General features: G+C 47.5%; 94 protein-coding genes, 1 tRNA gene and 3 pseudogenes. 60 read left to right on the top strand and 38 right to left on the bottom strand.

Annotated features, from left to right (window positions below):
- Nucleotides 1–106, top strand: a pseudogene (locus NDI34_RS08570) (IS630 family transposase); the annotation flags it as partial.
- A 196-nt stretch (nucleotides 107–302) separates the two neighbouring features.
- Here the strand turns inward: NDI34_RS08570 and NDI34_RS08565 are convergent.
- Together NDI34_RS08565 and NDI34_RS08560 are read right to left on the bottom strand one after the other, a co-directional pair.
- Nucleotides 303–917, bottom strand: coding sequence for a hypothetical protein (locus NDI34_RS08565; protein ID WP_190676384.1), 615 nt, complete (start codon nucleotides 915–917; stop codon nucleotides 303–305).
- A 490-nt stretch (nucleotides 918–1,407) separates the two neighbouring features.
- Nucleotides 1,408–2,826 (bottom strand): hypothetical protein, encoded by a 1,419-nt coding sequence (locus NDI34_RS08560; protein WP_190676386.1) that lies wholly within the window; start codon nucleotides 2,824–2,826, stop codon nucleotides 1,408–1,410.
- A 702-nt stretch (nucleotides 2,827–3,528) separates the two neighbouring features.
- Between NDI34_RS08560 and NDI34_RS08555 the strand changes: the two genes are divergently transcribed.
- From NDI34_RS08555 to NDI34_RS08510, 10 genes are all read left to right on the top strand, one after another.
- Complete coding sequence (locus NDI34_RS08555; RefSeq protein WP_348232416.1) at nucleotides 3,529–4,524, top strand: ABC transporter substrate-binding protein; 996 nt, start codon at nucleotides 3,529–3,531, stop codon at nucleotides 4,522–4,524.
- A 50-nt stretch (nucleotides 4,525–4,574) separates the two neighbouring features.
- The gene (locus NDI34_RS08550) at nucleotides 4,575–5,576 is read left to right on the top strand and encodes an ABC transporter substrate-binding protein (protein WP_348232415.1); all 1,002 of its coding nucleotides are present in this window, start codon (nucleotides 4,575–4,577) and stop codon (nucleotides 5,574–5,576) included.
- A gap of 34 nt (nucleotides 5,577–5,610) precedes the next feature.
- Nucleotides 5,611–6,612 carry an ABC transporter substrate-binding protein gene (locus NDI34_RS08545; protein ID WP_190414449.1) on the top strand — a complete coding sequence of 334 codons (1,002 nt, stop codon included), beginning with the start codon at nucleotides 5,611–5,613 and terminating at the stop codon, nucleotides 6,610–6,612.
- A 2-nt stretch (nucleotides 6,613–6,614) separates the two neighbouring features.
- On the top strand, nucleotides 6,615–9,236 hold the full coding sequence (locus NDI34_RS08540; protein ID WP_190433401.1) for an ATP-binding protein: 2,622 nt from the start codon (nucleotides 6,615–6,617) through the stop codon (nucleotides 9,234–9,236).
- A gap of 465 nt (nucleotides 9,237–9,701) precedes the next feature.
- Complete coding sequence (locus NDI34_RS08535) at nucleotides 9,702–12,527, top strand: GAF domain-containing protein (RefSeq protein WP_348232420.1); 2,826 nt, start codon at nucleotides 9,702–9,704, stop codon at nucleotides 12,525–12,527.
- Nucleotides 12,528–12,821: 294 nt separating this feature from the next.
- Nucleotides 12,822–13,136 carry a metalloregulator ArsR/SmtB family transcription factor gene (locus NDI34_RS08530; protein WP_190526225.1) on the top strand — a complete coding sequence of 105 codons (315 nt, stop codon included), beginning with the start codon at nucleotides 12,822–12,824 and terminating at the stop codon, nucleotides 13,134–13,136.
- A gap of 36 nt (nucleotides 13,137–13,172) precedes the next feature.
- Complete coding sequence (locus NDI34_RS08525; RefSeq protein WP_348232414.1) at nucleotides 13,173–14,012, top strand: phosphate ABC transporter substrate-binding protein; 840 nt, start codon at nucleotides 13,173–13,175, stop codon at nucleotides 14,010–14,012.
- Nucleotides 13,993–14,847, top strand: a complete 855-nt coding sequence (gene pstC, locus NDI34_RS08520) for a phosphate ABC transporter permease subunit PstC (protein WP_348232413.1) — start codon at nucleotides 13,993–13,995, stop codon at nucleotides 14,845–14,847. The genes NDI34_RS08525 and pstC overlap by 20 nt, the downstream gene beginning before the upstream one ends.
- Nucleotides 14,840–15,757 carry a phosphate ABC transporter permease PstA gene (gene pstA, locus NDI34_RS08515; protein ID WP_348232412.1) on the top strand — a complete coding sequence of 306 codons (918 nt, stop codon included), beginning with the start codon at nucleotides 14,840–14,842 and terminating at the stop codon, nucleotides 15,755–15,757. Before pstC ends, pstA begins: the two co-directional genes overlap by 8 nt.
- Before the next feature lie 59 nt (nucleotides 15,758–15,816).
- Nucleotides 15,817–16,638 (top strand): phosphate ABC transporter ATP-binding protein, encoded by an 822-nt coding sequence (locus tag NDI34_RS08510; protein WP_348232411.1) that lies wholly within the window; start codon nucleotides 15,817–15,819, stop codon nucleotides 16,636–16,638.
- Here the strand turns inward: NDI34_RS08510 and NDI34_RS08505 are convergent.
- Together NDI34_RS08505 and NDI34_RS08500 are read right to left on the bottom strand one after the other, a co-directional pair.
- The gene (locus NDI34_RS08505) at nucleotides 16,603–17,118 is read right to left on the bottom strand and encodes a GNAT family N-acetyltransferase (protein WP_348232410.1); all 516 of its coding nucleotides are present in this window, start codon (nucleotides 17,116–17,118) and stop codon (nucleotides 16,603–16,605) included. The two genes, NDI34_RS08510 and NDI34_RS08505, sit on opposite strands and share 36 nt — an antisense overlap.
- Nucleotides 17,119–17,186: 68 nt before the next feature.
- Nucleotides 17,187–18,317, bottom strand: a complete 1,131-nt coding sequence (locus NDI34_RS08500; protein WP_190414486.1) for an RNA polymerase sigma factor, RpoD/SigA family — start codon at nucleotides 18,315–18,317, stop codon at nucleotides 17,187–17,189.
- An 808-nt stretch (nucleotides 18,318–19,125) separates the two neighbouring features.
- Between NDI34_RS08500 and priA the strand changes: the two genes are divergently transcribed.
- From priA to NDI34_RS08480, 4 genes and pseudogenes are all read left to right on the top strand, one after another.
- Entirely contained in the window at nucleotides 19,126–21,744 is a 2,619-nt protein-coding gene (priA, locus tag NDI34_RS08495) for a primosomal protein N' (protein ID WP_348232409.1), read from the top strand.
- A 147-nt stretch (nucleotides 21,745–21,891) separates the two neighbouring features.
- Nucleotides 21,892–23,157, top strand: a complete 1,266-nt coding sequence (locus tag NDI34_RS08490; protein WP_348232408.1) for an anhydro-N-acetylmuramic acid kinase — start codon at nucleotides 21,892–21,894, stop codon at nucleotides 23,155–23,157.
- An 82-nt stretch (nucleotides 23,158–23,239) separates the two neighbouring features.
- Nucleotides 23,240–24,133 (top strand): annotated as a pseudogene (locus NDI34_RS08485) (serine/threonine-protein kinase); the annotation flags it as partial.
- A gap of 135 nt (nucleotides 24,134–24,268) precedes the next feature.
- The gene (locus NDI34_RS08480) at nucleotides 24,269–26,404 is read left to right on the top strand and encodes a VIT domain-containing protein (RefSeq protein WP_348232419.1); all 2,136 of its coding nucleotides are present in this window, start codon (nucleotides 24,269–24,271) and stop codon (nucleotides 26,402–26,404) included.
- Between the two features lie 158 nt (nucleotides 26,405–26,562).
- On the opposite strand, the gene crtA is transcribed toward NDI34_RS08480, so the two are convergent.
- Both crtA and aat read right to left on the bottom strand, forming a co-directional pair.
- Entirely contained in the window at nucleotides 26,563–27,402 is an 840-nt protein-coding gene (gene crtA / locus NDI34_RS08475) for a cyanoexosortase A (RefSeq protein ID WP_348232407.1), read from the bottom strand.
- A 45-nt stretch (nucleotides 27,403–27,447) separates the two neighbouring features.
- Nucleotides 27,448–28,023, bottom strand: coding sequence for a leucyl/phenylalanyl-tRNA--protein transferase (gene aat, locus NDI34_RS08470; RefSeq protein WP_190429330.1), 576 nt, complete (start codon nucleotides 28,021–28,023; stop codon nucleotides 27,448–27,450).
- A 189-nt stretch (nucleotides 28,024–28,212) separates the two neighbouring features.
- Between aat and NDI34_RS08465 the strand changes: the two genes are divergently transcribed.
- The gene (locus tag NDI34_RS08465; protein ID WP_190414429.1) at nucleotides 28,213–28,542 is read left to right on the top strand and encodes a hypothetical protein; all 330 of its coding nucleotides are present in this window, start codon (nucleotides 28,213–28,215) and stop codon (nucleotides 28,540–28,542) included.
- Between the two features lie 63 nt (nucleotides 28,543–28,605).
- On the opposite strand, the gene rpsN is transcribed toward NDI34_RS08465, so the two are convergent.
- From rpsN to rseP, 3 genes are all read right to left on the bottom strand, one after another.
- Nucleotides 28,606–28,908 (bottom strand): 30S ribosomal protein S14, encoded by a 303-nt coding sequence (gene rpsN / locus NDI34_RS08460; protein WP_190414428.1) that lies wholly within the window; start codon nucleotides 28,906–28,908, stop codon nucleotides 28,606–28,608.
- Nucleotides 28,909–28,966: 58 nt separating this feature from the next.
- Nucleotides 28,967–29,683 carry an endonuclease III gene (nth, locus tag NDI34_RS08455; protein WP_348232406.1) on the bottom strand — a complete coding sequence of 239 codons (717 nt, stop codon included), beginning with the start codon at nucleotides 29,681–29,683 and terminating at the stop codon, nucleotides 28,967–28,969.
- Nucleotides 29,684–29,773: 90 nt separating this feature from the next.
- Complete coding sequence (gene rseP / locus NDI34_RS08450; RefSeq protein WP_190429329.1) at nucleotides 29,774–30,865, bottom strand: RIP metalloprotease RseP; 1,092 nt, start codon at nucleotides 30,863–30,865, stop codon at nucleotides 29,774–29,776.
- Between the two features lie 261 nt (nucleotides 30,866–31,126).
- Between rseP and NDI34_RS08445 the strand changes: the two genes are divergently transcribed.
- The 3 genes from NDI34_RS08445 (at nucleotide 31,127) to NDI34_RS08435 (ending at nucleotide 33,159) form a co-directional block, all read left to right on the top strand.
- A tRNA-Gly gene (locus tag NDI34_RS08445) sits at nucleotides 31,127–31,198 on the top strand.
- Nucleotides 31,199–31,478: 280 nt separating this feature from the next.
- The gene (locus NDI34_RS08440; RefSeq protein WP_190414425.1) at nucleotides 31,479–31,895 is read left to right on the top strand and encodes a hypothetical protein; all 417 of its coding nucleotides are present in this window, start codon (nucleotides 31,479–31,481) and stop codon (nucleotides 31,893–31,895) included.
- A 4-nt stretch (nucleotides 31,896–31,899) separates the two neighbouring features.
- A complete protein-coding gene (locus tag NDI34_RS08435; RefSeq protein ID WP_190414424.1) occupies nucleotides 31,900–33,159 on the top strand; it encodes a glutamate-5-semialdehyde dehydrogenase in 1,260 nt (419 codons plus the stop codon).
- An 81-nt stretch (nucleotides 33,160–33,240) separates the two neighbouring features.
- Here the strand turns inward: NDI34_RS08435 and NDI34_RS08430 are convergent, their stop codons facing one another.
- The gene (locus NDI34_RS08430; protein WP_190414423.1) at nucleotides 33,241–34,092 is read right to left on the bottom strand and encodes an acyl-CoA desaturase; all 852 of its coding nucleotides are present in this window, start codon (nucleotides 34,090–34,092) and stop codon (nucleotides 33,241–33,243) included.
- Between the two features lie 172 nt (nucleotides 34,093–34,264).
- Here NDI34_RS08430 and NDI34_RS08425 point away from each other — a divergent pair, with 172 nt between their 5' ends.
- Nucleotides 34,265–35,494 carry a methionine gamma-lyase family protein gene (locus tag NDI34_RS08425; RefSeq protein ID WP_348232405.1) on the top strand — a complete coding sequence of 410 codons (1,230 nt, stop codon included), beginning with the start codon at nucleotides 34,265–34,267 and terminating at the stop codon, nucleotides 35,492–35,494.
- Between the two features lie 61 nt (nucleotides 35,495–35,555).
- Here NDI34_RS08425 and NDI34_RS08420 read toward each other — a convergent pair whose 3' ends face one another.
- Entirely contained in the window at nucleotides 35,556–36,752 is a 1,197-nt protein-coding gene (locus NDI34_RS08420) for a Coenzyme F420 hydrogenase/dehydrogenase, beta subunit C-terminal domain (protein ID WP_348232404.1), read from the bottom strand.
- A gap of 232 nt (nucleotides 36,753–36,984) precedes the next feature.
- On the opposite strand from NDI34_RS08420, the gene NDI34_RS08415 reads away from it, so the two are divergent.
- Nucleotides 36,985–37,740: a PspA/IM30 family protein gene (locus NDI34_RS08415; RefSeq protein ID WP_348232403.1), complete on the top strand. Its 756-nt coding sequence runs from the start codon at nucleotides 36,985–36,987 to the stop codon at nucleotides 37,738–37,740.
- Nucleotides 37,741–37,998: 258 nt separating this feature from the next.
- Here the strand turns inward: NDI34_RS08415 and NDI34_RS08410 are convergent, their stop codons facing one another.
- A complete protein-coding gene (locus NDI34_RS08410) occupies nucleotides 37,999–39,147 on the bottom strand; it encodes a hypothetical protein (RefSeq protein ID WP_348232402.1) in 1,149 nt (382 codons plus the stop codon).
- A 362-nt stretch (nucleotides 39,148–39,509) separates the two neighbouring features.
- On the opposite strand from NDI34_RS08410, the gene NDI34_RS08405 reads away from it, so the two are divergent.
- The 3 genes from NDI34_RS08405 (at nucleotide 39,510) to NDI34_RS08395 (ending at nucleotide 42,977) form a co-directional block, all read left to right on the top strand.
- Nucleotides 39,510–40,895, top strand: a complete 1,386-nt coding sequence (locus NDI34_RS08405) for a 16S rRNA (cytosine(967)-C(5))-methyltransferase (protein ID WP_348232401.1) — start codon at nucleotides 39,510–39,512, stop codon at nucleotides 40,893–40,895.
- Between the two features lie 72 nt (nucleotides 40,896–40,967).
- Nucleotides 40,968–41,390: a TerB family tellurite resistance protein gene (locus NDI34_RS08400; RefSeq protein WP_190414416.1), complete on the top strand. Its 423-nt coding sequence runs from the start codon at nucleotides 40,968–40,970 to the stop codon at nucleotides 41,388–41,390.
- A gap of 336 nt (nucleotides 41,391–41,726) precedes the next feature.
- Nucleotides 41,727–42,977 carry an S-layer homology domain-containing protein gene (locus NDI34_RS08395; protein ID WP_190414415.1) on the top strand — a complete coding sequence of 417 codons (1,251 nt, stop codon included), beginning with the start codon at nucleotides 41,727–41,729 and terminating at the stop codon, nucleotides 42,975–42,977.
- Nucleotides 42,978–43,293: 316 nt separating this feature from the next.
- Here the strand turns inward: NDI34_RS08395 and NDI34_RS08390 are convergent, their stop codons facing one another.
- Nucleotides 43,294–44,793, bottom strand: a complete 1,500-nt coding sequence (locus NDI34_RS08390; RefSeq protein WP_348232400.1) for an ATP-binding protein — start codon at nucleotides 44,791–44,793, stop codon at nucleotides 43,294–43,296.
- Nucleotides 44,794–45,236: 443 nt separating this feature from the next.
- Between NDI34_RS08390 and NDI34_RS08385 the strand changes: the two genes are divergently transcribed.
- A complete protein-coding gene (locus NDI34_RS08385) occupies nucleotides 45,237–45,557 on the top strand; it encodes a DUF3155 domain-containing protein (RefSeq protein WP_190414413.1) in 321 nt (106 codons plus the stop codon).
- A 164-nt stretch (nucleotides 45,558–45,721) separates the two neighbouring features.
- Here NDI34_RS08385 and NDI34_RS08380 read toward each other — a convergent pair whose 3' ends face one another.
- The 3 genes from NDI34_RS08380 to NDI34_RS08370 all read right to left on the bottom strand — a co-directional run bounded on the left by NDI34_RS08380 (nucleotide 45,722) and on the right by NDI34_RS08370 (nucleotide 47,491).
- Complete coding sequence (locus NDI34_RS08380) at nucleotides 45,722–46,255, bottom strand: cofactor assembly of complex C subunit B (RefSeq protein ID WP_348232399.1); 534 nt, start codon at nucleotides 46,253–46,255, stop codon at nucleotides 45,722–45,724.
- A gap of 100 nt (nucleotides 46,256–46,355) precedes the next feature.
- The gene (locus NDI34_RS08375; protein WP_190414485.1) at nucleotides 46,356–46,709 is read right to left on the bottom strand and encodes a PadR family transcriptional regulator; all 354 of its coding nucleotides are present in this window, start codon (nucleotides 46,707–46,709) and stop codon (nucleotides 46,356–46,358) included.
- A 188-nt stretch (nucleotides 46,710–46,897) separates the two neighbouring features.
- Nucleotides 46,898–47,491 (bottom strand): hypothetical protein, encoded by a 594-nt coding sequence (locus NDI34_RS08370; RefSeq protein WP_242033824.1) that lies wholly within the window; start codon nucleotides 47,489–47,491, stop codon nucleotides 46,898–46,900.
- 136 nt (nucleotides 47,492–47,627) lie between these two features.
- Here NDI34_RS08370 and NDI34_RS08365 point away from each other — a divergent pair, with 136 nt between their 5' ends.
- Both NDI34_RS08365 and serS read left to right on the top strand, forming a co-directional pair.
- Entirely contained in the window at nucleotides 47,628–48,221 is a 594-nt protein-coding gene (locus NDI34_RS08365) for a DUF3611 family protein (RefSeq protein WP_190427300.1), read from the top strand.
- 135 nt (nucleotides 48,222–48,356) lie between these two features.
- Entirely contained in the window at nucleotides 48,357–49,649 is a 1,293-nt protein-coding gene (gene serS / locus NDI34_RS08360; RefSeq protein ID WP_348232398.1) for a serine--tRNA ligase, read from the top strand.
- A gap of 259 nt (nucleotides 49,650–49,908) precedes the next feature.
- Here serS and ribH read toward each other — a convergent pair.
- Nucleotides 49,909–50,382: pseudogene (gene ribH, locus NDI34_RS08355) on the bottom strand (6,7-dimethyl-8-ribityllumazine synthase); the annotation flags it as partial.
- A gap of 125 nt (nucleotides 50,383–50,507) precedes the next feature.
- The gene (gene psbZ / locus NDI34_RS08350; protein ID WP_190414408.1) at nucleotides 50,508–50,696 is read right to left on the bottom strand and encodes a photosystem II reaction center protein PsbZ; all 189 of its coding nucleotides are present in this window, start codon (nucleotides 50,694–50,696) and stop codon (nucleotides 50,508–50,510) included.
- Between the two features lie 158 nt (nucleotides 50,697–50,854).
- Here psbZ and NDI34_RS08345 point away from each other — a divergent pair, with 158 nt between their 5' ends.
- The 6 genes from NDI34_RS08345 (at nucleotide 50,855) to NDI34_RS08320 (ending at nucleotide 59,750) form a co-directional block, all read left to right on the top strand.
- Nucleotides 50,855–53,593: a CBS domain-containing protein gene (locus NDI34_RS08345; protein WP_348232418.1), complete on the top strand. Its 2,739-nt coding sequence runs from the start codon at nucleotides 50,855–50,857 to the stop codon at nucleotides 53,591–53,593.
- A 139-nt stretch (nucleotides 53,594–53,732) separates the two neighbouring features.
- Complete coding sequence (locus tag NDI34_RS08340) at nucleotides 53,733–55,181, top strand: protein kinase (RefSeq protein ID WP_348232397.1); 1,449 nt, start codon at nucleotides 53,733–53,735, stop codon at nucleotides 55,179–55,181.
- A 69-nt stretch (nucleotides 55,182–55,250) separates the two neighbouring features.
- A complete protein-coding gene (locus NDI34_RS08335) occupies nucleotides 55,251–55,577 on the top strand; it encodes a DUF6825 family protein (protein ID WP_348232396.1) in 327 nt (108 codons plus the stop codon).
- A gap of 140 nt (nucleotides 55,578–55,717) precedes the next feature.
- Entirely contained in the window at nucleotides 55,718–57,475 is a 1,758-nt protein-coding gene (locus tag NDI34_RS08330; protein WP_348232395.1) for an AarF/ABC1/UbiB kinase family protein, read from the top strand.
- A gap of 39 nt (nucleotides 57,476–57,514) precedes the next feature.
- Nucleotides 57,515–58,243 carry a PP2C family serine/threonine-protein phosphatase gene (locus NDI34_RS08325; protein ID WP_348232394.1) on the top strand — a complete coding sequence of 243 codons (729 nt, stop codon included), beginning with the start codon at nucleotides 57,515–57,517 and terminating at the stop codon, nucleotides 58,241–58,243.
- Nucleotides 58,244–58,532: 289 nt separating this feature from the next.
- Entirely contained in the window at nucleotides 58,533–59,750 is a 1,218-nt protein-coding gene (locus NDI34_RS08320) for a glycosyltransferase (protein ID WP_348232393.1), read from the top strand.
- Here the strand turns inward: NDI34_RS08320 and NDI34_RS08315 are convergent.
- The gene (locus tag NDI34_RS08315) at nucleotides 59,711–60,976 is read right to left on the bottom strand and encodes a glycosyltransferase family 4 protein (protein WP_190985352.1); all 1,266 of its coding nucleotides are present in this window, start codon (nucleotides 60,974–60,976) and stop codon (nucleotides 59,711–59,713) included. The genes NDI34_RS08320 and NDI34_RS08315 overlap by 40 nt on opposite strands.
- 164 nt (nucleotides 60,977–61,140) lie before the next feature.
- Between NDI34_RS08315 and NDI34_RS08310 the strand changes: the two genes are divergently transcribed.
- The 5 genes from NDI34_RS08310 (at nucleotide 61,141) to NDI34_RS08290 (ending at nucleotide 65,152) form a co-directional block, all read left to right on the top strand.
- A complete protein-coding gene (locus tag NDI34_RS08310; protein WP_348232392.1) occupies nucleotides 61,141–62,064 on the top strand; it encodes a hypothetical protein in 924 nt (307 codons plus the stop codon).
- Nucleotides 62,065–62,173: 109 nt separating this feature from the next.
- Nucleotides 62,174–62,857: a hypothetical protein gene (locus NDI34_RS08305; protein WP_348232391.1), complete on the top strand. Its 684-nt coding sequence runs from the start codon at nucleotides 62,174–62,176 to the stop codon at nucleotides 62,855–62,857.
- A 3-nt stretch (nucleotides 62,858–62,860) separates the two neighbouring features.
- Entirely contained in the window at nucleotides 62,861–63,514 is a 654-nt protein-coding gene (locus NDI34_RS08300) for an FHA domain-containing protein (RefSeq protein ID WP_190531688.1), read from the top strand.
- Between the two features lie 111 nt (nucleotides 63,515–63,625).
- On the top strand, nucleotides 63,626–64,726 hold the full coding sequence (locus tag NDI34_RS08295; RefSeq protein WP_348232390.1) for a UDP-N-acetylglucosamine--LPS N-acetylglucosamine transferase: 1,101 nt from the start codon (nucleotides 63,626–63,628) through the stop codon (nucleotides 64,724–64,726).
- A 198-nt stretch (nucleotides 64,727–64,924) separates the two neighbouring features.
- Nucleotides 64,925–65,152 carry a hypothetical protein gene (locus NDI34_RS08290; protein ID WP_348232389.1) on the top strand — a complete coding sequence of 76 codons (228 nt, stop codon included), beginning with the start codon at nucleotides 64,925–64,927 and terminating at the stop codon, nucleotides 65,150–65,152.
- A gap of 107 nt (nucleotides 65,153–65,259) precedes the next feature.
- Here the strand turns inward: NDI34_RS08290 and trmFO are convergent, their stop codons facing one another.
- The 5 genes from trmFO to ctpA form a co-directional block, all read right to left on the bottom strand.
- Nucleotides 65,260–66,660, bottom strand: coding sequence for an FADH(2)-oxidizing methylenetetrahydrofolate--tRNA-(uracil(54)-C(5))-methyltransferase TrmFO (gene trmFO, locus NDI34_RS08285; protein ID WP_190689020.1), 1,401 nt, complete (start codon nucleotides 66,658–66,660; stop codon nucleotides 65,260–65,262).
- 148 nt (nucleotides 66,661–66,808) lie between these two features.
- Complete coding sequence (locus NDI34_RS08280) at nucleotides 66,809–68,308, bottom strand: site-2 protease family protein (RefSeq protein WP_348232388.1); 1,500 nt, start codon at nucleotides 68,306–68,308, stop codon at nucleotides 66,809–66,811.
- A gap of 19 nt (nucleotides 68,309–68,327) precedes the next feature.
- Entirely contained in the window at nucleotides 68,328–68,573 is a 246-nt protein-coding gene (locus NDI34_RS08275) for a hypothetical protein (protein WP_348232387.1), read from the bottom strand.
- Between the two features lie 116 nt (nucleotides 68,574–68,689).
- Nucleotides 68,690–71,638 carry an ATP-binding protein gene (locus NDI34_RS08270; protein WP_190676464.1) on the bottom strand — a complete coding sequence of 983 codons (2,949 nt, stop codon included), beginning with the start codon at nucleotides 71,636–71,638 and terminating at the stop codon, nucleotides 68,690–68,692.
- A 656-nt stretch (nucleotides 71,639–72,294) separates the two neighbouring features.
- On the bottom strand, nucleotides 72,295–73,530 hold the full coding sequence (ctpA, locus tag NDI34_RS08265) for a carboxyl-terminal processing protease CtpA (RefSeq protein ID WP_190414394.1): 1,236 nt from the start codon (nucleotides 73,528–73,530) through the stop codon (nucleotides 72,295–72,297).
- A 181-nt stretch (nucleotides 73,531–73,711) separates the two neighbouring features.
- Between ctpA and petB the strand changes: the two genes are divergently transcribed.
- The 5 genes from petB (at nucleotide 73,712) to NDI34_RS08240 (ending at nucleotide 77,930) form a co-directional block, all read left to right on the top strand.
- Entirely contained in the window at nucleotides 73,712–74,380 is a 669-nt protein-coding gene (gene petB / locus NDI34_RS08260; protein WP_190430667.1) for a cytochrome b6, read from the top strand.
- A 210-nt stretch (nucleotides 74,381–74,590) separates the two neighbouring features.
- Complete coding sequence (gene petD, locus NDI34_RS08255) at nucleotides 74,591–75,073, top strand: cytochrome b6-f complex subunit IV (RefSeq protein WP_190414392.1); 483 nt, start codon at nucleotides 74,591–74,593, stop codon at nucleotides 75,071–75,073.
- Between the two features lie 189 nt (nucleotides 75,074–75,262).
- On the top strand, nucleotides 75,263–76,264 hold the full coding sequence (locus tag NDI34_RS08250) for a GDP-mannose 4,6-dehydratase (RefSeq protein ID WP_190433330.1): 1,002 nt from the start codon (nucleotides 75,263–75,265) through the stop codon (nucleotides 76,262–76,264).
- A 5-nt stretch (nucleotides 76,265–76,269) separates the two neighbouring features.
- Entirely contained in the window at nucleotides 76,270–77,430 is a 1,161-nt protein-coding gene (locus tag NDI34_RS08245; RefSeq protein WP_348232386.1) for a glycosyltransferase family 4 protein, read from the top strand.
- Nucleotides 77,431–77,549: 119 nt separating this feature from the next.
- Complete coding sequence (locus tag NDI34_RS08240; protein ID WP_190433320.1) at nucleotides 77,550–77,930, top strand: hypothetical protein; 381 nt, start codon at nucleotides 77,550–77,552, stop codon at nucleotides 77,928–77,930.
- Nucleotides 77,931–77,988: 58 nt separating this feature from the next.
- On the opposite strand, the gene NDI34_RS08235 is transcribed toward NDI34_RS08240, so the two are convergent.
- A complete protein-coding gene (locus NDI34_RS08235; protein WP_190526312.1) occupies nucleotides 77,989–78,423 on the bottom strand; it encodes a hypothetical protein in 435 nt (144 codons plus the stop codon).
- A gap of 246 nt (nucleotides 78,424–78,669) precedes the next feature.
- Here NDI34_RS08235 and NDI34_RS08230 point away from each other — a divergent pair, with 246 nt between their 5' ends.
- Together NDI34_RS08230 and NDI34_RS08225 are read left to right on the top strand one after the other, a co-directional pair.
- The gene (locus NDI34_RS08230) at nucleotides 78,670–79,020 is read left to right on the top strand and encodes a hypothetical protein (RefSeq protein WP_348232385.1); all 351 of its coding nucleotides are present in this window, start codon (nucleotides 78,670–78,672) and stop codon (nucleotides 79,018–79,020) included.
- Between the two features lie 176 nt (nucleotides 79,021–79,196).
- The gene (locus tag NDI34_RS08225) at nucleotides 79,197–81,392 is read left to right on the top strand and encodes a pentapeptide repeat-containing protein (protein ID WP_348232384.1); all 2,196 of its coding nucleotides are present in this window, start codon (nucleotides 79,197–79,199) and stop codon (nucleotides 81,390–81,392) included.
- A 70-nt stretch (nucleotides 81,393–81,462) separates the two neighbouring features.
- On the opposite strand, the gene NDI34_RS08220 is transcribed toward NDI34_RS08225, so the two are convergent.
- Entirely contained in the window at nucleotides 81,463–81,873 is a 411-nt protein-coding gene (locus tag NDI34_RS08220; RefSeq protein ID WP_348232383.1) for a VOC family protein, read from the bottom strand.
- Between the two features lie 269 nt (nucleotides 81,874–82,142).
- Here NDI34_RS08220 and NDI34_RS08215 point away from each other — a divergent pair, with 269 nt between their 5' ends.
- Nucleotides 82,143–83,315, top strand: a complete 1,173-nt coding sequence (locus NDI34_RS08215; RefSeq protein ID WP_348232382.1) for a glycosyltransferase — start codon at nucleotides 82,143–82,145, stop codon at nucleotides 83,313–83,315.
- Nucleotides 83,316–83,323: 8 nt separating this feature from the next.
- Here the strand turns inward: NDI34_RS08215 and NDI34_RS08210 are convergent, their stop codons facing one another.
- Complete coding sequence (locus tag NDI34_RS08210; RefSeq protein ID WP_190414384.1) at nucleotides 83,324–84,976, bottom strand: adenylate/guanylate cyclase domain-containing protein; 1,653 nt, start codon at nucleotides 84,974–84,976, stop codon at nucleotides 83,324–83,326.
- Nucleotides 84,977–85,379: 403 nt separating this feature from the next.
- Nucleotides 85,380–86,990, bottom strand: coding sequence for an adenylate/guanylate cyclase domain-containing protein (locus NDI34_RS08205; RefSeq protein WP_348232381.1), 1,611 nt, complete (start codon nucleotides 86,988–86,990; stop codon nucleotides 85,380–85,382).
- A 529-nt stretch (nucleotides 86,991–87,519) separates the two neighbouring features.
- Here NDI34_RS08205 and NDI34_RS08200 point away from each other — a divergent pair.
- Nucleotides 87,520–89,043 (top strand): protein kinase, encoded by a 1,524-nt coding sequence (locus NDI34_RS08200; protein WP_348232417.1) that lies wholly within the window; start codon nucleotides 87,520–87,522, stop codon nucleotides 89,041–89,043.
- Between the two features lie 47 nt (nucleotides 89,044–89,090).
- On the opposite strand, the gene ylqF is transcribed toward NDI34_RS08200, so the two are convergent.
- Nucleotides 89,091–89,954, bottom strand: coding sequence for a ribosome biogenesis GTPase YlqF (ylqF, locus tag NDI34_RS08195; RefSeq protein WP_348232380.1), 864 nt, complete (start codon nucleotides 89,952–89,954; stop codon nucleotides 89,091–89,093).
- Between the two features lie 77 nt (nucleotides 89,955–90,031).
- A complete protein-coding gene (locus tag NDI34_RS08190; RefSeq protein WP_190414380.1) occupies nucleotides 90,032–90,454 on the bottom strand; it encodes a universal stress protein in 423 nt (140 codons plus the stop codon).
- 177 nt (nucleotides 90,455–90,631) lie between these two features.
- Between NDI34_RS08190 and NDI34_RS08185 the strand changes: the two genes are divergently transcribed.
- Nucleotides 90,632–91,831 carry a phosphoglycerate kinase gene (locus tag NDI34_RS08185; protein ID WP_190414379.1) on the top strand — a complete coding sequence of 400 codons (1,200 nt, stop codon included), beginning with the start codon at nucleotides 90,632–90,634 and terminating at the stop codon, nucleotides 91,829–91,831.
- Here NDI34_RS08185 and NDI34_RS08180 read toward each other — a convergent pair.
- A complete protein-coding gene (locus NDI34_RS08180) occupies nucleotides 91,828–92,058 on the bottom strand; it encodes a hypothetical protein (RefSeq protein ID WP_190678743.1) in 231 nt (76 codons plus the stop codon). The two genes, NDI34_RS08185 and NDI34_RS08180, sit on opposite strands and share 4 nt — an antisense overlap.
- Nucleotides 92,059–92,083: 25 nt before the next feature.
- Here NDI34_RS08180 and NDI34_RS08175 point away from each other — a divergent pair, with 25 nt between their 5' ends.
- From NDI34_RS08175 to NDI34_RS08165, 3 genes are all read left to right on the top strand, one after another.
- Nucleotides 92,084–93,502: a serine/threonine-protein kinase gene (locus NDI34_RS08175; protein ID WP_348232379.1), complete on the top strand. Its 1,419-nt coding sequence runs from the start codon at nucleotides 92,084–92,086 to the stop codon at nucleotides 93,500–93,502.
- A gap of 83 nt (nucleotides 93,503–93,585) precedes the next feature.
- A complete protein-coding gene (locus NDI34_RS08170; RefSeq protein WP_190986397.1) occupies nucleotides 93,586–94,953 on the top strand; it encodes a type IV pilin-like G/H family protein in 1,368 nt (455 codons plus the stop codon).
- Between the two features lie 106 nt (nucleotides 94,954–95,059).
- Nucleotides 95,060–96,247, top strand: coding sequence for a serine/threonine-protein kinase (locus NDI34_RS08165; RefSeq protein WP_190433299.1), 1,188 nt, complete (start codon nucleotides 95,060–95,062; stop codon nucleotides 96,245–96,247).
- A 22-nt stretch (nucleotides 96,248–96,269) separates the two neighbouring features.
- Here the strand turns inward: NDI34_RS08165 and NDI34_RS08160 are convergent, their stop codons facing one another.
- On the bottom strand, nucleotides 96,270–98,462 hold the full coding sequence (locus NDI34_RS08160; protein WP_348232378.1) for a recombinase family protein: 2,193 nt from the start codon (nucleotides 98,460–98,462) through the stop codon (nucleotides 96,270–96,272).
- A gap of 44 nt (nucleotides 98,463–98,506) precedes the next feature.
- On the opposite strand from NDI34_RS08160, the gene NDI34_RS08155 reads away from it, so the two are divergent.
- The gene (locus NDI34_RS08155) at nucleotides 98,507–99,883 is read left to right on the top strand and encodes a proton extrusion protein PcxA (protein WP_190986400.1); all 1,377 of its coding nucleotides are present in this window, start codon (nucleotides 98,507–98,509) and stop codon (nucleotides 99,881–99,883) included.
- A gap of 61 nt (nucleotides 99,884–99,944) precedes the next feature.
- On the opposite strand, the gene hpsU is transcribed toward NDI34_RS08155, so the two are convergent.
- The 4 genes from hpsU to NDI34_RS08135 form a co-directional block, all read right to left on the bottom strand.
- Nucleotides 99,945–100,538: a hormogonium polysaccharide biosynthesis acetyltransferase HpsU gene (hpsU, locus tag NDI34_RS08150; protein WP_339380476.1), complete on the bottom strand. Its 594-nt coding sequence runs from the start codon at nucleotides 100,536–100,538 to the stop codon at nucleotides 99,945–99,947.
- A 1-nt stretch (nucleotide 100,539) separates the two neighbouring features.
- A complete protein-coding gene (locus tag NDI34_RS08145) occupies nucleotides 100,540–101,493 on the bottom strand; it encodes a glycosyltransferase family 2 protein (protein WP_348232377.1) in 954 nt (317 codons plus the stop codon).
- Nucleotides 101,494–101,544: 51 nt separating this feature from the next.
- Entirely contained in the window at nucleotides 101,545–102,507 is a 963-nt protein-coding gene (locus tag NDI34_RS08140) for a glycosyltransferase family 2 protein (protein ID WP_348232376.1), read from the bottom strand.
- A gap of 93 nt (nucleotides 102,508–102,600) precedes the next feature.
- Nucleotides 102,601–103,338 (bottom strand): hypothetical protein, encoded by a 738-nt coding sequence (locus tag NDI34_RS08135; RefSeq protein WP_190430415.1) that lies wholly within the window; start codon nucleotides 103,336–103,338, stop codon nucleotides 102,601–102,603.
- A gap of 304 nt (nucleotides 103,339–103,642) precedes the next feature.
- Here NDI34_RS08135 and cobU point away from each other — a divergent pair, with 304 nt between their 5' ends.
- Together cobU and NDI34_RS08125 are read left to right on the top strand one after the other, a co-directional pair.
- Nucleotides 103,643–104,197: a bifunctional adenosylcobinamide kinase/adenosylcobinamide-phosphate guanylyltransferase gene (gene cobU / locus NDI34_RS08130; RefSeq protein ID WP_348232375.1), complete on the top strand. Its 555-nt coding sequence runs from the start codon at nucleotides 103,643–103,645 to the stop codon at nucleotides 104,195–104,197.
- A gap of 113 nt (nucleotides 104,198–104,310) precedes the next feature.
- Nucleotides 104,311–104,733 (top strand): hypothetical protein, encoded by a 423-nt coding sequence (locus tag NDI34_RS08125; protein ID WP_348232374.1) that lies wholly within the window; start codon nucleotides 104,311–104,313, stop codon nucleotides 104,731–104,733.
- Nucleotides 104,734–104,773: 40 nt separating this feature from the next.
- On the opposite strand, the gene NDI34_RS08120 is transcribed toward NDI34_RS08125, so the two are convergent.
- Complete coding sequence (locus NDI34_RS08120) at nucleotides 104,774–105,730, bottom strand: ribonuclease Z (protein ID WP_190526345.1); 957 nt, start codon at nucleotides 105,728–105,730, stop codon at nucleotides 104,774–104,776.
- Between the two features lie 432 nt (nucleotides 105,731–106,162).
- Between NDI34_RS08120 and NDI34_RS08115 the strand changes: the two genes are divergently transcribed.
- Nucleotides 106,163–107,347 (top strand): SpoIID/LytB domain-containing protein, encoded by a 1,185-nt coding sequence (locus tag NDI34_RS08115; protein ID WP_242030465.1) that lies wholly within the window; start codon nucleotides 106,163–106,165, stop codon nucleotides 107,345–107,347.
- Nucleotides 107,348–107,477: 130 nt separating this feature from the next.
- Nucleotides 107,478–107,702 (top strand): hypothetical protein, encoded by a 225-nt coding sequence (locus NDI34_RS08110; RefSeq protein WP_190414362.1) that lies wholly within the window; start codon nucleotides 107,478–107,480, stop codon nucleotides 107,700–107,702.
- On the opposite strand, the gene NDI34_RS08105 is transcribed toward NDI34_RS08110, so the two are convergent.
- Nucleotides 107,697–109,022, bottom strand: coding sequence for a hypothetical protein (locus tag NDI34_RS08105; protein ID WP_190678757.1), 1,326 nt, complete (start codon nucleotides 109,020–109,022; stop codon nucleotides 107,697–107,699). The genes NDI34_RS08110 and NDI34_RS08105 overlap by 6 nt on opposite strands.
- Before the next feature lie 68 nt (nucleotides 109,023–109,090).
- Between NDI34_RS08105 and NDI34_RS08100 the strand changes: the two genes are divergently transcribed.
- From NDI34_RS08100 to NDI34_RS08085, 4 genes are all read left to right on the top strand, one after another.
- Nucleotides 109,091–109,738, top strand: a complete 648-nt coding sequence (locus tag NDI34_RS08100) for a pentapeptide repeat-containing protein (RefSeq protein WP_348232373.1) — start codon at nucleotides 109,091–109,093, stop codon at nucleotides 109,736–109,738.
- Between the two features lie 317 nt (nucleotides 109,739–110,055).
- Nucleotides 110,056–110,577: a photosystem I assembly protein Ycf3 gene (locus tag NDI34_RS08095; RefSeq protein WP_190414358.1), complete on the top strand. Its 522-nt coding sequence runs from the start codon at nucleotides 110,056–110,058 to the stop codon at nucleotides 110,575–110,577.
- Between the two features lie 90 nt (nucleotides 110,578–110,667).
- A complete protein-coding gene (gene gatC / locus NDI34_RS08090) occupies nucleotides 110,668–110,958 on the top strand; it encodes an Asp-tRNA(Asn)/Glu-tRNA(Gln) amidotransferase subunit GatC (RefSeq protein WP_190414356.1) in 291 nt (96 codons plus the stop codon).
- 113 nt (nucleotides 110,959–111,071) lie between these two features.
- Nucleotides 111,072–112,061, top strand: a complete 990-nt coding sequence (locus tag NDI34_RS08085) for a glutathione S-transferase family protein (protein ID WP_190678762.1) — start codon at nucleotides 111,072–111,074, stop codon at nucleotides 112,059–112,061.
- Nucleotides 112,062–112,227 lie beyond the last annotated feature (166 nt).

Raw genomic sequence — 112,227 nt, 5'->3', positions numbered from 1 at the left:
TGAATGGATAGAGATAGAGGCTTATCGGGACTGGAAAAGTTTAGTAAAGTATGTCAAAAATGTGCTAAAAAAAGTCGGAACCGAATATGTAATTAATTTTGCTTAAGCACTTACGTTCACTCAAATGAGTTTAACTACTGAGTTAATCTCAATGTGACAAATGAATGCAAGTGAAACGAAAAATGAGTTATGGTGAAATAAACCATTTCTCAAAGTGTACTTAAAACCTCCCTGTTTGTATAAGGGAGGTTTTTATTTATTTAGCTAAGTGATTCAGAGGACTCCCCAGAGCATGATTTTTCTTAGTTAGTGGATGCTTCCATGAGGAGCTTACAATCCCAACAAGCAATCCTTACATTTGGTCTAGATCGTGCATTTAGGTCACACTTAGGGCAAGTATATTTAACCCTTTTGCCGCCTTTACTCCTTTCAGGTTCATCCGATGGTTTAGTTTTCCAGGGGATAAGCTTTTCCATAGGGAGATTGTTGATCGCTTGCTCGAATTTACCGTTTTTAACAACTTCGTGGTCTACATTCCACTTGTCACCAATGTCTATAGGATTCAGTCCAACTTCTCTCATTTTTGCCTTCCATTCTTCATTACAGTAACCTTGTCTAGCAGGTTTCTTTTTTCCAAAGTTGTACTGCCAAACATTCACCATCTGACGGCAGAGCGCCGCCAAAACATCTTGCACATGACGTTCAAAGCTCACAGGACTTAACTGTATTCCACTCAGAGTTACTCCGTTCTTGTCCCACTTATCAGGTAGGAAACAACCGTACTCGCCAGCTTTAGGTGAGAGAGTTAGTACACATTCCGGAAGCTCATTATTAAACAGTTCCCTATTGAAGTAGGTGTAAATGAAATCATAAGCATCAGTTTGCTCTCTAGTTGGAGTCTTCCCACTGTTAACCATTTCTCAAATTTGAGTGTACATTCAAATTTGAGTGTACACTCAAATCAAATAACGCCCCTCAACAGCGAATGTCAGACCCCTGAAACCGGGTATCTCAGAAACCACTCCAGAAGCCTTGTATAGCCTTATACACGATTTCAAAACCCCAGAGGTTTTTGTGTATACAGCGTTATGCTGCAAGACTTCCTTCATGAGGGACACACTCAACTTGTAGAGATACCCATTAAAGATATTTAGTCGGAAATGACACCAGTGGTTAGAGAGTGGGCACAATACCCGATGGCTCGCTCATCAGTGGTTAGTTGTTGTACTCAAAGTTGTGAGGTGGATTAGCGATATGTGTATTTTTTGGTATGAGTTAAACTCTGGAGTTTAACTTTTTCTGGAAAATAGACATATCGCTATGACGGTTGAGTAGTTATGACAGATATAAAAAACCCTCCCAAGTTTGGGAGGGTAATTAGTGCTGATGAGTTGTAGGTTCTAGATGCTACTTACCCGCTAATTCTCTTGTTAGCCTTAACTCTGTCTTCAGTGATTCGTTCTCAGCCCTTAAAGCTGCTACTTCTGCCTTCAAACGTTCTACTTCACTCAGTTCCTTTTGCTGTCCTTTATTACGCTCATGAGCCTGTCTCATGACCTGTGTACGAGTGTCAAGGCTCATGTACTTCTGATATGTGTCAGTATGCATCTGTACTGAATGTCCCATGTTATTCGCCATCTCTTTAACAGGGATACCTAATACATGACCCCTGATTGCGTAAGCATGGCGCAATGTGTGAGGAGTGAAAGGGATTTTGTGTCTACGAAATTTTTGACAAACCAAAGTGCTTTTATCTATTAGGTTACTCACGGAGTGAAGCTTTTTGACATCCTTTAAATTAAACTTCTCTACCCATTCAGGATGTAAAGGAAACACTACACGATCACCAGTCTTTAATCCTTCAGTGAGTGATTCATCTAAAGTAATCACGTTGTTAGTGTTAGTGGGGTCTAAGAACTTAGGGATATCAATTGCCCATATTTCGTGAATCCTTAAACCATAGGTAGCAAGTATTCCGTAGAGCCATTGCCATGACTCCCATTGAGAATTTGAACGATACTTTGATGGCTGGATTTTTAATCGATATTGCTCAATCTCTTCATCAGTTGGTATCTTTTTTTCTTTAGGCTTATAGCCATCCCTTAGACCATTGAATTTAAAATCAAAATCAATGGTGTTGCAAAAAACAGATAATGCCTTTACAAGATGTATTCGCTTGCCAGTTCCCGCTTCTGTAGATTGAATAACCTGCATGATTAAATCACTTGATAGTGGTTTATCAATTGGTAGGCGATTCAGCCAAATTAACCAAGAGTGAAGACTTGCTTCACTCTGTCTATTACGCTTGCGTGTCAGAAAGTATTTAACCTTGAACTCTTCAATTAATTCACCAATAGTTTTAGGTGTCTCAGTTGCTGTTAATTCTGTTTTCTTAGCTATCTCAGAATCAAACCACTGCCAGGTGAATGTTTTGTGTAGTAAGTGATGCCCAATCTGTCTAGCGTAGCTATCAGCTAGAGTTAACCCATCAGCAGACCAGGGACAGTTAGCACCTAACTTGTATTGCTTGCTTGACCTTCCTGCAACGGTAGGTTTATCACCATCTCGCAAAGGTGCTGAGAACTGTAGAGCGATAGTGTTACCTACTCTGACTAACTGAACTTTCACACCATCAGCTTTGAGGTTGGTGTTAATGGTCTGGAGTCTTTCTGACAGTTTCTTCTCTAAGTGTTCGATCCGAAGCGCTTCTTTCTTCTTACTAGCTGGATAGCTAAGGTCTTTTCTCAGGTTATCGGGGATCTCTAAATCCCCCATTAGTTCATCTGTACTAACGCTGGATTCCTTATGGAGTTTGGTCTTTGGCATTTCTTACTTATTGCTTAGTTTAACTCGATGATGTGGTGCTTTTGGGTGCTGTGGCGATCCGCTTGTCTGCCCTATCCCTTGGTACATCTACTCTTCAAAGTTAAACTCCACGGATGGGTATGTCAATCGTTTACCCAAATGGTCATAGGGCATTTTCCCTGAATTTTAAATCCATAGACTGCTTGCAACTCGACAAAAAACGCTTACCTCTGGGCTGCGATCGCGTACAGCCCTTTGGGTATGAAAACAGCAAAGCGAGGCGTTAGCCTAGCTCTGACTTGTCAGTTCGCGCTGGGAAAGAGCAATCTGTTGATTGGTGCTGATTTAATACTTATACCAAGTTGCGTTGTCACATCCTTCAAATCCAATGGCAACGCCAAGGTGTTTTACATTTGTTGGCTCTCTAGCGCTAAGGAATCGACCCGCTTCGATCCCCACACCCTCCACTAAAGATATAGAACAGATGGTGAAAACCCGAAGAAAATCGGGAATTCTAAGAAGGGTACTGATGCAAACTCTGATTATTGCAGGTCTTCCTTTTGGGCGATCGCTCAACTCCTGAGTTAGCGAGAGAAAAACCAACGATGACAAGGCTTTGAGCCAATAGAAGCACCAGAGTTGAGACCGAACTTTCGTAAAGCTGTCGATCGGTTCAGCGATAAAAGGCAGCATAACCCCAGTTAAGTCACAAAAATAGTTTCTATGAAATCTCGACTGTTCCGCTTCGTGTCTCTTTTTTTGCTCAGTATTGTGCTGATCGCAGCCTGCAATAGCACGACGGTGACTTCCCAAAAAGAAACTCAGCCCCTTACCGTCGGCTACAATTTGTGGCCTGGGTTGTTCCCAATCGCGATCGCTCAAGAAAAAGAATTCTTCACAGCTCAAGGGGTCAAAGTCAAACCCGTCTATGTCCAAAACTTTCTAGAATCGGTGTCTGAATTCAGTGCTGGACAATATGATGGAGTTGCCATCACAGTAAGTAGCTTGATGAGCATCATTGAGAAAAACCCGGATTTACAGATTGCGATGGCAACTGATGAATCGGCTGGTTCTGACTCAATAGTAGTTCGCCCAGAGGTTAAAAGTGTCGCTGACTTGAAAGGCAAGCGCCTCGGAGTCAGGTTAGGTGATGGAGAATTATTTGTCAGCGAAATGCTCCAGAAACATGGTTTGACTAGCGATAATTTGACCCTAGTCAACGTAGAAGGAGAAGCGGTTCCAGCACGTTTTAAGAGCGGGGATATTCAAGCGGGACATACTTGGGAACCGTACTTATCTGAAGTAACCAAATCTGGAGGGCGAGTATTATTCACCAGTAAGGACACACCCGGCTTAATTTCGAGTGTAATCGTGTTTCGCTCCTCAGTAGTACGCGATCGCCCAAAAGACATTCAAGCATTTATTCGCGCCTGGTTTCAAGCTCAAGATTACTGGCAGGCAAATCCCGAAGAAAGTAAAGCACTGATTGCGAAAACGCTCTCCATCAAACCTGAAGAAGTTTCCACTGAGGGTGTCAAGTTGTACACCTTAAAAGACAACTTAAAAGCATTTACTCCTGGTTCTACAACCGAGTCGTTGTACCATACCGCCAAATTGTACGCCGACTTCTATATTCGCACCGGAGGATTAAGCACCGCGCCAGATATTCAAAAAATGATTAATCCTTCTTTTGTGCAGATGTCGCAGGCAGGAAATTAACGAGAAAAAAAGCGTTATTCCATGCAGTTAAACATCAACAGTTTTTCAAGATGAAATCTCGATTTCTCCGCTTTGCGTCTCTTTTTTTGCTCAGCCTTTTCCTGGTTACAGCCTGCAATGGCAGAACCTTTATAACCTCTAAACCTGAGCTTCCACCACTGCAAATTGCCTACAATCTGTGGCCTGGATATTTCCCAATGGAGATTGCTTCAGAACAAGGATTTTTCGCAGAACAGGGGGTGGAAGTTGAACCTGTGTATTCAGAAAACTATTTAGGAGTTGTTTCTGATTTTAGTGCAGGTAAATATGATGGCATCATCGTAACATTGGGTGGTGTGATGAGCATCATTGGGAAAAACCCAGATATCCACATTGTCCTGGAAACCGATCAATCGGCTGGTGCTGATACCGTAGTGGTGCAACGTGATATTAAAAGTGTGGTTGACTTGAAGGGCAAGCGACTCGGCGTGAAGTTAGGCGACTACGGAGAATTGTTTGTTGTCAAGATGCTGGAGAGCAATGGTCTTACTACCGATGACGTGACGCTAGTCGATATAGAAGGGGAAGCCATTCCAGCACACATAAAAAGCGGTGATATTCAAGCCGGACAAACTTGGTATCCCTACACATTAGAGGCAGTGAAAGCCGGAGCGCAGGTACTATTTACCAGTAAGCAAACACCTAGGTTGATTCCCAATGTCATCTTATTTCGCAGCAATGTAATACGCGATCGCCCTGGACATATAAAAGCATTTGTCCGAGCTTGGTTCCAAGCCCAAGATTACTGGAAAGCCAACCCAGAAGCAAGCAAATCACTGATTGCTAAGCGGCTGAAGATTAAACCGGAGAGCGTTTCAACCGATAACATTCAGCTGTCCACCTTAAAAGAAAACTTAAAAGCGTTTACTCCAGGTTCCACAGAAGAGTCGTTGTACCATACCGCCAAATTGTACGCCGATTTCTCGATTCGTACTGGAGGATTAACCGCTGCGCCAGATATTCAAAAACTGATCGATCCGTCTTTTGTGCAGCAGTTGCAGCCAGGAAGTTGACCGTATTCAGTCACACACATCAACAGGTTTTAGCATGAAATCTCGATTGCTACGCTTTGTATCTCTTGTATTACTCAGCATTGTGCTAATCACCGCCTGCAATGGCACGACAACCGTAACTTCCAGCCCACAGTCTTTGCCTCTTAGGGTCAGCTATAATCTTTGGGCTGGACAGTTTCCGATGGCGATCGCCCAAGAAAAAGGATTCTTCCAAGCGCAGGGTGTTAAAGTCGAACCCATTTTTTCAGAAAACTATCTCCTACCCCTGTCTAACTTCAGTGCTAATAAAAATGATGGGGTTGCGCTGCCATTAGGTAGCGTTATGAGTAGGCTTGGGCAAAACCCAGATGCAAAAATCGTTTTAGTCACCGATCAATCAGCGGGTGCTGACGCAATGGTAGCTCAGCGCCATATAAAAAGCGTGGCTGATTTGAAGGGTAAGCGGATCGGCACTAAGTTAAATGATTTTGGAGAACTGTTTGTCACTAAGATACTAGAAACGAAAGGTCTTTCTACTCAAGATGTCAGCTTAGTCAATATAGAAGCGGAAGCAATTCCAGCTTTCTTAAAAAGTGGTGAAATTCAAGCAGGACAAACCTGGGGACCCCATTTGTCTCAAGCAGTCAAATCTGGGGCTAAAGTGCTATTCACCAGTAAGCAGACTCCTGGGTTAATTCCAGATGTCATCGTGTTTCACAGCAATGTGCTACGCGATCGCCCTCAAGATATAAAGGCATTTATTCGCGCTTGGTTCCAAGCCCAAGACTACTGGAAAGCGAATCCAGAAGAAAGCAAAGCAATAATTGCCAAAACCCTCAATATCAAACCTGAAATTATTTCAACAGATGGCATCCAGTTGTCTAATTTGCAAGACAACTTAAAGGCATTTACTCCAGGTTCAACAACAGAGTCGCTGTATCATACAGCCAAATTGTACGCCGACTTTTATACTCGTACCGGAGGGCTAAGCGCTGCGCCGGATATTCAAAAACTAATCGATCCGTCCTTTGTGCAGCAGTTACAAAAGGTAAATTGACTGTGAAACAGCTCCAACTTTATACCCTACGCACTAAGCTGATTTTTTCTTTCCTGGGTGTGGCACTCCTCCCCTTAGCATTACTAGCCTTCTTGAATCAGCGAGCCACACAAAAGACGCTGACGAACAATGCTAACCAAACCCTCTTAACATCTGCTTCTCAAACTGCCCTGAGTATAGATGCTTTTATAAACTCGAATCTGGATGCTGTCCGGGTTGAAGCTCAGTTGCCAGTCTTCGCCAAGTACTTAAGTTTACCTGCTAACCAGAGACAAAGTATCGCTTCAGAAGTCGAGGGCGCTTTACGTTCGCTCAGCCGTAAAGATACTTTGAATATCTCGTCCTACGCGCTGCTCGATAGTCAGGGGCGAGATGTAATTGATACCTATACACCAGATATCGGTACAGATAAATCTGACCAGAATTACTTTCAGCGACCGTTTAAAACTGGCTTACCCTATGTCTCGCCCATTGTGTTTTCTCCAAGTACTAATGAGATCGGTTTGTACTTCAGTAGTCCGGTACGAAATGCGTCGGGAAATACTATCGGTGTCTTACGTATCCGTTATAACGCTGCTGCTGTCCAGCGATTGGTTAGTCAAAATACCGACCTAGTGAGAGGAAGCGCTTCCTTTGCGATTTTGCTAGACGAAAACCATATTCGTTTAGCTCACGGGAACTCACCTGAGTTAAATTTTAAATCGGTTACACCGCTCCCACCGGCTAAAGTGAAGGCTCTGCAAGCAGAAGGACGGTTGCCCAAGGGGAAAACGGCAGACTTTTCGACAAATTTGCCTGATTTTGAGCAAGGTCTAGATAACGCTGCAACATCCCCTTACTTTACAACCGCCTTATCCTCTACAAACAACGAGCCGAACGCAGCAGCAGTTACCAAGCTAAAGACGCGACCGTGGTTTGTGGTTTTTGTCCAACCGAAAGCGGTATTTCTAGCGCCTATCGAAGCCCAAGCCCGCGACACGCTGTTACTGGCTGCGATTATTGCAGGTGTAGTCATTATCGCGGCGATTACGATCGGAGAACTACTGGCTAAGCCACTGATTAATCTCGCTGGAACAGTGACTCAATTCACTGCTGGCAACCTCAATGCTCGTACTTCTATCCAATCAAAGGATGAAATTGGGGTGCTAGCGTTGAGTTTCAATGGGATGGCAGAACAAGTCGGTAAATTGCTTCAAGGCCTAGAAGAGCGTACCCGCGAACTGGAAGTTAGTCAGCACGTTACGGTTGCCGTCAGCGAGCTGTCGAAAGCGATTATAGACCCGGAAAAGCTGTTGCGCGAAGCGATCGCCCTAATGCAGAATCGCTTCGGCTTGCACTACGTGCAAATTTATCTGTTAGATCAAACCACGAATCAACTCATCCGGCGGGCTGATTCTGGCAATCAGGGTATGCTTGGGCATGATGAAAGCGCCTGTCTGTCTCTTGACGATCGCAGCTTAGTCGCCCTTGCTGCCCGAAAGCAGCAAACGATCTGGGTGGATAAACAGGACAGTGCAGGGCTAGCAGGAGACTTGAAACCCATCCAAATGGGTTCTTCCGCAGTGGTGCCCTTAGTCGCTCGTGGGGCGCTACTAGGAGTGCTGGACATTCAAGACAAGGAAAGCGATCGCTTCAGTCAAACGGATCTAGAGACGTTCAACACCCTCGCCGGACAAATCGCCACGGCTTTAGAAAATGCCCGCTTGTTTGAAGAAATTCAAAAGGCTGAAACCCAATACCGAGACAAAGCTCAAGAGTTACAACAAACTCTATCTGAGTTGAGACAAACTCAAACTCAATTAATTCAAACTGAAAAAATGTCTAGTTTGGGTCAACTGGTGGCTGGAGTTGCACATGAAATTAACAATCCAGTCAACTTCATTTATGGCAACATCACTCCTGCCAATGAATATCTGGAAGATTTGCTCAAACTCTTAAAGTTGTACCAACAATGCTACCCCAATCCTACCCCGGAAATTCAAGACTATATCGAAGAAGTCGAACTCGACTTCCTGCTCCTTGATTTTCAGAAAATTCTATCTTCCATGAAGTTTGGAGCCGAACGGATTCGTCAAATTGTTCTATCTCTAAGAAACTTCTCCCGTTTAGATGAAGCGGAGATGAAAGCCGTTGACATTCATGAGGGTCTTGAAAATACGTTAGTAATTTTACAGAATCAACTAAAAGATAAGCCGGGACATCCGGAGATTCAGGTGATTAAAGAGTATGGCAATTTACCTTTAGTAGAATGTTATGCCGGACAACTAAATCAAGTGTTTATGAATTTACTTACAAATGCAATTGATTCTCTCGATGAGTTTAATCATAAACGCTCGATCGAAGAAATTAAAGGCAATCCCGCTACCATCTTAATTCGCACCAAAGTCGCAGGGAACAATCAAGTAGAAATCCGAATAATTGACAATGGTTCAGGGATTTCAACTGAGGTTCAGTCAAGACTTTTCGATCCTTTCTTCACAACGAAAAACGTTGGCAAAGGGACTGGGCTGGGTCTAGCGATTAGCTACCAAATTGTAACCGAAAAACATGGGGGACAGTTGGAGTGTACTTCAGCACCCGGTCAAGGGGCTGAGTTTGCTATCAAGATTCCAATTAGAGTTTAAGCTAACAAATCTTCATCAAGCGCGATCGCACTGAGGAATTTTAGACCTGACCGATACCACGCCCCCTAACTCGATAATCCTCAGCCCTAAGCTGTTCAGGGGAAATTAGAAGGCTCAAGATGCGTTTAGGGAGACGAGAAAGTTAGAAACCTTAGCTGGATAGAATTTTAGCAACTCATTTTCTAAAAAATCCCTAAATCTACAGCATTATTTTAAAACCCGATTTCAAACTCGCTCGAAAACATATATATAGCAATCCTATTTTAGTTGTGAGACAAACCTTCAGATCCTAACTTCTTTCTCGAAGTCGGGAATCGCACCTTCACGAATCATTTCAGATTGGTATAGAAACTAATTTTTAAAAAAAGTTCCATATTTTCACGTATGGCTGAACTTAGTCAGTACACCGAAAATAGATACAGTGCGGAAAAAGGCACAAATATTATAAGCGTAGTGGATGAAAAAATGACCATCAGTAAAAATACGCAAGTTTTAAAGCCAGAATTACAGTCAGAATTAGAGCGGGAAGGATTGCTGCACCGAATCACTAACCGGATTCGTCAATCCTTGGAATTACAAGAAATTTTAATCGCAACGGTGGCAGAAGTCAGTTCGTTACTAGAAGCAGACCGAGTCATGGTCTATCGGTTTCATGCTGATGAAAGTGGAGAAGTGATTGCCGAATTTATTTATAAAAATCGCCTTCCGTCTTTAAAAGGTTTGAACTTTCCAGCGGATGACATTCCTCCCCAAGCACGCGAACTCTATCAGAAAGTGCGTCTGCGTTCGATTGTGAATGTTGCGTCAGGACTCATTGGTTTATCGCTAATGGATTCTCCAGAAACCGGAGAATCCCTAGAAACCAGAAAGATCCACTATCGCCCTATAGACCCTTGCCATGTGGCATATCTCAAAGCAATGGGTGTGCAGTCTTCTCTGGTGGTGCCGATTCTGCATGGCGATCGCTTGTGGGGGCTTTTAGTCGGTCACTACTCGCAACCGCAAGTAATCTCAGAACGGGAACTGGAAATTGTCCAGATGGTAGCGGATCAAGTATCGATTGCGATCGCTCAATCTACTTTACTCACCCAAACCCGCGAAAAAGCTCAGCGGGAAGTCACGCTTAACCGTGTCGCTACCCTGCTGCATACACTCCCTACCATTGAGCTGCAATCCGCCCTGGAGGAAACCGTTAGCGCGCTGCAAGGTTCGGGTGGCAGACTGTACATCGCCCCAGAAACTACTGGCTTGTCAGCGATAGTGTACACCTGTGGCGATCAATTGAAGCTCGTAGAACCGGGAGTGGTAGCAGTACCTGCCTCATCCGTTTTAATTGAGCAGCATCCTCTGTGGCAAGAATGGTTAAAAGGCGGAGCAAATTTAAACCCTGTCGCTACTGCAAATACTAGGGGTAGTAGTGGCATCATTGCGATCGCTGACTTGTATAAACAAACGTATTTACAATCGATTGAAACTGTATTTCAATCTACTTTGATTCGAGGCGTGTTGATTGTATCCCTCCAACACCGTCAACAGTTGGTCGGATACTTGACAATTTTTCGAGATGAAATTGACACAGAAACCTTATGGGCTGGGCATTTTGACCCGGATGCGCGACAAATTCATCCCCGGAAATCTTTTGAACTTTGGCGACAGCTAAAAAGAGGCCAATCGCGCCAATGGACTCCGGAAGAGATTGAACTCGCTGATACTTTAGGCGATTGCTTCTCAATGGCGATTGAGCAGTATGGACTGTACCAAAAGGTGCAGCGTCTGAATGCCAACCTCGATTGTCAAGTCCAAGAGCGTACAGTCAAGTTACAACAATCTTTGGAGTGGGCAAGCGTTCTTAAGCAAGTCATCGACCAAATCCGCAGCACTTTGGAGCTAAAAACAATCCTGCAAACCATCGTGCGCGAAGTCCGAAACCTGTTAGATACAGAGCGAGTGATCGTTTACCAGTTCACCCGGCGTTGGCAAGGCCAGGTGGTTGTCGAAGAGGTCACTGGCAAAACGAAATCGATTCTGGGGCAGGTATATGACGAGAACTGCTTTCCCTTAGAGTACGCAATCTTATACCAAGGGGGACGGGTTCGGGCAATGAACGACGTGCATCAAGCTTCTTTGCAAGCTTGTCATGTCGAATTCTTGGAACAGATTCAGGTGAAAGCCAATTTAGTCGTCCCGATTCGCAGAGGGGAGCAACTGTGGGGGCTACTGGTTGCCCATGAGTGTCATGCGCCAAGAGTTTGGAAGGCGGAGGAAGTCGATCTGCTACAACAACTTGCCGATCAAGCTGCGATCGCGATTCAGCAAGCCGAACTCTACCAACAACAAGCGGAATTACTCGCTCAAACCCAGCAGCAAGCCGAACAACTCTCTAGCGCCCTCCAAGAGTTACAGAAAACCCAAACCCAGCTAATTCAAACCGAAAAAATGTCGAGTTTGGGTCAACTGGTTGCCGGTGTTGCTCACGAAATTAATAATCCGGTTAATTTTATCTACGGCAATATCAGCCACGTTGATGAGTATACCCAAGATATGCTCAAACTCATGGAACTCTACCAACGCCATTACCCGAATCCCCATCCTGAAATTGTGGATCGAGCAGAGGCGATTGACATCGAGTTCCTGACTTCGGATCTTCCGCAGATGCTCTCATCAATGAAGGTTGGAGCTGATCGCATCCGCCAGATCGTTCTGTCTTTACGCAATTTCTCCCGACTGGATGAGGCTGAGCGGAAACCTGTCGATATCCACACTGGCATCGACAGCACTCTGTTAATCTTGCAACATCGACTCAAAGCCAAGCCAGACCATGCCGAGATCGACGTGGTGAAAGAGTATGGGGACTTGCCGCCGATTGAGTGCTACGCCGGTCAGATGAATCAAGTTTTTATGAACGTGATCGGTAACGCCATTGACGCTCTAGAGCAACGCGATGAAACGCGATCGCTGGAGGAAATTAAAAACTTACCCAGTCAGATTACCATTCGTACTTTTCTGATGCAGGACAACCCAGCTGGTGTCCCCCGCGTTGTTATTCAGATTCGTGACAATGGCCCTGGCATGAGTGCAGGCGTGCAGTGCCAAGTTTTCGATCCCTTTTTCACCACCAAGCCGGTTGGGAAAGGAACGGGTCTGGGACTTTCCATTAGCTACCAGATTGTGGTAGAGAAACACGGCGGTTCCTTTAAATGTATGTCTCAACCCGGTCAGGGTACTGAGTTCTGGATAGAAATTCCTCTGAATCGCCAGTTAGCACAAAGCTGCTATAGCAATCCTATTTGAGTTTTAAGATGCCAGCGGTTCAGACCTCCAACTTTTCCAAGAAGTCGGGGATCTCGCCTTTAGGAATCATTTAGGAGCGCTATAGAACGCCTTGTACTCGGAAACCTCCTTTCCTTGCAGGGAAGGAGGTTTGGTTTTTCAAGTGAAAAATCTGAATTTTCCCGACATCCTCAGCATCGGTTAAGAAAAAATTAAGCTAGAATTAATAAACAATTATTGATATAAATATAAGTTAATATCAATCTCGATCCAGGTCAAGCCTGGGTTAATTCTCAACTTCGCACAGGTAAATCCATGAGTACCCAAAAAGTCTCATCGCAGTCCTTTTGTGCCCAAAAACTGAAAACTTTGGCAGATTCAACGCGGCTTGAGGTTTTAGAACTGCTGATGAGTGGCCCTAAGCACGTTGGCGAGATGAATGCGGTGCTGGGGTTGCAACAGAGTTTGCTATCGCATCATCTAAAAGTTTTGCGAGAAGAGGGTTTTGTGACGGCGACGCGAGATGGCAAGGCGGTGCTTTATCAGCTAGATCCTGCAATCCAGAGGACAAATGCTGATCGGGCGATTGACTTGGGATGTTGCTTGGTTTCCTTTGATTCCAACACCTAAAAAACTTCAATTACATAACTGATGAAGAATTTAAGAATGCTTGCGCCGCTTTCTCTAGGGTTGGCTGCCTGCTTTTGGCTGCAATCTTGCGGGAAGCCTCCAGAAGGGGCAACCCAATCATCCGATAAGTTACAAGGCAAGCTGGTTTTGACGGGATCGAGTACGGTAGCACCTCTGGCGGCTGAGATGGCCAAGCGCTATGAAACTCAACATCCGGGAGTCCGGATTGACGTGCAAACGGGCGGATCTTCGCGGGGAGTCGCAGATGCCCGCCAGGGGGTGGCGGATATTGGGATGGTTTCCCGAAGCCTCAAAGACAGCGAGAAGGATTTGCAAGCTTTTATGATTGCTAACGATGGCGTCTCGGTCATTCTCAATCAAGACAATCCAGTTAAAAATCTGACGGACAAGCAAATTGTCGATATCTACACCGACAAAATCAATAATTGGAAACAAGTCGGCGGGAAAGATGCCCCAATTACGGTGGTCAATAAAGCTGAGGGTCGATCCACGCTGGAACTGTTTGCCGACCACTTCAAATTAAAGACAACCGATATTCGTGCCGATGTGGTGATTGGCGATAACGAACAAGGAATCAAAACCGTAGCAGGGAATCCCAACGCGATCGCTTATGTCTCCATTGGTTCTGGCGAATATGGTGCTACTCACAATACTCCAATCAAACTGTTGCCAATAGAAGGAGTAGACGCCTCTATCGCTAACGTCAGCAACGGTAAATTTCCGACTTCTCGCCCTCTTAATTTGGTAACAAAAACCACACCCGCCGGATTGCAAAAAGAATTTATTGATTTTGCCCGTTCTCAAGATGTGCAAGACATTGTGAAGGAGCAGTATTTTGTCCCAGTCGCGAAATGAAGCCATCCTCGTCTGGATGTTGCGGGGAATGGCGATTATTTCGGGCGCGATCGCGCTTTTAATCCTGCTATTCCTCATCTGGGAAACCTTGCCCATCCTGCAAAATATTGGGCTGACACGTTTCTTCAACGACCCCTCCTGGCATCCCGCTAGCGAAGAATTTAACCTAATGCCGATGTTGTGTGGGTCGCTATTTGTGACGGCGGGATCTGTGCTACTTGCAACACCTCTGGGTATTCTCTCCGCAGTTTTCTGCCACTATTACGCACCTCCCGCTTTAGCCACAATTTACCGACGCCTGATTGAGCTTTTAGCAGGGATTCCCTCAGTCGTTTATGGCTTTTGGGGTTTAGTCGTACTGGTGCCAATTATTGGGCGGATTCACCCGCCGGGACCAAGTTTATTAGCCGGGATTTTCATCCTAACGCTGATGATTTTGCCCACCATTGCCCTCGTCGCTGATGCCACCTTTGCTAACGTGCCCGCAGATTATCTACGGGGTGCGACGGCGCTGGGATTGGGACGCTGGGCAATGGTGCGCGGGGTGGTTTTTCCGGCAGCAAAATCAGGTTTATTAACTGGCGTCATATTAGAAACGGGACGGGCGATTGGCGAAACAATGGCGGTGTTAATGGTTTGCGGTAATGTCGTGCAGGTACCAAAAGGTGTATTTGAGCCAGTGCGGACGTTGACAGCAAATATTGCTTTAGAGATGGCTTATGCCGTGGGAAATCACCGCGCCGCCTTGTTTGTCAGCGGGTTGATATTGATGGCAATAATTGTGGTTTTAGTGGTTGCTGCCGAAATGATTAATCGGGGGGAAATTTATGACTAAATCCTTCGAGAAAGCAAATTTACAAAAACAAAAGGTGAAAGAAAAAACTAAATTTTCGCTTTTTACCTCTTCACCTGCTTCCGATTGGCTTCCCACAGCAATCGTCTGGGCATCTGTCGCTTTAATAACAGCTTCGCTGTTGTGGCTGTTGAGCGATATTTTCGTTTCTGGTATCGGTCAAATTAGCTGGGAATTTTTGACAACCACACCACGCAATGCTGGACGAGATGGAGGAATCGCACCCATTTTAGTCTCAACCGCGCTAATCGTAGGAGTGTGCATGGCAGTTTCAATTCCGTTGGGAGTAGGGACTGCGATATTGCTGGCTGAATTTACCTCAAACGAGAGTATTTTGGGGCGGTTGGTGCGACTGAGTTTGGATGTTTTAGCAGGCGTCCCTTCAATTGTTTTTAGTCTTTTTGGGAACGCTTTCTTCTGTAAAACATTGGGAATGGGCTTTTCGATTATTTCCGGCGGGTTGACGCTGGCGTTTATGGTGCTGCCGATTTTGATTCGCTCAACTCAGGAGGGTTTTCGAGGCGTACCGGATGACTACCGACGTTCGGCGGCGGCGCTGGGACTCTCGCGTACAGCCACACTATGGGAGTTACTGCTGCCAGCGGCAATGCCTGGATTAGTCGTGGGGTTGCTGTTGGGTTTGGGAAGAGCGATCGCTGAAACGGCTGCTTTAATCTTTACCAGCGGTTACGTCGATCGGATGCCAGAGTCGTTGTGGGATTCCGGGCGATCGCTTTCCGTTCACATTTACGATCTCGCTATGAACGTCTCTGGCGGCGAACCAAATGCCTACGCCTCTGCTCTCGTATTAGTCAGCTTTCTATTACTCATTAATGCTGCAATCTCTTGGCTAGCAGAACGGTTTCGACAATCCCGAATTTGGGTAGCGTAAACCAAGCTTACCTCGCGTTCTTTTTTTGCGTACTTCGCGTCTTTACAGTTTAATTCTTCATGAAACAATCGACAAGCGAAATTAGAATTCAAGAGAAAACTTCAGCCTCACTTCCCAGTAATGCCCCAGAAATCAAAACCGAGAATTTAAGCCTTTATTACGCGAATAAACCCGGATTTAAAGATGTCACTCTCTCTATTAAATCGGGTGAAATTATAGCCCTAATTGGCCCTTCCGGTTGTGGCAAAACAAGCTTTCTTACTTGTCTAAACCGCCTTACCGATTTAACCAACAACTGTCGGTTAACAGGGCGGATTCTGCTGGGGGAGCGAGATGTGCAAGAAATCGATGTGATTTCATTGCGTCGCCGGGTAGGAATGCTATTTCAAAAACCCAATCCCTTCCCACTTTCCATTATCAGAAATCTTGAATTTCCGCTTAGAGAACACGGAGTTAGAAATCGAGAAAAAATCGATGAAATTGTCGAGGATGCTTTGCGCGATGTCGGCTTGTGGGATGAGGTGAAGGACAGGCTGAAATCTCCTGCCCTTTCCCTTTCTGGCGGACAACAACAACGGCTATGTCTCGCCAGAGCGATCGCCCTCAAACCCGAAGTTCTCCTAATGGATGAGCCTTGCAGTGCCCTCGATCCGCTTTCTAGTGAAGTCGTCGAAGATTTAATCGTCAATCTGCGCGGCAAATATACAGTCCTCGTCGTTACTCACAATCTGGCACAGGCAAAGCGGATTGCGGATGATGTAGCGCTGTTTTGGGTTCAGGATGGCGCTGGACAATTGATCGAATCCGGTTCGGTTGAGCAGATTTTTGAATCGCCCCAGCACCCTCTAACGGCTGCCTACGTCACTGGCAGAAGGGGTTAGTGCAGCCATACTCATGAGAGAATCGCCCGTAACGCGGCAAATCCGCCAGTCGGGCAAAACGTCAGCACCCATGCGTTCGTAAAATGCGATCGCCGGTTCGTTCCAATCTAAAACGCTCCACTCCAATCTCCCACAGCCGCGAGATACAGCCAACTGAGCGAGGTGGGTGAGAAGCGCCTTCCCGATCCCCTGACGCCGATATTCTGGGAGTACAAACAAGTCTTCCAGATAAATTCCCGGCTTAGTGAGAAAGGTGGAATAGTTATGAAAAAACAGGGCAAACCCCACGGCTTGCCCCGCATATTCTGCTAGAATTGCCTCTACATAAGGCTTAGAACCGAACAGATGCTCTTTCAGGGCGTCCGTATTGCCTGTGACAGCGTCAGAGAGTTTCTCATACTCTGCGAGTGCTTTAATTAGCCCAAATAGCACCGACGCATCTCCAGGCTCTGCTGGACGTAAAATCAATTCAGTAGTCATTCGTCATCAGTCAGCGATCGTTTGGTTAATCATAAAACGAATGACTAATTACCGATCGCCAACAACTTTTAGGTGAGCCATCCTTTCAAGCGTTTGGCAACCTGGGGACGCCGCAGTTTCCGCATCGCTTTACTTTGAATTTGACGCACTCGTTCGCGGGACAAATTAAATAGACAGCCCACTTCTTCTAACGTGTAGGGTTCGCTGCTGGTTAAACCATACCGCAGAGAGATAACATCTTTTTCCCGATCGGTGAGAACGTCGCCTAACACTTCCCAAATTTCCTGGCGCATCATGGCTTCGCTCATCTGCTCTTCAGGAGATTGATTATCACCATCTTCGAGCAGATCCATCAGTTCCGTCTCTTCTCCCTTCCCGATGCGATGGTTGAGAGAAAGCGATCGCCTTCTAAGCTGCAACAACTGACGCAACTGCGAAGCCTCAATATCTAAAGATTGCGCCAGTTCCTCTTCTGTCGGATTGCGATGCAGTTCTTGCTTGAGTTCTCGCTGCGCTTTTTTGAGCTTATTTAACTTCTCGACAATGTGAATCGGCAATCGAATCGTGCGGGCATCGTTAGCGATTGTCCGCGTGATTGCTTGCCGAATCCACCAATAGGCATAGGTAGAAAACTTATAACCTTTGTCGGGATCAAACTTTTCTGTAGCGCGATTTAATCCCAGCGCCCCTTCCTGAATTAAATCGAGGAATTGAACACCTCGGTTCAAATATCGTTTAGCAATAGAAACAACTAATCTCAGGTTCGAGCGAATCATCTTCCGTTTCGCCACCCGTCCGCGATACAGTTGATGTTCCATCTGCCGTTCCGAAAGCCCATCTGCTGCTGCCAGTTCTGCTTTCGTGGGAGCGCGATCCAACTCTTTTTGTAATTTTTCTTGGAGCGCTTCTATCTTGACTAAATATTGGACGCGATGGGCTAACTCGACTTCTTCATCTGGTTTCAGAAGGGGATAGCGTGCCATCTCCTTAAAAAACGCTCCTACAGTATCATCGGAGACAGTTTTTCGGTATTCAGAGGGGCGACCACCGGCTAATTTATCAATTTCGTCTGAAATTTCATCTTCAACACTGACGATTTCTATTTCAGTGGTTTCTTCCATTTGCTGGTCGGTAATATCTACAAAATCCCGATCGGATGTAGATTCCACGTCGCTTCGGTTCAAGTCAGCAATATTCATAGCAAGGTCTGAGTCGGTATTGGATAAAGCGAGTTGATGGGAACGGATGCTCTCTTTGTACATATCCATGACGGACTGAAGACAGGCTCTACGAGCATAGACTCAAGGGTCAACTTTATTTTTACTGTCTGCATTCTTTGCTAATTTTGAGCTTCATTTATCCGCTCGTGGCAACACCAGATCGGGTACCCGCTTTGGAACACTCAAAATTTATTCAACCTTTCAATTTACAAATAGCTTTTTAAGGCTACCAGAAAATAGTTTTTTGATTGTTTTCCTGATTACATTTCTCGATTCCAGAATCTAGAAGCGCTTTAGATTGGGTATGCGTCTTAAGAAAAAATCAGGAAACATGAAGGTGATGCCCTAGTCTATTAGAAGCTTGCCGTCAGCTGTGATGCCGTAGATAAATTTCAATTAAATTAAACTTAAATCAATGCCAAGTCTGGGGTTTCTTTCCATTTTTTCTGGCTCCTAATTAAGGAAAGTTTAAAGTTTTTTAAATTTCCCATGCTATTCACACAGGATCTCATATACTTGTGAGCTTTCCTCTCTATCGATAGGGAGAAAGTAGGCATCCGCGCTCTGCACAATAGATAGAGGATAGCAAGTATACTCACATACAAGCATCCAAGCGAGACATTTGTATCCTAACTTCTATTCTCTTGGTTGCGACCTCGGATGTTGTTGAATTTCAAGTCTCTCAAGCGTCTACAGCCAGCTAAAATTAACAGGTCTACAGTAAGCGACAAGCATGGCGGTCTGGAAAGCTGGCTGTAGTATCCGGCTGCCAAGGGAGAGGGGGAATATGTCGTTAAATCCCAATGTCGGGCGTTCGGGCATTGTGCTGGAGAGTAGAGCATCCTACGACCAGTCTGATTCTGGACAGAATCGATGGATAGAAGTGCTGGTGGATTGTCCAGAAGCAGAAGCGCAGAAGCGGTTGTATACCTATCGGTTGCCTGCCCAGTTGCAAGTGCAGCCGGGGGATATTCTGAGCGTACCGTTTGGGGCGCAAGTTTTGGGAGCGATCGCGATTCGGATTTGCGATGCACCGCCGCCAGATTTGAACCCAGCCAAAATTCGGGATGTGGAGGATGTGGTCAGTGCTGGGTTTTTCCCGCCGACCTACTGGCAACTGCTGAACCAAGTCGCCCAATACTACTACACCCAGCTGATTCAGGTAATTCGAGTCGCGCTACCGCCGGGATTACTGGGGCGATCGCAGCGTCGCCTCCGCCTTGCCCAAGGAGAAGGAGAGGGGAGACAAGTCGGACAAGCGGGAAATGCTAATTACCTGAGTCCAACTGCCTGTAAGATTCTGGAACTTCTGCAAGCTCAACCCTCTGGAGACTACAGCTTCGTTTACCTCCAGCGTCAAGTTAGAGGAGCGTATCGAGCCATCCGGGAGTTACTGCGGGCGAAGTTAGTCGAAAGTTACCTGGAACCGCCCAGAACCCAGCGACCGAAGTTGCAGAAGGCTGTGACGCTGGTTGCTGATGTTTTTCCCCTCGACTTGACGCAGCGCCAACGGGAAATTTTGGAAGTGCTGCGGCGGCGCGGCGGCGATTTGTTGTTGACGGAGTTGCTGCAAATCTGCAACGCCAGTTCATCCACCATCAAGACGCTGGAGCAAAAAGGCTGCGTGGTTATTCAAGAACGGGAGATGTTGCGGACTTCCGCAGAACCGCTCTTGGCTGGGGATCAACCGAAAGCATTAACACCGGCTCAATCTGAGGCGCTAGAAGCGATCGCGTCTTTATCCGGTTTTGCGAAGGTGCTGTTGCACGGAGTCACGGGTTCCGGGAAGACAGAGGTGTATTTACAAGCGATCGCCCCCATCTTAGAACGGGGACAATCCGCCCTCGTCCTCGTCCCAGAAATTGGTCTTACCCCCCAACTCACCGACCGATTCCGCGCCCGTTTTGGCAACAAAGTCTGCGTCTATCACAGCGCCCTTTCCGATGGCGAACGCTACGACACTTGGCGGCAAATGCTGGCGGGTGCAGCTCAAGTCGTGATTGGCACCCGTTCAGCTATCTTTGCCCCACTGCCACGTCTGGGGCTAATCGTGTTGGATGAGGAACACGACTCTAGTTTCAAGCAAGACCAACCCGCACCCACCTATCACGCCCGCACCGTCGCGACTTGGCGGGCTGAGTTGGAAAACTGCCCCCTCGTCTTAGGTTCCGCCACCCCTTCCCTAGAAACCTGGCTAAACATTACGAGTCCGGAGTTAACCGATTCAACTCAAAACTCAGACGCGATGAATCGCGTCTCTCCAACTCAAAACGCGCTTACCCATTACCTCTCATTGCCTGAACGCATCCAATCTCGCCCGCTACCGCCGGTAGAAGTGGTGGATATGCGCCAAGAGTTGCAGCAAGGGAATCGCTCAATTTTTAGTCGGTCGCTTCAGGAAGGCTTGCAGCAGCTGCAAGATGAGGGGAAACAGGGAATTTTATTTATTCATCGGCGGGGACATAGCACCTTTGTTTCTTGTCGCAGCTGTGGGTATGTGATTGAGTGTCCTCACTGCGATGTTTCGCTGTCGTATCACCACACCCATGAAGAAGCCGCTGAATTATTGAGGTGTCATTACTGTAATTTTGTGCGATCGCATCCTCAATCTTGTCCCGAATGCGGTTCCCCATACCTGAAATTTTTTGGCAGTGGCACCCAGCGAGTCGCCCAAGAACTAGCCCAACAGTTCCCTCAGTTGCGCTATATCCGGTTTGATAGCGACACCACCCGCACCAAAGGCGCTCATCGCACGCTACTGACACGCTTTACCAACGGAGAAGCCGACTTATTAATTGGGACTCAAATGCTCACCAAAGGGCTAGATATATCCCAAGTGACACTAGTGGGAGTGGTTGCTGCGGATGGGTTGCTGCATCTACCCGACTATCGGGCATCCGAGCGAGCCTTTCAAACCCTAACTCAGGTTGCGGGTCGTGCCGGTCGAGGCAACGATCCCGGTCAAGTGATTATTCAAACTTACTCCCCGGAACACGCCGTTATTCAAGCAGTACGGCGTCACCAGTATCAATCTTTCATTGAGACAGAGTTAGAACAACGAGAGGCGCTGAATTATCCCCCCTACGGGCGTCTTATTTTGTTGCGGCTAAGCAGCACCGATGCCGCAGAAGTTCAGGAAACTGCCGAGATGCTAGCTGCGGGGCTAGCTTCCAATACACCCCAGGGGGATAGCAGTTCAGATGCTCATCCCAACACCCCGATGTATGAGGTGTTAGGGCCAGCACCGGCGAGTATCTTACGGGTAGCAAATCGATATCGATGGCAGATTATGCTCAAGTTTGCACCTGATTCGCTGCCAGAATTACCAGATTTCAACGAGTTACGCCTCCTCTGCCCGTCCTCAGTCAGCTTGACAATAGACGTTGACCCGCTGAATTTGATGTAAGACCCAAGCCAGAAAACCGGGTTCCGATCTCACACTAATTCATCGAGGGTTGATGCCATTGCTCTTAACCGTTCTGCCAAGCGTTCAGCGTGTTCTTCTGCCATCTGTGCGATTTCCGTACCTTATAATTTTTAATTTCTCTGAATTATGCGTGTAATTGGTTTAATTAGCGGCACGTCGGTAGATGGTATTGACGCCGCTTTAGTAGAAATTTCTGGTAAAGACTTAGATATAAAAGTAACTCTGCTAGCAGGAGCCACCTATCCTTATCCAGATGCGCTCTCAAAGCAAATTCTAGAGGTTTGTGGCGGGTCATCCTTGTCAATGGAAGAATTTGCCCAATTAGATGATGCGATCGCTTCCACCTTCGCTCAAGCAGCCCAAAACATTCAAAATGGCAACCCCCCAGCCGAGTTAATTGGCTCTCACGGACAAACTGTTTTTCATCGCCCGCCCACAGAGCAGGGGAGACAGGGAAAAGAAGAGACTTCATCTTTTATCCTCAATCCTTCACTCAGTCCTCAGTCCTCAGTCCTCGACCCTTCACTCAGTCCTCAGTCATCCGTCCTCAGCACTCCTTTAGGTTACAGCCTGCAATTAGGTCGGGGTGCCTTGATTGCCCACCTGACGGGCATTCCCACAGTGAGTAATTTCCGGGCGGCGGATATTGCCGCTGGTGGACAAGGTGCGCCTATGGTGCCAGCAGTAGATGCTTATTTATTGAGCCACCCTGACAAGTACCGATGTGTCCAAAATATTGGCGGTATCGGGAATGTCACTTACCTACCGGCGCGTCGGGGCAGCTGGCTAGAAAATATTCGAGGCTGGGACACCGGGCCGGGAAATGCGCTTCTAGACCTGGCGGTGCAGTATTTAACGAATGGAGCCAAAACCTACGATCAAGATGGAGCTTGGGCGGCAGCAGGCACAATCTGCCACGATTTAGTAGAGCAATGGCTCCAGCAAGATTACTTCCAGCAGCAACCGCCCAAATCAACGGGTCGAGAGCTATTTAGCTACACCTATCTCCGGCAGTGTATCGCAGATGCCTCTGCTTATGAGTTGAGTAGCGCTGATCTGCTGGCAACGCTGACTGAACTCACTGCTGCGTCAATTGTTCATAGCTACCGCACTTTCCTGCCGCAGATGCCTGACGAGGTGTTATTGTGTGGCGGTGGTAGCCGCAACCTCTACTTAAAAGAGCGCCTACAAGCGACTTTGCAACCCGTGCCAGTGTTGACAACGGATGAAGCAGGTGTGAATGCTGATTTCAAAGAAGCGATCGCTTTCGCTGTTTTAGCATATTGGCGTCAGTTAGGCATCCCTGGCAATCTTCCCCAAGTTACCGGCGCAACTTCTGCCGTACTACTTGGAGAAGTTTATCTTCCTACAAAGCTCGAAACCTTGCGCTGAGAGCGTTTCTAGCCGATTCTTCATATTAATTTTAGAAATGAAATGGCTAGAATGGCGTGAACGGTTTTGAAAAAGGGCTGCTATGACGACCTTCCCGCCTCAAAAAAGCACAGCTCACGATCGACGTCGGTGTTATTGCCTGAATCCTAATTGTAAGCAGCCAGAAAATCCTGGAAATGCCGCAATCTGCGAAAGTTGCGGATCGCAATTACTGCTAAGCGATCGCTATCGTGCGATTAAACCGATTGGTCAAGGAGGTATGGGGAGAACTTTCCTGGCTGTGGATATATCCCAGCCATCGGAACCGCGCTGTGTCATTAAACAGTTTTTTCCTCAACAACAAGGAACTAATAATCGCCAAAAAGCAGCAGAGTTATTCCGTCAAGAGGCAACTCGCTTAGAGGTTGTTGGGAAACATCATCAAATTCCCGAACTGCTGGCATATTTTGAGCAAGATGACCATCAGTATTTAGTGCAACAGTTTATCGATGGAGAAAACTTAGCTCAAGAATTAGCCCAAAAAGGGCCGTTTAAAGAAGTAGAAATTCGGCAACTCCTGCAAAGTTTGCTGCCAGTGTTGCAATTTGTCCACAGTCAGCAGATAATTCACCGGGATATTAAACCCGAAAACATCATTCGCAACCGTCGAGATGGCAAACTCGTGTTAGTCGATTTTGGCGCAGCAAAGTATGCGACTGAGACGATGCTAGGCAAAACCGGAACGGTCATCGGTTCTGCTGCGTATACGGCTCCCGAACAAGTAAAAGGGAAAGCGATTTTTGCCAGCGATGTGTATAGTTTGGGTGTTACCTGTATCCACTTGCTTACCCAAATCGCTCCTTTCGATCTAAGCGATACGAGTGAAGATACCTGGGTTTGGCGGGATTTCTTGAAGACGCCAGTCAGTAAACAGTTCGGTAGCATTCTCGACAAAATGCTGCAAACAGGTACGAAGCGGCGCTATCAATCAGCAGATGAAGTATTGCAAGATTTGAATGGGCGATCGCTCCCAACTACTAAACGTAATTCTAAGAAAAAATGGCTGATAGCCGGTGCCTTCCTATTGTTTGGATATGCGGGAGTGCGGTACTTAGCTTCGCCTGTGGTAGAGATGGTGACTCAGGAAGTTGAGAGGCAAGCATCTCTGACGGAAGGCAGCTTATTCGCGATTGTGGATGGACAGGAGCGAGTGTTTCCGTTGAAACATACGGAAGTTGTGGCGAAAGTCACAGGGAATGTGTCGCGGGTGGAGGTAACGCAGACCTTTGAAAATCCCTTTAACAATCCCTTAGAAGCGGTCTATAAATTTCCACTCCCCGATGAAGCGGCAGTGGATGACATGGAAATAAAAGTAGGCAATCGCATCATCCGAGGCGTTATCAAAAAACGCGAAGAAGCAAAGCAAATTTACGAACAAGCCAAACAAGAAGGAAAAACTGCTGCCTTATTAGACCAAGAACGAGACAATATTTTTACTCAGTCCTTGGCTAACATCAAACCAGGCGAAAAAATCGATGTCACAATTCGCTACAGTGAAAGCCTGAAGTTTGAAAAAGGTAGCTATGAATTTGTCTTTCCTATGGTGGTAGGGCCACGCTATATCTCAGGAACTTCAACGAATAGCAACAGCAATACAAACTCAGTTACCGACACTTCGCAGATAAATCCGCCGACTTTACCAGCCGGAAGCCGTTCTGGGCAAGATATTGGCGTAACAGTAGAAATAGAAGCCGGGGTGCCAGTCAAAGAAGTGCGATCGCCTTCTCATCAAATCCGTACCACTCAAGATGGTCGCATCATGCGGGTTGAATTGAGCAAGGAAAACGCAATTCCGAATAAAGACCTGATTTTACGTTATCAGGTATCGAGTGCCCAAACCCAGTCCACAGTATTATCAGAGGCGGATGAACGCGGCGGTCACTTTGCCACCTATTTAATTCCAGCCGGAGAATATCAAAGTAATGAGATTGTACCCAAAGATGTGGTATTTCTCATGGATACTTCTGGCTCTCAAAGTGGACCGCCAATTGAGCAATCAAAGGAACTGATGCGCCGGTTTATCAATGGACTCAACCCCGGCGATACCTTTAATGTTGTTGATTTTTCCGATAGCGCGACGCAGCTATCTCCTATACCTTTACCGAATACGCCGCAAAACCGTGAGAAAGCCCTAAATTATATCAATCGCCTAGATGCTAACGGTGGCACCGAGTTATTTAATGGCATTCAAACTGTGTTGAATTTCCCCGCCGCGCCAGAAGGACGCCTGCGGAGTATTGTCTTGATTACTGACGGTTTGATCGATCAAGACCAGCAAGCGATCGCAGAAATTAAAAAGCGGCTGAAGCCGGGAAATCGGCTTTATAGTTTCGGTGTTGGCCCTTCAGTGAACCGCTTCTTGATCGATCGTTTGGCAGAGGAAGGACGGGGCACTTCAGAAGTCGTTCCCCCTAGAGAATCCGCCCAAAAAGTCGTCGAAAAGTTCTCCCAACAGATCAATAATCCCGTACTTACGAATATCGAAGTGAACTGGGAAGGGAGTGGAAAAGCACCGCAAATCTATCCGATCAAACCCCCTGATTTGTTTGCCAATCAGCCTTTGGTGTTGTTTGGACGCAAAGGCGATCGCGCTAAAGGAACTTTGCGAATTACTGGAATCGTCGCCGGTGGTAAACGCTATGAGAAGAAGTTACCGATTGAATTTGATGGCGGTGGCAATAGCGCGATCGCTCAACTTTGGGGACGCGCCCGGATTAAAGATTTGATGAATGAAATGTATGGCGGAGCAACCTCAAATAATGTCAAAGCTGTTACAGATACCGCGCTAGCTTATCGCTTGTTGTCGCAATACACCTCTTTTGTCGCTGTCACGGAAGAAGTGCGAGTCGATTCCAAGAAAACTCAGCAGGTGCAAGTGCCAGTAGAAACGCCAGAGGGTATGAACGCCGAAGCAAGGTCTAGTCAAAACGGTAACGTGCCGCCAGTCAGCCAAGCGCCACCACCTAGCAAAGCGTTAGTAGCTAGCAAACCTACGGCTAGCAAAATGCCGTCAGCACCATCAGCACCATCAGCAGCGAACAGCCAGCCGCTATCTAGCCCAGCACAGCCATCTACTCAATCCTCAGCCCCTGATCCAGTACCCGAACCCAGCCAAATCTTAGGCAACATTTTAGCTGTTCTCATGCTGGGGATGTACTTTGCCTGGAAGCGGTTGAAGGGTTTGAAAAGCACTCCGCCTCGAAATTAATCCCAGTTCACTTTTTTACCGCTACATTAAGCTTCAGCAGCCAAAAATATAGCGATCCTGTTTTAGTTTTGGGATTCCAATCTTTCCGATCCCCGACTTCGTAAGAGTTGTCGGGGATCTTGCTTTCACACATCATTACAGGACTGCTATAGCTGCAATTAAAATTCTACAGAATTCTCCTTCTCGCTACCTGCTTTTAACAGCCAAAATCGACAAATTAATCCGAAAATAAATACAGAAATCATAGAAAAGATTACAGAACCATCACCAAGATGCCAATATTCAAAAGCTTCTTTATTTGATAACCCTGCCAAAACCGTCATCAAAGCCACCCGTATCCCATTTAGCGTAAAGGCTACGATGACAGCAACGAATGGTAATAAAATCTTTTCCTTTAATTTAGTTGGAAAAATGAGTAAAACAACTAAAGCTAACCCCAATAGCTGAAGGATAGTACCTACACCGGCACAAGCTCCGCCAATTTGTACAGACCCAGTTGGCAAACTTAAAATCTCCCCTTGCTGCACGACGGGGAATCCTAAAAACCAAAGAAAAATAAATGTAAGTTTAGCGGTTAATAAAGATACATTAAAAAATTTCAATATTAATTCTTGATTTAAGACGAAAAAAGCCAGTAGCAGCAATTCCCGCCAATACTGCTTTAATCCTTTAACCCCAGAGGCAATTAAACCCAAGCCCAGCATTGAAATCAAAGGTGTAACGTGAAGGGTAAAACCATAGCCGGGGTAAAGACTTTTAAAAAGAACCAAACTAATCAGTGCGAACCCAACAATACTAGAAAAATCGTCGCTTTTCAGCTCTAATCCGTCCCGTTTCTGCCAAAGCAGGGATGATACCGCAGCCCAAAATAAGAAACTTGTACTCAGCAGTTCAGTATTGCCACTCCTCCAAGTCAAAGTAAGATGAATCGTAATTAAGCCTGCCGCGATCGCTAACAACCAGAATTTCAAGTCTTTAACAAGTTTTAGCCTGTTCATGATTCGAGAAGAGTTTGCTCAGTAGGAGTCACCCGCTGCCTGCGGCTATACTAAAGAACACCGACGCTGCAACGCTTTCCGTAACAAGACTTGATATTGTGGATCGTCAATGATGTAAGCACCAAAGCGCTCTAAATGGGGGTTCATCATTTGAGCGTCAAAGAAAGCAAAATTGCGCGATCGCAATCTTTCCACCAACTTCACCATCGCCACCTTTGACCCCTCTGGAATCCGGTAGAACATAGATTCCCCAATAAACGCACCCCCGATGACAAGTCCTAAAATTCCTCCAGCCAGTTCCTCTCCCTGCCAAGTCTCGAAGCTATAAGCCCAACCCTCTTCATAGAGTGCCAAATAAATCTCTTGTAGTTCTGGGGAAATCCACGTTGTTTCTCGATCCGCACACCCAGCCACTACACCCTGGAAATCCCGATTGACAGCAACAGTAAAGCGTTCTTGGTTGAGAACACGCCGCAGTGACTTCGGGTAGCGAAACTGCCCATCGAGGGGAACGAGTGTTCTCTGACGGCTGGAATACCATCCCAAGCCATTGTCGTCATCCGCCATCAGGAAGTAGCCTTGGGCATACCCCTGAATAATGGTGGGAATATCAAACTCCATGCACTCAATCCAAGCGGGTTAATGACGTATTATCCGATCTATGTATATCTCTAACAGCCACAAATGGCTGCATAGATGTCCTGATGAGATAGAACCACCTTAATATCTAAAATACTGCCCCAACTTTTAGAATCATTGAGTCGGCGTCTGAAATTTAAAAGCTGAGAAGCGAAAAGCTGATACGTGAAAATGTCTCAACCTATCCCACCGATCACCTTACCACCAGCCGAAAATCCTCAACAGGAAGGCAAATGGCTGCAAAGCGCATTACACAAGTGGCTCGATGAAGAGTTTATTCCAGAGGCTGTCAATCAAGAGATTGCCCAACGAGCTTCCCAGATTTATGTCCGCCAGCGGATGGAAGGGGAAAACGACCTGGGTTCCTTGGTGATTGCCATTCTGACAGAGATGCAGGCGTTTGATTTTTCCAGAAGTTTTTATAGCGAGTTTGCGATCGCGAATGCGGTCAGTGAATTGCTCTTAGACAGTCTTGGCATCGACCGCTGTTGCGGTCAATAGTCAATAGTCAATAGTCATTGGTCAAACGCAATCAACTAAAGACTAAAGACTAAAGACTAAAGACTACCAGCTAGACTTGACGACTCCCGGCAACAGGCCTTGGTGTGCCCATTCCCGCATAACGTTGCGAGACAGACCAAAATCTCGGTATACGCCTCTAGGACGCCCAGTCACCCAGCAGCGATTCCGCAGTCGTGTGGGCGCACTGTTGCGCGGCAGTTGCTGTATCTGCCGATGAATCGTCAGCTTCTGTTGTTGGGTTGTTGCATTCTCAAATGCTTCCTGCAACGTTTCACGCTTAGCGGCATACTTATCTACCAGCTTCTGGCGTTTTTTCTCCCGCTCAATCATGCTCTTTTTAGCCATGAATTATCCTACTTTGTTCCAGCAATAAAGACACCATTCTCCATTCTAGCGGATGGTATCAATTAGAAGCTTCCACAATTTGAGGGGATGTGGCGAGGCTAATATTTACAGAATCCGACGGCGACAAATTGGCAGAAGGACACGAATCCGCAAGAACACAAGCATGGCACACCGGATTTTTGGCTTTACAAATTGCCCGACCATGATAGACCAACCGAATTGACCAGTTTTCCCAATCCTCTAGGGGCAATAGTCTCATTAAATCTCGCTCTATCCGCACTGGGTCTGTATATTCTGTCAAACCCAATCGGTGGCTGAGGCGCTTCACATGAGTATCCACCGTCACGCCTTGATTGATGCCGTAAGCATGAGCCAGAACGACATTCGCCGTCTTTCGCGCTACTCCTGGTAATTCCAGCAACAATTCCATTCGTTTTGGTACCTGTCCTTTAAATTTCTCCCCAATGAGACGGCAGGCACCTTGAATATTTTTAGCTTTATTGCGATAAAAGCCGGTTGAACGGATCAGAGTTTCTAACTCAGCAATATCAGCGTTTGCCAAAGCTGGGGCGTCAGGAAACCGAGCAAATAATGCGGGAGTTACTTGATTCACCCGTTCATCGGTACATTGAGCGGAGAGAATGGTTGCGACCAACAACTGTACCGGCGTCTCGTAGTTCAGCGTACAGGGTGCATCTGGATACAATCGCTTCAGGCGAATTAAAATCTCTAAAGCACGCTGCTGCTTAACTGACCATGTACGGGTAATGTTCATAAATCGTCAATTGTCATAGTTGGTAGGGGCGCATGACCCTGCGCCCGTACAGGTCAGTTATCCGTTGTTAAAAACGACAGACAACTGCGTTCATTGCAAGAGTTTTTGAACCCACTCCAGGTTAGCAGTGTCTCGAACAATCAAGAAAATTCCCAAACCCAGAAGCAACATCAAACCAGTTTGCATAATGCCATCTTGGATTTGAGTCGGCAACGGTTTACCCCGCAAGCCTTCAATCAATAAGAAAGCTAGCTGACCACCATCGAGAGCCGGTAGCGGCAATATGTTGATAATCGCAAGGTTAATGCTGATCAAGGCAGCAAACTGAAACAGATTCGCCGCGTCTGACTTGGCAATACTGGCACCAAGTTCGACAATTTTAACCGGCCCAGCAACCTGATCTGCTGTTTCGCCAAAGTTACTGATCAGTTGTACAAAGCCCTGAGCCGTTAAAACGACAAATTCTTGGTACTTTGTAGCCGCAGTGGTCAAAACTTCTACAGGATTCTTGAGGTGCCGACGCACTACTTTGCCGCTAGGAGCTAGCTGGACACCGATTCGACCTTTCCCATCGCTTCCGGGTTGCGGTGTCACGGTCAGGGAAATGATTTGACCTTGACGTTCAACGCTCAGGGGGATCGGCTGGTTGGGATTGTTTTGAATGACCTCCATAAGCTTTGGAATGGCTTCCTTAGAGGCTTTCAGTGGTTGACCGTCTGCTAAGAGAATAATGTCTCCTGCTTTGATGCCAGCCTTGAGTGCAGCAGAACTTACGTCTGAGGCGACTTGGGGAACCAGGACACCAGGCTGATAATTAAATTCCTGAACGCCTACGAGACCCAGTTGAGTCGCTAGCAGCAAGTAAGCAAATAGCAAGTTGGCGATGACACCAGCGCTAATGACAATGGCTCTGTCGAGAATGGGTCGGTTGCGTAATAGATTGGGGTCTTCTGGAGGAATATCACTGTCGGGGTCATCATCAGGGAAACCGACAAATCCGCCTAAGGGAAAAGCCCGGATGGCATATTCGGTTTCCGGTCCCTGGTACTTCCAGAGGATCGGTCCAAAGCCGAGGGAGAAGCGGTTGACGTGAATTCCTTGAAGACGAGCTGCCATGAAATGACCCAGCTCATGTACCACAATCAAAAGCGCCAAGACTGCGATCGCCGCAAAAACAGGCATATTAATAATTAATTCAACTAACTACATACTTCTTCATTCTACGGTGTTGCGTCCGGAAGCTGGGTGAGTTCAGGGAAGAGGAGCCGGAAAGCATCAAAATACAGATAGAGGAATTCCTTCCTCGCCTCCCCGCAGAAATCGCTTCACCAAGCGCTCCCACTCTCGCCAACTTCAAATTTCATCGGGTGGTTAATGAAATGATTAAAAAAGATAGTTGACAGATGCTAAAAATTTTGAGAATCTAGATAAAGATAAAGTTTTGCGGGTATAGCTCAGTGGTAGAGCGTCACCTTGCCAAGGTGAATGTCGCGCGTTCGAATCGCGTTACCCGCTCTTATGGTTAAAATCATATAAGAAGTAGCCCTTTCTTCTGGCATAGGTCTTCAGAGGTACAGAGGATAAATCTGATTATCTATAAGTCGGAGCATTTCTAGGCAAAGGTTTACAGTGTTAAAATTCGCCTAGATTGTCTGTGTCTTTAAAGGCATTCATTCAGTAGTACCCAGTCCGAAGAAAGGCGGTTGCTAGGTGCAAACTAAAAAAAGTCTAACAGACGAACCCGGTTCCGAAAATCTTAAGTTAACACTTTCATATCTTTGTTTAAATAGCGCTTGTGCCATCTCAGAAAGATCAGAAGATTGACTTAAATAACGATTACCCGTGCCCATGCCGACGTAGAGGGCGTTTAGTACCGATTACGCTGACAGAAGCGTTTGGCTGCGATCGCTGTCAGCAAATCTTCGTGGTTGAAGAGAGTGGGTATGCGATCGAACAACTGTCTACAAGCTATCCCTACAAGCGATCGTGGCGGTGGACGGGTCATCGCTGGAGTACTGCTCATCCAGGGCTTGGGGACAGCTACCTACCTGTTTCCTTAGGAATCATTGCGGTGGTACTGATCGCAGGGCTTTGCTTAGCTCAGATTTCACCTCCCGCCCCTCCTGGTATCATTATTGTGCTGTGTGCGATGGTGAGCGTGTTGGCGCTATTGGTGCCAGCGCTGATCATCTGGCTGACTCACCGACGTTAGCCCAATGGCAATCAACGATATTACTCCGACCCCCGACCCAATGAACGCTGTTCGTCGCGCTTATGAAGCTTCCCTGGAATTGGCAACTACCAAGGGAGTAGAGCGCAGCCGTGCTGTCGCCGCGATGGCGCAGGCACTTCAGAGATCCTTAGACGATATTTTGGAAGCAAACACCCTGGATCTGGAAGCCAGTCGCGAAATGGCAGCACATGAGCTGATTTTAGATTGGCTGAAGCTGACACCTGAGCGGCTGCAAACCACCATCCACATTTTGCAACGGTTAGCTGAGTTGTCCGATCCGATCCGGCGGGTGATGAACGCGACTTATCAGCTAGAACACTCGCAAACTTACTCTCAGCTAATGCCGCTGGGAGTCATTGCATTGATTTACGAAGCCTTTCCGGAGCTAGGAGCGATCGCTGCCGGGATGTGTCTGAAAACTGGCAACAGCCTGATTCTCCGAGGTGGAAGTGAAGCCAGTCACTCGAATACAGTCATTGCCCAAGTTTTACAATCAGCCTTAGAACGAGCAGGTATGCCACCGGGTTGTCTGGAGCTACTACCATCAGAGCAAGGTGCTTCCATTCGGGATTTAGTCATTCAAGACCGATACATTAATTTGGTGATTCCCTATGGTCGCCCTAGTTTAGTCCAAAAAGTGATCCAGCTCTCAACTGCACCCGTCTTGAAGTCGGCGATGGGAAACTGCTACCTCTATTGGTCGCCTACGGGTAGCTTAGAGATGGCTCGGAACGCAATTTTAGACAGTCATCAAAGCGAGCCAGACCCTGTTAATGCGATTGAAAAGGTTTTGATTCATCCGGCTTGCAAACCTTCATCTCTGACGATGCTTTGGAACAGCCTAAAGGAAAAAGGGTTTCAGCTCAGAGGAGATAGGGATTTGGTGACACAATTTCCAGATTTGAAACTAGCTGATGAATTAGAGTGGAGTCAAGCCTATCTTGATAAGATTGTGGCTTTTAAACTGGTAGAGAGTATCGAGGAAGCCATTATTTGTATTAATCAATACAGCAGCGGTCACGCCGACTGTCTAGTTTCTGAATCCTATCAAGAAAGCCGCCAATTTGCTCTCGGCGTTAATAGTGCCTCAGTCTATCTCAATTCTTCTCCCCGATTTTCGCGTAACCCCAAGGGCGGAGACTCCTTATTTCTGGGAATGTCTAACCAAAAAGGACATCGCCGAGGGCCGATTGGCTTAGAATCTTTTACCACCGTTAAGCACGTCGTGCAGGGACACAACTAAAAAGGCAAAAGAGAGAAGGATGAAGGGAAAAACTGCTTCATCCTTTATCCTTCTCTCCGCTTTCTTTTGCCTTTTTACTGTTTATTGTTTACTTTCTTCGACCAGTTTTACCTTTGAGGCTAAACCGAGCGACTGAAGAAATTGAATGGTCATCCACGTTAGGTCAATTTCCCACCACTTTAAGCCATGTCGAGCGGAATATTGAAAAGCATGGTGGTTGTTGTGCCAACCTTCGCCATAGGTGAGTAAAGCCACCCACCAACAATTAGTCGAGCGATCCTCAGATTCGTAAGTGCGATAGCCAAATTTATGCGTTGCACTGTTGACAAACCAAGTGCAGTGAAACACTGCAACGATCCGAACAAAAATTCCCCAAACCACAAAAGGCCAACCGCCCAAGGCGTAAAGAATTAAACCTAAGACAACCTGAATGGGAATGAAATATTTTTGTAAAAACTGATAAACCGGATCGCCAGAAATATCTTTAGTAACCCGAGGGATGTCTGTATCCGCAGGGTTTTGATAAAGCATCCAGCCCATGTGACTCCACCAAAAACCTTTGTTGGAATCATGAGGATCTAAGTTTTCATCCGAGTGCAAATGATGGAGGCGATGTATGCCTATCCAGTTAATCGGACCTCCTTGGCAGGAAAGGGTGCCGCAGAGAACAAAGAAGTATTCTAACCACTTAGGGGTTTGGAAACTACGATGCGTTACCAGACGATGAAATCCCAGCGTAATTCCCAAGCCACCCGTTACCCAGTGGAAAAAGACGGCGACACCAACCGCAGCCCAACTGAAGTTACTGGGAAATAGGGCGAAAAGCGCTGCGATGTGTAACGCAGCCATGTAGATAATAATGACCCAATCAGGACGGAGAGGCGAGTCTTGTCTCACCTGTTCTTGATCTTTAGTTGTGGTCGCAACAGTCATGCAGTAACCTTGATAAAAATTGTGCAGCCCAACCTGCTATTGGATTTGGGATTTTGATCTTGGTCTTGTAAGGGCGGCTTGTTTGCCCTGCTTTTACTGGAAATGCAAATTTTTACATTGCCAAAAGCTCCAAAATCTAAAATAAATAAGAAATCTCTTTCTCCAGGTATTGATGAACAGCTTTCAACAGCTACAGGAAGCAGAAAAGGTACTGTTTCCGATTTTTTCCGCAATTGACGCAACAGTCAAGCAAAATCTTAAACGAGTGCTGGAAGCCTTTCGTCACCATCGGGTGGGGGCGCACCATTTCGCTGGTGTCACCGGCTACGGTCACGATGATTTAGGGCGTCAGACGCACGATCGGGTATTTGCGGACGTGATGGGTGCCGAAGCTGCTGCGGTTCGAGTGCAGTTTGTGTCCGGTACTCATGCGATCGCCTGTGCCTTATTTGGCGTTCTTCGTCCTGGAGATGAAATGCTGGCAGTGGTCGGTGCCCCCTATGACACGCTAGAAGAAGTTATTGGTTTGCGTGGGCAAGGCCAAGGCTCCTTACTTGATTTTGGCGTTAGTTACAAAGAATTGGCTCTTACGGAAGAAGGAATTATTGATTGGCAAGCGCTGGCGACAGGAGTTAGCGATCGCACTCGTCTCGTGTTAATCCAGCGTTCCTGCGGCTATTCCTGGCGTCCCAGTCTTTCCATTACCGACATCGAAAAAATTGTTTTCCTGGTCAAACAACAAAATCCCAACACAGTTTGCTTTGTCGATAATTGTTATGGGGAATTTATTGAAGAACAGGAACCTACCGCTGTCGGTGCCGATCTAATGGCTGGCTCTTTGATTAAAAATCCTGGTGGTACTATCGTAACCGCTGGCGGCTATGTTGCGGGGCGGGCAGACTTAGTAGAAGCCGCCGCCTGTCGTTTGACGGCACCAGGAATTGGCAGTAGTGGTGGTGCCAGTTTCGATCAACATCGCCTGATGTTCCAAGGATTGTTCCTCGCACCACAAATGGTCGGGGAAGCCATGAAAGGGAATCACCTGACGGCTTACGTTTTCGATCAATTGGGTTATGCAGTGAATCCTTTACCAATGGCACCCCGCCGCGACGTGATTCAAGCCATCAAATTGGGTTCGCGTGAGAAGATGATTGCCTTTTGTCAAGCCATTCAACAGCACTCGCCTATCGATTCCTATGTCGATCCGATACCCGGTGATATGCCGGGATATGAGAGCCAGCTAGTGATGGCTGGAGGTACCTTTATTGAAGGCAGCACCTCTGAATTGTCATCCGATGGACCACTACGAGAGCCATACGTTGTATTTTGTCAAGGGGGAACCCATTGGACTCATGTAGCGATCGCGCTAGAAGCCGCAATTGAAGCTGTGGGGCCAGCTTAGAATAATTTCGCGCCAAGACGCCAAGAAAAACTTTGCGCTTTTGCGTCTTGGCGCGAAACCTTCAAGATTCCGGCAATTTATACTGCCCGACAATTCGCTTGGCATATTCTGGTACGTGCGCCTCTAACTTCTCCGGATGATTGCGCTTCACATACAAATAATTGCGGGTGAAGTGGGAATCAATTGAGAAACGGGCATACTCTAAACCTTTGGGGCCAATTTTTTCAATCACGACTCCCATCAGCTTTGCCGCCCACATCGGGAGAGTAACGCCTTTATCGTAAGCGGGAATACTTTGTTGTACCGCTTCTTTGCGGTTTCCGTGGGACATCACTGGCTGCGTGTCTATCTGATCTTGCACCAAATCCAGCATTTCTTTGCCAGTGTCATTCCGCACCACAATCCACTGCCAGCCAAAGGGTGCGCCCATGTAGCCTACGACTAAATCTGCCAGAGAATTCACATAATCAAAGCAGCTCATACAAGAAGGAGCGAAAACATCCTTTAACTGGTTTGTCTTCAGTCCAAAGAAAGGCACCATTTCCGTAGAGCCATCTTCGTGCTTGAAGTGAACCCGGAAATCTTGCATAAACTCGTAATGCACCACTGTATCCGGGGAACGGCTAGTGGTTTCCAAGAATTTTTGCAACCCGGCGCGGTTAACATTATCCACACAGGGCGTACCCAAAACGTAAAGCTTTTCTAATCCCAGTTCCTTCTCAACGGCTCGTAATGCTTGAATTTGGCAACCCACGCCAATTACCAACAGCCGCTTCATCCCAGATTGCTCAATTTGCTCCAATACCGAAAGATTAGGCGACAGCGTTGGCTTATTCACCCGCGCTGCCAGAATTTCTTCTGGCGTGCGAGCGATTATCGGCATTGGCTGAAATCTGTCTTCCTTCGTATTCTGGACGCAGACGACACCTTCAACCATGCCGCGATTGAGCATTTCGATGGCAATGGTGCTGACAATTCCCGTCCACTGCGCCCCCTCAATTGGCTCAGTTTTCCGCGCCGCCATCATCTCTTGACTAACCCCAAAGTACCAATCATCGGGATTATCTAGATTGCGGCTTCTTCCGTGGATTTGTTCTTCCAGTTCCGCTATCTGCTGATTAAGAAATGCACACGCTTCCTTGACATAGTGAATATAGTAGGTGTCGCATAGCCCGCACTCGCTACAGAGTTCTTTAGCAGGGCGACGACTAGAAGGTTTGAGGGCTTTGGCTTTATCGTGAGGGCGCACCGAAGTCATAATTAAGGGCAGTTTATTAACTAAAAACATCTATCTGAGCAAGATAGCTCAAAGCTTACTTTTACATAAAAACTGAGAGAGGTGATAAGGATTTCAGTAATTATTACGAAGCATTAATAATTGACTTAGTTTAATTTTGAGTAAGTTCTACTACCCAGATGTGACTGCGATCGCTATCTGAGCTGATACCAGAGCTTGTGAATTCTCATATTCCTTAAAAGGCAAGAAACTCATGGGATTATTCGAGCGCATTAGCCTAAATGCCAGAGCAAATCTGAATGACGCGCTTAACAAGGCTAGAGACCCAGAAAAAATTTTGGAGCAGTCCATCATTGATATGCAACAAGGCGTGGTGCAGTTGCGTCAGGAAGTTGCCACAGCCATTGCTGCTCAAAAACAGACTCAGCATCAGTACAACGAAGCCCAAAAATTGGCGGCTCGCTTCCAGTTGTGTTTTTATCGCCCACTAGACGACGAAAATCTTGCTAGAGAAGCGTTAGTACGCACAAAAACAAACACCGACACTCTGAAAACCACTTTGGATCGGCAAAAGGCTCAGGTAGAAACTCTCAATCGCAACTTAATTGCCCTAGAAAAAAAAATTTCTGAAGCTAAACAGCAACAGGATAGGCTCAAGGCACGGGTACAAGCTGCCAAAGCTCAGGAACAGCTGCAAAGTTCTGTGGGACGTTTAAATACCAGCAGCGCTATGGGTGCCTTCGAGCGCATGGAAGAAAAAGACTTGGAAGTGGAAACCCGTTCTCTGGTAACGGTAGAACTAACTGGCAAAAATTTAGAAGAGCAATTTGCCATGCTGGAATCTGGCAACGACGTTGATGATGAATTAGCAGCGATGAAGGCACAACTGACTGGTTCTTCCACAACCCAGGTACAACTACCGTCAGCTCACTCAAATACTAGCTCTAAATCTCATTCAGCAGTTGATAACGAATTGGAAGACCTAAAAAAGCAACTAGATAATCTTTAACAAGCAGACTGTCCCATAAAAAATAGACTCGCTTATCCTGCTTCATTATTGAGGGCAGATGGGGAAAGGAAAAAGCGCGATCGCTCTTTATTTCTCTTCCTTCGCGTCCTTAGCATCTTCAGCATCTTCGCGGTTCAACTTCTTAAATCTTTACTTTTGGCAGATGGGAAAAAGCGCGATCGCTCTCCCACCTTCCACTAAAACGCGAAACCCAGCTAGTTTTGATAGCTGGGTTAACAAATTTACACTAAAACCCTATCACCCAGGGCGAACATCAAGACAGCCTTCTGCATAATTCACTTCTGGAACTTTACCAGCAATCATGCGCGATACAGTCTCGCCATTCGGAGAGACAAAAACGAGACGGAAGTCTTTGTTAGCAAAGCTGCTTGGTTGAACGACCCAGGCTTTACCTTTTTCGCTGTTGAGAAGACGACTTACCTGAATTTGTCCGGGATAGGCAGACTTAATCGTGCTTTCTGTATCGTCAACTTTGATACCATGAACAGTGGTAATTTTATTGGTTTCAACTTCTACCGTAGCGATACGACCTTGAGTGACCATGAAAGTAACACCCTCAGGCCCATTTGCTGGCTTGTAATAGTCACAGACGCGATTGGGATTTTGCCGGGATGGCACGATTGGAGTCCCAGCAACGCCTGATGCCTCAGCAACAGTCATGTTAATTTTAACTGACCCAAGTCCGTCAATCGATAGCCCCGATTCAGTTGTCAGTTTTTCGGCTTTCTTTAGGCAAGTATTCTCGCCACTTTGATCGTTTAAGCATTTGCCGTTTCTATCCAGAATAATAACTGAGTTGACAGTTGGAAATTGCTTAAGGGTGGTATTAATAGAGAATTTTTGACGAGCATCATCTCCAGTACCTCCTGAAATTACCGACTTACAGAATTTCAGTTTAGCAATTCCATTCGTGATGGAAATCGTAAAATCTTTGCCGCAGTTGGAACTGCCCTTGAATTCAATAGGGTCGATTAAACCACGAGCTTTTTCCTGACTTGTAGGCCCTGCGATTAATTGCTCAATGGCAAACTGGGCTGTACTCGGACTGTTTGTTGTTCGCCAAACTGGCTCAACATAAGTGAAATCTTGCCCGCTTTGGGGGTTTTTAGGAAAAAAGACTTTTACCTTTTTTGGAGTTGCTTTCACCGGCTCGAAGCTGCTTTGAACAGCTTGTTTAGTTTGAGCGGTTTTTTCTGAAGAAGATACTTCTAAGCTTGATTGGGGTTGAGTTGGTTCGGTCGAGGGTTTAATTGATGATTCGGTTACGAGTTTGGGTGTTTCTGAGGAGGGTGCGGCATCTGTAACTTGAGTGTCACAAGCACTGATACCCGAAACTATTAATAACAAGCCAAAAGAAAATAAAGCTGATTTACGGATGCGGTACATTTTGTTTCTGAGATGGATGAATGACTAATTGCTTACGTTCTCTACTGTAGAAAGCCGTCAGCAGAAAACTGGTGAGGTGGTGTGTCAATACTTGGAGTGACATTAAGTGGAAACAAGCCCTTGTGAGTTGTTTCCAGAAAAAGCAGAGACGTTCTGTCTGAGAAAAAATGGGGTTTGAAGGCTAACAGGGGTTTTCTGCGTCTCCTGAAGCCTTCTGGCGGTCGCTGGGACAATTAAGAGAGTGACACAGACAGTTGAAGAGAACGTGTAAATCGTTGTTTCAATGAAGACGTAGAGAGACTGCTGAGTCAAACTGAGACAGCAATGCTTCCAAATGCATCTGCTAACGCATACTATTTAGTATGCAAAATCCTCGTCAAATAGCATTTCTGGCACTTCGGGATGTCCACCGTAAAGGCGCTTTTGCTGACGTGGCACTCGACCGACTGCTGCGCCGAGCAGACTTGAGTGCTACCGATCGACGGTTAGTGACAGAGTTAGTTTATGGGAGTGTGAGAAGACAGCGATCGCTCGATGCACTCATCGACCATCTAGGTAAAAAGAAAGCCCACCAACAACCCCTAGACCTCCGCGCAATTCTGCATCTAGGCTTATATCAACTTCGTTATCAAGACCGAATCCCTGTGTCGGCAGCTGTGAATACTACCGTGCAATTAGCCAAAGAAAACGGATTTTCTGGGCTTTCCGGCTTTGTCAATGGTCTATTGCGACAGTATATTCGTCTAGCGGAAGGCAAAAAGCAGGGGAACCGGGGAGGGGAAGTTCAGAACTTAGAATCTGACCCGCTACATCTGCCAAAAAACCCAGTTGAACGATTAGGCATCTTACACAGCTATCCCGACTGGATTATTGAGGTATGGCTAGAACGTCTGGGTTTAGAAGAAACGGAACAGCTGTGTGAATGGATGAACCAAACCCCAGCAATTGACTTGCGGGTAAATCCCCTTCGCGCTGAGATAGAGAAAGTTGAGGCAGCACTGCAAGCTGCGGGTATCTCAGTGAGTCGCGTCCCCCATCTACCCCAAGCTTTGAGGCTAACTGGTGGCACAGGCGCAATTCAAAATTTACCTGGTTTTAGCGAAGGTTGGTGGACGGTACAAGATAGTAGTGCCCAGCTAGTTAGTTATCTGCTAGATCCCCAACCGGGCGAAGTCGTCATCGATGCCTGTGCAGCACCAGGGGGAAAGACAACGCACATCGCAGAATTGATCGAAGATCGGGGAACTGTTTGGGCGTGTGACAAGACTGCTTCCCGTCTCCGGAAACTGCAAGAAAATGCCAAACGGTTAAGTTTGCACTCGATTCAAATTCAGGAGGGGGACAGCCGCAACCTACCCCAGTTTATCAATCAAGCTGATAGGGTATTACTCGATGCCCCCTGCTCTGGACTGGGGACGCTACATCGTCATGCTGACGCCCGTTGGCGGCAAACTCTACAGACAGTTCAGGAACTTTCAATTCTGCAAGGCGAACTATTAGATCGACTGGCTACCTGGGTTAAACCGAATGGCATTCTGGTTTATGCAACTTGTACCTTGCATCCATTGGAGAATGAAGGTGTTGTTCGCGCCTTTTTAGAGCGTTACCCCCAGTGGCAGATTTTGCCCCCCAACCCCAATTCACCAGCGGCAGCTTATACTACCCCTGCTGGATGGATCGAAGTCTGGCCCCACCGGCATCAAATGGATGGATTCTTTATGGTGCGGCTACAGAAGAAAAATAGCTAAACCTCTATGGTAGTTGTGGTTGCAGAAATCTGTTGATGGATTAATCTGTTAGGGGAAATAAGGGAAAAGCCAATGGTAGCCAATTCTAGTGTTAAACAGCTTGTTAAAATTCTCATCGGCGCAGCTTGGATTGATGGCAAAATTCAGTCAGAGGAACGGCAATATCTTCAGCGAGTGGCGAAGGAAAAGGGCATTGCTGACGATCCAGAGATTCAGCCTTTGTTGTATGAACTCGTAGCTGTAAGCCCAAGCGAGGTCTACAATTGGGTGCAAGATTATTTAGGCGATCGCCCCAGCACCGACGATTACCAGCGCCTCATCGAAGCCCTCAGCGCTTTAATTTATAGCGATGGCGAGGTAGCGATTGAGGAAGCTAAACTCCTGACTCGATTACAGCTTCTAGATCCCAACAGTGCCTCTCAGAAGTCAGCCCCTAGTCCTGTCCTCAAAGCGATTCAAAAACTCTACCGTCGGTGGGTTGACCATCAGAACTAGCTTTAAGACTAATAGATAAAGACCCGAATTTTGACATCATCATTCCACAAGTTAGGGCACGCTACACATAGCGTGCCTTTTTTTTGCATTCCCAATCTATATTGTGATCGGCTTCTAGAGGCTCCGGAAGCCAATTTTTTCTACAACAAGCAACTATTTTTGCAAAATATGCGTCTTTCCTTCTTAGGCAGTCCAGAACTTTCCGCTGAAACTGTCTATATCTCTATAATCTGTCACGGCAGTAAATAAATTTGTTGAGATTGAAATTTCTAGGAACCTATCAGGTAATCTTAGGTCTAAATAATCAAAGGAATGCGAAAAGTGGAGAAGTTCTCAATGTCTAACTTAAAGCGCTTGAAATCTGGAACAGCTTTACTACTAATGCTGGGAATGTCGGCAGGTTCGATGGCTCCCCTAGTAGAAACAATTATGTCACCGGCACCAGCTGTTGCTCAAGCTATCAATTTTAGTGATGTATCCTCAAGCTACTGGGCTGCTAGTTTTATTCAAGAACTGGCACAACGTGATGTAATTGCCGGGTTCCCCGATGGTACGTTTCGACCCAACGATCCGGTGACTCGTGCCCAATTCGCGGCGATGGTTCGTAAGGCCTTCAACAAGAATAAAATCCGCAATGCTGTTAATTTTGTGGATCTTTCATCGACCTACTGGGCATACTCGGCTATCCGTGAAGCTTACGAAATGGGATTTTTGTCGGGTTATCCCGGTAACGTCTTTAGACCTACACAAAATATTCCCCGCGAACAAGTTCTAGTTTCCTTGGCGAATGGCTTGAATTACACTGCCAGCAATCCCGTATCGGCTGATTTGCAAGTGTATAACGATGCTTCTTCCATCTCTACCTATGCTCGCAGTAGCATTGCTGCGGCAACAGAAAAGAGCATTGTGGTGAACTATCCGACTCTCCAGACGCTGAATCCAACTCGGAATGCCACCAGAGCGGAGGTAGCAGCTTTCATCTATCAGGCATTGGTGAGTTCTGGACAAGTAGCGGCAATTAACTCGCCCTATATTGTCTCTCTCAACGACACACCGCCAGAGGACACGACAGTCGCGATTCCGGCTGGAACCACTATTCCAGTTAGGTACGAGAAAGAAAAAATTCTGGTTACAAAGGACGAAAGGGCACCGCTGACGCTAACGGTGGCAGCAAATATCACCACATCTGATGGAACGGTGCTAATCCCCTCTGGAAGCCAAGTGGTCGGTGAACTGCAACCGGCTCAGGGAGGCTCTCAGTTTGTGGCGAAGGAACTGGTTTTCACGAACGGTCAACGGGTGGCTATCGATGCTACTTCTCAAACCATTACCAAAACCGAATCCGTTACCAAGGGTACTAGCGTTGGTGGGATCCTCAAGAATGCCGCATTAGGTGCTGCTGCTGCTGCTGCGGTTTCTGCTGTGACGGGTGACAAAGCGATCGCTACCGAAGAAGTCTTGGGCGGTCTGGGAATTGGTGGACTCATCGGACTGTTCCTCGGTCGGGATAGAGTGGATCTGATTGCGATTGATCCGGATACGGATCTGAATCTGCGGTTAAATGATGAGTTAGTGCTAGAGCAGTAATATTTGCAGAATGAAGCGTGCAATTCTATTTGACTAGCGATCGCTTCATTCCTAAGCAGATAGGCACAAAGAAATAAGCATTTTCAAAACCCGGTTTCTAGAAGAAACCGGGTTTTTAATTCTAAATGGCGTCTTATCGCAATCCTATTTGAGTTGTGAGATGCCAACAGTTCAGATGCCCGACTTCTCCAAGAAGTCGGGCATCTCGTTTTCACGAATCATTGATGACTGCTATACCATGCAGACCGATCGCCCTAGATAAGTAATCGGATTACCCATTACCAGCTCAAATACAAATAAATGTAAGAGCAACTTATCAAACTTCATCTTCGCCCTTTAAGGCTTCAGTTAGTAACCAGACAATAAAGGTCGTTCCGGGTCCTTGAGTGTGGGGAATACTGCGATCGAGCCAGTTGCGTTCGGCGGGGCTAATGACTTCAATTTCGCCCTGCATTTGTTCTACTAAATCTCTCGCGATCGCTAAACCCAATCCACTCCCCGGAATCTCAGTTTCTGCCTGGACGCCTCGGTAATGTCGCTCAAACAAATGCTCTTTATCTTGCACGGGAATGCCAGGGCCAGTATCGCTAATTGCGATCGCCTGAAAATCTCCTTGAGAAGTATGTCGTCGATTTCCTGCCTGAATGTAAACTTGCCCACCCGCCGGGGTATATTTCAAAGCATTGTCAATCAGATTGCTTAACACTTCGCGCAGTACTTTGGCATTGGCTTGTACTGGCGGCAAATTCGGAGGAATTTCTGCTAATAAAGCCAGATTTTTTTCTTGGGCGATCGCGCTGGATGTCACCACTAGCGGTTCCAAAACTTTCGCCACCGAGCAGGATTCCAACGCCAGCGCTCTCGTCGGAATTGTCTGAGGCTCCAATCCCAAGGGAGAGTAGAGATTTCCTAAATCTTCACCTTTTCGGGGAAGCGGACAGGACGGGGCAATCGGCACGGGAACTGCATCGTAAGCACGATCCGCGATTTGCCCGTACAAAGGCACTAACTCTCCTTCGTCCATATCCACTGCCCGATCGAACTGTAGAAGCAACTCTTGCAAGCGATCGCTTTCACGCACGATGCTGTTGGCAACTTCGCGGTTCGCATCTCCAGGTACCAATCGTCTGAGGAGTAACTTGCCAAACGTCCGTAAGGCGGTCATCGGATTGCGAAACTGGTGTATCAGATCGTCCATGAGATCGCGCTGTTGAGCCTGAAGATGACGCTGCTGACTCAGCTGTTGCTCAAACCATTGGGAACGCCGATCCAGAATACAAGCGCTCGCCAGTGTATCGGCAATCCGTTCAATCGCGGTTCGTTCCCGCTGGTTCCAAGGTCTATCTTCACGAGCTGTCACCAGCAGCCCCATCACCACACCTTCATGCAACAAAGGCACCACAATTTGACGCGAGGAGCTACTCAAGTCAGCATCGGCGAAGAGCGATCGCTGGAGGGGCGATGTCCCCGCCTTTGCCTGCAATTCATCAATCGTTTCTTCTTTCCCGACTTCAGCCGCCGATTCCGTTGAACCCGTCTCAGAAACCGCATCGGACTCCTGAGAAACCGGAGATGCCGCTGACAATAACCGAGGAATGGATGCCAACGGTCGATCGGAAAATCCCAAAGCCGAAATCTCATCCGTTTCCCATTCCACCGCTGTCTGTGGGTAAGCAACAACCGGCCTTAGCTTAGTTGGGACGCCCTCTACCAGTTCTTCCGTTAAATACACAACACTCAAGGCAGCTTCCAGTCCTTGAGTTAATAGTGCTACTTGTGATTGGCACAAAGTTATGAATTCTGAACTGGTAGACATAGACACATTCGCTTATACTTGGGTACTTGACAGCGAGGAAAATTGCATTCATCGGATCGGGTTTTCTTCCGTCGATCCTGACACGCAATTGCGCTGAAGCGGCAAAGGTCGTGCAAAGACCTCATTTTTGTTTCTTTTTATTACAAAAATTTTAGCGAGCTTTCATGATAGTTTGGTTACAAAACTGCTTCCAAACTGGCTAAATTTTGTCAAGGTCGAATAAATCTAGCCCTTTATACGCTATATCTAGGCTCAAGTTTAGACAAGCTTGCATATATAGCGTCTATTGCCCCTTCTGCTGCTGTCGATTTTAATTTCTGAGGGCTGTAATGTTTGTATCAATCGGTAAAAAGCGGTTGATATTTTGAACTCAAACCGATATACTTGCGACGGTTTTTGTATCTATCATTACAACTGTCAGAATTAAAGGGGAGGTAAGGAGGTTGGCTAGAAGACGCAAGCGGAAAAGTCGCCGTCGCCAGGAAGGACGTAGAATTTTAGAGCATGTCCCTCAGTATAGTATTGAAAGTGGCGAAGATAAACCAGTCACCGCCGCGCGAAAGTTTATTCAAACCGAAGGAATCCTTCCGCCTGCTTTGCTGCTCGTGAAGCGGAACGAACACACCACAGATCGGTACTTTTGGGCGGAAAAGGGGCTATTTGGTGCCCAATATGTTGAAGAAAATCATTTTCTGTTTCCTAGCCTTAGGATAATCGACAATCCTGTGGAAAAGCCTACCCTCGCCGCTGTTCGTAGCAGCTGAAGTTTTAGGCATTAAACGTGAAAACTCGGTTATAGGGGCGGTTCGCGAACCGCCCCTATTGTTTTATAGGAGGAATTTTGAATTTTTCCTCATAATTAAAATTCTTTTGGATTCACAAACTGACCAGGTTTTGGAATTTTTTAAGATTTTTAGCCAGAGAGTTGTCATTCGCAAGGCTTTAATTGCAGTTCCTGTTGCAATTGAGCCAATTCATCACGATGGGCGATGACAGTTATTAAACTTCTAGTCTCTTTTTCGACACCTGCAAATGTTTCCACCTTCAGGGAAACTTGTTCGCTGCGTCCAGCTTTTTTCCAGTAAAAAACGCCCGCGGCTGGTGAAAGGAGAACCAAACCTAGGAAAATTTTAGCGAATTGGGGAAATAGGATTGCTAAAACCAATGCCAAACAAAGAAAGCCACAAAAAGCTAATAAGCTCAGAAAAATTGCCAAAAACCAGCTGGGGCGGACAAAGCCTTGGAATGTAACTTGATTTTGCTTTGCATCCACCGCCGCAATCCGGTAAGCACGCCGATCGAAATATTGTTGCAATTGAATTAAAATTGATTCTTCTGGTTGCTCCGCAATCAGTTTCACTTGTTGCGTTCGATCCTTAGCGGAGGCTCGAATAAAGAAAAATAGACCGACTGCTAACAACAGTGTTAGCAGAAATGTTGAAAAGAGAATTGTCGTATTCACGAATTTCTAGATAGGGCAATGGAAAATAGGCTCTTGTCCAAGAGATACAAGATCGCCTATAACCTATAGCCTATCGCAAGAGAGCTTCTTTGGGATTGGCTCAGATGGCTTGAGATTCTCTCATTGTGTATTCATCCCAAAGGCGAGCTAGGTCATGAGCCTGTTCCAGACACTCTGGGCGAATTTGATACATTCGACGAGGTCTTCCTCTCCCTTCCACTTTTTTCCAATACCCTGTGATAGCGGCTTGGTCTTCCAGAAATTTTAAGGCGCTGTATAAGACGGTATCAGAAAGCCGATAGGTAGGATATTCACTCTCTAGTCGCCCGATGAGTTCCGTTCCATAGGATTCTCCACTCATCAAAACTGAAAGGACATAACACACCGCTAGTTCCTTGTTGAGATAAGTGGGAGGAGGGTCTTGAAAAAACTGATAAATATCCTCAAATTTCATCTGCATAATTCACTGAACTCCCAGCCAAATAAATTGGATTAGGATCGGTTTCCCCAATCTAACGATGCCTTTATCAATCAGAAAACACACCCCAAACAAGGCTGCTATCACTGGTGTATTAAGACCGCGAACGATCAAAAGCAGCGCGTGATGTCAGCTGGCAAAATGACAGAACGATACCATCAATTTTAGACACTCAATTCTGGGTTGGCCTGCCAGACTTCACGGATGATTTTGCCATCCTTATCAAATTGCACCTGGTAGGAAAGCGACAAAACAACAGGGGTTCCGTGCTTGGACTTGGCATAGATCGTGATGACTGCTTCGACAGCGCGATCGCGTTGCTGTTGTCTAACAACCTGGAAATCTTGAATCTTGTACTTCGAGAAGAATTCTTCCCAGGCTGGGTAGATGGATTTCCCCTGATAGACTTCGTCCAGAACGCCATAGGAGCGCATTAAAATGGCATTGTCACTGTATTGCGTGACTGTTCGCTCCGGGTTTTCCGTAGCGATCGCTGCCCAATGTTTTTGCGCTACCGAAAGCGGTTTCGGCATCACCGTCCTTTGATAGGCTGCCAAACTACCTACCAAAGCAACTGCATAAGCGACGGAGAGTAAATGCTTCCTGAGATTTGGTTGCAGGAATTTCATCATGCTGCTTCCACTTCGAGAGGGCTGCTCTGGAAATGGCAGGCCGTCATCAAAGCCAAGTAAATTAGAAGCCTGCTCTCGAAAGAAAGACGGCTCCATTGGGTTAAAAGTTCTCCAGAGGTTAAACATCTTTGAATTTTGCTGCCCCATTGCCTCAAACTGGTGGTTAGGAAGATTACCGTATAAATTTGGGATTGCATTACTTGTTCAACAAAACGCTCTGTTTATAGATAAATCCGGAATTAAACCGATTTAAAATCAATTTATGCGAGAACAGTTCGATTCATCTCCCGTTCCTTCAGCTCTACAGCGAATCGCTGGCTCTTTTCGGATCGCTGGCTGGGCTGGCTTCTGGGTTCAGTTAGTCCTAGCCGTTGTTTCGAGCATAATTTTCTTGTTTGCCATCCCCGCCGCCCAGCCGCGTGCCAGTGGCGCTGCCGCTGCTAGCCCAGGGACGGGTGGCAGTATCTTTTTTGCAGTTTGCGGTCTTTTAGTGCTGTATTTCAGTGTTTATCAAGCTTGGCGTTACACCCGTTTGGGCATACAGCTAAAAGATCCTAATCCCAACCTCCGCCCGAAAAAGGCAGATACGATTAAAGTTTTAAGGTTTGGATTACTCGTTAGTTTAGGGGGCTTATTATTGGCAGTTCTGGGCGCAGAAGCGATTACCGGCACTCTGCTGGCAAAGTCGCTGGCTCAGGCTCAAGGTGGGGTAGCCATCTACGATCCCCAATTTATTAATCGGTTGATTCAACCTTTAGATATTTTTGTGGTGCTGGCGAATACACATACAATTACCGCTCATTTTGCCGGGATTGTTGTTTCCTTGTGGTTGTATAGTCGCATCAACCGACAGTAATGGAGGCAAAGGGTCGAATTGCGGCATCAGCAAGTAAAGAAGGCTGAGAGCGCATACAGACTCTCGGCTGTATCATCGCGATCGCGCGATCGCAGTGTATTCTGATTAATTGGCAAAAAAAGCTGGAAAAAATCTGTGCTAGACCTCAAGCAGATACGGGAAAATTCAGAAGGTGTACAAGAGCGCCTGAATCGTCGCGGGATCGGGCAATATGACCTACAGCCGATTTTGCAGCGCGACCAGCAGCAACGAGAACTAGAAGCAAAGCGAAGTCAGCTCCAAGCTCGTGGGAACGAAATCGGCAAATTAGTCGGTCAAAAAATTAAATCAGGTAGCGATCCCAACGGCTCAGAAATCCAAGCATTGCGGGAAGAAGGCAACCAAATCAAAAACCAGATTGCCGAACTTGAACCCCAGGAAAGAACCCTGAAAGCCGAGTTAGAAGCGCTCTTGTTATCGTTTCCTAACTTACCCAGTGACTCCACCCCCATTGGTAGAAGTGAAGAAGAGAATGTAGAAGTCCGCCGCTGGGGGGATGAATACTTGCCTCAAAACTCCGAAATTCTTCCCCATTGGGAAATTGGCGAACAACTAGGAATTCTTAATTTTGAGCGCTCGGCTAAAGTTGCACAAAGTCGTTTTGTCACGCTAATTGGTGCTGGTGCTGCCTTAGAAAGAGCTTTAATTAGCTTCATGCTCGACCAGCAAATCGCTGCTGGATACGTAGAAGTCATTCCCCCCTTTCTAATCAACAGCGAATCTCTCACCGCCACAAGTCAGCTGCCCAAATTTGCCGACGAAAGCTTCAAATGCGCTCAAGATGATTTGTGGCTAGCTCCCACTGCTGAAGTGCCGGTGACGAATCTCTATCGGGATGAAATCTTAGAGGCGTCGCAGCTGCCTATCTATCACTGCGCCTATACTCCCTGTTTTCGTCGGGAAGCGGGTAGCTACGGACGAGATACGCGGGGGCTAATTCGACTGCACCAGTTTAATAAAGTCGAGTTGGTAAAACTTGTCCATCCCAATAACTCAGCCGCAGAGCATGAATCGTTGGTACAAAATGCCGAGGCAATTTTGCAGGCATTGAAGTTGCCTTATCGCGTCATTGAGTTATGCACTGGGGATTTAGGGTTTGGGGCAGCAAAGTGCTACGACCTAGAGGTATGGCTCCCTTCTGCGGGAAAATACCGCGAGATTTCTAGCTGCTCCAATTTTATGGATTTTCAGGCGCGACGCGGCAGCATTCGTTTCAAAGAAGCTGGAAAAAAAGGAACCCAATTTGTCCACACGCTGAACGGTTCCGGATTGGCAATTGGGCGCACGATGGCAGCGATTCTGGAGAACTATCAACAACCCGATGGCACCATCAAGATACCAGAAGCGCTGCAACCTTACTTGGGACGAGAAGTGCTAGGGCAAAAATGAAGGATGTCCGGCTTTGCCCTTCCCGAAGGGTGGGCTGAAAAACGAGAGATCGATCTTCGTGACTTCGCGGCTTTGGGCGGAAAAACCCCGCCCCAGCTCTCAGCTCAGCCGAATCTCAGTGCAACGATCACAGAGAATCAGATACGTTGCGTTCAACTGCTGACTCTGGAGAAATCGCCAGGTTCGGCGAAACTGGCAACGCTTGAGTTGTTACCGTATGAACCGCATTGTTACCGTAGGATGCGCCACCGGCATTCCCTTTGAGCTGCTGCATTAAGCTTGCCATTTCAAGGGCATTCATTGCATATTCCCAGCCGTGGTTACTCTTGATGCCAGCTCTTTCCAAGGCTTGTTGCATTGTATCTACCGTCAGAATGCCAAAAATTATCGGCACACCCGTTTGAAACCCAGCATTGGCAATCCCCTTAGAGACTTCCGAGGAGACATAATCAAAATGGGGAGTTTGACCCCGAATGACTGCACCCAGGCAAATTACAGCATCATATCGGCGCGTGAGTGCCAACTGGTGAGCCACCAAAGGCACCTCAAAACTCCCAGGAACCCAAGCATAGTCCACTTGAGTGCCTTGAGGATTGACATCGATGCCGTGGCGTTTCAGACAATCTTGACACCCCTCCAATAGTTTAGTCGTCACCAAATCGTTGAAGCGACCGATGACGATCGCAAACCGTAGGGGTTGAGTCTGAGTAAACGTTCCCTCGAAAACTGCCATGATTTTAGATATAAGAAGCTTTTTGTCAGTTGTTTTGAGTCATCAGTCATTTGTCTTTAGTCCTGAGTCGGGTGCAGTGGACTGATGACCATCGAACCCTGACCGATGACTGACTCTGACTATCCTTAAACTACCAAATAGCTTAGGGCACCTGTCAGAAATACCAGAGCAATCCAAACTCCAGATCCTAAAAGAAGGAGGCGCTTAGACTGATCCCAGTTCTGAGGAGTGGCATAGGCAACTGGAACCCCAATGACCATGACGAATGATAAAAAGACTAAAGCACCTAGTACCAACTGAAATAAAATTGTCATTTTCTCTTCTCCCAAGACAGCAATGGGCTGGATAGAAATAGTTCAGCCGCAATTCTATACAGTAGTACCGTATCAAAAATCGACACTCATTGGTCATTCGTCATGGGTCATTGGTTATGGGTCATGGGCAAAGGACTAATGACTAAGGACTCATAATGATGAATGTGATTTTGTGCCATACAACAGCGGACTTTGACACCTTGGGTGCAGCGGTGGGGCTAACCCGTCTCCAGCCGGGATCTAGGGTCGTGCTGACCGGCGGTTGCCATCCAGCAGTGCGGGATTTTTTAGCCTTGCATAGAGATGAGTATGCGCTGATTGAGCGTCGCGCTGTGAACCCAGAGCAGATTCGGTCGATTGCCGTTGTGGATACTCAAAAACGCGATCGCGTGGGAAAGGCGTCTGAATGGCTGGATTTACCGGATTTATGGGAAGTTGTCGTTTACGACCATCACCCAGATGGGGAAGGAGATATCCCCGCTACCCGCACCCAAGTTGAGCCTGTCGGTGCAACCACTACTCTGATTGCCGAGCAACTCCAGCAAGAAGGCATCCAGTTGACACCTTCTGAGGCAACCGTGATGGCGTTGGGAATCCATGTGGATACAGGATCGTTAACTTATGAAGGGGCGACGGCAAGAGATGCGATCGCGCTGGCTTGGTTGATGGAACAAGGGGCAAGCTTGCGCTTAATTGCCGATTATGTTGAGCCAGGTTTATCCCCTCAATTGCAGGAACTGTTGACGGAAGCGTTGGACAACTTGCAAAGAGCGACAACGTGCGGCTATACCGTTTCTTGGGTGCTGCTCAAAACCCCTGACTACGTTCCAGGTTTGTCAACGCTTGCCACTCGGCTGCTCGATCTGGGCGAAAGCGATGCTTTGCTATTAGCAGCGGCGTATCCAGTAGGGGATGGAGGTGAGGAGCGATTCACGGTCATTGGGCGATCGCGCATTGAAGGCACCAATCTCAATGAATTATTTCAACCGCTGGGTGGCGGGGGGCATTCCCAGGCGGCGTCGGTGACACTTCGCGGCGTCGATTCCCAGACAACCCTGGAGCAGCTCGTCAGTCAGCTAAAACATCAAATTCCCCAGCCGCTGACAGCTCGGGAACTGATGTCATCGCCAGTGCGGACGATTCGCCCGGACACGACAATTGAGCAAGCCCAGAGAATTTTATTACGTTATGGGCATTCTGGTCTTTCGGTCGTGAATTCCGAAGACCAACTGGTGGGGATTGTTTCCCGGCGGGATATAGATCTGGCATTGCATCATGGCTTTAGTCATGCCCCGGTAAAAGGCTACATGACGAACAATCTGAAGACGATTACCCCAGATACTTCCTTGCCAGAGATTGAATCGATTATGGTGACTTACGATATCGGGCGCTTGCCGGTATTGCAAGATGGGCAGCTTGTGGGAATGGTGACGCGCACCGATGTCTTGCGGCAGTTGCATCAGGGAAGAGGGAATGGCGCATTCGTCACAGGTGATGGGACAGAAAAATCTCCCATTCCCCATTCCCAATTCCCCACGACGAATCTCCATTACACCCTCACCAATCTTCTGCGCGATCGCCTGGCTCCCCCCTTATGGGAATTCCTCACCAGAGCCTCCCAGCAGGCAGAACAACGCGGCTGGCATCTCCATTTGGTCGGCGGAGGGGTACGGGATTTACTGCTCGCCAATCCCCATGAAACCCTGATGCTTTCAGATATTGACTTGGTGGTAGATGGCTTTCACCGCTCGGCGGATGTCGGCGCTGGAGTAGAACTGGCGAAAGCACTTCAACAAACCTACCCAAATGCCCGTCTGGAAGTCCACGGTCAATTTCAAACAGCCGCGCTACTGTGGCACAATGACCCAGTTTTAGACTCTCTGTGGGTGGATATTGCGACGGCTCGAACCGAGTTTTATCCTTACCCAGCCGCGAATCCAGAAGTCGAAGCGAGTTCGATTCGCCAAGATTTGTATCGGCGGGATTTCACCATTAACGCCTTGGCGATGCGACTGACGCCACCCCGCGCAGGTGAATTATTGGATTTCTTTGGCGGAATGCTAGATTTGCGATCGCGCCAAATCCGCGTCCTCCATGCCAATAGCTTTATCGAAGACCCCACGCGCATTTATCGCGCCGTGCGGTTTGCAGTGCGCCTGGGATTTCAGATTGAACCGCAGACGGAAGGGTACATTCGCTATGCGCTAGAGAGTGGAATTTATGAGCGATCGCTCTCTGAAAATAGCAAAGCTCCGGCGCTACAAACACGGCTGAAAGCAGAACTCAAATACATCCTCCAAGCGCCCTACTGGAAACCCGCGTTGCAGTTACTTGCCGATCTGGGGGCGTTGCGGTGCCTCCATCCCACGCTAGAGTTAGATGAGCCATTATGGAAGCAGGTGCGTTTACTAGATCGGTGTCTGCGCCGATTTGATCCCCAGAAAACCCTCGATCATTGGCAGATGCGTCTAGAAATTTTAATTGCCTACCTCGCTGGCGAATATCGCGCGAAAGTGGCAATCAATCTTCAATTACCGACAGATAGTATCGAACGATTAGAGCAACTCGATCGGGATCGAGCGGATGTGGTGAAATTTTTGCCCGAATGTCAGCGACCCAGTCAAATTGTCGTGTTGCTGAGACGGTACGAATTGCCTACGTTGATTTTGATTGCTGTCAAAAATTCGCGTCTGATTCGGCGGCTAATTTGGCGATATCTCACTATCTGGGCGAATATTCAACCGATATTAAACGGCAATGATTTGAAAGCCCTCGGCTACAAACCGGGGCGTGAATTTAAACCCATGTTAGATCGTCTGTTGGCAGCAACGCTGGATGGAGAAATCCGCGATCGCGCTGATGCTGAAAAATTTTTGGCAGAGTATTATCCACTTTGAAGCGGCTAAGAGTCAAATCTAGGAGCGGAAACACCCGCCCTAAGCAAGCCCGGTAATCAACCGCCGCTTCCCTCCCTCCTGGGACTCAAAATTCGTACCAAGACGGTAGCATAGTTGGGAAAACTGTAACAAATCTTTAATGAACTTAACGGCTGGAGCAGTCCTGAAGAACGGCAAATACGTCCTCGACGCCCCACTGGGTCAAGGTATCTTTGGGATCACCTACCGGGCGACTCATACTCAGTCGGGGAAAGCGGTCGTCATCAAAACCCTCAACGACAGTCTGCGGACTCATCCTGATTTTGAGCGGTTTGGGCAGCAATTTCTCACCCAGGCACGTCGCCTTGCTCGCTGCAAGCATCCTCACCTGGTTCGGGTTCTCGACTTGTTTGAGGAATCCCGGCGATGTTTCATCGTCATGGAGTTCATACCGGGGCAGACCCTGGCCCAATCGCTGCCAGCGGGTCAGATTTTGCCAGAAGCCCAAGCCCTTGGCTATATCCGTCAAATTGGCAGTGCCTTAACGGTTATCCACAAGGCAGGGTTACTGCACCGAGATGTCAAACCCCAAAACATCATCCGGCGTCAAGGGACTGATGATGTAGTGCTAATTGACGTTGGTTTTTGTGCTGAATTGACGGCGGGAGTGACGCAAACCCAAGCCAGTTTACTAAATCCCGGATATGCGCCAATCGAACAATATTTTTCCCAGGAAAAACTCACCCCAGCGACAGATGTCTATGCTTTAGCAGCAAGTTTGTATTGCTTGCTGACGGGTCAACCGCCGGTTCCAGCACCGTTACGCGATCGCATCCCTCTGCCAAATTTACGGGAAATTCAACCCAAACTCAGCCCGACTGCGATCGCTGCGATTTTGTGTGGCTTAGAAATCGCAGCCGAGAAGCGTCCCCAAAAAGTAGAAGATTGGCTCTCCCTGTTGCCAGCTAGCAAGGCTCCACAGGCTCCCCGCGCGACCCAAACGGCTCGTCGCCCTGTAATCCCCAAATCTCAGCCTGCCCCCCAAAAGCCGCAACCAGCCAGCAACACGAAACCGAAGATATCGCTTGCTAGCGGAGTGAACTGGAATCTTAGCCAGGATGTGAAGCGACCGGGCAAAACCCGCCCCTACAAAACTCGACTAGCCAAAGTGAGTGCTGCCCCGAAAAAACTCAAAACAGCGATACGGGCAAACTTCCCGATTGCCTTTGCCAAACTGAAAATCTCGCTAGAGAGTTTCAAGATTCCAGAGGCGATGAATCGCGTCTCTACAAAGCTTGGCTCGTCAGCGAACCTTCCTAGCTTACAAAACTTAAAGTTTCCCAAACTGACACTAGGCAGAGGGCTGATGATGACCGCTGCGATCGCTACCTGTACGGGTGCTGGATTCGGCTTGGCAGTTCGCTTGAACGGAGCAATGGGACCGGGATCTTCTATCCTGCATACCGAACAATCCTTTCCACCCCGCGACGACTGGCCCATCTCAGACACCCCCGATCCCACGTCCAACGCTAACCTGCTATCACCCCCCGCTGCTGTTGTCGCACCCGTACCACCTTCCTCAGGTACACTGCCAAAGCCTAAGCTGTAACCTAGGCTGTATGTAGTATCGAGAGCAAGCAAGTTATAATTTGTTTCGGACGCACAAATAGATTTTTTCATGACGAATCCTGTAGTTCATGCCTTTTTTGTCGGCAGAGCGGTTGCAGAAGCTCTCAATGAACAGGTAGAAAACGCCGTCACCCATGCTCTCTCAGAACTCGGCAAATTTGATGCTGAACAACGAGAGTCTTTGCGGCACTTCACCTCACGAGTAACCGAACGCTCTAACGCCCAAGCTGAAACGGTGATGCGGGGGCGAACCACTACCAGCATTGTGCCTCAAGGCACCCAAACAACAGATTTGCAAGCGACGATTGATGAACTTCGGGCAGAAGTCGCTCGCTTTCGCGCCGAATTACAACGCTATCGCAGCAGCTCAGTATAAATCCTGAGAGCGCAGCGCTCTGTTCGCGTGCTGAGGGGGAATTCAGTTAAAAGTTCAGTTGTGAGTTGTTAGTTATCCAAAACTCACAACCTCAACTGTGATCGCCCCAATTACTTGAAAAAACAGACTTAGGAATCCGAGTGTCAGCCTATCCTAATGACTCTAAACTGAAGCGATACGCGGCTAGCACGCCGAGTGCCCAGCGTGCCGCTGATAAAGCCCGTAAGGATAAGGCTTATCGGTGGAACCGCGAACGTTACTCCCATCAACGGCGCTTCGTAGATATTTGGGGGTTTGTTTTAACCTTATTGTTTAAGCTCTGGCGCTACAACAAATCTTGGAGCTATCCGGGCGGAGTTACAGAGGAAAAACAAGCCCACAGACGCAGAGCACAAGCGATTTGGATTCGAGAGACGTTCTTAGACCTAGGGCCGACTTTTATTAAAGTTGGGCAGCTGTTCTCCACCCGTGCCGATTTATTCCCTGTGGAGTATGTGGAGGAACTTTCTAAGCTGCAAGACAAAGTGCCTGCTTTTAGCTACGAACAAGCTGAGGTGTTGATTGAGAAGGACTTCAGCAAGAAAGTTTCGCAGCTTTACCGCACTTTTGACCCGATCCCCCTGGCGGCTGCTAGCTTGGGACAGGTACATAAAGCAACTCTCCACAGCGGCGAAGAAGTCGTGGTCAAGGTACAACGACCCGGACTGCGGCAGCTGTTTACGGTTGATTTGCAAATTCTTAGAGGAATTGCCCGTTTCTTTCAAAACCATCCTGACTGGGGTCGGGGTCGTGACTGGCTGGGAATCTATGAGGAGTGCAGCCGAATTCTTTGGGAAGAAATTGATTACCTGAATGAAGGCAGCAACGCCGATACGTTTCGCCGCAACTTCCGCGCCTATGATTGGGTAAAAGTGCCGCGTGTCTACTGGCGATATACGTCGCCACGGGTTGTCACTCTTGAGTACATTCCGGGCATCAAAATTAGTCACTATGAAGCGCTAGAAGCAGCAGGGCTAGATCGAAAGGAACTGGCTCATCTGGGTGCTAAAGCTTACCTGCAACAATTGCTCAACGATGGCTTCTTCCACGCCGACCCGCATCCTGGCAATATCGCAGTCAGTCCCGAAGGTGCCCTAATTTTCTATGATTTCGGCATGATGGGGCGGATTAAGTCCAACATTCGCGAGCAACTAATGGAAACGCTGTTTGGCATTGCTCAAAAAGATGGCGACCGAGTGATGCATTCGCTCGTCGAAATGGGAGCGCTGGCAGCGGTTGATGATATGGGACCCGTACGGCGATCGATTCAGTATATGCTGGATCACTTTATGGACAAGCCGTTTGAAAACCAATCGGTGAGTCAGATTAGTGAAGACCTTTATGAAATTGCTTACGACCAACCTTTTCGGTTTCCGGCGACTTTTACCTTTGTGATGCGAGCCTTCTCAACTTTAGAAGGGGTTGGAAAAGGCTTAGACCCGGAATTTAACTTTATGGAGGTTGCAAAACCCTTTGCAATGCAGCTTATGGCAGATAGTAATGGCAGTAATAGTAGTAGTAGCTTCTTGAATGAATTAGGACGGCAAGCGGCTCAAGTTAGCAGTACGGCTTTGAGTTTGCCCAGGCGGATTGAGGATACGATTGAGAAATTAGAGCAGGGCGACCTGCGAATTCGAGTGCGCTCTATTGAGAGCGATCGCATTCTTCGGCGAATGAGCAGTATTCAGTTAGGAACCAACTATACTTTGCTCATCAGTGCCTTCACTCTGTCAGCCACCATCCTCTTCGTTCAGGGTTATGTCGGGTTGGCAGTCGTGGTTGCTCTGGGGGCATCTGCCATCGCGTTTGTCCTCATTCGCTTGCTCATGCGCCTCGACCGATTTGATCGGATGTTTTGATTCGGGTAAAGTAAAGTTGCTGTTGCCAGCAGACAATATATGATTCCTCGCTCCACGGGCCTCTCTGATGCGGGACTTCTTCGTCCCGTTAACCAAGATGACTACCATATCGACCCTGATGGGCGATTTTTTATAGTTGCTGATGGCATGGGAGGACATGCAGGAGGCCAGGAGGCAAGCCAAATCGCCACTCAGGCTATCTACACCTATCTAGATGAGCATTGGCATTCCGACGAGACTTGCCCAGCGTTATTAGAAAAAGCCTTCTTGGATGCAAATCAGGCGATTTTACAAGATCAAGCGAATCATCCAGAACGCTCAGATATGGGCACGACAGGCGTTGTAGTGATGTTTCGCCAACAGCAGCCTTGGGTCGCTCATGTGGGGGACTCTCGCCTTTATCGAATGCGAGGGGCAACTCTAGAGCAAATCACTGAGGATCATACTTGGGTGGCACGGGCGATGAAAGCCGGGGAGCTGACTTCCGAACAAGCTAAAATGCACCCGTGGCGTCACGTATTGTCTCAGTGTCTGGGTCGTAAAGATTTGCGTTTGATTGAGATCCAACCGCTGGATGTGCAAGCAGGCGACAGGCTGCTGCTGTGTAGCGATGGACTCACAGAAGAACTCTCGGATCAGTTGATTGCAACTCACCTCAAGGTTACTTCCTTGGAAAAGGCAGCCGACGCCCTTGTCGAGTCCGCTAAAGATAAAGGGGGCAGAGACAATATTACAGTGGTGCTGGTAGCGATTGAGGGGGGCGACTGAGAAGGAATAGCGGTGAGGGGATTCCCCTCGATCAAAAAAACCCACACTACCATCGCCTGCGGCTCCCTGCCCCTAATCCCCGTTCATGGGGATTAGTTGTCTCATTCCGTTGACCGCTGATGGCTCGCAGAAAGGGAATAAGATCCTCCTGGGTTTTTCAGATTTTTCCTGAATTAAACGAAATCCCTCTAGGTTAGACAAAACGTTAAGGGAATCAGATTCACAACTGAGCGATCGCATTTTAGACTTTAGACTTTAAACAGTCCTAGTAGCAATTCTTTAGAGTCCCTTGAGACGTCTTCTTTTTCTCACGGAACGATTTCCCCCAGATATTGGCGGGTTAGCGAGTAGCGCCGGACGCATCGCCGCCGCCCTCTGCCAGTTGGGCATTGAAGTAGACGTTGTGGCGTGGAGTCGTTACTTGCAACCGGGAGAAGTCCAGAGTTCAGACGTAGCTAGCAAGGCAACTAGGCACGCCGAAAGTCAAAATTTCCAAACTATCAAACATCTCAAAGTCCATCGGGTGGGGCTATATCGCCACTGGGATATGACGATGCCTCATACGCTCAATGTCCTCGACTGGCTGCATCAGTGCCGTGGGTACGATGCTGTTTGGGGGCACTATGTCTTCCCCAGTGGGTTCTTAGCTACTTGGTTTGCAGCGACAAATGGCCTTCCCAGCACGGTAAGCGCCCGTGGGAATGATATCGATCGAGCCATGTTTCCACCGGGGGATTTTGCGCGACTGCAATGGACGTTGTTAAATGCCCGTTTGATTACGGCGGTGAGTGCTGATATGGCACGAAAGATTCAGCTACTCGCCCAGCGGGATGATGTGATGGTTTTGAAAAATGGCGTCAACGAGCGGGTATTTTCGCCCCCCATTATCGGCGCAACTCATGAATCATCCCTTCTGAGAGCATCTTTAGGGATTGCTCCTGATGAAGCGGTACTGGGATTTTCCGGGGAATTACGAGAAAAGAAGGGGCAGCAGTTTCTTCTGAATGCCTTAACCACAGTCCGCGCCCAACGTCCTGCGTGTTTGTTAATTATCGGGGAAGTGCGGGCGTCTCAAGAAGCAGCACTACAACTGTATGCGACTCAGCATCCAGAAGACGCCAAGCGGGTTATTGTCACTGGACATTTAGCGAGTCCTGCGGCGGTAGCGGGGCATCTGCGGCTGTGTGATGTCTATCTGCAACCGTCGGTATGGGAGGGGATGCCGAATGCGCTGCTAGAAGCGATCGCCTGTAGTTGTTGCTGTATTGCCAGCGATGCGGGTGGGATTCCAGAGATCATTGAGCATGGAAAAAGTGGCTTTTTGCTGCCTCGTTCCCAGTTACATCGACTGGGTGAGGCGGTGCTGGAGTGCTTGGATTTAGCTCCAAGTGCTAGGCGTCAGATTGGGAGGGCAGGGCGCGATCGCATTCTCGCTGAATTTTCTCTAAAACATGAAAATCAGCGGCTTCAAACTGTTATCGATCGTTTAATTCCAAGTTCCTCATAAGCTGCTACCAAAGCATCACCGGCGTGTTTCCAAGTGTAATCATTCTCAATCTGCTGACGGGCATTCCTTGCTAAGTTTATTGCCAATTCCGGTTCTGTTTTTAACCTCAGCAAGGCATCTTTAATTTCCTTTGCAGAACCTGGTTTGACGAGCAGGAAATGTACCCCATCCACACCCAATTCTCTCACCACAGGTAAATCGCTAGCAATTACCGGCGTACCTGTCGCCATTCCTTCCAAAATTTTTAAAGGACAACAACCCTGAACCAGATTTCGGTCATTGGGCGTCAACGGAGCCAAAATTACATCAGATGCATGAATTTTTTGGACGAGTTCCGCTTGCGATACAGGGTCTAAAATCGTGAGAGACTCTGCTACTCCTAGTTTTAAAGCTAGCTGTTTTAAGGCTAAAATCTGAAAGTCGCGACCTTGTCCAATGACTGTTAATTGAGTAGAAAAATCCCGGTCAGCAAGTGCCAGTGCTTCAACAGCAAGATTAATCCCTTGCCAAGGGGAAAATGTCCCAAAATATAACACCTGAAATCGAGGCTGAGTCTTTATTGAATCATTTTCAATCTGTAGGAGTGGCGTTTCCTTGTCCTGATAGGGAAGATTTGGATACTCGGCATCCCTAAATTTTGAAGGACGATAAGTAAATATATCTAAATCAACTCCATTGGGAATGACGCGGATTTTTGAGCCGGGAACCCCTCTTGTTTGGAGATAGTCTCTGGTTACGGAACTAGGCGTTAAAATTAAATCTGATGCTTCTAAACAAATTTTTTCTTGCGCCTTTAATTTGTGCAATAATTCCCGATCTTCTGCCACTGCTGGATAGCGATATTTGAGTTCAATGGATGGCAATCCATTAACTTCAAAAATTAAATACTTACATAATTTTTCTTTGCTCAGGGCAATGGGAAATCCTTCATAAATAGAACGGATATGCACTGTCTCAAACCACTGATTCTGCCACCAATTGCCCAGCATCGCGCGAAAATAAAGCACTCGATTAATTAACGTATCTCCTAGCGCAGGTAACATGGATTGGATAACATGAGGTGATTCCCTCTGATTTACTGCGTAGGCTGTCGGGGAAACTGTCACTAGCTGAATGTCGCCAAAAGCATCTGCCAAAGCTTGAGTAAAAGCAGAAATATGAATTGCGGCTCCCTTGGGCGCTGGTACGGTATCAAAAGAAACGTAAACTATTCTAGAATCGTTCATCAACTAAACTATGACTCAATTTTGCCCTAAGATTCTAACTTTTTGTAACGATAATTACCACTTCCGAGAACGTATCTGTTATCAAAGCGTTTGAGTGTGATTTTAGGTAAGCGATCGCTACCTTCCGTAATCCCCGATTCATTGATATTGAATTTTTATTACAAATGTCAATAAATTTAGAAACCTTTCGCAAATCTCTGACTTATTCGGTGACGGCTGCTGTTTCTGATATTGTCAAAGACTTAAGGGAAATGGCAACCCTAGATAGAGCCTCGGAGGCAAAGCAAACAGAGTTTGGAAGTTTAGCAACCAAATGTGTTATTGGTGCGATTACTTCAATTGTTATAGCGTTCATTTTAATGATAGTTGTAGGAGAGATGGGAGATGGGTTTCAATTATTTGGAAATATTGTAACTATTTTATTATTGTTTGTTGGATTAGGATGTACGATCGTAGCGATTTATGCAGGAATAAGGAGGAGTAAATATAGCCGATTAAATTTACCAAATCATCGCTATGCATTAACGGAAAAAATTTTGGGAATGCTGGAGCGAGATATGGATAAGGAAGCTAAGGTCAGTGTTCATTTAGATCTCAGTCCAGCCCATCAAAAATCTAAGCAGATTAAAACAGTTGCCCATCCCTCGAAATCAGGATTTAAAATAGATATTTTCCAAGATGATTGGCTAAAAATGGAAGGACAATTTTTAGATAAAACTCGTTTTGTATTAACAACTTCTGAGCTAAATCAGACCGCTTATGGATGGAAAACTTCTAGAAGCGGCAAATCAAAATACAAAACGAAATCGAAAGCCAAGGGATTAGATATCAGTCTGGATTTAACTTATCCGCAACGACGGTACGGGGCAATCAAAGTTCTGAACAATGAAGCTGTGAATGCAGTAAAAATTCCAAAACTGACTAAGGTAAAACGGATGAGAGTGACGGATAAGGGAATAAACTTAGTCGTGAAAATGCCACCTTCGATGCCTTGGAACGAAGAAACATTATATCAAACTATCACGATGATGTTTCTCAGCCTGTATCAAGTTCTAAATTTAGCTCGGATGTTATCTAAGGCAAAGTAAGTAAAAGTAAAAACATATTTAGTTTGTTTGCAAAAATCCGGAACATTAATTATGCAAACTGTTACTAAATAAAGAAAGGATTTTGGTGGAAACTTGAACAATGAATAACATGAACAGAACATTTTTCTCCGGCTTAGCTTTGGCAGCGGTAATACTGCTAGCTTCTTGTAGTAATTCTGTTAAGCAGGCACCAGAAGTATCTACAACATCTAACCCGCAAACATCTCCAATTACTCAAAATAATTCGTCAGCGGTGACGACTAATACAGAGAAGATAAAATTTAAACAAGAGGGGGGTGCGGAAGATTTTGCCCTGAAACCAGAGGCGGATGGGGCTAAATTGCTTGATGGAAAGGACAAAGAATTAGCTCGATTTAATGTTGATGGTGGGGGGAAAGTAAAAATCAAGAATCCTGCCGATCAAGTTTTAGGCTACGTTGTAAAAAGAGAGGGTTACTGGAAGATTGAGAATGCAGATCAAACAAAAGAATTGTATGTTTTGCGAAGACAGAATGATGGAGATTACAAGTTAGAAGATGCGACAGATAAAGAAATTTACAGAATTAAAGCGCGAGATTACGGTTTTGAGGTTGAGTCACCGGATAAACAGTCGCTTTACAAGGTGAAAGTAAAGAATGGTAAAACTTCTCTGATCAATGCAGCCGACAAACCAGTTTTTTCTACAAAATCTCAGGTAAGCGCAATTGCGATCGCTAGCTTCGGGTTCGACGTTTTAAGCAAAGAACAAAAAGCCGCTTTAGCTTACGCAGTTAATCGTTCGGGAGGGAAATAATCCTTGCAAATTCAACTGAGTTGGATAGATCCAGCCACCGGCGAAAGACGAGAACCCATGTTAGAAACGCCTGTCGCCTTGGGCCGAGAATTTGCCTCAATGCCCCAAGAAATTGATGGCAATCGGGTTGCTAGAATTGTGTTAGCCAACGAGCAAGTGGCTGAATATCATGCTCTAATTGATGTAGCGAATGGCGAGTTAATCGTAGTCGATCAAAATAGCAGTACTGGCACCTTAATTAACAGCGTCCGGTTGCCCAGTAGTACGCTAATAGATGGCGATCGCTTGCAAATTGGCCCCTACGAAATTCAACTCAATCCCAGCAGCAGTCAGGCTACCAGTTCATCGGGGATGGCTGCAAGTGAAGAATGCGATCGCATGGTGGGATTTCTCTTCAAACGTCGCTGCGGACGCACTACAAACATTGGCTGTCCTTATTGTAGTTACCCAGATAATAACCCCTATTACTACGATTATTCCTATTACTCTGGATATGGTAACTACAATCGCGGTTATTGGGGCAGCAACTACTATGACAACCGCGATCGCTATGATTATGACCCGGAAACTGGCAATGTCGATTTCACCGAAGCAGACAATATGAGTCTAGAAGGGGAAATGGATGCCGATTTTGAGATGGATATGGGGGCAAGTTAAATTTTTAACGCAGAGGGACGCCAAAGATAACGCAGAGGCACACCAAGAAAAAACGATTCCTTAACGTACCTTTGCGTTTACCTTTGTGTTCTTTGCGTTGAAAACTCCAAAATGTCAATTTGGTTAATTTATGCTTTGGGAGGCGGTTGGGGACATCTTACCCGTAGCTTATCTCTCGGACGAATGGCTACCCGTTACCATCACGTCAAAATTCTTACGAATACCCCTTATGCAACTTACTTGGGCGGTGAGGGTTGCGATGTGCAAATCATTGCACCTGACGTTGGTTTTGCGGCGACTTGCGAACAAGTACGGGATGTTTTATTAAACACCCGGTACGACTGTTTAATTGTCGATACTTTTCCTCGCGGGTTGGGTGGTGAATTGGCAGATATTTTGCCCCAGTTAAAGCACATTCCCCGAATTTTAGTTCACCGCGATATCACCCCAGCTTATATTCACCGTTTTGAGTTGCGTTCTTTTGTTAAAGAAAACTTTGATGCGGTTATTGTGCCGGGAGATGGAGAAGATTCGCCGCTAGCAGATTTACCAATTGTCTATTACACCAGTCCCTGGTTAATTCGCAATGCTGAGGAACTGCCAGATAGAAAAAAGGCGCGATCGCTACTGGGTCTGAATGCACTTGGTCTGGATTGCGATCGCCCAAGCGGATCTAATTTGCGGCTACGCCAACGCCCCTTCAAGAAGAAGGGGGGCAGAAGTTGCTTCGCTTTTATTCAACAAACCCCACCGGCGGGAGTTAGAAAAAAGATTATCCTTGTCTGTGCCGCCGGACAAGCTTCCGAATTATCTTTCTTTGGTAAGTTATCAACTCACCTAGATGCAGCGTTTCCAGAGGCAACGGTGCGTGTCTTAGCACCCGTCTGTCCAGAGGGATGTCCGCCGCAGTTCTGGGTGTCATACTCGCCAGGAATTGAATGCCTCCCAGCGGCTGATGTCGTTGTCGGCGGCGCTGGTTATAACACAGTTTATGAATGTGCAGCGGTGGGCGTCCCGTTAGTCGCTTTTGCTTTTAAACGGCTATATGACCGTCAAAAGGTTAGGGCTTTGCGATGCGCCTACTGTGTTGAAGAGATTGAGGACGCGATCGCGACTGTGGCAATGCTGCAAAATCAGGTATCCAATCGCCCTGCGGATTATCCTAATGGTGCTGTAGAGGCAGTACGGCTAATTGAGAAACAATTTACCTGAGCGCACAGATTCCCATTATAAAAACCTACCATAAAAAAAATATTTATACAAGCTGCTTCAGGAAATTCAAAGCCTAAAAAAGTCTTAGCAAAAGATTATTAAAGTCCATTTTTAAGCAACCAGTTCCGTTTGCCAGACAACCGACTATAAAGCTATTAAGTATCGCTGTATACCTTATCTTGATAATTCTTAAGTTAGATGAAGTTTTTTGAGATTGTAGCAAACTGGGTAATAAATAACCATAAACCATTAACAACCATGAAAACTAACGAAGCAACCAATCGTGGGGCTACCACTGAGCAAGGTGAAAGCAAACAGGAGCTTAATCAAAAAACCTCTAAGCAATTTCTTATCAGCACGACAATCGGAGTATTAACAATTCTCGTAGTTGCTGCAAGTTATTATTTCGGACTCATGGGATCTTAATGCTACTGAGGAAGGTGGATCAAATCACTTACACTCATTCCCATTCTGTAGGGGATGGCAGCGCCATCTCCCTATGCAAAATGGGAGGTTAATTAAATCCCCGTTCCTTATTCAATGGAAGCGCTTGTTGCTTCTCGTTCCAAGCTCAGCTTGGGAACGAGCAATTTAGCCGCAGCTTTCCAACTCGCTAAATCGGCAAAAGAGCGATCGCGATAAACTCCATATCGCTCCTGCTTATTGCGAATCCGAGTCGGCAGTTCCGGCAAAATTCCGAAATTAGGCGGCATTGGTTGAAAATGCTTTGATGACGCCGAACTAATAAATTCAAACAACGCCCCCATCATCGTCGTTCCTGGTAGCGTTAGCGGATCTTTGCCCAAAGCCAGCCGCGCCGCATTCGTCCCAGCCAGCCAGCCACCCGCCGCCGCTGCCGTATAGCCCTCAGTCCCCACCAACTGTCCCGCCGCAAGCAACGTGGCGCGTTTGTGGAATTGCAAAGAAGGTTTTAACAGTTGGGGCGCATTAATAAACGTGTTGCGGTGCATCACGCCCAGCCGCACAAACTCAGCATTTTCCAACCCTGGAATCAGCTGAAACACTCTCTTTTGTTCGCCCCAGCGCAAATTCGTCTGAAATCCTACCAGATTCCACAACTGCCCCGCCTTATCTTCTTGACGCAACTGCACCACCGCATAAGGACGTTGCGACTGATTTTCTGGAGCGCGGAAATCGCCTTTACGGGCATCAAACAATCCCACCGGCTTCAACGGGCCATAACGCATCGTATCTTCCCCCCGCTGCGCCAGTTCTTCAATCGGCAGACAAGCTTCAAAAAACTTAGCCGTTTCCCGCTCAAAGTCTTTCAGTTCCGTTTGTTCAGCCTTACAAAGTTCCTGCCTAAAGTGGAGATATTGCTCCCGATTCATTGGGCAATTGAGATAAGCCGCGTCTCCCTTGTCGTAACGAGAAGCCAAGAAAGCCACATCCCGGTTAATCGATTCTCCCACCACAATCGGGCTGGCGGCATCGAAAAAGCTCATGTATTCCATGCCCGTGAACTGCTGCAAATCTTCAGCCAGATCGGGACTGGTTAGCGGGCCACTGGTGAGGACGACAATGCCTTCTGTGGGGATTTGGCGCAATTCACCGCGTCGTAACTCAATCAGGGGATGATTCGCGAGGATTTCTGTCAATTCGCGGCTAAATACGCCCCTATCCACCGCCAAGGCACCCCCAGCGGGAACCGCGTGTTCGTCGGCTTTACTAATAATCATTGAGCCAAGACGACGTAATTCTTCATGCAAAAGACCGGCTGCGCGATCGCTCGACATTGCTCCAAAGGAATTACTGCACACCAATTCTGCCAGGTGTTCGGAGTGATGGGCAGGGCTAAACCGTAACGGTCGCATTTCGTGCAGCACTACCGGCACACCCGCATTCGCAATTTGCCAAGCCGCTTCCGTCCCCGCTAAACCACCACCTATCACCTGAATCGGCTGTTTTTCCATTGTTCTTATTCCTTTGCGAATGGCTAATGAAAGTAATGAGTTACAAGAAAATTCTTGAATTCACAACTCATAACTCAGATACGATGAATCGCGTCTCCCCTTAAAGCTTTTTACCAATTACCAATTACCTTTTACTCAATTATCTGAATCAAACCTTCAACAACTGCGCGAGATTTCCTGGCACTGGCAATAGAATGCTCACTAAAAGCGCCAAAACTAACAATCCCCAGAGATCGCGCTTGTTGTCAAGTTCGCTTACATCATTCAGCGCCGGTTCATCAGAAACTGGCATCAAGAATAAGAATATTGCCCAAATAAACAAATCTGGCTGAACAAGAGACAATCCCAGCATCAGCAGTCTGCTAATTTGACCAATCATCGCCCCATTTCGTTGTCCAAACATGGCATGGACAATGTGACCGCCATCCAGATGTCCTACCGGCATCAACTTAAACGCTGTCCAGATAAAACCGATATAAGCCGCCACTCCCACTGGGTGAAGCTTGATTGCCATGTTTGCTGTCAGTTCAGATCCCAGCGCCCATTTACTTAGCAAAGTTAATAACAGGGAAAACCGGGGATTCAAAGAAGTGAAGTTTAAGATACTCGACTGCTCCGACACAGCAACCACATCCGAGTGGGCTAATCCCCAAAACAATAGCGGTAACGTCACCAAAAAACCAGCGACGGAACTAGCAATGCCCAAATCGAATAACGCTTTGCGACTGGGTACGGGCGATCGCCGCCCAATGAACGCTCCAAATGTGCCCAAGAAAAAAGGAACGGGGATAAAGTAAGGCAGCGTGGTGCGAATTTTGTAATATTGGGCACTCAGGTAATGACCGAGTTCGTGGATGCCTAAGATAGCCACCAATGCCAAAGCATAGGGCAGTCCTTTTAACAGCAAAGCTGGGTTAGATTGCAGTGCGGCGTTAGAAACTTCTGAAATTTCCACCCCAACTAAAGTAGTGGTAAACAAAGTTACAAGCAGCAGCCCTAAGGCTAAAGCCGGTCGTTTTAAAGGTTCGGTTTGCTGCTGTGCCTGCGAGTGAGCTTGGGGATTGGGAACCAACGCAAAGAACGGACTTCCATTCAAACCTTCTTGAAAAACAACAAAGAAGCGATCGCCAAATAATCCCTCAATATTCTCCCGAATTGTCTGGTACGCCACCTCCGGGTTCGTTCGCAACTTCCCCCGACAAATCACCGCTTGGGGTCGGTAATCGATGTTCTGGAGGTAATAGATAGACCAGGGAAAGCAATTGCGAAGATTAGTTTCTTCCGTTTTATCAATCGGACGGACGGTACTCCCTGCATCGCCAGCAGAAACAGGCTGTACCTCAGATGGATTCTGAGCTTGTTCCGTCACCATTTCTTGCGGTTTTGGCGGCGGGGTAAAATCTCGACGACCCCACTGAATCAGCAGCCAGTACAATATCGGGCAAATGATAAACGGAGAAATCTCCAAAGCTGGCGGCATTCGCTTATCTTCACCGTAGACCAGAATCCAGGCACTCCAAATGAATGCTGGTGTCATCATCACCATCCACAAAAGCCAGACTGGGGTTCGGGTGATGTTAGCAACACTGCGCTTCACGATGAAGTAAGTAAACAGTCCTAGTAACAGTAGGAGCAACCAGAGTTCCATGATCTAAATCTGAATTGGTCTACAGGAGAATTAACTGGCTAGCAATTAGCCATTCCAGATTGGAAATTAACGTGCCAGCCAATTGCTTAAAAGAGCAAAGTGCAAGCAGATTCTCCAGAATACAGCGCCACCATCCCGACTTATAACCCCTCGAAGGAACAGCCGCATCCAGCACGTAAAACTTCAACTGGCTGTCCTTGACACCATCCTTAACACCATTTGTGCATCTCCACCCAATCGGGACACATCGGATGGAACACCCCATTCCATTGTAGAAAACCCAGGGGATATCCCGACCGATTGTTTTGAAGGTTTGCCGAAAACAAAGTCGGGAGTCGCTAGATTTTATTTATTCTTTGCGACCGATTCTCCCTCACCCCTTCACTTTGGATTTTGGGCTAGAAGATAAACCACGAATACCGTTCCCGCATCTACCTCTGAATGGAAGCTAATCGTGCCGCCATGCATCTCCACCAACTGGCGAGTTAAAGCCAATCCCAACCCAGTCCCTTCGTGCTGCCGATGCAGAGAGCTATCAATTTGTTGAAACGCCTCAAACAAAAGATGCTGTTTCTCCATCGGAATCCCAATTCCCGTGTCTGCCACCTCAATCATCGCCTGGTTACTTTCACACTGCATCCGCAGCCATACCTCACCCCCTGGTGGTGTGAACTTTACCGCATTCGAGAGTAGATTCAGCAAGATTTGCCGCACGCGCCGTTCATCCCCCCAAAATTCATCGGCGGGAGGCAACTCAGCGAAATCCCCTGTTAGCTTCACCTGTTGGACTTGAGCCTTTTCTTGCAGCAGTTCCAAACTTTCAATCCCTACCTGACGCAGAGAAAACTGACTGAGGGTTAAAGACGCCTTACCGGATTCAATCTTAGATAAATCGAGAATATCGTTAATCAGCTGCAACAGGTGCTGTCCGCTATTGTGAATAATCTTGAGATATTCTTTCTGTTTTCCGCTCAGTTCGCCAAAATACGGTTGCATTAAAGCGGAGGACATCCCAATCACAGATGTGAGCGGTGTCCGCAATTCATGACTCATGGTTGCTAGAAACTCAGTTTTCGCCTGAGAAGCTGCATTCGCAGCAGTCAAGGCATCTTGCAACTGCTCGGTTCTCAGAGATAGCGCCTGCTTCGTCTCCACTAGCTCCGTAATTTCACGGAAAGTCCCCAAGCAAGCATAAACCTCACCATTAGAGTGCTTCAACGGCACCCTGGAAGTGTCGAAGTGGTGAATCCCATCTGGGAAAACTAGGGTTTCCTGTTCGTGTAGCGTTTCTCCCGATTCAAAAACCCGCAAATTTTGTTTGGCAAACGACTTAGCAATCAGAGGCGGGAAGCATTCTAGAATCGACCGATCCTGAACGGCATATCGGTTGTCAAACCCCATCCTTTGAGCAAAAGCATGATTGCAAAAGCGCAGACGCAGATTCTCGCGCTCGACCACAAAAATGTAGTCTGGGTGAGCATCAAAGAAACTTTCCAGCTCAGCGGTGCGTTCTCGTACCAAGGCTTCTAGGGTTTGGTTTTGCGCCTGAATTTGTTGGTAAAGGGTTGCTTGGTAGATAGCGATCGCTAGTTGGTCGGCAACAGTCGTGATAAATCTTAACTCCGACTCGTGCCAGTAGCGGGGAAATTGATCCTGAGCGAAGGTTAAGCAGCCCCAAATCTTTTGCTGTCGGTGAATTGGCACCATCAACCAAGCGCCCGGATATTTTGCCGCCAAAGAGCGATTCATCGGGTCATCCACTAAGCGCGTATCGCTCACCTGGACAACCTGTAGATTTCGCAGCGTTCTGGAACAACAGTTTTTTTGATCGGGAACGATCAAGTTCATGGCTGTGAGGATATCAGCATGAGCGCGATACTCAGTCAGCGGCTTCCAACACTGCTGTTCCTCTAAATACTGAAAAATCAAACATCGATCTGCCACCAAAAGATGACCCAGTTCCAGCGTCACCGTTTCAAAGATATGGGACAGTTCTAAAGAGGCCCGGATTTGGGCAACCAGCCGATTTAATAGCGCCGCATGAGTAATTCGTTCCTCCGCTTGCTGGTAAAGCGTCGCCAGGTTGTGTCCTCGCTCTACCAATTGCAGCGCCAGATGCAGTAATTGCCGCTCTCCCGGTTGCCACTCCCGCTTCTCATCCCATTGCTCAAGCAGTAGCAACCCAACCAGTCCAGACGCACCGTGTAGAGATGCCATCTCTCGCGGCTCGATTTTCTGCGGGTGTGTATGCAACCAGGTCAAAAAGATAGATTCGGCAGCCGTTGAGCCAATGTTTCGCTCAGTTGCCCAAGGATTGCCCTGATGATGTTTGAGAAGGCACTGTTCGATGTTTGCCCATTCAGGATCGTGAGTTTGCCGAGCCGAAAGGGGGATAGATGAATCGTGGGCGATCGCGCTCCACAAGGTACGCTCATCTTTGGCGCTATAGAACGCAATTAAACACCGACTAACCCCAAAAGTCTCTTGAATCAACACCGCCGAACGCTGCAAAATTACCTGCGCTCCCTGGCTTGACCAGCTAATTCGTAGCAGTTCTTGGAGTAACTTTTCTGGCTGTTGCCAACTCGGCACTACAGCCTGGGGAATGGGGGGTTGGACAAGGTGCGCCTGGATTCCCGGCTCCCTCAACAAGGCGGTTTTAATCTGAATGTCGGTTGTAGGATTGCCGATTAAACTCGCCCCAGCACTGCTACAAGCATTTGTATCTGCTTTTTCTGGAGTCTGAGTGCTAATTTGACTGGTTAAGATAGCACTCACCAGCGTTGATGTGAATTCGCTCTGCAAAGCTGGGAGATTGGGTTGAGGGAACCAATCGGCAATGGCTCGCTCGAAAAGAGGGGAGATTTCTGGGGTTAAGTGCAACCCGCGAGAAATTTCGGCGCAAATACTGCCCACAATCGCCGGATCGAAGCCAAAACACAGCTCGTAAGGATTGGCGTTTAGTTCAGAATTCTCAGTGGTTTTGTAGCTGTGCAACATCACATTGAAGCGATCGCCCAGTCCCAAAATTACCAACGAGGGCACCTTGCTTTGAGTCTCTGGAGTTGAGCTAAGGGTTCGAGTTAACTTCCGCAGCTTCAACGAACAAGGCAACCATCTGTGTTGATTCTCACATTTATTCTCGCAATGGGTTGCTGATGGCTTCCCCATTGCCAGATTCAAAAAACAGTTGGGCGGGGTCAGCAGCTCCGGCAAGCCCAAAGCACCTGCTTCTGGGGATGCATACCCGCACCGCGCTCCTTTTGATTGTCTCTCCGGGCACAGGTCGCTCGGAGTAAAGTCAGACTTACCCCCGGCGATGAGTACCACTCTGGAATCTGGTTGTGAAGCTAAAAACTTCAGCAATGAGTGGGCAACAGATAAAACTGTTGACCGACTGATAGAGTATCTAAGATCGTTTGCCAGGAAAACCATGAGCGCGATCGCTATATTTAGGGGTAAAAACTCTCACCAGTGGTAGGCGTGCCTTAAAAATTAAGCAATCGCATGGGCCCGTGCGATCGCAGTTAAAACCCACTCAGCCTCAGATTTTTCTAGAATCTATTTCCACTCAAGCCGAGCATTGCTTGATTCCCAATTTACACTGCTCTTTCATTGTGGAATCAAACTTACTGCACTCGCTTCGGTAAATGCACTATTAAGTTTTATCTAGATTTTCTTTTTTTGCGATTTTGGTATTACTCACAACAGAAATAAAAAAACTGAAGGCTGTTATTATCAGCCGTTAGGCGATATCCGTTAATGTTTATAGTCGTTGTGTTCGGTGCCAAGCACGGACCAAGCACTAAGCAAGAATTCTCTCAATCCATCTGCCCCTGAAGCACCTGTGCCTCTTCAGTTCCTCAGTCCTAACTCCTAACTCCTCAGTCCTAACTCCTAACTCCTCAGCCCTCAGCCCTCAGTCCTCAGTCCTAACTCCTCAGCCCTCAGCCCTCAGTCCTCAGTCCTCAGTCCTAACTCCTGAATCAAGCCGCATCCGCAACGACCGCATTAGCGGTTAACACCTCCAACGCCGTTTTGTATTGCTGGTCTGCTTCCGTACCCACCTGGTCAAGCGTAATTGGCTCCAGAGGCACTTCCCGATCTGGCGTAATGCCAAGCTTGTTGATATCGTGATGGTTTGGCGTTTCGTACTTGGCAACCGTTACTGCCAATCCTGACCCATCTGAGAGGTCAAACAAAGATTGAATTAGGCCTTTGCCAAAAGTTCGAGCGCCTACCAATTGGGCACGACCATTGTCTTGAAGTGCCCCAGCCAGAATCTCGCTAGCACTGGCGCTTCCCTGATTCACTAAAACAACGAGAGGAGCGTGGGTAAGAGCTGGTGCAGACGCCTCAAAACTGCCCAGAATGCCTTGTCGGTTGACCGTATAGACAATCGTGCCTTCATCCAACCACATCCGAGCAATCTCAATGCCTGCCTGCAAAAGCCCTCCTGGATTATTTCTCAAATCGAGCAGATAAGCTTGTGCCCCTTGTTTCTCCAACTTGGTGACGGCATTCGCCAGCTCAGTTGGGGCATTGGCACTAAACTGGCTCAGGCGAATGTAACCCACCGGGAGGCGAGAACTGCTGGAATCTAAGACTGCATAAACGGGGTTGAGGGCAATTCGCGATCGCACTAGCGTAATTTCTTCAGGCGTTTTTGTCTCCCGTTGCATCAGGAGCCTTACCTCTGTGCCCGCAGCGCCCCGCATCCTCGCGGCGGCTTCATCGAGGGTCAGTTGGGCACTCTGGATGCCATCAATTTCCAGGATGCGATCGCGCGATCGGATTCCCGCCTTCGCAGCAGGCGAACCGTCAATCGGTGCCACCACTTGCAACTCGCCCGTCTCGGCATCAAGGGCAATTTGCAGTCCCACCCCTTGAAGCTCTCCGGAAGTATTCACCTGTAAACTTCGGTACTGGTCGGGTTTTAAAAACCGCGTGAACGGATCTTCCAGAGTTTTGAGCATATTTTGAATTGCCGTGTAAGTCGCCTCACGATTAGACAGAGGCTGCTTGATCGCCTTCTGACGAGCCATCCACCAGTTTTGTTGATTGAAACTGTCATCCACGTAAGCATAGTTGACAATTCGCCATGCTTCCGATAAAAGCTGCTGTTCCTCCGTTAAAGCGATCGCTGGCGAAGTCCACCAACTTAACGTAAAGATAGTTTGTATGATTAGTACGAATACAACCCTTAACACTCGTTTGTGCATGACACAGAATCCCCCTTTCGGGCTATGTTACATTTTTTGTAGAGGCTACGCCTAGACTTCTCTCTATCGCGGTGTCTACCGATCCCCATTGCAGCTTCATGCCCCCGAAAAGAGCGGAAAACTGTCTCATGGGGTTGGCTCGTGTCAAAAACAGCAATAAATTTTTAGGAACTCTGGGTTCATGTTTTCTAAGCAGGTAACTGATTCAAAAGCCTACAACTGGTTTGAGGAGCGTCTGGAGATTCAGGCGCTTGCCGATGACGTCAGCAGCAAGTATGTGCCTCCCCACGTAAATATCTTCTACTGCCTGGGTGGAATTACACTGACTTGCTTTTTGATCCAGTTTGCCACTGGATTCGCCATGACGTTTTACTACAAGCCGACCGTCACCGAGGCTTTTTCCTCCATCCAGTACCTGATGACGGACGTCAACTTCGGTTGGCTGATTCGCTCCATCCACCGCTGGTCTGCCAGCATGATGGTGCTGATGATGATTTTGCACACCTTTCGGGTTTACCTCACCGGCGGTTTCAAAAAGCCCCGCGAGTTGACCTGGGTGACGGGTGTGACTCTGGCTGTGATCACCGTTTCTTTCGGCGTCACCGGCTATTCACTTCCTTGGGATCAGGTTGGTTACTGGGCCGTTAAGATTGTCTCTGGCGTCCCTGCTGCGATTCCCTTGGTCGGCGATCAAATCGTCGAGCTGATGCGCGGGAGTTCCAGCGTTGGACAAGCCACTCTGACACGCTTCTACAGCCTGCATACCTTTGTGCTGCCCTGGCTGATTGCCGTCTTCATGTTGCTACACTTCTTGATGATTCGCAAGCAAGGCATCTCTGGCCCATTGTAAAAAGTACTGAGTGCTGTAGAGACGGGATATCTCCGTCCCTACAGCAGGGCAAGAGATATCCAGCCCCTGTCCAACGCCCAATGGGGAGAGGAGAGAAAGTGGGAAAGTCATTTTTCTTCCCTGCATCATCTATCCCCCTATTACCCCCTGACCACTTTGCCTCTTGCTTAGCTCAAAGCTTTCAAAACGCATAGGAGAACACATACAACAATGGGAACCCAAAAAAAGCCGGATCTAACCGATCCGCAGTTACGTGAAAAACTTGCCAAAGGCATGGGTCATAACTACTATGGCGAACCCGCTTGGCCCAACGACCTACTCTACATTTTCCCTGTAGTAATTATGGGGACGATTGCACTGTGTACGGGTCTGGCTGTGCTTGACCCAGCGATGATTGGCGAACCGGCAAACCCCTTTGCCACTCCTCTGGAAATTCTCCCAGAATGGTACTTCTGGCCTGTTTTCCAAATTCTGCGGATTTTACCCAATAAACTGCTGGGTATCGCCTGCATGGCAGGGATTCCTTTGGGCTTGATTCTCGTTCCCTTCATTGAGAACGTCAACAAATTCCAAAATCCCTTCCGTCGGCCAGTCGCCACGGCGGTTTTCCTGTTTGGAACCTTCTTTACCCTCTGGTTGGGTATTGGTGCCACCTTCCCCATTGACAAATCTCTGACATTGGGTCTGTTTTAAGACAATTATTTGTTACCTTTGACGCCTGTGGGTTTCAAAAGCAGTGCTTTTGTGCTGCTTTTGAAGCATCTACAGGCGTTAAGTATTATCTGGTCGCTTCCGAAAAAGCAAAGTATAAAAGAACATAGGATGTAGCTGCCTGAACCCAACTCCAGCCCCAACGCAACATTAAGTGGTTAAACTCGACTCATGGCAAAGACAGCGCTAATTACAGGAATCACTGGGCAAGACGGCTACTATCTCAGCCGTTTACTCTTGAAACGGGGTTATCGGGTGGCTGGGTTGGTACCGCTGCACCGCCAATCCAGTCTGGCTAAACTGGGTTCCCTCGCCAGCCAAATTGAGGTTTGTGCGGTTGACATGAGGGATAGCGCGACTCTGTTGGAAGTGGTGGAACAACTACAGCCTCAAGAAATTTATAATTTAGCAGCTCCCAGTTTCGTCCCAGATTCGTGGCAAGACCCGCTGGGAACGCTGGACTTGGTAACGGGTACGGCGACCAGGCTGTTAGATGCAGTGCGTCTGGCTGGATTGAACACGCGATTTTATCAAGCCAGCAGTTCCGAGATGTTTGGGCAGGTGGATCGGTCGCCTCAAGATGAGAATACGCCTTTTCGTCCGATGAACCCTTACGCAGCGGCAAAGTTGCACGCCCATTGGACGATGGTACATCACCGACAGCGCTACGGTTGGTTTGCCTGTAGCGGTATTTTATACAACCACGAGTCATCGAGACGACCTCCAAATTTTGTCACGCGGAAGGTGTCTTTAGCGGCAGCATCGATTAAATTGGGATTAAGCGATCGCCTGGAAATGGGCAACCTGGACGCCAAACGCGACTGGGGTTATGCTGGCGATCATGTGGAAGCAATGTGGCGGATGTTGCAGGCAGATGAACCGGAAGACTATGTGATTGGGACGGGTCAGTTACACAGCGTTCGGGAATTGGTGGCGACTGCTTTTGAGTGTGTGGGGCTAGATTGGACTCGTTATGTCGTTGTCGATCCCAAATTTCTGCGATCGGATGAACATTTCCATCTGGTGGCAAATCCAGAGAAAGCCAAGCGCCAACTCAACTGGGAACCGCAAGTTAGCTTCGAGGGTCTTTTGGAAAAAATGGTGTTGAAGGACTTGGAACGTTTACAAAGTGCTGAGGTGCCGTCCATCGCCCAGATGGAACAAAACTCCTAAAATTCATGGATATTGAAGTGGGAGAAAAGATAGATTATTTAGAGCCGACTGTTAAACCAGTCGCTAACCATATATTTATTTTTCTGGAAGTTTTTGGGTGCGAAGGGGGCATTCAATCCTACGTTAAGGATATTTTGCAGTCTTATACCTCATTAGGAAATCAAGCCAAAGGCGAGGTATTTTTGCTACGGGATAGCGTTGGATGCCCAAATCCCTTTGAGGGAAAAAACCTCAAATTTCATTATCTCAAAAGCCAAAATCCCCAAAAGGGACGCTTAAGGCTAGCAACTTCACTGCTAGCTTGTCTGTTACAACGCCGTCCCCATCATGTTTTTTGCGGTCATATTAATCTGTCACCGTTGGTAAGGCTGCTGTGTCAGCCGCTGGGGATTCCCTATACGGTGCTGACTTACGGAAAAGAATTTTGGGAACCCTTAGCCAATCAAGAACGAAGGGCACTCAAGCAGGCGGAGGGAATTTGGACAATTAGTCGCTATAGCCGCGATCGCGCCTGCGCGGTGAATGACCTAGACCCCAAGAAAGTGCAAATGCTACCCTGTGCGGTGGATGGGAATTACTTTACTCCAGGCCCGAAGCCACCCGCATTGATCGAACGGTATAATCTTGGCGGTGCCAAAGTTTTGATGACTGTAGCGCGGCTGTGGTCGGGCGATATCTACAAAGGCGTAGACGTTACCATTCGAGCCATCCCTGCGATCGCTCAAGTATTCCCAGAAGTCAAATATTTGGTGATCGGTCGCGGCGACGATCAACCCCGACTAGCACAGCTTGCCCAAGATTTAGGAGTTGCCGACCGGGTTATCTTTGCTGGGTTCGTTCCCACCGAAGACCTGGTAGACCATTACCGCGTCGCTGATGCTTACATCATGCCTTCCCAAGAAGGCTTTGGCATTGTCTATTTAGAGGCAATGGCTTGTGGCATCCCCGTCCTATCCGGTAACGATGATGGCTCTGCTGACCCCCTTCAGGATGGACGTTTAGGCTGGCGCGTCCCCCATCGCAATCCAGAAGCCGTGGCAAATGCCTGTATTGAAATCCTCAAAGGGGACGACCAGCGCTGCGACCCTCAGTGGTTGCGAGAACAAAGCCTCGCTTTGTTTGGAAAAGATGCCCTTGCCCAGCAATTAAAACAGCTGCTTGTTTGAATTGAATGCGATTAGGCACGTTTGAAAATCAATACTGAACGGCCTCTGTTCTCAGAGAGAATCGATTCTGATTTAGGATGGAAGTAGTCCATACTACCTTGCTTTTGTTGGAGACTGCCGTGAACCAGAACAGCCCCAATTCCTTTCAATTCAAGCTTTCTGGCGTCGGCTCTTGGCTTACCCTGGTGCTAATCATTTGGTTGCTAGGGTCGATTGGGCTTGGCTGGTTGGTGAAATCTTTTCTGATTCTGATAGGTTTAATCCTCGTTGCACCAGTCCTTGCTTTCCTAGGCTTTCGCTGGTGGTTGCAACGCAACCTCATTGCCGACCAATGTCCCGTCTGTAGCTATGAATTTACAGCTTTGAATCGAACCGAGTGCCAGTGCCCCAATTGTGGCGAGTCGCTCAAAATCGAACAGGGACACTTTAACCGTTTGACGCCTCCCGGAACGATTGACGTTGAAGCCGTTGAGGTATCTGCCCGCTCTTTGGAAGACTAGAACAAAATCAAGTTATTCGTCACTCGTTTTTGATTGATTACGACTGACGAATGACTGATTATTTAGTCTGTCCAGTAATCGATAGAGTATAAGGATGGGTGCCACCCGCGCGATCGCCGACATAAACGTTATAATCCCCCCGAAGCCAAACTCCTGAAATCTCCGGCTTATCTCCAGAAACACTATCTGCCAACACGCAGAATCGTCCTCCTGGGCCATCAACCAGAAGCGTAGGCTCGCCACTGCTTTGGATACTCAGGCGCAAGTAATCGATCCGATCTGCCGTTACCCGAACAACTTGATTCGGGGTTTGGGAGATATAACCGCAATTACTACTTGTTTGACCGCCAGAAGCTCCGTTAAGGACGACCGGATCGTTCGACAACTTCGACGACAGTTCTAACACTGGGGCATCACTACGAGCCGCCCCAGCGCCTGTTAAGATTAACGCCAAGGTTGTGGGAATAACTATCCATTTGCGAAGCATCTTCATTTCGTCATCCCCTTGCCTTTTTAAGGAAGTCTTACTATAAGTGTCCTACAGAAGTAAATAAAGGTGTTTCGAGTGTGTTCCTTTTCTTAAAGTGTCACGTATCTGAGAGGGCGCTAAAATTTCTTCTTTTTTAAGTCATGGTGTTGCTAAAACAAACTTTTGTTTAAATCACCAAGACAATACATGCTTGACTGTCAGTTTTTCATTTGTAACCGTCATTTTCGTCACTCACTATAAAAACAAAAGATGAATCCTCAAGAAAATCAAGACTGGGAGCGTAAACTCCAAGAACTAGATGCTCAAATCAATCAGAGCAACCCTCCCGCGCCAATGATAGAAACCGAACCGGGGAAACCTCTCCAGGTTCAACCTAAAGAATCTCAATCAATTCAGTCTCTGTTCAACAAAATTGGTAACTGGTTTCAAGGGCTTTCTGGTGCTGGTAAAGTTGCTGTTGTCGCCGTCGCGGCTTTGGTTGGTTTTGGGCTAATCAGAAGCGTTTTGTATCTAGTTGCATCCCTGATTAGTCTCGGCATCTTGGCAGGGTTAGTGTATTTGGCGTACAAACTGTTTATTGCCCCCAAGTCCCCCGATTAGCAAGTCTTAATTTTTTGGGTAGCAATGAGGACTATGGACTCCGGACGGGTATAGTCGTCTAAGGACGTAGGGCAGGTTCATTACTAATGCGGATCTTTACCAGCAAAATAAGGGTTGCCTGCCCGGACAAAATTTGCTAGAAGCGAACAGCTAACTGCTATTTGTGGAATGCTCGAATGGCTACCCAAAGCGTGAAAAAAAGCTCGAATCGCAAAAGCCCGTCTTGGCGGATACAGATGCACCGACTACCACTGGGTACCCGACGGGGTGCTGCCACGATTGTGGAAGTCTCGCTGGTGGTTGCGAGTGCTTTAGTTCCCTATAGCATCGGTCTTGCCGCCAAGTTTTGTACGAATGCTGGCGCGTGTGTCTCTCAGGAAACCGTTCCTCTCAACCCAGTGCTAGCAACCACCGAGGATGCGATCGCTCAAACGTTAGCAATTCCCCGGCGCGCAAGCAACCAACGGGTTGCTCCACTCACCAATTTGTTTTGGTGCGGGGCGCTGGTGGCTCCTGTCCTGGTCGTAGGCTGGCAACTGTATAAATTGGAAAAAACCGGACAAACCTCGCCCAAGCGCTGGCTAGGCGTCCAAGTCGTGCAAGAATCAGGCGACCCGCCGGGATTGATTCGCGCGATTTGGAGAGAGGGAGTCGGCAGGTGGGGATTGCCGCTTTCGACGGCTTATCTGATTTGGCGCTACAGCGGTGCTTTTCCGGATTTGGGGATTTTGCTGGGATTGTCTGCTTTGATGTGGCTGGGGGAAAATGCGATCGCGCTGTTCAATCCCGAACGTCGCACCTTGCACGATAGAATCGCTGGAACCTTTGTCATCGATGGAGCCAGGGCTTTTGTACCCGAGCGGTCGCGGAATGCTCCTCAGTTAAACCAATTGCCGGGAACCGAACAGCCAGCGAAGCGAGCAAGGGAAACCATCACAAGCATTGCCCTGACTTCTCAATCTTCCAAACCCTCTTCCAAGCGATCGCTGCATCTTTGGGACTGGATGCTCCAAAACCCCAGTCTGACTCTGATAATTGTCGGCTTTTCTTGCATGAGTGCTGTCTTGGGAACCTTTGTCGGCACTCAAATGTACATTCAAAATCAGGCAAATTGGCGCTCATCTAAGCAACAGAATAACCAGGTGTTTCTGGCGCTAGTCGAGCGGTTAAGTCGATCTTCCCCCAACCAATTAGAAGAACGACGGAGTGCTATCCTGGCGCTGGCAAGGTTGGACGACTCGCGGGCGATTCCCTTCTTAGTAGATTTGCTGGGTCAAGAAAGGGTACCTGCTTTGATGGAGACAATTGGGCAAACCTTAGTCAGTACGGGTCCGGAAGCTTTACCCTACTTGCAGCGCTTAAATCTTTCCCTGCAAAAGGACGAAGCGCTGCTGCAAGGAAGTGGATTCGTAGAGCGACAGTTAATAGCAAAGCGACTGGTGGGCACTCAACGCGCGATCGCTAAAATTCTCAGCATCTACCCCACTCAAGTCCACAAGGTCGATCTCAGTCGCACCGACCTCGCACAGGTACGCCAAGAGCCTGCTCCATTTACTCTGGTTCTAGACAAAGCTGACCTTTCTGGGATTCTCTTCAAAGGAGCCTCCCTCACAGGTGCCAGTTTACGGAATAGCCGCTTCTTGGGTGCCGGTGAGGATGGGCGTCTGGGCACCTTTGATGATCGGATTGCGGACTTCAATGGAGCCGATCTTAAAGAAGCGAACCTCAGTGGCGCTCTTTTGAGCCGTGTGCCCCTGAATCGCACCAACCTGATCCGTGCCACCTTGAATCGGGCTAATTTGTCCCAGGCTCAACTCGTGGGCGCAAATCTCAGTAGTGCCAAGTTAATCGGTGCAGATTTGCATCAAGCCGTCTTAGAAAATGCCAGCCTGACGGGTGCAGATTTAGCCAATGCCAACTTTACCCAGTCCAATCTCTCTAGCGCCCGTCTCGGACAAGTTAGCGCTGTCGGAGCTAAGTTTCCCTTTGCGCTGCTGACAAACTCCAACTGGCAAGGAGCAGACCTTTCGGAAGCAGATTTTCAGAACGCCAATCTCCAAAAATCTGACCTCAGTGCCACCAGACTGGTTGGTGCCAATCTCGCTCAGGCTCAGTTGCAAAATGCCAATTTACAAAACACAAACCTGAGTGCGGCAGACCTGCGCGGGGCGAATCTAGCAGGGGCTAATTTGAAGGGGGCAACCTTTGCCGCTCCAAAACCCGTGCAGTCGGATCAATTCATTCAAGAGGCACCCAATGCCGCATCCTTGGCTCGCGTTCAAGGCGTCGATTTTTCTCAAGTGAAAAATTTAGATGCCAAGCAAATTGACTTGATTTGCGACCAAGGAGGGCGTCATCCTCGCTGTCAGTAAATCTCGCTGTTAGAAAATAAGGCAAAAAGGCACCCAGAAACAGCAAGATCCAGCGAAGCAGGAAAGTGCTCTAGGGTAGATTGGGCATATGAACCAATTCCAGTTTGATCCCATCGGGATCGGCAAAGAAGACAGCGTAGTAGCCCGGTGCATACTTGTTGTATTCGGCTGGCGGATCGAGGACTGTAGCGCCTAGTTCAAGAATCAGGTTGTATAAGTTATCTACCTGTTCGCGGCTGTCGGCGTTAAAGGCAAGATGGTGTAGTCCTGGCGAGTAGCGATCGTGTATTTTGTTCGGGGAATCCGGATTCGCGGCATAAATCAAAATTGCCCCGACATCCTTTGACCACCACATAATAAACTCATCATTTTTCTCCACCTGCTGGTAGCCCATGAATTCCAAAATGGCGTTATAAAACGGTTCCGATTTCGAGCGATCGCTAACCGTCAAGCTTAGGTGATTCAAGGTACCAAGGGTCATACAAGCCTACCCTGTTTCGGAAGAACAAATGTATTATAAACTTCCGTTTTACAGGTTGGTTCAGCGCAGGAAATCCGATTTTTAGCAAGGAGCCGATATTTTGTGTGCTGTCATACATCAAAAATATATAAGTTTTGCTCTCTATCTACCGAAGGGCAGGCAAAAAAAGAATTCTTTTTTTACTGTTTAATTAGCTTTATGCGATCGCATTTAAAATACCACGAGTCCCTTAAGCCAGTTCATGGTGTCAAATGAAGCTAAGCTTCTGCATGATTGTTAAAAACGAAGAATCGTCTTTACCACAATGCTTGAATAGTGTCAAAGATGTGGTAGATGAAATGGTGGTGCTGGATACCGGCTCCACTGACAAAACTGTTGAAATTGCCAGAGAATTTGGGGCGAAGGTTTATCACTTTGAATGGTGCAATGACTTTTCAGCAGCGCGGAATGAGTCGTTGAAGTACGTTCAGGGAGATTGGGTGCTGGTGCTGGATGCGGATGAAGTGCTGACACCGGAAATTGTGCCGCAGATGAAGCAAGCGATGGAAAGAGATCGCAACCTCGTTATCAACCTGATTCGTCAAGAAGTCGGAGCCTCTCAATCGCCCTATTCCCTAGTTTCTCGTCTATTTCGCAATCACCCAGACGTGCGCTTTTCTCGTCCTTACCATTCTCTAGTGGATGATAGCGTTGCCGAATTGTTGCTGCGAGAACCCCAATGGCAGATCGTTTCTCTGTCAGATGTCGCAATTTTGCACTATGGCTATCAACCGGGAGCGATCGCATCTTTAAACAAATTCGATAGGGCGCAGGCGGCGATGGAAGGCTATCTGGCAAGCCATCCCAACGATCCCTATGATTGTTGTAAATTGGGGGCGCTTTATATAGAAACCGGGAAAATTAGTAAGGGAATCGGAATCCTCAAGCGCGGCTTAAAATCGACACAGATCGATGCTTCTGTTTTATACGAGCTGCACTACCATCTGGGCAATGCCTATATTCGTGTGAACGATCTTGCACAAGCAGCAACACACTATCAAGTCGCCATTCAACAACCAATTCTGCCCAAACTTAAACTAGGGGCTTATAACAATTTAGGCAACTTGTTGATAGCATCTGGGGATTTTACTAATGCTCAAAAAGCTTATGAAACGACCTTACAAATTGACCCTAGTTTTGCGGTCGGAAAGTACAATCTAGGCATGGCATTAAAAGCAATCGGGCGTTTGCCGGATGCGATCGCTGCTTACCGCCAAGCGATTCAACTGAACCCAGACTATGCAGAGGCGTATCAAAATCTGGGAGTTGCCCTGTTGAAAATGGGGAACGTAATCGAAAGTTTAGAAGCATTTGGGAAAGCGATCGCCCTTCACGAGCAACACAACCCAGAGGAAGCCGCTAGACTCCGCCAAGGATTGCAAGAAATGGGGTTCCAGGTTTAATCTCATCTCTAACCCGACTGAATACCATCGTGGATAACGCTCTGCCGCTTAGTCTGATAAACCCGTATCGGTCGGTCAATACCTTTAAAACGGTACTCTCCCATCGGAAACAAATCTTTCGGTTGACTGAGCAAAGAATAGCTGGCTTCACTCACGACACATTCACCGGGGGGACAAATTCCTTCCATCCGCGAGGCAAGATTAATCGTAGCGCCTAAGACGGTATAGTCTACTCTCTGAGAGCTGCCCACATCTCCAACCACCGCTTTACCGCTGTTAATCGCTATCCGCAATTGCAGCGGTTGTTGAAAGAACTTACGAGCATTCAGACGCTCCAGACGTTCCAGCATTCCCCAAGCAGCGGCAAAAGCCCGGTCGGCATGATCCGGCTGGGGTTCTGGAGCGCCAAAAAATGCCATAATGCAATCTCCAATAAATTTATCTAGCGTTCCTCTGGCGGCAAAAACTTCTTTGAGCATCTCCTCAAAGAAACTATTGAGCAAATCGGCAATTTCTGTCGGAGTTAAACGTTCCGAAAGCGCAGTAAAGCCAACAATATCGGCAAAAAGAATGCTGATTTCGCCTTCTGTGGGGGTAAGACGACCGCCTTCTAATCCTCCTACATTCATAATGTGCTGCACAACTGAAGGAGAGTGATAGCGTTCTAATCGGTGTCGAATGTTGGCTTCGCTTCTGAGTTTCTCTGCTAACAGCCAACGTTGCACCGCCGACGCCACCAAATTCGCTAAAGCTGAAAAAAAGCTGAGGTCTTCATCTCCTCCTTTGTTCCAATGGGTAAAAGAAAGATGGGCATCGGCATAAAGAACGCCGACTACCTGATTTTCATCCCACAGAGGAACCGCTAGAGCGCTGCGAATGCCTTTTGCTAAAATACTATGTTCGCCTTCAAACCGTTCATCCATTTGGGCATCAGCGGTTTTAATGGCGACTTTATCCGTAAATACTTTTTGACAAATGGTGCGGCTAATCCAACTGCCATCTGCGGCGAGATTTTCCTGCTGAGAAATATCTCTCGCTGCTGCTTGAAGTAATTCAAGTTCCCCCGAACAATCGACATCAATCAACAATGCCAACCGATCGATACTAATGAGATCGCGGAAAACAATTTCTTGTATCTGCTGGAAAATTGCTTCAATCGATTCGGCAGAATTCAGACATCTAGCGATATCAACCAAGTCTTTCAGCCGAGCGATCGCTTTGTGGGGATTTGCAATATTACTCCCTTCATCATCCGCTTGTATCCATTGCTGTTGCAGTTCTTTGGCATTGCGAAGAATCGTCACTTCTTCGGGGATCGGATCTGCATTGATGGGATTGAGTTGAGTTTTTTGTTGAGGAGAACTAGCTAAAAGAATGTGGATGAAAACATGACCCATCTGAATAACATCCCCATGATTCACTCTTTGGGGCGCTGCTAGCAGACGGTCATTTAACCGCGTTCCGTTTGTGCTATGCATATCTTCGACTACCCACACGCCATCCGGTGTATTTAACAACCGGGCATGACAGCGGGAAATTTCAAAATAAGGCAAGTACAGATCGCATTCTGGCAAACGACCAATAATAAATTCCTCTTTATCCACCGTGACGGTGCTTTCAGCATTTTCCTCAACTTGTAGGCGCAGCTTGAGTTCAGCCATGACTCTAAACCTCCTTGAACCAAGGCGAACAAGGCTTGCTAAAACTCCTGGACAAAGCAATAGTCAAAGAAAGCACCCACAAATATATGCGTTTTCCCGGCAATTACTGCCACCATCTTAACTCTGACGAAATCCTTCGACAGATGATACGCTGTGTTGCCATAGGTCGCAACGACCGGGAAATCGCACCCAGCTCCTTTTCGGTTAACCTTCTGCTCAACCTCTTGCCACCTCTGGCTAACCCACCCCGATACGGGGAAGGTGAGGAATAAATTTTTTGGGCTGGTGAGGAGAAGCGATAAACTCCTCGATTTCGTCGTCGAGAAAGGGTTTGGCTTGGTCTTAGCCGAAAACTCCAAATCCGCCCTTTCGCTCCACCAAAACTCAGAGGGGAGCCAGCACTTTAATGCCGCTTGGTTTGATAAACTCTGACAGGTCGGTCTATGCCTTTGAAATGGTGTTCTCCTACCGTCTGCAAGTCTTGGGATCGCTTCAGCAATGAATACGTGGCTTCACTAACGACACATTCACCGGGAGGGCAGATTCCTTCCATGCGGGAGGCTAAATTAATCGTTGCTCCTAAAGCGGTATAGTCTACTCTTTGAGAGCTACCGACATCTCCAATCACGGCTCTGCCACTATTGATAGCAACCCGAATTTGCAGCGGTTCGCGCCAGACTCGAGCGGCATTTAATTTCTCTAGACGAGTCAGCATTCCCTTGGCGGCAGCGAAAGCTCGGTCGGCATGATCCGGTTGAGGTTCCGGAGCGCCAAAAAATGCCATGATGCAGTCTCCAATATACTTGTCTAACGTTCCTCCAGCGGTAAAAACCTCCTGTAGCATTTCCTCGAAGAAATCATTGAGTAATTGGGCAAGTTCTGTAGGACTCAACCGTTCCGAAAGGGCGGTGAAGCCAACAATATCGGCAAAGAGAATGCTGATATCAACCTCAGCAGGCGTGAGACGACCGTTGTCTAAGGCCCCTAAGGTCATAATGTGCTGTACAACGGCAGGGGAGTGATAGCGCTCTAGTCGAGTCCGAATGGTTTCTTCGTTTCTCAGTTTCCGTGTTAACAGCCAACGTTGGACTGCGGATGCGACCAGATTCGCTAAAGCCGAAAAAAAGCTGAGGTCTTCCTCGCCTCCTTTCGTCCAATGGCTAGAGGAAAGATGAGCATCGGCATAAAGAACACCGACTACTTTATTTTCATCCCAAAGCGGGACGGCGATCGCGCTCTTGATCCCTTTGACTAAAATGCTCTGTTGCCCCTCAAACCGTTTATCCATCTGGGCATCAGCGGTTTGAATTGCGACTTTCTCGGCAAATACCTTTTGACAAATGGTGCGGCTAATCCAACTGCCATTTGCCGTTAGATTCTGTTGTTCCAAAATATCTCTAGCGGCGGCATTCAGCAATTCTAGTTTGCCGGAACCCTCTACATCGATTAACAATGCCAAGCGCTCAATGCTTTGAAGTTCGCGGAAAACGACTTCCTGCACCTGGTAGAAAATTGCTTCGATCGATTCAGCTGCGCTCAAATTCTTGGCGATATTCACCAAATCTTTGAGACGAGCGATCGCTTTTTCCTTATTGCTAACTACGTCTAGCGTCCCTTCCGCTTGTATCCACTGCTGTTGCAGCTCTTGAACATTGCGAAAGATGGTGGTTCCTTGAGCCACGGGTTCCACCAGCTGTGTTAGATGGGGTTGAGCAGGATGGCTCAAAAGAATATTCAGGCTAATATCTCCCAGCCAAAGAATATCGCCGTGATTTACCTGTTGAGGCGAGATGACAGGGCGTTCATTCAATCGCGTTCCGTTTTTGCTGCCCATATCCTCAATTGTCCACGCCCCAGAAGGCGTTTTCAAAAAGCGGGCATGACACCGGGAAATTCCCTCGAAAGGCAAATGCAAGTTGCATTCTGGCAAACGACCGATCGTAAATTCATCCCGATTCACCGTAATCGTTCTTTCTGTATCTCCCTCTCGTAGACGCAGATTGAGTTCAGCCATGACTCCTATCCCTTTTTGAAGCGAAGCGAACGAGGCGTGCAAAAACTCAGCAAAGTAAGGGGCTTTTGATTGGTTTCCCTCACTTCCCCTCAAGGTTATGGCATTCTCAAAGGCATTTATGCAACCCTGCCCAAGCTACACGCTTAGGGCAGCTTAATCGGCAAATCGTTTGAGTTTTAGCGTTAATGCCTCTGCGCCCTTCAGCCTTACCTTATATAAATGGGGGGTCATACCCCTCATTCCTTGAACAACAGTATCATAGTATTCGCTGGTTCCCGATGTCAGGTCGAGGTTTTAGCGAGACCGTCGAAGCCTTGACAACTGGGCACCAGAGAAGACGCGAAAGTGCGGTTTTCATACGCAGTCAATCAAGAGTGCGGCGGGAGAGAGCGATTCCCTGAAAGGGGGTAGCTCTTTCATCAGATATGCAATCCGTGCATATCTGATGAAACATCCGGAAAACACTGCTTCCTTTTTGGAAAAACTCAATTATGTTAAACGGTTTACCTCAGCTCAGGGCAGCGACACCATGATAGGCATATTACTAGACCAGCGCTACCAGGTGATCCAGGCGCTAGGCCAAGGTGGATTTGGTCATACTTACATTGCCCAAGACACTCGCCGACCTGGGAACCCTACCTGCGTTGTTAAACACCTCAAACCCGCCACTAGCAATCCCGAATTTTTACAAACAGCGAGACGCCTGTTTAATAGCGAAGCCGAAACTCTGGAAAAGTTGGGGAACCACGACCAAATTCCCCGGCTGTTAGCTTACTTTGAGGAGCAGGAAGAGTTTTACTTAGTGCAGGAATTTATCGACGGACAGCCTCTAAGTGTAGAACTGCCACCAGGACAGCAGTGGAGCGAAAGTCAGGTGATTCAACTGCTGTCTGAAGTATTATCTATTCTGGAATTTGTACACGAGAACGGGGTGATTCATCGGGATCTCAAACCGGATAATTTAATTCGCCGTTCTTCCGATAAGAAGTTAGTTTTGGTAGATTTTGGTGCCGTCAAACAGGTGCAGATGCAATCCGTCATCGCTCAAGAAGGGATGAATGAGACGGTTGCGATTGGTACCCCAGGCTATATGCCTAGCGAACAGGGACAAGGCAGACCCCGCCCTAGCAGCGATCTTTACGCACTGGGCATGATTGGTATCCAAGCCTTGACCGGGCTGAATCCCAGGCAATTAGCAGAAGATCCCGACAGCGGGGAGATTCTCTGGCGGCACTTGGCTCAAGTTAGCGATGGGTTAGCCGCTGTCCTGAGCCAGATGGTACGCCACTACTTCAAATTCCGCTACCAGTCAGCAACCGAGGTATTGCGATCGCTTGCTTCCCTAACCCATCCGAATTCCCCGGCAGCGATCGCCGCAGTCTTGGGACAGAAGGTGCGCGGTTACTGGAAAGACGGTTCTGTGTCGGCAAATAAGGCACTGCGCTCGCTCCAAGAACGCACCAATCCCCACGTCTCGCCCAATAACGCCCCTGCTCCTATTTCCACCCCGGCGATCGCGCCCCCTACGGACAATACCGTAACCATTGCTACAGGCAATTCATCGGAAAAGACAGTGGATTCTCCGGCTAGCGTCGTAGATGAAGCAACGCCTCCAACCGCACCCGCCACGCAGAACACGGTGACAATTGCTCCTGGAAATCCCGCCCCAGCTCCGATTAGTTCGTCGTCCAGCCTGGATTCTGGACTTAAATCTCCTAACAAATTGCCGCTGTTAATTGGAGCAAGCACTGCTATCTTTGTCATTGCAATTGGGGTAATTTTTGCAAGTCGTCAAGTCCCGTCCTCTCCTGAAACGGCTAAAAATCAAATTACTGCGCCAGCTAAAAATGAAGTGAAAAACACTTGTGTTGTTGTTCTTAGTTCATCCAATGTCCGCTCTGTGGATGGACGAAAGAAAACAGGGGATGTTGTGAAAGCAGGAACCAAAGTCTCTGTTACTGGAAAAGAAGAAGGTGGCTGGATAGAAATTAACTCTCCAGTCTCCGGTTGGATTTGGAAGGGTCGGACAAAAAATACCTGTCCTTCTAAATAGGAATAGTTCTTACTCCAAGACATTTAATTGTCCGGAGCTTTTGCTATTCAGACTGGCGGCAATTCTAGGGGAATCGCACCTAATAAACCCGTGCGAAAATCATTTAATAGCTGTCGTGCTGTGCGCTCTACATCGCCTTTATGACGTTCATCTGCCACAGCTTGTAGATATTCGTCGCCTGCGAAGGAACTCGGATCGACTCCGTAGCGAGATTGTAAAGACTTCAATAGAAATAAATCGGCATCGGGGGCGTTGAGAGTTTTGAGCAAATCTACTAGCGCAGATGCCACTCGTTGATTGTCGTAAGACGCCTCACCAATATCATCACAAATCGCTAACTTTAAAGCAGCAGGCTGATTTTCTAACTTGGAAGGTAAAACGCCAGGGGCATCTAAAAGTTCAATCTCATCGGAAATGCGTATCCAGCGCAGCTGGCGCGTTACACCCGCACGACGGGCGCTTTCTACCACCCGCTTTCCTAATAAACGATTAATGAGCGCCGATTTGCCCACATTGGGAAACCCAATCGCAACGGCACGAACTGGACGAGGAAGCATCCCGCGATCGCTTCTTCGTTGATTCATCTCTACACCCGCTGCCTGCGCCGCCTGTGCCACTGCTGCAACACCCTTCCCATGCTGGGCATCTGTGAAGTATGGCGTTTCCCCCCGATCCCTAAACCACTCAGTCCACAGTTGCCGGACTGCGGGAGAAATCATATCCGTGCGGTTAAGTACCAATACCTTTGCCTTGCCGCCTATCCACTCTGGCACGCGGGGATGGTGCGTAGAGATGGGAATTCGGGCGTCTCGCACTTCCAACACCACATCCACACGCTTGAGCTGTTCTTTAAGCGCTTTCTCAGCCTTGGCAATGTGTCCGGGATACCACTGAATTGAAGGAGTCGTCATAAGATTTTAGATTTTAGATTTTAGATTTTAGATTTTAGATTGAATCTAAAATCCAAAATCCAAAATCTAAACTTTGACTAAGGAACAATCAATACCGGACAAGGAGATAAATTAATTACCCGGTTCGTGACGCTGTCAGTCATGCCTTCTTCAGTCAAACCCAGCCCTCGACAGCCCATCACAATTAAATCGGCGTCAATTTCGTCAGCAACATCGCAGATGGTAAAAGCTGGTTTGCCTTGACGCTCAATCGTTTGAGACTGGATGCCTTGATCGGCAAATAGATTTTGAGCTGTTTTGAGCAGTTCGGCGACTGCTTCTGGCGATGTCATTGCAGCATCTGAATTGAGCGGCGACACCTCTGGCTCTGGGCTGGGTTCTTCTACCACCGAAAGCAAAATTAATTTACTACCATACTTTTGCACAACATTTACAACGACATCAGCCGCTTCGCGCGCTTCTCGACTTTGATCGACAGGAAACAGAACAGTCTTGAACATGGCACGCTCCTGTAGAAACCCCAACTCTTGTAAAATGTGGACGGCTAGAGAGCTAGAAATAACCTTACCCCTGCATTTGGTTTGGTCTATCTAGCTTTTGAGGGAAAAGGGCAAACGACCAGTGACACGCGGTTGCTAGTGAAGAGTATAAAAAGACGCAATTAGGAGGTTTACGCTGTGTCCAAGAAAACTGTAGCAAATTTATCGGCATCCGATTTATCCGGCAAAAGGGTACTGGTACGGGCGGATTTTAATGTACCGCTGGACAATGGCAACATTACTGACGATACTCGCATTCGGGCAGCTCTGCCGACAATTCAGGATTTAACTTCCAAAGGCGCTAAGGTAATTCTGTCTAGTCACTTTGGGCGTCCCAAAGGTGTCGATGATAAATACCGCCTGACGCCGGTGGCAAAGCGCCTGTCTGAATTGCTGGGTAAAGAAGTTGTCAAGACTGACGACTGTATCGGTGATGATGTCGCTGCCAAGGTGGGGGCGATGCAAGATGGCGACGTGCTGCTGCTGGAAAATGTCCGCTTCTACCCGGAAGAAGAGAAGAATGACCCAGAATTCGCTAAAAAACTGGCTTCAGTTGCCGATTTATATGTGAATGATGCGTTTGGAACAGCTCACCGCGCTCATGCTTCTACAGAAGGTGTAACCAAGTATCTCAGCCCATCGGTGGCGGGGTACTTGATTGAAAAGGAACTCCAGTATCTGCAAAGCGCGATTGAAAGTCCTCAGCGTCCTTTGGCAGCAATTATTGGGGGTTCCAAGGTTTCTAGCAAGATTGGCGTCATCGAAACGCTGCTGGATAAGTGCGATAAGCTGATCCTGGGCGGCGGCATGATTTTCACCTTCTACAAGGCTCGTGGGCTAAGTGTCGGTAAGTCGCTGGTGGAAGAAGATAAGTTAGAACTGGCGAAGTCTTTGGAAGCTAAGGCGAAAGAGCGTGGTGTTCAACTGCTATTGCCGACAGATGTCGTCGTTGCAGATAATTTTGCGGCTGATGCCAATGCTCAAACGGTTAGCATTGACGCCATTCCCGATGGTTGGATGGGTTTGGATATTGGTCCCGACTCGGTGAAATTCTTCCAGGAATCGCTTGCTGATTGCAAGACGGTAATCTGGAATGGCCCGATGGGAGTATTCGAGTTTCCGCAATTTGCCAAGGGAACGGAAGCGATCGCGCGGACTCTTGCCGATCTCACTAAGAGCGGGACGACTACCATTATCGGCGGTGGCGACTCGGTGGCAGCCGTGGAACAGTTGAACTTGGGCGAACAAATGAGCCACATCTCGACTGGCGGTGGCGCTAGTCTGGAGTTGCTGGAAGGGAAGGAACTTCCTGGTATTGCGGCGTTGAATGATGCCTAAGTTCTAAGAGTAAACAAATAAAATTCTTGTAGAGACGCGATTAATCGCGTCTCTACGCTTTTTGGGGTATATTGCTTCGCTGTCCTTCTCAAAGAGAGCGATCGCGTTTGTTGGGAAAGAGAGCGCGATCGCTTGTATTCAGTATTAAGTGAAATAGAGTGGACACCTGACGGGGTGGTAGCGAAACGGTAGCGCTTAGAGCGATCGCTAGCTAAATTGGAGTACATACGGCGCTAAGGAACCAAGGGCGAGATGCTGGAAGCACAGCAGGTATTGCAAGGGCGTTATCAACTTCAAGAAAAATTAGGACAAAATGCTGGGCGTCAAACCTGGCTGGCAACTGACATTGAGGCATCACCGCCACAACAAGTCATCGTCAAACTGCTAGCCTTCAGCCCCCAGATGCAGTGGGACGAATTCAAGTTATTTGAGCGTGAAGCGCAAGTTTTGAAAAATCTCGATTACCCCAAAATTCCCCAATATCGAGATTATTTTTCCCTCGATAAACAGGTTGGCGCTGGTTTGTGCTGGTTTGGATTGGTGCAAGAATACATTCCCGGTGCTTCCCTGCAAGAATTATTGAAACAGGGCAAACGCTTTACCGAAGCCCAGGTGCGGCAGATTGCCACCGAGGTGCTGAATATTCTCACCTATCTGCACGAGTTAAGCCCGCCGTTGCTACACCGCGACATCAAGCCCAGCAACTTGATTTGGGGAGAAGATGAACAAATTTATCTGGTGGATTTCGGCGCAGTTCAAGATTCTGCCGTAGCGGAGGGAGTCACCTTCACTGTGGTGGGAACGACTGGCTATGCGCCGCTAGAGCAATTTTGGGGAAAGGCAGTTCCGGCATCCGACTTGTATGCGCTGGGGGCAACTTTGATCCATTTGTTAACCGGCATCGCCCCGGCAGATTTGCCCCAAAAGAATTTACGGATTCACTTTAGCGACAGGGTTAGCCTTAACTCCAATTTTGTCCGGTGGATTGAAGCGATCGCCGAACCCGATTTAGAGCAACGATATCGCACTGCCCGTCAAGCACTGGAGGATCTCAAAGCCAATCGTTCTCTCAACGCCCTCCTGCAACAAATCCGTCAGCCTGCTGGCAGTCGCGTTCAGCTTTGGAAGTCTTCTACTCAGTTAAAAATTAAAATTCCTGGGCGGGGAATCTTGTTAGTTAAAGACATTCTCGCCTTTACAGGGAAATTAATGCTAGTAGCGACCTCCATAATCGCTCTATTTTTGCTGGGTTTGGTGCTGTTATCGCTGGCTTTCTCAATATTTTATATGCTCCTCTCCCTGTTGTCATCGCTTCCTACGATGTTTTTGTTCATTTTCTCCATTCTATTAACACTTATTTTGGGTCGGCTATGGATGAGCCTACACAATGAATTGTGGAAAATTCCCGCCGATTTGAAATGGCCCATACTCAACTATTGGGGAGATTATTGCATCGAATTCTATCAAGATAACTTTGTAATTAAAAGGGAATTGTTTGGGTTGAAATATCTTAGCCATCGGGGGAAAATTTCCAGCATCAAAAATGTTGAAGCAATTCCTTTAGAAGGAGTCGCTCTCGAAACTGGATTGCTGAAATACTGTTTCGCTCAGAACCTGACTGAACCTGAATGTAACTGGATAGCTCGACAGATCCAAGACTGGCTGAGATAGGAGCGAATGACCAAGGACCATCCCAAACTAGGTATTCGTAATCCTTCAATCCTTCAATTAGTAACTAACTAAGTAAAATTATCATGCTGCAAGCAGAAAAGATATTACAGGGGCGTTATCACCTCACACAACAACTGGGACAAAATGCAGGGCGTCAAACCTGGCTGGCAGAAGATTTAGAAGCAGAACCCAGCGAATCGGTAATTGTCAAATTGCTAGCTTTCAGCCCTCAAATGCAGTGGGAGGAACTCAAGCTGTTTGAACGGGAAGCTCAAGTTTTGAAAAACTTAAACCATCCCAGAATTCCGACCTATCAAGATTATTTTTCTCTCGGTGAACAGGCAGGCGGCGGCTTACCTTGGTTTGGATTAGTGCAAGATTACATTCCCGGCAATTCCCTGCGTCAGCTATTAGATCAAGGCAAAAAATTTACACCAGAGCAGGTACGCTATGTTGCCACGGACATCCTAGAAATTCTAATTTATCTGCACGAATTAAGTCCACCTGTATTACATCGAGACATTAAACCTAGCAACATAATTTTGGGGGAAGATCGGCAGTTTTATTTGGTTGATTTTGGTGCGGTTCAAGACCGTGCAAAGGCAGAAGGTGTCACCTTTACTGTGGTGGGAACCAGTGGCTATGCGCCACCAGAACAGTTGTGGGGACGTGCAGTTCCATCATCCGACCTTTACGCACTAGGAGCCACCCTAATCCACTTGTTAACTGGAACGCCGCCTTCTGAGTTACCGCAGCATCAGATGCGGATTCAATTTACCGATAAAGTTCGCCTCAATCCTCATTTCAGCAGTTGGATTGAGAAGCTTATAGAGCCAGCTCCAGAAAAACGATTTACCACGGCGCGCGAGGCACTTGAAGCTCTGCAACAAGTGGAAAATTTTAAAAGCTCCAATAGCGAAACAGAGGCTCCGTCAAAGGGCAATTCGGTTCGTTATGGTCGTTTAGTTCTTTTAACTGTGCTGCCATTATTTACTTTTATGGCTCTCATTGCGGCTATTGCTCTGCCAAGTTTTTTTGCCAAGCGGGCCAAAATTGAAAACTCAGAAGCGAAACAATCTGTTGGGGCGATGAATCGGGGTCAGCAAGCTTATTTTATAGAAAAAAATGACTTTTCTGATTCGGTTGAAAAACTAGGGGTTGGCGTTGAAAATAAGAAAGGAAATTACGAATATGCAACTCGTATGGTGGCGAGTAAAGCTGCATTTAACTACGCAATACCCCATCGTAATAACAAAAGCTATGTTGGAGGTGTGTTTATAGTACCTGCAAAATCCTCAGATGCTGTTAAGGGCAAGATGAAAACAATAGCAATTTTGTGTGAATCTAATGCTGTTGGTGCTACCAAACTACCAGAGCCAATTTATAACAATGGCAAACCAGCCTGTCCTGCGGGCACACTAGAGATACCAAAAGAGCAGATAGGAAGGTAGATAAGGGCGCTGTGACAAGATGAAAAACCGAATTATCAGTATACGTGAAGGCAAATACTAAGTTTCTAAATCCCTCATCTCAGCTTTCTACGGAAAATAACGAATAATGCTGCAAGCCGAACAGATATTACAGGGGCGTTATCAACTCAAACAAAGATTGGGACAAAATGCGGGACGACAAACTTGGTTAGCGACGGATATTGAAACTGAAGAAAAAAATTTAGTCGTTGTCAAACTCCTCGCATTTGGCGGCGAGGTACAGTGGGACGATCTCAAACTGTTTGAGCGAGAAGCACAAATCCTTAAGCAGTTGAATCATCCCCGAATTCCTAAATATGGGGATGATTTTTGTATCGATGAGCGATCGCTTTGGTTCGGGTTAGTCCAAGAACACATCCCCGGTACCTCTCTGAAGGAATTACTCGTACAAGGGAAAAAGTTCACTGAAAAGGAAGTCCGTAAGATTGCCTCGGAAATTCTGAATATTCTGATTTATCTACACGAGCTGAGTCCCCCAGTCCTACACCGAGACATCAAACCGAGCAATTTAATTTGGGGTGATGACGACAAGGTATATTTGGTTGATTTTGGAGCGGTGCAAGATAAAGCCGCGAAAGAGGGAGCTACCTTTACTGTCGTCGGAACTTACGGCTATGCGCCGATGGAACAATTTGGCGGAAGGTCTGTTCCAGCTTCAGACTTGTATTCCCTGGGAGCCACTTTAATTCATTTGTTGACAGGTACGGCACCGGCAGATTTGCCTTCTCGGAACTTGCGGATTCAATTTTCTGAACAGGTGAGCATCAGTCCCCCATTCATTAGCTGGATTCAAAAGTTAACAGAACCAGCTCCAGAGGAACGGTTCGCGAGTGCAAAATCTGCCCTGAAAGCGCTTAAAGAAGGAACAAGGATTAAAACTTCAACGGGTATCCAACCTTCAAAGCAACCAACCCTGGTCAATAATTCTGGGCAAGGCGGTTTATTGGATGAGACAGTACCAGTACCTGATGAAATCAAAGGTTGGAATTGGGGCGCATTTCTGATGCCTTATCTATGGCCTTTGAGCAATCATGTTTGGATTGGACTTTTAGCCTGGATACCGAGTATCGGTTGGTTGATGGGGTTCGCCCTCGGTTCTAAGGGCAATGAATGGGCTTGGAAAAGTAAAAAATGGCGGAGTATTGAACAATTCAAAGCCCATCAAAGAGGCTGGGCGATCGCGGGATTATTTATCGGGATACCGATGGCTTGGGCATATATCTGGATACTCACCCTTTTTCTCCATGCCCTCTAAAAACCTCGCCAAGATCGCGTGGTTAGCTGAGTGCATAATCAGGGTTCAAAGGAATTGAAGCATTGACTAAGGACAATAACGGGCCAGTTTGCTCCTGTCCATTGGTCGCCAAATCGCTATGGCACAGATAAATTCGCTCCCCCACTCGCCCCAGTAAATCCAGCAAAATCCGCCGCAGTCTTTGCTCATCTGCTTCTTGGGTATCTTCTTCGGTTAGCGCCTCTCCCGACCAATCCTTGAGAAACAAAGGGGCACCGTAGAGAGTGGCAGCACCGCCTTTTGACCAGAGGTGCGAACCGGCATCCAGCCAAAATTGCCATCGGTGGAACCGACGAGCCGCCCGATATTGGAAGATGGTTGCCAAAGTCACGGCGTGACGGTCAAGACCGAGGGGGCGCACGGGATAAGGGTTCGCGGTGACAGTACCGCGCCGCAACAAGCAGATAAACCGATCGATCGTGGTGTGATCTGGGGTTTCAATGCGATCGCTCTGCCGCAGCCGTCCATCGACTTCCCAGTAGTGTTGGGCGGTTTCCATCAGTTCGCGTAAGGCGGCTAGCTGGTCGTAGGGTAGATTGCTGCCTTTCCACAAAAACTGCTGAATTGCCCGGTCAAGCAAGGCGACGCAGTTGGGAATCAGACGCTGTTCCAGCTGACCTCGTTGCACTTCTAGCCACTGCAAAATCTCTTCATAAGCAGCACAGGCTGAGTGTCCCAGCCGATCCCAGCGGGGGAAATACGTCACCGGCAGCAACCTGGGTTGCTCTGGATCGGGGGAATAGCAGTAATCGGCTAATAAACCCGCCCTGACTGGGTCAATCTTGAAGGATGAAGGATGAACGATCGGGGATGAATGGGTGCTACCTCCTGACTCCGGACTCCTGAATCCGGACTCCTGACTCAGTACTACCAGCATTTCCGCCACGGCATCCCGGTCTACCAGCCGCCCCAAGCCTGGATAAACGAGCGCCAGCAGCGTCAGCAGCGCCCGGATCGTCGGGGAAGCATTCAGGGGACGCTGTTCGCTCAAAGTTTGGACGGGGATATCCTGGCTGCTGAGGATTTCGATTAAGGTATAGCGAGCGATCGCATCCAAACCAGGGGCAATCACTGCCACTTCCTGAGGCTGCACCTGTCCGTTGTGTATCGCCGTTGCGATCGCTAAAGCGGTTTCTCGCAACAACTGAGCGCGGGATGTGGTTTGAATCAACTGTACCGACTCTGGTAAGGTCAACAGAAACATGGGGTCGCTCACCGCTTCCACCACCGGCTTTCCGTAAAGTGCCGCCACACTGCTCGGTTCCTGGCTCAAAGTTTCTACCTGACAGCGCCACTCTAGACTGGCTAGATAATTTGGATCGGCGTTCAAACCGAGTCGCACTGCCCCATCCGGATTATAGGTAAAGGCTCCGGCTGCTCCTTTATCTAAAAGGAAGTTGAATAGATCGCAGGCGATCGCTGGATAATCATCCACATTATCCGCCAGTACTCCCTGATACCGGCAAATCAAGTGCTGCTGATAAGCTTCGTCTGGCAGTAGATAACGCCAATAAAGTTCGCAAATAATCCCATAGGTCAGCAATCCCCGGTCTAAACACCATTGCCGCCAATCAATCAGCAATTTTCCGATTTTCTCCCAGTCCGGGCGCTCCACTACCGGATCGTCGTCCCTGGCAAACCCTTGTTGATCTGCAAAACCTTGTTCGAGAAGACTGGGAATTTCCTCAATAGGTCGTCCTGCGATCGCGCACAGCTGCAACAAGTCCAGAACGCGACGCACCGAACGAGACTCGCTCACCCCCAAAAACTGAAGGCTACCATTATCCAACTCCGGACGCCACAACCGGGTGGCTAACTCCTGCTCAGTTTCTGGGCGCAGTCTAACTGGAAATTGTGCCCTAAGATTCAACCGCTGAATCAATAAAGGCCAAAATAAGATCGCCTCATCCTGAAAGAAACCCAAAGGCGTTTTAGATTGAATCGGATACCGCCCCTGTGTTGCTGTAGCCAAGCGGTCAGCTAATTCGCTCCGATTATCATCATTAGCCGCAAAGACTAAAATTGTCGGTGCCTGCTCCCGCCTTCCCGCCTTCCGACGCCAACCTCGCGGTTGAGATCCCCGTTCAACCCACTGGCAAAACAGGTTTACAAGGCGAGTTGTCTTTCCACTGCGAGCCGGCCCGACGATCCAGATGGTCTGCGATTGCGTTAACATTGCTAAACGCTGAGTGATACTTGTGTAATCGTTCGGTTTCTATTATGAAACTATCTTTCTTGTCACAGCTCCAATCTTACTTAGGAACTGCCAACCAGTGGTTTTCAGACACCCCAGAGAGAGCCTTGGATCGAGCATATAAGGCAGCCTTAATGATTAAGGCTTTGGAAGATGAGCATTTTGATGGTAAAAAAATCTCCCAAGATTGCCAAAAATACCGTGAAAATGCCATGTCTTATTTTGAGACAAAACTTAGAAATCACTTAAAAACTGCTAAATTTGGGCTGGCAGAGTTTCAGGCCAGCGCTTCAATAGTGACCCGTTCTAATCCAGATTTAACGAGAAAAACAAAACTGACCGGAGCGCCAAATTTTAGAAGAGAAGATTTTGAAATTCAAGATAAACAAGCCATAACTTTAGAAAAGCTTAAATTTATTGATGATGTTTTATCTAAATACAAGCCCGAAAAGGCTCGTTATTCATCAGCTTTAGTACCCGTAGCCCAATCTAAATCTGTAGAAGCGAACTTGAGAAATGTTGACCGGAATGAAGCCAAAAATCTAGTCAATCAACCACCTTTGTTTCCTACAGACCAACGAGTGGCTGAGGAGGCTGAAACAATGACTGATACAACCAGTTTTGTGCCTCGCTCAATCTTGAGTACGCTAGATCGGCTCAAGAGAAACTTTGACCCCAATTCAGAAGAAGAAGTTGTTCAAAGTTTTCGCACTTCCCAAACGAAAACCATCATTTCTATTCGGTTTATTTTAGTTTTAATCTTAGTTCCTTTATTAACTCAACAAGTCAGTAAAACTTTCTTTGTCGGACCTCTTGTCGATCGCTTCCGGGAGCCAAACAAAACTGAAATTTTCCTGAATGTGGATCTGGAAGAAGAAGCTTTTCAGGAATTGCAAAGATTTGAAGAATTACTAAAATTTAAAAGCTTAATCGGTGTAGCTCCTCAATTATCTAAGGAGGAAGTAGAAGAAGAAGTCAAAGAGAAGGCATTAAAAATTGGGGAGGAATATAGTCACAGAAGTGCCAACGCTATCAAAAATGTTTTTGCCGATCTAATTGCAGCGGGATCTCTTTACCTGTTGCTGCTTAATAGCCAAAAAGAAATTGCAGTTTTCAAAGCTTTTGTAGATGACGTAGTTTATGGCCTCAGTGACAGTGCTAAAGCTTTTATTATTATCTTATTCACTGACATCTTTGTAGGATTTCACTCTCCTCACGGTTGGGAAGTGATTCTGGAAGGAACGGCAAGGCATTTAGGCTTACCCGAAAACAGAGATTTTAACTTTCTATTTATTGCTACCTTTCCCGTCATTTTGGACACGATATTTAAGTATTGGATTTTTCGGTATTTAAACCGAATCTCTCCGTCAGCCGTTGCTACTTATCGGAATATGAATGAATGAATAATTAAAAATGCAAACTTAAAAATTAAAGAAAAGGGATTCTTTCCACCACTTTTAATTTCTAATTTTTAATTTCTCTAGGGTAGTGGGGACGGCAAGGACTGCCCCAGCAGACCTGCTGGGGTGGAATGTTACCGAAAACGCTGCTACGTGCCCCAATCACAGAATTCGCTCCGATTTCAACCCCAGGCGCAATAAAGCAATCTGTGGCAATCCAGACGCCGTTGCCAATCGTGATACTGGCTGTCATTAGCTTGAAAGCTGGGTCTTGGATGTCATGACTGCCGGTACAGAGGTAGCTTTTTTGGGAAATGACGCAGTGCTGACCGATCTGAATGCGGTCAAGGCTGTATAAAACGACATCATCCCCAATCCAGCTATAATCTCCGATTTCGATTTTCCAGGGATAAGTAAAGCGGGCGGTTGGTCGGATGACTAAGCCGCTGCCGATTTTTGCCCCAAACAGACGCAAAAGCCAGCAGCGGATACCGCTAGAGGGATGGGGAGTTAAGGGAAAGGCGATCGCTTGTACCAACCACCACAGCAAGACAAACCAACCCGGTCGTCCTCTGTCAAACCAGGATTGGTCGTAACGGCGTAAATCAACAAGAGATTCCGACGCGATCGCTGGCGGTTGTTCGCCTGGTTCCAACACCCTACACGCTTCCTTTTAATGAATCTGGCTGGGGTACGGGCTGGGGAGGCGCGGAGGAGGAAGCCGCTACGTTCAACTGACCGCCAAACTCCATTAATTCATAAAGTTTGACGCCAATTTGATACTCGTATTGACTCATCAACCGTGCATAGATGTATCCAGCTTTCCCATCCAAAAAGCCTCGCTGAATAATGTAAATCAAAATAAACCGAATCAACGGTTTGAATGGAAGGCGCACCCAAGTTTTTTTGAGATACCGCTTGCGCTGTACCGCATCCCCAAACAAATTAGCGCCAATCGTGCCGCTTTCGTCTTTGCCAGTCAGGATATTTAAATAAACGCGGGCTTCCCAGTTCGAGTAGCGGTTATGCCGTTCCAACCAGTGGAATACGTCCCGAAAGTCAATGTGCAGCATATCGTTTTTCAGATAGCCTGCTTTGCCTTGCAAAATGACGTGTTCGTGAACTTCGTTGTCGCCTGTGTTGCGGATTTCTTCTGTCCCCAAGTTTTCGTAGCGACCTGTTTTGTGCTTAAACAAACGCAGGTTCCAGTCGGGATACCTACCGCCATGTTGAATCCATTTGCCGAGGAAAAATACTTTACGGTTCAGGTAGTAGCCTTCGTATTCTGGATTCTGAATGGCAGTTGCAATTTCATCCCAGAGTTCGGGGGTAATGCGCTCATCACAATCAACAATTAGCACCCATTCGTTACTAAAAGGCAGATTGTCTAAAGCCCAGTTTTTCTTTTTAGGCCAGCGACCGTTGAAGTGAAATTGGACAACTTTTGCGCCGTAACTTTCGGAAATTTCAATCGAGCGATCGCTACTTTGGGAATCTACGACAAACACTTCATCAGCCCTGGCTACACTCTCCAGGCAAGCCGCCAGATTTGCTTGTTCATTTTTAGCGGGAATCAGAACCGAAACAGGAAGTTTGGAGGGTGTGGAGGTCATGACCGTGAAGGATGAAAGAACAATTAGAAATTAGCAATTAAGAATTAAAAATTAAGAATTTTCTTTTTCAATTTTTAATTCCGGCTCTGGGTTTTGCACTTTGAAAGGAGCAGATAACATCCCTTGAATTGCTGCACTCAAATAACCCACTTGACCGTAGGCATACACGAGATTATCGAAGCGTTGGGCGGCATCGCCAAAATATTTAACAGATTTGTAGAGACCTCGCACGAGTCGTTCGCCTCCTAACAGTAGCTGGCGCGGTCCTGCCTTACCAGCGATTTGTTCGCGGTAACATTCACTAATGCCCTGCCACCAGCCTCGGCTTAAAAACCAAGCCTGTTCAAGGCGTTCGGGGGAGACATTGTGGGCAACTAAGGCGTCAGGCAGATAGGCAACTTGCCAACCTAATTTGAGTGCCCGTTCTGTCATGTGTAATTCTTCATTTGATAACAAATTTTTTCCGACTCGACCCAGATTAACATCGAACCCGTCAATTTGCTCTAAAAACGTACGTCTGAGCGAGTAATTCAAGCCTCTGGGGGTCATACCAGGTTGTTTGATATAGACGATGGAATCTCCTAAATCGTATGCTCCCAAGCACCCAGATAGTCCAGGGGAAAGCCACAGAGGAGGCGAGATCCCATCGGGCCAGATTAAGGTAACTTTGCCACCCGCGATCGCTAGTTTTTCATTGCTTTGATAAGCATCATAGAGTGCCGACAGCCAAGACGGGCTAGCAACGGCATCATCATCTAGATAGGCGAGAATTTCACTTTTGGCTTCCTTGGCACCCGTGTTGCGGGCGACAGATAGACCCATAACGCCTTCGTAGACGTATCTTACCCCTGGTCGTGCTTTGACGATTTCGGATGTGCGATCGCTGGAGGCATTATCCACTACCACGACTTCAAAATCCGGAAAATCTTGATTCAGCAAACTATCAATGGCAGCACCTAAATACTGCTCTCGATTGTGAGTACAGATAATCGCAGAAACTTTAGGCTCTGTCATAAATTTGGGATTGGGGACACCTTAATTAAAAGTGCAAAATTACAAATTAAAAATCGCAGAAATTACTGATTTTCAATTTTTAATTTTGCATTTTTAATTCTCACTTAGATGACTATGTAGAACAACGAGTGTTTCCGCTAGTTGACTGAGGCGGGTTTCCAGATCCTCTTTGCGATTCAGCAGCAGGCGCAGCTTTTGATAACGAGCGATCGCGACACTCACACTCGGAATCTGTTCGGGTGGACAGGGACGCGACCAAAATTGACCATTCTCATCCATTCCTACCAGGCGGTATCCAGCCCGTGGAGATTCACAAGTCACCTTTTCATCGGGTTGATTGCACAGTTCTTCTACATAGTCCATCAGCTGGTGTACGGACTTGGCATGACCCTTGTCTACCACCTGACGCAGCGCCTCAACCCCAACCTCTGGTTCGCGGGAATGAGACTCTAACCAACCATCAACAATCGGCCCTTCTAGATAAATATCTTGAATTTGGCGCAAGGTTTGATGAAGTTCTTTCTGCCAACCTCCAACAATCGCTTCAATTTCTTGCAACAGGGTCATCGCCAAGGCAGGATTTGCAGCGTTCCGATGGTTGGTGAAACTGGGAGCTTTTAATTTTGGCAGGACGGGTGTCTTGCCAGATTGCTTTTGGTCAGAGAAAGCCTGTACGGTCATTGAAATTGAGCGATTGGCATCTGATGATGCCTCTGAACCCCACCCCTTCGGATCGGGCTGATCTTCCCAAGGGGACGGATTTTCTATGACAGGACTTTGATCAGCCAATCGATCCAGTGTTGTCTCAATCCGTTTTAATTCTGGTTTCATAGTTATCTGACGCCACTCCTGCAAATCAAACCTGTTAACTAACTGCCGCTAGAATCTCTAAAAGGTTGGGATTGGTGCTTTTCCTGGTATTTTTACTTGCTTTGTGTTTCTATTTTATTTGTTTATTTGTCTGGTAGGATTAACGGTCTCGATGCACAAAATGAAAATTTATGGGAAGCCTGACCGCTAGAATAACCCGGACACTGTACAGGTGGGTAAGATACAAATCCTGCCACTGTTGAATTTAACTTTAATGCACAACTCGCCGGAAACGGATAAAAAAGTTCTTTGCGATCGCATCTGAATGACTTCTGTTAAGCATTTAATCTTAGTGACTGGTCCAGCCCGTTCCGGGAAAAGTGAGTGGGCGGAGACTCTGGCAATGCGTTCGGGTAAGCCGGTTATCTATGTGGCAACGGCTCACGTTGACCCCAACGATCTAGAATGGCTGGCTCGAATTGAACAACATCAACAACGACGCCCTAGGGAATGGACAACGCTGCAAGTGCCGCTAACACTGGCGGCAACGATTCGGGCATCTCAGAATTCTAGTTGTCTCCTCGTTGATTCTTTGGGAACTTGGGTGGCGAATTTTTTAGACCAAGACGATGAATCTTGGGAGAAGACGTGCCAGGAGTTGCTGGAAAGTTTGGAAAGTAGCGTCAGTGATGCGATCTTAGTGGCAGAGGAAACGGGGTGGGGCGTTGTTCCCGCTTATCCCCTCGGTCGGATGTTCCGCGATCGCTTGGGAAGGCTGGTGCGTCGAGTGGGCGCGATCGCTAACCCAGTCTACTTAGTTACTGCCGGTCACGTTCTCAACCTGAGCCACCTGGGAACGCCGTTACCAAAATTATCATAGGCGCTAGCATAGAAAGACTTAAAGGCAAACTGGCAATTGCGAATGACTCATTGCTAATTGAGAAAAAGCGAGTTGTTCATTACCCTATACCTATTACCATTCACTCCTTTGCTATGGCATCTCAACACCAAGTCAAACAGTATCTTGCTTATTGGTTTCAGTTAGGCAAAAAAGTTTTGATTCGGAATGGTCAAGAAGCGCTGCTGCCGCAACCCGTGATTCGGGGCGATCGCTACTCGCAAGAATTTGAAAACTGCTGGCAGCAAATCCTCTCCCCAGAGTCGGGGGACTGCTACTTAGAGGGCACCGCAGAACCAATTGCCCAGTTGCTGACACCAGCATGGGATGTGTCACCCTGTTCTCGTTGCACCATGCCCGTCCCCGTCCGGACTGTAGGAATGCCGCCTTTAGCGTGTCCTTGTAACGATCTCACCGGCTGGCCCAACACAGAAGTTCCGCTACCGCGATCGCCCGTCAGCAGTCAAAACCGTCTCGTTGAAATACGCGACCGGCTGCGGAACGCCAGCGGTCTGTAAACAGTAACAATGCACAATTAAAAATTAAAAATTCTCTTTTTTAATTTTTAATTTTTAATTCCTCTTCCCGCCGCCGAGGCACCTCATAATTTAGAAAATCATAAGCCAATTCCGTACTCGGAAAAATGGCACGCGCTTCCGTAAGCAGGTCATCCAGCACAATGGCATTACCGGGGGCATAGCGGGGACTGAAATGAGTCATGATCAAGTGCTTAACACCAGCAGTATGAGCAACTTGAGCCGCCATCGTTGAAGTGGAGTGCAAGCGATCAAAAGCTAGCTGGGCGTCTTGGTGGGCAAAGGTTGCTTCGTGAATTAACACATCCGCATCCTGCGAAAGTTCTACCGCCTCGTCGCAATAAACTGTGTCGGTACAGTAAACAATTTTGCGACCGATTTCTGTCGGTCCACACAGATCTGCCCCATGAATTTGCCGCCCATCTAGCAGCGTCACAGTTTCGCCACGTTTGAGTTGTCCATAGACCCGACCCGGAGGAATTGAGAGGGCTGCGGCTTTTTCTACATCAAAGCGCCCCGGACGGTCTTTTTCAGTGACTCGGTAGCCAAAAGCAGTGACGCGATGCTTCAGGGGACCACAGGTGACGATAAATTCTTCATCTTCATACACCACTCCAGGCTGTACGATGTGAACCTGAACCGGGTAGGAAAAATGGGTTGAAGAGTATTGTCTGCAAGCACGCAGGTATTCATTGAGACCGGGGGGACCGTAGAGGTCAATGCGTTGAACATTGCCAGCCAAACCACAGGTTGCTAAAAGACCCATTAAGCCAAATATATGGTCTCCGTGCATATGGGTGATAAAAATACGGTTCAGTTGACCGATTTTCAGGTCACTCCGTAATAGCTGGTGTTGGGTACCTTCACCACAGTCAAACAGCCAGAGTTCTCCTCGTTGAGGTAGCCGTAAAGCCACGCTGGACACATTGCGCGATCGCGTCGGTACACCGGAGCTTGTCCCTAAAAAAGTAATTTGCATTTTGGCAAGAAAACGGTCACAAAGTCTAGGAATTGCCTTCCGTAACTATCCTGACACAGCATCTGGGGAACACGCAGTTCCTCTGAAGACTCAGGATAAAAGTTCACAAGGTTTATGAGTAGCACTCCGGCAGCAAACATGGTAAATATATCCACGATAAGAAAAGTCAGTGGGTTGTGCCAATTTATAAGCGGATCAGCTCTCAAGGGTCTTGAACTAAGGAACGTGGATTAAATAACTGACACTCATTCATCTTCATGTAAGGGCTTTTTCTGTGCCATACCCATACGCTTTTGAATTGGGACTTAATAAATCCACCTTCCTAAGAGAAGTTCAAGGACGGGATTCTTGCTCTCATGCTCAATTTAAGTGGAATTTAATAATGACTATCCCTAGCACTCTATTTGGCATCGTGTGAGGAGATTTTAATAGATGGTAACTAAACAGCTCCTAGGCAAACAGAAATCCTTCATGCTTCAGACTTCTTGCTTCATCTTAGGCTTCGGGAAGGCGTCCTCCGGGCGGCTACATCCTTCTAAATGGTGGCTGACTTTTTTGTTGTGGCTCATGCTGGTTGCTCCTACGAAAGCGATGGAACTGCGCGTAGCGATTCAAGAAGGCGTCAGCAAGATTACCGTGGGCAGTTCCACCAAAGCCGTAATCCGCGATAGTGCCGGTCGAGTAGTAGGGCAAATGGCGGCAATGGATGGCATGGAAGCCCGTCCTACAGGCGGTGGCGTGGCGCTGGGCGGAGAGCAAAGCACGCAACTGATAGTGGAACCGACGGCTGGCGGTTATGTTTGGATCGGCGATCGCTGGTATCGGGGACGCACTCGATTGGTTCGCACCGGCAAAGGACTCACCGCCGTCAACCAAGTTGATTTAGAACAATATCTTTACAGCGTCTTAGGCTCGGAAATGAGTGCTAATTGGCCTCTGGAAGCCTTGAAGGCGCAAGCTGTCGCCGCTCGTTCCTACGCCCTGTATAAGCGTCAAACTGCTGGCAATAGCGTTTTTGATGTCGGCGATACCCAGACTTGGCAAGTTTACAAAGGTCTGGAAACCGAAGCCGAGTCAACGCAAATGGCTGTAAATGCCACGGCTGGGCAAGTTTTAACCTACAACGGTCAAATTATTCTTGCTGTCTTCCACTCCGCTTCTGGAGGACACACGGAAAATGTGGAAAATGTTTGGTCGGAACCCTTGGCTTACCTGCGCGGCGTTCCTGACTACGACCAAGGGACACCGGGCTACCAGTGGCAGAAAAGCTTCTCCCGCAACGAACTTAGTCGGCTTCTGGGTGTAAGCAATGTTAAATCTTTGATACCGGAACGCACCACTCCTAGCGGACGGATTATGACGATGAAAGTCGTTGGAAGTGGTAGCACGCGGCGGATGACTGGAAGTCAGCTGCGTCAAGCACTGAAGCTTAGGAGTACGTTGTTCACGGTTAGCTCCACAGGAACGGGTTTTCAGCTCAACGGTCGTGGTTTCGGACACGGTCTTGGTTTAAGCCAGTGGGGGGCTTACAATTTAGCTCAGCAGGGGACAAACTACCAGCAAATTTTGGGGCATTATTACCAGCGCACCGCGATCGCTAGCATGAAAGTGCAGTAGAGGCGGGGCTGTTACCTCCCCAAAGTCGGGATGAGCGAAGCGGTAGCCACCAAGTGACATCGCTTCGCTCATCCCGGAGCGATCGCTCCTTGCTTTTCAGCTGACTTAATTAAACGCCAGAAGGATTGCTGTGAAAAAGTGGGAGTACCTCTTTGTTCGGTTTGACTACTTTGCAGGCGATCTCCGACCCAAAAGTGTCAACGAAAAAGACTTTCGAGATAAACAAGACATCCCACCTCTCCATGAATTATCCAATCAACTCGGACAGGAAGGCTGGGAATTAACCGGCGTGAATTCCCATCCGGGTTATGGTTATGGTTTCTTGATTTTTAAACGCCCCAAGGAATCTTTATGAGCCGCTCTGGTTGAGGCGACGCTGCCATTCTGCATCAATCTTATCGGCTTGCTCGATCTCCTGTTCTATAAGCTCGGTTTCGGTCGTGTAGGCTAAATCCTCGCGACCGATGACTGTTTTCGCAGCAAATTGTTGAGCATAAGCAATTTTCTTCTGCAAAGCGGAATTCGCTTGATTTAACAAGATGGCTCGTTCTTGTCGTTGTTGATTCCGGGCTTCAACTCGCTGATTTCTCCACTGAATCCAGAAATAGCGAATTAAGGGAATTGACAGGAAAGCGATGCCGTAACTCAGCAAAATCCAGTAAATTGACTGCACGAAGGCGATAAGTCCGCCGGATTGCGCTAATTGAACCCCTATCTCTCCCCGTAACAGAGAATTGAGAACTAAAGCACCGATAATATTCACGGCACCTAATCCCGCAGAGAGCATAATTTGTCCGCTATCGGCTTGGCTAAAGCGCCAAGGACGCTCTCGGAGATATGCACCCACTGGCTGCGAATTCCGCTCTTGGGCTGTAGTTTGTAATTCTGGGAAGTGATAGACGATTTCTCCGTCTGGACTGACTTCCGGTTGCCCGTTAAAACGGGTGAGGACGGGAAGCATATAATCTTCGTATTCTTTGCCCCAGCCTTTGCCCATGTCATCGAGATAAGGTGCGATTTGCTCGGCGGTGACAGCACCCTGGTTATTGCGGATTACAGTGGCAATTTCTTGCCAGCGGCGTTCTTCTAAATCGGCATTAGGATTCCCATCGCCAAACAGGAAGGAGAAGACGGCTTCTAAGAAGTTCATCTGTCTCTTGCCTTCGGGGGATGAGACACGACGCCGTTCGTAGCGATCGCTATAGTCTGGATAGAAAAACCACCAGATGTCAGGGCCAAACCAGAAGCGGGGCATAAAAACCATACCGCCGCCACCGTGATGACCGCCGCCGGAATCATCGCTGTCGCGGCTGCTATTGACGGCGATTAGAATAACTGCGATCGCGACAAAAATTAGGACAATGGAAGCAATCAGGATAATCCCGAAGGAAATCCGGATCAGGTAAAACAAAACTTTCCAAATTTTTTCCCACCATTCCTTCAGTCGCAACCGCAAGAACTTATTGCGGAGAACTGTCCGGAAATTCTTAGGGAAAAGGTAGACTATCTCGCCGGTTTCTGCTACCTGCAAGTGTCCACCGGCGTCGGATGCCAGAGCGAGTAATCCAGCCTGAGCCATGTTGACATTTAACCCAGCTTGGGTCGCCACATCGCCAACCGTGACACGGTAGCCCAGGTGTTCAACTGCTTGCATGAGGGTGGGATTGGGAGCCATGTGCTTTCCTCAAGGACGGAGGCTACTATCACCAGTATAAAATTTTGGCAAATTCCAGCAGGCAGATTATGAAACCCAGAACTCGCGCGATCGCTCTTAACTTATTCGCTGTTACCATCTGCCACACTGAACTGAAGCACCGCTTCGCCTTCCTAACGTGGCTGCCCGTTTTTCTATTCTCACTTCTGGGATTAGCAACACCACTCAAAGCAGCCAATCTGGAACACGTTCAACAGTTGCTAAAAACTAAACAATGTCCTCAGTGTGACTTGAGAGGTGCTGAGTTAAGAGATGCGGACTTAAGGGCGGCTGATTTGAGGCGTGCCGATCTCGCCGGTGCCAATCTCAGTGCTGCCGATTTAAGAGGTGCCAACTTTGGCGGGGCAAATCTAGGCGGTGCCAGCTTTATTAATAGCGACCTTAGCGGTGCCAACTTGAGCGGCGTTAATTTGAATTTAGCCGCGCTGATTAAAGCCAATCTCACAGGCGCTAACCTTGCCGGTTCTGAGTTGACGATGGCGAAGTTACCGGGCGCTGACCTCACCAAGGCTGATTTGCGGCAAACGAATCTGATCGGTGCTGACTTGAGCAACGCCATTCTCCGAGAAACAGACTTGCGAGGGGCGGATTTGCGAAATGCTGATTTTGAGAATGCGCTTCTCGAAGGCGTCCAGCTCAATAGTGCAATTCTCCCAGATGGCACTTTGCATTATTAAACCCAACCATAGTCAAGGGTGCATTAGCCTTACGGCTGAGCGATCGCCAAGCTTTAATTCCGTATATATAAGCGCACAGATTTCCATTCTCTAAATATACACAAGGACTAGTATTTATTTTGTATAAAATAATACGTCCGCTAAAAAACACTGAGAAACTCTGTTGATTGAGGAAAGAACAACAAATGCGCGATCGCATTTGTTAATCTCAATCCAGTTGACTCCCAGAGCGCGTTAAATTAGCTTAAAGAGCATCACTGAGCGATAAACTGACCACTCTACACTTTCCTAATTAGCGCAGCATTACAGAGCCGGATATGCCAAGAACGCAAAAAAACGATAACTTCATTGACAAGAGCTTCACGGTAATGGCGGATATAATCCTGAAAATCCTGCCTGCCAACAAGAAAGCAAAAGAAGCCTTCATCTACTACCGCGATGGTATGTCAGCGCAGGCAGATGGTGAATACGCCGAAGCTCTAGACAATTACAGGGAAGCCCTAACCCTAGAGGAAGACACTTACGACCGCAGTTATATCCTCTACAATATGGGGCTGATATACGCCAGCAATGGTGACCACGAGCAGGCTTTGGAATACTACCACCAAGCGCTTGACTGTAATCCTCGCCTGCCTCAAGCGTTGAATAATATTGCCGTCATTTACCACTTCCAGGGTGAAAAGCTCAAGGAAGATGGAGATCCCGAAGCTGCTGAAGCTTTGTTTGACAAAGCCGGAGAATATTGGAAACAAGCGATTAGTATGGCTCCGAATAACTACATCGAAGCCCAAAACTGGCTCAAAACGACTGGGCGATCTACGATGGATATCTTCTTTTAGGTAACAGGTAATAGGTAATCAACAAAAGAGAAAAAATTACCTACTATCTACTATCAAATGACCAATTACCAATAAGCCATTACCACTGTTATGATTGACCGCGAACAAGTTCGCAAAGTTGCCCATCTGGCTCGCCTAGAACTGACCCCCGAAGAAGAAGCCCAATTTACGACCCAACTAGGCAGTATTTTGGAGTATTTTGAACAATTAAGCGAACTTGATGTCAGTGATGTGCAACCCACAACAAGGGCAATTGATGTCAGCAATGTGACACGCCCTGATGAACTGCAACCCTTTCCCAACCGGGAAGCTATTCTCACAGGTGCCCCAGATCAAGAGGGTGACTTTTTCAAAGTGCCAAAAATCCTCAGCGCTGAGTAAGGTACTCGCCCTATTTTGCACCTAAGACCGATGAATTTTAGGTGAGAACCTGAACCAATAAGTGTGGGGCAATCTTCCTGGGGTTGCCCTTCATACTCTCAAAGGAGAACGTTATGGGTTTAGGTCTTTTGATTGATGGAAAGTGGGTTAGCGAACGAGAACAAGAAGACTCCCAAGGAAAATTTATTCGTCCATCAACAACCTTCCGCAACAAAATTACAGCTGATGGTTCTAGTGGCTTTAAGGCTGAACCAGGTCGCTATCATCTCTATATTTCCTGGGCTTGTCCTTGGGCGCAACGAACCGCAATTATGCGCCAATTGAAGGGATTAGAAGATGTTATCAGTCTCTCAGTCGTGGCACCCGAAATTGAGCAAAATAGTTGGGAATTCTCAGAAGAACCAGGTTCTATCCCCGATACGGTAAATAAGACTCGCTATTTGTGGGAAGTTTATCTTAAAGCGGATTCTAATTACAATGGGCGGGTGACTGTCCCAGTTCTTTGGGATAAAGAAACTACCACGATTGTGAATAATGAATCCCGCGAGATCATTCGGATGTTTGATACAGAATTCGATGATTTCGCCAAGTCTGAGATGAATTTTTATCCAACAGAATTGCAGGAGGCGGTTGATAAGACGATCGATGCAATTTACCAACCGATTAATAATGGCGTTTATCGAGCAGGATTTGCGACTAGCCAAGCCGCCTACGATGAAGCGGTGACGGAACTATTCGATGCTCTCGATCGTTGGGAAAAAGTGTTAGCGGAGCAACGCTATCTGTGTGGAGAAAGCCTCACCGAGGCAGATTGGTGTATGTTTACCACTCTCTTGCGCTTTGATGCCGTTTACTATGTCCACTTCAAGTGCAATTCACGCCGGATTGTGGATTACCCCAATCTCTGGAATTACCTGAAAGACCTCTACCAGGTGCCAGGGGTAAAGGAAACCTGCAACCTCGACCATATCAAACGCCATTACTATAAAAGCCACCCAAAAGTTAATCCCACCAGAATTGTTCCGAAAGGGCCGTTAATTGATTTTGAGGAACCTCATAACCGCGAACAATTATCGCCTAAAGCCAAGGCGATCGCTGTGTGATTCTTCATTTAAAAAGCAAAGTGGATACTACCCACCTTGCTTTTTTTTTAACTAACCTGAGTTCGGGATAAGGAGGGGACAAGCGAGTAAGCTAAAAGTCATCACACAACAGCTTTACAGGCTCGTCCCATGCTTAGTCTAGAAGAACTTTTTTGCTCTGTCGATG

The sequence above is a fragment of the Trichocoleus sp. DQ-U1 genome (genome assembly GCF_039961925.1).
Classification (GTDB): Bacteria; Cyanobacteriota; Cyanobacteriia; order Cyanobacteriales; family FACHB-T130; genus FACHB-T130.
Note: the sequence above shows the minus strand (reverse complement) of the source record. Positions and strands in the feature narration are given on the sequence as shown.

Coding starts and splice junctions, on each gene's coding strand:
- NDI34_RS08430 (WP_190414423.1), bottom strand. CDS start 34,092: ATGACTGTTGCGACCACAACTAAAGATCAAGAACAGGTGAGACAAGAC.
- NDI34_RS08325 (WP_348232394.1), top strand. CDS start 57,515: ATGATTCCTCGCTCCACGGGCCTCTCTGATGCGGGACTTCTTCGTCCC.
- NDI34_RS08395 (WP_190414415.1), top strand. CDS start 41,727: ATGTCTAACTTAAAGCGCTTGAAATCTGGAACAGCTTTACTACTAATG.
- NDI34_RS08205 (WP_348232381.1), bottom strand. CDS start 86,990: ATGGCTGAACTCAATCTGCGTCTACGAGAGGGAGATACAGAAAGAACG.
- pstA (WP_348232412.1), top strand. CDS start 14,840: ATGACTAAATCCTTCGAGAAAGCAAATTTACAAAAACAAAAGGTGAAA.
- NDI34_RS08505 (WP_348232410.1), bottom strand. CDS start 17,118: ATGACTACTGAATTGATTTTACGTCCAGCAGAGCCTGGAGATGCGTCG.
- NDI34_RS08290 (WP_348232389.1), top strand. CDS start 64,925: ATGAAGTTTTTTGAGATTGTAGCAAACTGGGTAATAAATAACCATAAA.
- NDI34_RS08370 (WP_242033824.1), bottom strand. CDS start 47,491: ATGTTTAACCTCTGGAGAACTTTTAACCCAATGGAGCCGTCTTTCTTT.
- NDI34_RS08365 (WP_190427300.1), top strand. CDS start 47,628: ATGCGAGAACAGTTCGATTCATCTCCCGTTCCTTCAGCTCTACAGCGA.
- crtA (WP_348232407.1), bottom strand. CDS start 27,402: ATGAACAGGCTAAAACTTGTTAAAGACTTGAAATTCTGGTTGTTAGCG.
- gatC (WP_190414356.1), top strand. CDS start 110,668: ATGATTGACCGCGAACAAGTTCGCAAAGTTGCCCATCTGGCTCGCCTA.
- NDI34_RS08180 (WP_190678743.1), bottom strand. CDS start 92,058: ATGTACTCCAATTTAGCTAGCGATCGCTCTAAGCGCTACCGTTTCGCT.
- NDI34_RS08295 (WP_348232390.1), top strand. CDS start 63,626: ATGTCAATTTGGTTAATTTATGCTTTGGGAGGCGGTTGGGGACATCTT.
- petB (WP_190430667.1), top strand. CDS start 73,712: ATGTTTTCTAAGCAGGTAACTGATTCAAAAGCCTACAACTGGTTTGAG.
- NDI34_RS08230 (WP_348232385.1), top strand. CDS start 78,670: ATGAATCCTCAAGAAAATCAAGACTGGGAGCGTAAACTCCAAGAACTA.
- NDI34_RS08135 (WP_190430415.1), bottom strand. CDS start 103,338: ATGAAACCAGAATTAAAACGGATTGAGACAACACTGGATCGATTGGCT.
- NDI34_RS08155 (WP_190986400.1), top strand. CDS start 98,507: ATGAAACTATCTTTCTTGTCACAGCTCCAATCTTACTTAGGAACTGCC.
- NDI34_RS08095 (WP_190414358.1), top strand. CDS start 110,056: ATGCCAAGAACGCAAAAAAACGATAACTTCATTGACAAGAGCTTCACG.
- NDI34_RS08235 (WP_190526312.1), bottom strand. CDS start 78,423: ATGAAGATGCTTCGCAAATGGATAGTTATTCCCACAACCTTGGCGTTA.
- NDI34_RS08305 (WP_348232391.1), top strand. CDS start 62,174: ATGAACAGAACATTTTTCTCCGGCTTAGCTTTGGCAGCGGTAATACTG.
- NDI34_RS08275 (WP_348232387.1), bottom strand. CDS start 68,573: ATGGGGTGTTCCATCCGATGTGTCCCGATTGGGTGGAGATGCACAAAT.
- NDI34_RS08115 (WP_242030465.1), top strand. CDS start 106,163: ATGGTAACTAAACAGCTCCTAGGCAAACAGAAATCCTTCATGCTTCAG.
- NDI34_RS08100 (WP_348232373.1), top strand. CDS start 109,091: ATGAAACCCAGAACTCGCGCGATCGCTCTTAACTTATTCGCTGTTACC.
- NDI34_RS08415 (WP_348232403.1), top strand. CDS start 36,985: ATGGGATTATTCGAGCGCATTAGCCTAAATGCCAGAGCAAATCTGAAT.
- NDI34_RS08140 (WP_348232376.1), bottom strand. CDS start 102,507: ATGACAGAGCCTAAAGTTTCTGCGATTATCTGTACTCACAATCGAGAG.
- NDI34_RS08425 (WP_348232405.1), top strand. CDS start 34,265: ATGAACAGCTTTCAACAGCTACAGGAAGCAGAAAAGGTACTGTTTCCG.
- NDI34_RS08170 (WP_190986397.1), top strand. CDS start 93,586: ATGCTGCAAGCAGAAAAGATATTACAGGGGCGTTATCACCTCACACAA.
- NDI34_RS08510 (WP_348232411.1), top strand. CDS start 15,817: ATGAAACAATCGACAAGCGAAATTAGAATTCAAGAGAAAACTTCAGCC.
- petD (WP_190414392.1), top strand. CDS start 74,591: ATGGGAACCCAAAAAAAGCCGGATCTAACCGATCCGCAGTTACGTGAA.
- NDI34_RS08245 (WP_348232386.1), top strand. CDS start 76,270: ATGGATATTGAAGTGGGAGAAAAGATAGATTATTTAGAGCCGACTGTT.
- NDI34_RS08400 (WP_190414416.1), top strand. CDS start 40,968: ATGGTAGCCAATTCTAGTGTTAAACAGCTTGTTAAAATTCTCATCGGC.
- NDI34_RS08335 (WP_348232396.1), top strand. CDS start 55,251: ATGACGAATCCTGTAGTTCATGCCTTTTTTGTCGGCAGAGCGGTTGCA.
- psbZ (WP_190414408.1), bottom strand. CDS start 50,696: ATGACAATTTTATTTCAGTTGGTACTAGGTGCTTTAGTCTTTTTATCA.
- NDI34_RS08105 (WP_190678757.1), bottom strand. CDS start 109,022: ATGGCTCCCAATCCCACCCTCATGCAAGCAGTTGAACACCTGGGCTAC.
- NDI34_RS08345 (WP_348232418.1), top strand. CDS start 50,855: ATGAATGTGATTTTGTGCCATACAACAGCGGACTTTGACACCTTGGGT.
- NDI34_RS08220 (WP_348232383.1), bottom strand. CDS start 81,873: ATGACCCTTGGTACCTTGAATCACCTAAGCTTGACGGTTAGCGATCGC.
- NDI34_RS08465 (WP_190414429.1), top strand. CDS start 28,213: ATGTCTCAACCTATCCCACCGATCACCTTACCACCAGCCGAAAATCCT.
- NDI34_RS08375 (WP_190414485.1), bottom strand. CDS start 46,709: ATGAAATTTGAGGATATTTATCAGTTTTTTCAAGACCCTCCTCCCACT.
- NDI34_RS08120 (WP_190526345.1), bottom strand. CDS start 105,730: ATGCAAATTACTTTTTTAGGGACAAGCTCCGGTGTACCGACGCGATCG.
- NDI34_RS08310 (WP_348232392.1), top strand. CDS start 61,141: ATGTCAATAAATTTAGAAACCTTTCGCAAATCTCTGACTTATTCGGTG.
- NDI34_RS08225 (WP_348232384.1), top strand. CDS start 79,197: ATGGCTACCCAAAGCGTGAAAAAAAGCTCGAATCGCAAAAGCCCGTCT.
- NDI34_RS08530 (WP_190526225.1), top strand. CDS start 12,822: ATGAGTACCCAAAAAGTCTCATCGCAGTCCTTTTGTGCCCAAAAACTG.
- NDI34_RS08250 (WP_190433330.1), top strand. CDS start 75,263: ATGGCAAAGACAGCGCTAATTACAGGAATCACTGGGCAAGACGGCTAC.
- NDI34_RS08210 (WP_190414384.1), bottom strand. CDS start 84,976: ATGGCTGAACTCAAGCTGCGCCTACAAGTTGAGGAAAATGCTGAAAGC.
- NDI34_RS08410 (WP_348232402.1), bottom strand. CDS start 39,147: ATGTACCGCATCCGTAAATCAGCTTTATTTTCTTTTGGCTTGTTATTA.
- NDI34_RS08420 (WP_348232404.1), bottom strand. CDS start 36,752: ATGACTTCGGTGCGCCCTCACGATAAAGCCAAAGCCCTCAAACCTTCT.
- aat (WP_190429330.1), bottom strand. CDS start 28,023: ATGGAGTTTGATATTCCCACCATTATTCAGGGGTATGCCCAAGGCTAC.
- NDI34_RS08280 (WP_348232388.1), bottom strand. CDS start 68,308: ATGGAACTCTGGTTGCTCCTACTGTTACTAGGACTGTTTACTTACTTC.
- NDI34_RS08390 (WP_348232400.1), bottom strand. CDS start 44,793: ATGTCTACCAGTTCAGAATTCATAACTTTGTGCCAATCACAAGTAGCA.
- NDI34_RS08145 (WP_348232377.1), bottom strand. CDS start 101,493: ATGACCTCCACACCCTCCAAACTTCCTGTTTCGGTTCTGATTCCCGCT.
- NDI34_RS08125 (WP_348232374.1), top strand. CDS start 104,311: ATGGCATCTCAACACCAAGTCAAACAGTATCTTGCTTATTGGTTTCAG.
- NDI34_RS08190 (WP_190414380.1), bottom strand. CDS start 90,454: ATGTTCAAGACTGTTCTGTTTCCTGTCGATCAAAGTCGAGAAGCGCGC.
- NDI34_RS08340 (WP_348232397.1), top strand. CDS start 53,733: ATGAACTTAACGGCTGGAGCAGTCCTGAAGAACGGCAAATACGTCCTC.
- NDI34_RS08160 (WP_348232378.1), bottom strand. CDS start 98,462: ATGTTAACGCAATCGCAGACCATCTGGATCGTCGGGCCGGCTCGCAGT.
- NDI34_RS08435 (WP_190414424.1), top strand. CDS start 31,900: ATGGCAATCAACGATATTACTCCGACCCCCGACCCAATGAACGCTGTT.
- NDI34_RS08525 (WP_348232414.1), top strand. CDS start 13,173: ATGCTTGCGCCGCTTTCTCTAGGGTTGGCTGCCTGCTTTTGGCTGCAA.
- NDI34_RS08555 (WP_348232416.1), top strand. CDS start 3,529: ATGAAATCTCGACTGTTCCGCTTCGTGTCTCTTTTTTTGCTCAGTATT.
- NDI34_RS08560 (WP_190676386.1), bottom strand. CDS start 2,826: ATGCCAAAGACCAAACTCCATAAGGAATCCAGCGTTAGTACAGATGAA.
- nth (WP_348232406.1), bottom strand. CDS start 29,683: ATGAACATTACCCGTACATGGTCAGTTAAGCAGCAGCGTGCTTTAGAG.
- NDI34_RS08215 (WP_348232382.1), top strand. CDS start 82,143: ATGATTGTTAAAAACGAAGAATCGTCTTTACCACAATGCTTGAATAGT.
- NDI34_RS08535 (WP_348232420.1), top strand. CDS start 9,702: ATGACCATCAGTAAAAATACGCAAGTTTTAAAGCCAGAATTACAGTCA.
- trmFO (WP_190689020.1), bottom strand. CDS start 66,660: ATGGAAAAACAGCCGATTCAGGTGATAGGTGGTGGTTTAGCGGGGACG.
- NDI34_RS08405 (WP_348232401.1), top strand. CDS start 39,510: ATGCAAAATCCTCGTCAAATAGCATTTCTGGCACTTCGGGATGTCCAC.
- NDI34_RS08085 (WP_190678762.1), top strand. CDS start 111,072: ATGGGTTTAGGTCTTTTGATTGATGGAAAGTGGGTTAGCGAACGAGAA.
- NDI34_RS08315 (WP_190985352.1), bottom strand. CDS start 60,976: ATGAACGATTCTAGAATAGTTTACGTTTCTTTTGATACCGTACCAGCG.
- NDI34_RS08550 (WP_348232415.1), top strand. CDS start 4,575: ATGAAATCTCGATTTCTCCGCTTTGCGTCTCTTTTTTTGCTCAGCCTT.
- NDI34_RS08200 (WP_348232417.1), top strand. CDS start 87,520: ATGATAGGCATATTACTAGACCAGCGCTACCAGGTGATCCAGGCGCTA.
- NDI34_RS08480 (WP_348232419.1), top strand. CDS start 24,269: ATGGTGACTCAGGAAGTTGAGAGGCAAGCATCTCTGACGGAAGGCAGC.
- NDI34_RS08545 (WP_190414449.1), top strand. CDS start 5,611: ATGAAATCTCGATTGCTACGCTTTGTATCTCTTGTATTACTCAGCATT.
- NDI34_RS08490 (WP_348232408.1), top strand. CDS start 21,892: ATGCGTGTAATTGGTTTAATTAGCGGCACGTCGGTAGATGGTATTGAC.
- cobU (WP_348232375.1), top strand. CDS start 103,643: ATGACTTCTGTTAAGCATTTAATCTTAGTGACTGGTCCAGCCCGTTCC.
- NDI34_RS08565 (WP_190676384.1), bottom strand. CDS start 917: ATGGTTAACAGTGGGAAGACTCCAACTAGAGAGCAAACTGATGCTTAT.
- NDI34_RS08165 (WP_190433299.1), top strand. CDS start 95,060: ATGCTGCAAGCCGAACAGATATTACAGGGGCGTTATCAACTCAAACAA.
- rpsN (WP_190414428.1), bottom strand. CDS start 28,908: ATGGCTAAAAAGAGCATGATTGAGCGGGAGAAAAAACGCCAGAAGCTG.
- ctpA (WP_190414394.1), bottom strand. CDS start 73,530: ATGCACAAACGAGTGTTAAGGGTTGTATTCGTACTAATCATACAAACT.
- NDI34_RS08175 (WP_348232379.1), top strand. CDS start 92,084: ATGCTGGAAGCACAGCAGGTATTGCAAGGGCGTTATCAACTTCAAGAA.
- priA (WP_348232409.1), top strand. CDS start 19,126: ATGTCGTTAAATCCCAATGTCGGGCGTTCGGGCATTGTGCTGGAGAGT.
- ylqF (WP_348232380.1), bottom strand. CDS start 89,954: ATGACGACTCCTTCAATTCAGTGGTATCCCGGACACATTGCCAAGGCT.
- rseP (WP_190429329.1), bottom strand. CDS start 30,865: ATGCCTGTTTTTGCGGCGATCGCAGTCTTGGCGCTTTTGATTGTGGTA.
- NDI34_RS08500 (WP_190414486.1), bottom strand. CDS start 18,317: ATGAATATTGCTGACTTGAACCGAAGCGACGTGGAATCTACATCCGAT.